Source organism: Streptomyces cirratus (genome assembly GCF_014650775.1).
Lineage (GTDB): Bacteria > Actinomycetota > Actinomycetes > Streptomycetales > Streptomycetaceae > Streptomyces > Streptomyces cirratus.
The window spans coordinates 228684-317691 of sequence record NZ_BMVP01000007.1 but is presented as its reverse complement, the minus strand read 5'-3'; the positions used below and the strand labels follow the sequence as shown (position 1 = coordinate 317691).

Below are 89008 nucleotides of genomic sequence, written 5' to 3'. Positions count from 1 at the left end.
GGAAAGCATTACCAACCAGCACAACAAGCAACCCGGCGAACCTTCCCGGTCACAGCACTAGCTCCTTCGCTCGGCGCTCAGTTCGGCCCGGACCGCTCCGCGGGGTCCGGGCCGTCCGGCTGTCCCACGAGCAGGTTCCAGCGCCCGGAGCGTCCCGTGAGCGCGGTGACGGTCCGCGGCCGTACGTCGAGCCGCCAGAAGGCCGCCGCCGGCAGTTCCAGGGCGTACACCACGGCCGCCCGTACGACGGCCTGTTCCACCACGGCGTGGTGCGCGCCGGGGGCCAGGCCCGCGAGGTGGGCGCCCGTACGTGCGATCAGGGCCGCCACCGATTCCCCGCCGCCCGGGGGCGCACAGGCGGAGTCGGTGAGCCACTGCCGGACCGCCTGCGGGTCCTCGGCGGCGACCTCGTCCAGGGTCCGGCCCGCCCACTGCCCCATGTCGGGGCCGCGCAGGCCTTCGTGGCCCGGGCAGGGCCGCCCGTACCCGAACCGCCCCTGGCGGGCGTCCTGATCGAGCGGTGGCGTCACCAGACGCAGACGTACAGCAGGCATGGGAAGAGGGTAGGGCGCGCGCCCGGGGCGTGAGACGGCGCCCACACGCCGTGGTGTTCAAGCCAGGCGCGCGGTACGGTCGCGGACGACATGACGAAGGTATGACGGAAGTACCGGTGAGATTCCGGCACGGTCGCGCCACTGTGAAACCTCCCGCACGAGTACGGGGAGGGAAGTCAGACCCGCCACCTTCGTCAAAGAGCACCACTGACCGGGACGCGTGTTCCCCCTGGAGGTTCTGCCATGGCCCACTCCGCCGTGCCCACGACGGCTCCCGCCGCCGTCGCCCCGATTTCCCTCTCCGCCCTGGCCCCTTGGGCCGTCTTCGCGGGCATCGTGACCCTCTTCCTGCTCTACCTCGTCGGCGCCGAGCAGGGCGCGACCGCGCTCTTCGAGGGCAACACCGTCCACGAGTGGATGCACGACGGCCGTCACCTCCTCGGCTTCCCCTGCCACTGATCCGGAGTCCACATGAACTCCGTATCCCCCCGCGTTCTCCTCGTCCGGGGCATGCTGGCGGGCCTGCTGGCCGGTCTGGCCGCCTTCCTCGTCGCCTATGTCCTGGGCGAGTCCAAGGTGGACGCGGCCATCGCCCTCGAAGAGGCGGCTTCGGCCGGTCACGACCACGGTGACGAGGTCGCCGCCCCGGTCAGCCGGGCCCTACAGGCCACGGCGGGACTCGGCACCGGCACCCTGCTCTACGGCGTCGCACTCGGCGGCATCGCCGCCCTCGTCTTCTGCTACGCCCTGGGCCGCATCGGCCGCTTCGGCCCCCGGGCCACCGCGGCGTTCGTGGCCGGGGGCCTGTTCGTCACCGTCAACCTGGTGCCGTTCTTCAAGTACCCCTCCAACCCCCCGGCCGTCGGCGACCCGGAGACGGTGGTCCACCGCACCACCCTCTTCGTGCTGATGATCGCCTTGAGCGTGCTCCTCGCGTCGGGTGCGCTGATCCTCGGGCGGCGGCTCGCTCCGCGCATGGGCAACTGGAACGCCTCGGTGGTCGCCGGGCTCGCGTTCGTCGTGGCGATCGCCGTCGCGTACGCCTTCCTGCCCGGCGTCAACGAGGTACCGGCGGACTTCCCGGCCACGCTGATCTGGCAGTTCCGGCTCGCGTCACTCACCATCCAAATGGCCCTGTGGGCGACTTTCGGCCTGTCCTTCGGATATCTAGCCGAACGCGCCCTTGTGCCCGCCACCGTCCCCAAGGAGGCTGTGCAGCCGACAAGTTGACAGGGAAGGGGCCGGTGGCACATGCAGACGGCGATCTGGGAATGGCGTGGCTGGACGGGTGCTGCCCCGTTCTGGCTGAGTTCCGTCCTGCTGCTCCTGGCCCCCTTCACCGCCGTCACCCTGCTGGCCCAGACCGGCGTCATCGTGGCCCTGGCCGGCCTCGGCGGTCTGGCCCGGCAGCTGTGGTTCGGTGACTACGGGCACCCGGCGATCCATGTCGCCGCCGCGCTGATGGGCGCCACGGCGGCGGCACTGGTGGTGGTCTGACCGGCGGTGAACGCGCCCCCCTCCTCCTCACCCGTACGGGCGCACCGGGGGCGTTGGCCGGAAAACGGCGGCTTCACCCTCTTCCAGCTGCGAAGACGCGCCCGGGGTGTTACGACACACCGGTGACATGCCGGCGGTGTCCGGCGCCTCCCGATGTGCCCGGGGGCCCGGAGCGGTCCACTGCTGACAGGATCCGGCCGCCCGAGCCGGACCAGGAGGGAATGCCATGGCCCGCGCCCAGTGGGCCGTCGGTGCGCTGACGGTCACTCTGCTCGGCACCGGCGTAGCGATGTTGCACAGCACCCAGGGTGCCGACCCCGAGCCCGTCGCCGCGAGCGACGCACTGCCTTCGCGGGCGCTGGGGCTGACCGGTCACCGGCGTCTGGTGCGGGAGCTGGAGCACGGCGGGGAGTACTCCGGTCAGGCCGGTCCGCACGCTCCCGGCAACGGCTCCAGGCCGGCCCGGGGTTCTTCCGCCACCGTCCAGCCGATGCGGACGGCGCGGCCCGTGCGCCTGCGGATCCCGGGCCTGGAGGTGGACCTCCACGTCTCCTCCCGGAATCCGGAAGGCCGGGTCCGCTGGGACTCGGACAGCCCGGCGCCGGGATCGGCCGGTACCGCCGTCGTCACCGGCAAGGAGCTGCGGCTGGCCGGTCTGCGGCGCGGGCGCGTCATCGAGATCGCCCGCGCGGATCACCGCACCGCCGTGTTCACGGTGGACCGGGTCGTACCGGTGGAATCCGGCGGGGGTGCGGTGCCTCAGCGCAGGCAGCGGACGGAGCGGACCGGACGGCCGGAGCGGGCGGGACTGAGACTCGTCGGCGCGGACGCCGTCGTCATGGCCCGGCTGACGGGACGCCACCACACCCGCTGAACCGCGCGGCGGCCGCGTGTCAGCCGAGGGGGGTGTCTTCGTCCCTCCAACGGGCGTTTCTCGCCCGGCGGCGGCACGGACTCCGGCGCGCCGGGGCACACAGCTGGGCATGAACGGTGCGCGGTGCGCGCGGACGATGCCGGCGAAGGCCCTGACGGTGGCCTGCGTCCTGCTGCTGTGCGTGTTCGGCGCCGGCCCGGCGGCGGCCACGGCCGCCGAGTCCCGTCCTGCCACCACCGCCCCGGCGGAGCCCTCCGACGGCTCGTCGGACCCGGCTCCGGACGTCGAGGCACGTCCGGCACTGCGGACCTTCACACGAGACACGCCGGAGGTACGGCGGCCGCCGGTGGCGGTGTTCCATGTGAAACGTGACGCCCACCCGATCCATACCGCCCCGGACGGGGCGGTAGCGGCGGGGTCGTCGCGGCAGGCGGTACGGAGTGTGGTCCTGCGCTGCTGAGCGGGCCGGGCGGTTCGGTCCCGCGAGGTCGTCCACGCGGGGGCCGGTCCGCCTCCGGCAGCGCGTTTCGACCACACTCCTGCGACACCGTGAGGTTCCGCCATGCCCATCGACCCGTACGCGGCTCTCAACGCCATGCTCCGCGCCGAAGTCGCCCGCTCCACCCCGGCTCCCGCCCGCCGCCCCGAACCCGAGGACACCGGCCACCGGGAAAACCCGCCCGGGCGCCCGGCCGAGGCGGCGCCGGCGGAGTGAGCTGACGGCGGCGCCGGTCCCCCGTGGGACCGGCGCCGCCCGGTGGATGGCGCGTCCGGGTCAGTCTTCGATCGAGTGGTAGCGGTAGAACGCGGCGAGCGTGGTGGCCACACCCACGGCAAGGCCGATCCCCGCCGAGCGGAGCACGGATTCATTGGTCTGGCTGTACAGGTAGCCCAAGGCGATGCCCGCGAAGGCGCCCCAGGCAGCCGCGTGCAGTTCGCGCACGAGCCGGGAGCCGAACTGGGCGAGGGCGAACACGCAGGCGGCGCAGACGACGCCGCACAGGATCCCGTAGAAGACGTTGCCGGCGTCGACCGGGCCCATCTGGCGATTGATGAAGGCCGCCCAGACCCCGTAGACGAGGCCCGTCAGCAGGGGGATCGTCAGTGCGCTCTTGCTGACGTGCCGGATGTCCGCCCCTGTCATCCGATGGGGCTGCCGGGGAGCGGTGGGTGCCGCGTGTGCCATGGCGGGCTCCTCTCTGTCCACCCTCCAGGGCACACCCGCCACCCCGGGGCGGCAAGTGGATCAATCCCGCCACCCGGGCGACGCGCCGCGTCGGGGGTCACCCGTACGCAGCAACCAAGCTGGCCCGGCGGGGTACCGAGGGCGTTCCCTGGGGACGTGCGCACCTCGTTGTCGGCGGTACTGATCGTGCTCGTGGCCCTCCTGGTGCCCGCGAGCGCCGTCGCGTACTGGGCCGACCGGGAACTGGGTGACGCCGACCGCTACACCGCCGCGATGTCCCCGCTGGCCCGTGATCCGGCCGTGCAGAACGTGGTGGTCACCCAGGGCGCCCGCGCCCTGGCCGGTCAGATCGACGCCGGGCCGTTCCAGGGCAGTGTCGACACCCTGCTCGGCGAGGCCCTGCGGTCCTTCGTCGGGACACCGGCGTACCGGACGGCCTGGGACGCCGCCAACCGCGCCGCGCACGCCGCGTTCTTCCGGGCGCTGACGACCGGGCACGGAGACGCCGTGACCATCGACCTGGCGCCCGTCCTCGCCCAAGTCAAAGCGGAACTCACAGGGGACGGGATCCCGTTCGCGGACCGCATCCCCGTCACCCACCTGTCCGTGAAGGTCATGGAGTACGACGATCTCGGCGCGCTCCGGGAAGGATTCCGCATGCTCCAGATCGCCGGCGTATGGCTTCCCCTGCTGACCGTCGTGCTCGCCCTGGCGGCGGTGGCCGTCGCCGTGCGGCGCCGGCGCGCGGTGCTGGCAACCGGTATCGGGCTGGCCGTCGGGGCGGTGCTGCTGTGGATCGCCGTGGAGGTCTGCCGCAGCCTGACCCTGGACGATCTGCCGCCCGACGTCGACCGCCCGGCCGCCGGGGCGGTGTACGACGCGCTCACCTCGTTCCTGCGCACCACCGCATGGCTGGTGCTGGCCATCGGGCTCGCCGCCGCGCTGGCCGCCTGGTTGACCGGGCGACTGCGCCGCACCCCATAAGCTCGGAACGTACGCAACGGGCTCAGAACTCCACAGAACCCCGTAGAACCCTCCACAGCTCAGCAGAACCGATTCGCGAGCGGCGCCACGGAAGCGGAATGACCAGCGAACGACGCACCGAGCACATACCGCCCGGGCAGCCACGGGCCCGGCCCGCCTCCCGGCAGCTCCCCCTGACCCCGCCCGCCTGGCTGCTCAGCGGGCTGCGGCCGAGCCGGACCCCCGTGCCCTGGGCGGCCGTCGTGCGGGCCGGGATCGCGATGGCGGCCCCGCTCGCCGTCGGCTTCGCCCTGGACGAGCCCGAATACGGAGCGCTCGTTTCGATGGGCGCCCTGTCCGGGGTGATCGGCGACACCGCCGACGCCTACCGGATGCGGATCCTGAACATCGCCGTTCCCCAGCTGTTCGGCGCCGTCGGAGTCGCGCTCGGGACGCTCGTCTTCGGGCACGGCTGGCTCGCGGTGGGCGCCCTCACCCTGATCGCCCTCGTCTCCGGGATGATCTCCTCCATCGGCACCGTCGCGTCCGTGTCCGGACTGCTGCTCCTGCTCAACGCTGCGGTGGGGGCCGGGCTGCCGCTCCCCAAGCCGTGGTGGATCGCGCCGCTGCTGCTGAGCGCCGGCGGACTGTTCGTACTGGCGCTGACCCTGCTGGGCTGGCCGCTGCGCGGGCGGCAACCCGAACGGGCCGCCGTCGCGGGCTGCTACCGCTCCCTCGCCGCCGCCCTCGAAGCCGCGGGCGGGCCCGGGTACGAGGAACGGCGCCTGGAGGTCACCCAGTCCCTGAACCAGGCCTATGACCTCATCCTGGGCCGTCGCGCCCGGGTCCACGGGCGCAACCCGGCCCTCGTGCGGCTCCTGGCCCAGCTGAACGTGCTGATCCCGCTCGTGGACGCGGCGCCCGCCGCGCACTTGAGCAGCCGCCCGCTGCCGCCCGAGGTCCCGGCGGCCGTCCGGGCGCTGGCCAGCGCCGTGGAGGAAGGCCGCACCGGGGAGCCCGTCCTGGAGCTTCCGGCGCCGCACGGGCCGTCCCAGCGAGCCATCGACACGGCCCTGCGGCACGCGGCGTCCATCGTGTACCGGGCGGACGCGGACCCGTACAACGCCGACGACCGGCTCGGCCGGCCCGCCGCACTGCGCGAGCGGGCCCGGCGGGCGGTGCGCGAGATGGTGCTGTCAGGGGCTTCCTGGCGGTACGGGCTGCGGCTCGCCCTGTGCATCGGACTGGCGCAGGCGTTGGTCTCCCTGGTGCCGGTCGAGCGTTCCTACTGGGTGGCCCTGACGGTCACCTTCGTCCTCAAGCCCGACTTCGGCTCGGTGTTCTCCCGGGCGGTGCTGCGGGCGCTGGGCACGGCGGGCGGGCTGGTCCTGGCCGCCGCCGTGCTCTCCGAGGTACCGCGGGGGTGGTGGGACGTGCCGGTCATGGCGGTACTCGCCGCGCTGATCCCGGCGTTCACCGCCAAGGGGTACGCCTTCCAGACCGCCGCGATCACCCCGGTGATCCTGCTGCTGTCGGACCAGCTCAACCACCAGGGCTTCGACCTGATCTGGCCCCGGCTCCTGGACAGTCTGATCGGCTGCGCCATCACCCTGGTCGCGGGGTACCTGCTGTGGCCCGAGAGCTGGCACACCCGGCTCGGGGACCGGCTGGCCGACGCCGTCGAGGACTCGGCCCGGTACGTGGAGCGGGCGTTCGGCGCCGCCGACGCGACCGATGCCGATGAGGCGGCGGCGCGTACCGCCCGGCTCCATGCCCGGCGGCGGATCTACCGTGAGCTGACGGGCGTACGGAGCGAGTTCCAGCGGGCGTTGACCGAGCCGCCGCCCACGGGGGCACGGGCCGCCGCGTGGTGGCCCCTGGTCGTGGCCGTCGAGCGGATCGTGGACGCCACGACGGCCGCGCGGGTGCGGGTGAACCACGGGGCCGAGTCGCCCGCTCCCGAGGAAGTGGCGGCCATTACCGCCGAACTCCGGGGCCTGGCGGAAGGCGTCCGCACCAGCAGGACCCCGGCGGAGGTCCGCGTCGGTCCGCGCCCGCCGGGCGCGGAGGAGTCCGTCCTGGCCCCGCTCCACCAGGAGATCGTCGCCGCCCGCGCGATCGCCACGGAACACTGACGCCGCTGCCGGGAGAGGCGGTTGTTTCACGTGAAACCGCCTGCGGGGTCGCACGGATGCCATGGCGCGGAGATGAACGCTGCGTGAATCGGACCGGGGGAAGAGGGAGTTCCCGCAGGCCGCCGGAGTGCGCAGGTGACAGGAACGCCACGATTGGCGCCCCTGCCGTCGTTCCAGCCAAGGGGCCGATAACCTTACGTGTCCACTCTGGGTAGGGATCTACCGCGCAGCACGGACAAATGACGCACGCACACATGCGAAAGGCCTGGCCCATGGGTATTCGGAGCTTGTTGCGCAAGGTGTTCGGACGGTCTGCCGAACCCGTTCCGGATTCGTCGGACGCCCCGTCGGCGGCCGTGCCGAGCCAGACCGAACGCACGCCGCTGGACGTGGCGGCGGACCTGGTGGCGGCGTCCTTCGACAACCCGACGGTCCCGCCGCAGTCCGCGCCGCGCGACCGGGAGCCGGGCACCGTGCTGACGGCGCCGACCCAGACAACGGACCCGACGGTCCCGGAGGCGCGTCGGCCGTCGCCCGCGACCACCTCGGAAGGCCCGACCGGCGGCTCGCCCGCGCCGGTTCCGCAGCCGGGGCGGCCGGAGCCGAAGGCCGAGCCGTTGGCGGAAGCGGAGCCGGAGGCAGCCCCCGGCGCCGCCGAACCGGCCGCCGAAGCGGAACCCACCCCGACCCCCCAACCGGAACCGGCCGCCGCCACCGAGCCGGAGCCCGAGCCGGTCGCCGCAGCCGCGCCCGAGCCCGAGGCGAAGCCCGTCGCGGCCCCGGAGCCGGCCGCCGTGGTGGCAGCCGACACCGCACCGGAGCCCGAGGCGGAAGCCACCCCCGAACCGGCCGTCGTCGTCGAGCCGGAGCCGGAGCCCGTCGCAGCAGCCACCCCCGAGGCCGCGCCCGAGCCGGAGCCCGTCGCAGCCGCGGAGCCGGTGGCCGCAGCCGTGCCCGAGCCCGTCGCGGCCCCCGAGCCGGAGCCCGAGGTCGCGCCCGAGCCCGTCGCCGCAGCCACCCCCGAGGCCGCGCCCGTCGCCGTGCCCGAGCCCGTCGCGACCCCGGAGCCTGTGGCCGAGGCCGAGCCCGTCGCGACCACGGAGCCTGTGGCCGAGGCCGAGCCGGAGCCCGTCGCGGCCCCCGAGCCGGTCGCCGCGGCGGATGCCGACACCGCACCGGAGCCCGAGGCGGAGCCGCAGGCCGCCGCTCCCGAGGACGGCCCCGCCGTACCGCTCGCCGCCGTGAAGCGGCAGGCGCCCGAGGTGGCCGCCGCCTACAAGGCAGCCGGCCAGGTGCTGCGCGGCAAGGGCCGGACCGGGTCGCGCGCGAAGGTCTACCTCGTCCTGGACCGCTCCGGCTCCATGCGCGGCTTCTACAAGGACGGCAGCGCCCAGTACCTCGCCGACCACGCCCTCGCCCTCGCCGCGCACCTCGACGCGGACGCGACCGTGCACACCGTGTTCTTCTCCACGGAGGTGGACGGCACCGCCGACCTCACCCTGGACGCCCACGACGCCGCCTGGGTCGAGTCCCGCCACGCCGAACTGGGCCGCATGGGCCGCACCAGCTACCACGTGGCCGTCGAGGCGGTCATCGAGCGGTACCAGAAGGACGGCGGCGACCACCGCGCGCTCGTGGTGTTCCAGACCGACGGGGCCCCCGACAACCGTCAGCCCGCCAAGCAGGCCATCGCCGACGCGGCCGGCCTCGATATCCACTGGCAGTTCGTCGCCTTCGGCGACCACGACTCCAAGGCCTTCGACTTCCTGCGCAAGCTGGACGCTCCGAACGCCGGCTTCTTCCACGCCGGGCCCGCCCCGTCCGAGCTGACCTCGGCGGCCCTCCTCAAGGGCGTTCTCGACGGCTTCGACGACCGCCCCTGACCGACCCCGCGCGCAACGCGAAGGGCCCGGGATCCAAGATCCCGGGCCCTTCGGCACATCCGTGGCTACCGCCGCGCGGCCTACTGGTGCGGCTTGACCGACTTCTCGACCGGCTCGCCGGTCTTGGTCTCCACCGGCTTGCGCAGCGCGATGTTCAGCTCGCGCAGGCGGGACTCCTCCAGCACCGTCGGCGCGCCCATCATCAGGTCCTGCGCGTTGCCGTTCAGCGGGAACGCGATCGTCTCGCGGATGTTCGGCTCGTCGGCCAGCAGCATCACGATGCGGTCGACGCCGGGGGCGATGCCACCGTGCGGCGGGGCGCCGAGGCGGAACGCGCGCAGCATGCCGGCGAACTCCCGCTCGACGGTCTCGGCGTCGTAACCGGCGATCTCGAAGGCCTTGAGCATGACCTCGGGCTCGTGGTTGCGGATGGCGCCGGAGGACAGCTCGATGCCGTTGCAGACGATGTCGTACTGCCAGGCCAGGATGTCGAGCGGGTCCTTCTCCTCCAGGTCCTTCATGCCGCCCTGCGGCATGGAGAAGGGGTTGTGCGAGAAGTCGATCTTGCCGGTCTCCTCGTCCTTCTCGTACATCGGGAAGTCGACGATCCAGCAGAAGCGGAAGACGTTCTCCTCGAACTGGCCCGCGCGCTTGGCGGCCTCGACCCGGACCGGGCCCATGATCTTGGAGACCTCGTCGAACTCGCCCGCGCCGAAGAACACGGCGTGCCCGGCGGCCAGGCCGAGACGCTCGGTGAGGACCTTGACGTTCTCCTCGGTGAGGAACTTGGCGATGGGACCCGTCAGGGCGCCGTCCTCGCCCACCCGCACCCAGGCCAGGCCCTTGGCGCCCAGCGAGATCGCGTACTCGCCCAGGCCGTCGAAGAACTTGCGCGGCTGCCCGGCGGTGTCCGGGACGGCCAGCGCACGCACGTGCTTGCCGGCGAACGCCTTGAACTCCGAGCCCTCGAAGACGTCGGAGATGTCGACGAGCTCCAGCTTGGCGCGCAGGTCGGGCTTGTCGTTGCCGTACTTGAGCATCGACTCGCGGAACGGGATCCGCGGGAACGGCGAGGTGACCGGGCGGCCGCCGCCGAACTCGGTGAAGAGCTCGGTCATCAGCTTCTCGATGGGCTGGAAGACGTCCTCCTGCTCCACGAAGGACATCTCGACGTCGAGCTGGTAGAACTCGCCCGGCGAACGGTCGGCGCGGGCGTCCTCGTCGCGGAAGCAGGGCGCGATCTGGAAGTAGCGGTCGAAGCCGGAGATCATCAGCAGCTGCTTGAACTGCTGCGGCGCCTGCGGGAGGGCGTAGAACTTGCCCGGGTTCAGGCGGGAGGGGACGACGAAGTCACGCGCGCCCTCGGGGGAGGTGGCGGTGAGGATCGGGGTCGCCATCTCGTTGAAGCCGAGGGCCACCATCTTGGAGCGGATGGAGGCGATGACGGCCGAGCGCAGCATGATGTTGCGGTGCATGCGCTCGCGGCGCAGGTCGAGGAAGCGGTACTCCAGGCGCCGCTCCTCGTTCACACCGTCGTCGGTGTTGATGGTGAAGGGCAGCGGGCCGGCCGCGCCGAGCACCTCGACCTCGGAGACCTCGATCTCGATCTCGCCGGTGGGCAGCTCCGGGTTGACGTTGTCCGCGCCGCGGGAGACGACCTTGCCGTCGATCCGGACGACGGTCTCCTTGCTGACGCTGCTCAGCGCCTCGTTCGCGGCGGTGCCGGGACGGGCGACGAGCTGCGTGATGCCGTAGTGATCGCGCAGATCGATGAAGAGGATGCCGCCCAGGTCTCGACGGTTGTGCACCCAGCCGCTCAGCCGGACGTCAGCGTTGACGTCGGAGGCACGAAGCTCGCCGCACGTGTGGGACCTGTACCGATGCATCAGTCATCCAGTTCTTCGCGATACCAGGGTGGATTCAACCCTCACAAGGTTACCGTCCGGGACGGGTACCGCGCTGGCGCGGCCGGGCGGGGCCGGGTACGGGCGGCGGGAAGGCCCTGAACAGGCAGCCCGGGCAGGTCACCTGTAAAGATGACCAGGTGCGCACCGAGGACGTCCTGGCCGCGATCGCGACCGGCCTGTGGCGATGGGACAACGCCTCCGGGATGGTCACTCTCGACAGCGAGGCCGCCCGGCTGCTCGGGCTGCCCGCCGAGCCCGTCGTCCTGCCCGAGGTGGCCGTGCGGTCGCGGTTCCACCCGGTGGACTGGAACGAGATCAAGGCCATCGTGGACCTGGCGGTCGCCGAGGGCACCCTCGCCGAGGCCCGGCTGCGGATCGTCGACGCGGACGGGCGCGTGCTGCGCACCGTACGCAGCCGCTCCAAGCCGGTACCGGCGGCCACCGCGCACGGCCGGATCGACTACGAGCTGATCGGCACGGTCCAGGAGATCGCCGAGCCGCAGCCCGGCACGACGGCCGCGCACACGCCGATCACCGGTGACTGGCGGCGTTCCCGGGAGGCGTTCTTGCTGGACGCGGGCCGGGCGCTGGCCGAGGCCCGGTCGACGGCGGAGGTGCTGCGGGTCGCCGCCTCCCTGTCGATGCCCGGGTTCAGCCCGGACGGGCTGGCCGTCTTCGGCGTGGACGGCGACCGGCTGTCGGTCATCGGCCACCACGGGCACGGCCCCGGGGACGAGTCCCCGTTCACGGAGATGCGGCTGGACACGGCCTACCCCGCGGCGGAGGTGGTCCGCACGGGCCGGGCGGTCTACCTGCCGACCTCCGAGGAGTACAAGCGGCGTTTTCCGGTCACCTGGCCGCTGGCCGAGCCCTTCGGCCGGTCCTCGTGGGCCTTCGTCCCGCTGATCGTGGCCGGGCGGACCATGGGGGCGTGGATGGCGGCCTTCAAGCACCCGGTGTCCTTCTCGCCGGACGAGCGGTCCGTGCTGACCACGGTGGCGCGGATGCTGGCCCAGGCCCTCCAGCGGGCCGGGGTGACGGAGTCCGAGCGGGAACTCACCACCGGCCTCCAGCGCTCGATGATGCCGCAGCTGGGCCCCGAGATCCCCGGCATGCGGATCGCCGCCCGGTACGTCCCGACCGGCGGCGGGCTCCAGGTTGGCGGCGACTGGTACGACATGATCCCGCTGCCCTCCGGCCGCTTCGCGCTGGTCATCGGCGACGTCCAGGGCCACGACGTGCGCGCGGCGGGCCTGATGGGACAACTGCGCATCGCGGTCCGCGCCTACGCCTCCGAGGGCCACCGCCCGGACGCGGTGCTCTCGCGGGCCTCCCGCTTCCTCGCCGGACTGTGCTCCTCGCAGGAGAAGGACGGCCCGCGCGGGTACGCCGACGGCTACGACGGCACGTACGACGGTGCGTACGACGGCGGCTACGGCGGCCCGTACGGCGGCGGCGGACACGACGGCCGGTACGCCGACGGGTACGCCGGCGCCGGGCCCGACCCGGACTACACCAGCCCGCGCTTCGCCACCTGCCTCTACATGGAGTGCGACCCGCAGACCGGCCTGCTGGAGGTGGCCCGCGCCGGCCACCCCGACCCGGTGGTCCGGATGACCGACGGCACGGTCCTGATGCGGCCGACGGCTGGCGGACTCCCGCTCGGGATCGTTCCCGACACCGACTACCCCACCACCCGCTTCACCCTCGAACCGGGCGAGACGCTGATGCTGTGCACCGACGGGCTCATCGAGACCGGCGGCCACGACCTGGACACGGGCTGGGCGCGGCTGCGGGCCGTCCTCGAAGGCGAGGACCCGGACGCCGGCCGGCCGGAGGCCGGGGAACCTGACGCCGGACACCTCGAAAAGCTCGCCGACCTGCTGGTCCAGGCAGTCCACGGCCCGTCCTCGCACCACACCACCGGCCCGCTGGCCGACCGGCGCGAGGACGACATAGCCGTGGTCCTGCTGTGCCGCGAGGGCGCGGGCTGCGGCTGCGGCACCTCGGCCTCCCCCCGCACCCGCCCGGCCCGGCGCACCATGCTGACCGTGGCCCAGGCCGAGCCGGAGCGGATCTCGGGGGCGCGGCGGCAGATCCGCGAGCTGCTGCACGACTGGGCGGACCCCGACCAGGTCGACTCGGCGGAGCTGATGGTCTCCGAGATGGTGACCAACGTACTGACGCACACCGACGGCGACGCGCTGCTGGTCGCGGAGGCCGTGGGCGAGCTGGGTTCGCGGCGGCTGCGCGTGGAGGTCGCGGACTCCAGCGACGAGCTCCCGCACAAACGGCACCCGGGCGAGATGGCGTCCAGCGGCCGCGGGGTGCTGCTGATGGAGATGCTGGCCGACGCGTGGGGCGTCGACCCCCGCGGCGAGGGCAAGTCGATCTGGTTCGAGCTGCACGAGCAGGCGAAGGCCGAAGACTCCGACTCCTGACGCCCGGGATGTCCCGAAAGCGGCGGGTGCGCGTGGTTGGATGCAGCCGTGGTGACTCCCCTTCTGCCCGGGCCCGTGCAGCGCCTCGCCGCCTGGTGCGTGGTCGTGCTGCTGGTCGCCGGAGTGATCGCCGTCGGCGTGTGGCTGTGCGTGGTCTTCAAGACCGCCGTCACGCCCGTACTGCTCGCTCTGCTCGGCACCGCCCTGCTCGGGCCGCTGCACCGGCGGCTGATCAGGGTGGGGGTGGGCCGGTCCCTGGCCGCCGCGCTGACCTGCCTGGCCGTCGTCGCCGTCGTGGGCGGCGCGGGCTACGTCATCGTCACGGCGCTCATCGACACCGGCGACGAGATCACCGCCTCGCTGCGCCGCGCGGGAGAGGGCCTGAGCGAGCACTTCGGCGCCGCGGGGACCTCCTTGGAGGACCTCGCCAAGAACGCCAAGGAGTTGCTGGCCAAGTTCGGCGGGACGGCAGCCTCCGGCGTCGTCACCGGCCTCAGTGTGGTCGGCGAGATGATCGCGACCGGCGTGCTCGCGCTCCTGCTGATCTTCTTCTTCCTGCGCGACTCCGACCGGGCCGCGGGCGCGCTGCGCTCCCTGGTGCCCGACGCCACCGGTGACACCGTGGAGGCGGTGGCCCGGCTCGCCTTCAAGGCCGTCGAGGGGTTCATGCGCGGGACCACGTTCATCGCGCTGATCGACGCCGTGTGCATCACCGCCGGGCTGCTGGTGCTGCGGGTGCCCGGGGCGGTCGGGCTCGGGGCGCTGGTGTTCCTCGGCGCCTACATCCCTTACCTCGGCGCGTTGCTCTCCGGGGCGCTCGCCGTGCTCGTCGCCCTCGCCGACCGGGGCTGGGTGATCGGGCTGTGGGTGCTGGGAGTGGTGCTCGTGGTCCAGGTGGTGGAGGGCCACGTCCTCCAGCCGCTGATCCAGAGCCGCATGGTGCAGATGCACCCGGCGGCGGTATTGCTGGCCATCACGGCGGGGGCGAGCGTCGCCGGGGTCCTCGGCATGCTGCTCGCCGTACCGCTGACAGCCGCCGCGTCCGCGGTGCTGTCGGAGCTGCGCACCCGCTACGCGGCGCGCGGGCAGGCCCCCGCGTGACGGTGACCTGCCCGCGCTCCCACGTCAGCGCGTGCGCTCGGTGGTGGGTACGGTCCCCAGCCGGCCGGCCTGGAAGTCGTCGAAGGCCTGCTGGAGTTCGTGCTTGCTGTTCATGACGAACGGTCCGTAGTGCGCCATCGGTTCCCGGATGGGACGGCCGCCGAGCAGGACGATCTCCAGCGCCGGGGCGTTGGAGTCCTGCGAGGCGTCGGCCCGCACGGTGAGCGAGCCGCCTTCGCCGAACACGGCCGTCTGCCCGGTCTGGACGGGCCGCCGGTCCTCGCCGACCGAACCGCGCCCGGCCATGACGTAGGCGAGGGCGTTGAAGTCCGCGCGCCACGGGAGGGTGATCTGCGCGCCCGGGGTGACGGTCGCGTGGATCATCGTGATCGGGGTGTGGGTGATGCCCGGGCCCTGGTGCCCGTCGAGCTCACCGGCGATCACGCGGAGCAGCGAGCCGCCGTCCGGGGTGGTCAGCAGCTGCACCTGACCGCCACCGATGTCCTGGTAGCGCGGGGGCATCATCTTGTCGGAGGCGGGGAGGTTCACCCACAGCTGGAGGCCGTGGAAGAGTCCGCCGCTGACGACGAGCGACTCCGGCGGGGCCTCGATGTGCAGGAGCCCGGAGCCGGCGGTCATCCACTGGGTGTCGCCACCGTTGATGACGCCGCCGCCGCCGTTGCTGTCCTGGTGGACGAAGGTTCCGTCGATCAGGTACACCGGGGGCGGTCGTGACGGCCAGCACCTTGCGGGCGGCGGTCTCCTGGGCCGGTTCCGCGACGCGGGGGAGCGTCAACGGGTTCTCCACAGTCACTGCAGGCATGGTCGGAACCTCCTTCTGCTTCGACTTTAGTTGAAAGTCGAACTTTCTGCCACACCCGACTGAACAGCGCCCCCCTCGTCCGCATTCCCGCCCCGTCCCAAGACACGACGAAGCCCGCCGCCGCCGAGGATTCGGCGGGGCGGGCTCGTGTGCGCGGGGCTCCGGTGGCCGGCCGTCTACGCGGTAGCGGCGTCTAGCCATCTGCGCAGCAATGGCGTCTAGCCATACATGCGGCGCATCGCGTAGTCGACCATCTGCTCGACCGCCTTCGCGTCGAACACCATCCGGTGGTCGCCCTCCATGTCGAGGACGAAGCCGTACCCGGTCGGGAGCAGGTCGATGACCTCGGCGCCGGTGATCACGAAGTACTTGGACTCCTTGCCGGCGTACCGGCGGAGCTCCTTGAGCGTGGTGAACATCGGGATGACCGGCTGCTGCGTGTTGTGCAGCGCCAGGAAGCCGGGGGTCTCGCCGCGCGGGCAGTAGACCTTCGAGGTGGCGAAGATCTGCTGGAAGTCCTCGGCGGCGAGCTGGCCGGTCGTGAAGGCCCGTACGGCGTCCGCGAGGGAGGGCGGAGACGGCTCGGGGTACAACGGCGGCGCCTGTTGCGCGTACCCCTGCGGGGGCTGCTGCGCGTAGCCCTGCTGGGCACCCGGGTTCTGGTCGTAGCCGTACATGCGCCGAAGCCTACCGAGGCCGCGGGCCGCCGGGGCCGGGACCGCCCTTCAGGGCCGCAACGAAGGGGGTCCACGCCGCCGCCGTGACGATCACGGCGGGCCCGCCCGGCCGCTTGGAGTCCCGGACGGGCACGATCCCGTCCAGCCCGTCGGCCACCTCGACGCAGTTACCGCCGTCGCCATTGCTGTAGCTGCTCTTGCGCCAGATCACGGCACCGAACTCAGTCCCGTTGCTTGCCATTTCTGTACTCCTCAGCAGCTTGCTCGATCACGGCGAGAGAGTCCTCCGGCGACAGCGCGGCGGCCCTGAGGCGATCGTATGACGTGCGATACCGCTTAACGAGGGCCGGATCGTCCACGACCTGGCCGTGATACGGGCCCTCCGTGTACGCGAGCGGCGGCTCGTCCTCGAATTCCATGAACATGAGCGGGAGCCCCAGGAACGGCTGGATCGCAGAACTCCACAACAAGAGCTGTGGAACGATCCGGCGGCGCCGCGCCAGGGCGGCGATGTGGTCGAGCTGATCGGCCATCTCGCCCGGCGGCAACAGCGGCTGGCGCACCAGGCACTCATGCAGGATCGTCCAGTACTCCGGCCTCTTCGGGTCCTCGAACAGAGCGGCCCGCTGCATACGAGCCCGGACCTTCGCATCCACCTCCTCCGGAAGGTCCAACGGATGGGTGGAGTGGATGACAGCCCGTGCGTACGGCTCCGTCTGGAGCAGACCAGGGATGAGCGCGTTGCTCCACTCCTCGATGGTCCGCGCCCGCGCCATCGCCTCCGCGACCGGGGCGAAGTACTCGGCGTGCGCCCCCCGCTTGGCCTTACGGACGTCCTCGCAGCGCCGCGAGAAGAACCCGTCGGTCCTCAGCACCTGGTCGACATGCCGGGCGAGATCCTCCGGCATCCGCCGCTGGGCCCGCTCGATCTCGCTCAGGTAGGTGGCCCCGTAGAAGCTGTTCTCCACGGCCTGCTGAAGCGTGAGGCCTGCCGCCTCCCTCCGCCAGCGCAACTCCTTGCCGTAGAAGGCCGGGACGCTCGCCGAGCCATCAATGTCCTTACGTGCGGCCACAATCGCCCGCCTTTCCACACCTCGCACCGTGGAGCCGAAACCCTTCCCACGGTACGCACCCCGGCCGCAGGCTGTGAGCGGTTCGTCACAGTCAGTCCCCACAGGAACGGAACCCCCCCATGAGCACACACGCCGCCGACCGAGAGGCGATCGACGCCTTGGCCCAGCTCCGCGCCGCGCTGGCCTCGCACGGGATCACGTTGCCGTCCCTCGACCTCCACCTCGCCTCCTACGCCAGCGGCTACGGCAACCCGCCCCTCATCACCCTCGGCAACTGCAACACCGCCACCGCGCAGCGCCTGGCCGCGGCCCTGGCCGACCGGTGAACGGGCTCACCATCCGGCTGCTCGCCACGCCCGAGGCGGTGCCCGGGGTGCGGCGGGCCGTGCGGGAGCACCTCGGCGGGCCGTGCGCCGACGTGCAGCTGTGCGTCAGCGAGCTGCTGACCAACGTGATCACCCACCTCGGCGACGGCACCCCCGTCACCCTGCGGATCAGCGGAAGGGCATCCCGTACGCGGGTCGAGCTCACCGACCCCGATCCGCGCGCGTGGCCCGTGCTGCGCCGGGCGACCGACACCGACGAGTCCGGCCGCGGGCTGGCCCTGCTCGATGCAGTGACCCTGCGCTGGGGGGTGACACAGGGGACGGAATGCAAGACCGTGTGGTGCGAGCTTGAGCCTGGTCACAGTCCGGACCGGAGGGTTGCTCTTATTACCGGTGGGTAGCATCATGTTGTTACCGATTGGTATGTACGAGGAACCTGTCTCCCCGAGCCTTAACGGAGCCGTCGCCATGGGGCACTACAAGTCGAATCTCCGCGACATCGAGTTCAACCTCTTCGAGGTGCTCGGACGCGACAAGCTGTACGGCACCGGCCCGTTCGGCGAGATGGACACCGAGACCGCCAAGAGCATCCTGGCCGAGCTCACCAAGCTCGCCGAGAACGACCTGGCCGCCTCCTTCGAGGACGCCGACCGCAACCCGCCGGTCTTCGACCCGGCCACCAACACCGCGCCCGTCCCGGCCTCCTTCAAGAAGAGCTACCAGGCCTTCATGGACTCCGAGTACTGGCGCCTGGGCCTGCCCGAGGAGATCGGCGGCACCACCTCGCCCCGCTCCCTCATCTGGGCGTACGCGGAGCTCCTGCTCGGCGCCAACCCGGCCGTCTGGATGTACTCCTCCGGTCCGGCCTTCGCCGGCGTGCTCTTCGAAGAGGGCAACGAGGCGCAGAAGAAGATCGCCGAGATCGCGGTCGAGAAGCAGTGGGGCTCCACCATGGTGCTCACCGAGCCGGACGCCGGCTCGGACGTCGGCGCCGGCCGCACCAAGGCGGTTCAGCAGGCCGACGGCTCCTGGCACATCGAGGGCGTCAAGCGCTTCATCACCTCCGGTGAGCACGACATGTCGGAGAACATCCTCCACTACGTCCTCGCCCGCCCCGAGGGCCACGGCCCGGGCACCAAGGGCCTGTCCCTCTTCCTCGTCCCGAAGTTCCACTTCGACTGGGAGACCGGCGAGCTGGGCGAGCGCAACGGCGTCTACGCCACGAACGTCGAGCACAAGATGGGCCTCAAGGCGTCCAACACCTGCGAGATGACCTTCGGCGACCAGCACCCCGCCAAGGGCTGGCTGATCGGCGACAAGCACGACGGCATCCGCCAGATGTTCATGATCATCGAGTTCGCCCGGATGATGGTCGGCACGAAGGCCATCGCCACCCTCTCCACCGGCTACCTGAACGCGCTGGAGTACGCCAAGGAGCGCGTGCAGGGCCCGGACCTGGCCAACTTCATGGACAAGACGGCCCCCAAGGTCACCATCACGCACCACCCCGACGTGCGCCGCTCGCTCATGACGCAGAAGGCGTACGCGGAGGGCATGCGCGCCCTCGTCCTGTACACCGCGTCCATCCAGGACGAGATCCAGGTCAAGCAGGCCGCCGGCGAGGACGCCTCCGCGCTGGTCGGCCTCAACGACCTGCTGCTGCCGATCGTGAAGGGCTACGGCTCGGAGAAGTCCTACGAGCAGCTCGCGCAGTCGCTGCAGACCTTCGGCGGTTCCGGTTACCTCCAGGAATACCCGATCGAGCAGTACATCCGGGACGCGAAGATCGACACCCTCTACGAGGGCACCACGGCGATCCAGGGCCAGGACTTCTTCTTCCGGAAGATCGTCCGCGACCAGGGCGCCTCCCTGAACGTCCTCTCCGAGACGATCAAGAAGTTCCTGGCCGAGGCCGTCGGCGGCGACGACCTCGCCCCGGCGCGCGACGCGCTCGCCAAGGCCGCGGTCGACCTGGAGGCCATCGTCGGCCAGATGATCGTCGACCTCACCGCCACCGGCGAGGACGTCAAGAACATCTACAAGGTGGGTCAGAACACCACCCGCCTGCTGATGGCCTCGGGTGACGTCGTCGTCGGATACCTGCTGCTCAAGGGCGCCGCCGTGGCCGCCGAGAAGCTGGCCGGCGCCGCCGCGAAGGACGTCCCCTTCTACACCGGCAAGATCGCTGCCGCGAAGTTCTTCGCGGCGGAGGTCCTCCCGGGCGTCTCGGTCCAGCGCGCGCTGGCCGAGAGCGTCGACAACAGCCTCATGGAGCTGGACGAGGCCGCGTTCTAGGCCTCGGGGCTTGCGCCGCCTCGGCGGTCACGGCGGCCGGACCCCCTCGCGGGGGTCCGGCCGCTGCCGTACGGGAACCGGCCTTCCCCGGCCGCCGGCCGGCCCGGGAGCCCGGGCCAGGTGGCGGCCGGACGCCGCGGGACGGCGGGGCGGCGCGGCGTCAGGACCCCGCGACCTGCGCATTCCTTGCTTGTCAGTCGGCCGTGGGACGCTCTAGGCATGACGCCACAGGATCAGCACGGCAACGGCAGGGGGTACTCCGTCCCCACCGGGCGGCCGTACGCCCTCAAGGAGCTGCAAGCGATGCTGGGCAGCCTCGGCGACCACGCCCGGGAGCTGTACGACGGCTCCCACCCCGCCGAGTACGAGGGCCTCGCCGACGCGCTCTACACCGCGTTCCAGACCGCCGCCGGGCTGGCCCCCGCCAAGAGCTACACCGGCTGCCCCGAGCACCCCAACGGCGCCCTCGACCCCGAGGCGCCCGACGGCTGGGGCCGCTGCCTGATCTGCAACGACCGGCGAAGGCTCGGCCTGCGCAGGCACGGCGGACGCCCCGGCCCCGCCGCCCCTGTCCCCGGGGAGCAGCGCCGGCTGGGATACCCGGTGCCCGAGCCGCCGTACACGCACGAACTGCTGCGCGGGTACCTCCGCACGATCGAGGACCAGCGCTTCCACCTCGGCATCTCCTCCCCCGCCCAGGACTTCGTACGGATCGCGGACGACCTGCACCGCGCCTTCATCGTCGCCCGGGAACTGTCCCGCCCCCGCAACGCCTCCGGATGCTCCGAACACCCCGGAGCACCGATCGACCCCGATGCACCGCCGGGTGAGGCCTGTATCTTCTGCGCCGGACGCAAAAGACGCGCACAGCGCCCGCCGCAGACCCCCGAGATGCTCCCGCGCATCCGCCGGGGCGAGCGACGGCAGCTACAGCGCCGATTCGAGCGTCCGCCGGGCTGAAAACGACGGGAACGCGGGCCACACACCCCGCGCCGCCCTGACCTTTCCGCTATCCGCCGCAGTCCGGCCATGGCGAACACGACCGTCGTTAAGGTGAACCACATGAGCTCTCCCGCCCACTTCGACCGCGGCCACACCGACGACCTGATGGCCTTCCTGACGGCCAGTCCGTCGCCGTACCATGCCGTGGCCAATGCGGCCGAGCGGCTGGAAAAGGCCGGTTTCAGGCAGTTGTCGGAATCGGACGCCTGGGATTCGGGTACGGGGGGCAGGTTCGTACTCCGCGGCGGGGCGATCATCGCCTGGTACGTACCGGAGGGCGCCTCCGCGCACACCCCGTTCCGCATCATCGGCGCCCACACCGACTCCCCCAACCTGCGCGTCAAGCCGGTCCCCGACACGGGCTCACAGGGCTGGCGGCAGATCGCGGTCGAGATCTACGGCGGGACGCTGCTCAACACCTGGCTGGACCGCGACCTCGGTCTGGCCGGCCGGCTGACCCTGCGGGACGGCAGCGAGCGGCTGGTGAACGTGGACCGGGCGCTGCTGCGCGTGCCCCAACTCGCCGTGCACCTGGACCGGTCGGTGAACACCGACGGGCTCAAGCTGGACAAGCAGCGCCACATGCAGCCGATCTGGGGTCTGGGCGAGGTGCAGGAAGGCGACCTGATCGCGTTCCTGGAGGAGGAAGAGGGCCTGCCCCAGGGCTCGGTGGCCGGCTGGGACCTGATGGTCCACTCGATCGAGCCGCCCGCGTATCTCGGCCGCGACCGCGAGTTGCTGGCCGGGCCGCGCATGGACAACCTGCTGTCGGTGCACGCGGGCGTCGCGGCGCTGGCGGCAGTCTCGGGGGCCGGTTCGGGGGCCGGTTCGGGGGCCGGTTCGGGAAGGGCGAAGCTCGACCACATCCCGGTGCTGGCCGCCTTCGACCACGAGGAGAACGGCTCGCAGTCGGACACCGGCGCGGACGGCCCGCTGCTGGGCAACGTGCTGGAACGTTCGGTCTTCTCGCGCGGCGGCTCGTACGAGGACCGGGCGCGCGCCTTCGCGGGCACCATCTGCCTGTCCTCGGACACGGGCCACGCCGTGCACCCCAACTACGGGGAGCGGCACGACCCGACGCACCACCCGCGCGCCAACGGCGGCCCGATCCTCAAGGTCAACGTCAACCAGCGCTACGCCACCGACGGCAGCGGACGCGCGGTGTTCGCGGGCGCCTGCGAGCGGGCCGGGGTGCCGTGGCAGACGTTCGTCTCCAACAACTCGATGCCGTGCGGCACGACGATCGGCCCCATCACGGCCGCCCGGCACGGCATCCAGACCGTCGACATCGGCGTGGCGATCCTGTCGATGCACAGTGCCCGCGAACTGTGCGGCGCGGACGACCCGTTCCTGCTGGCGAACGCGCTGGTGGCGTTCCTGGAGGGCTGAGTCCCCCCTGCGGGCCGCGCCGCTCCCGGCAGCCGGGATGCGGTGCGGCTTCGGCCGGGCGGGTCGATATCGGCGGCGCCGCGGTGCGATGAACGTACGGTGACGCTCCGTCATGTTGTGCTGGGGTTCCGCCCCTCCCGGCCGACGAGGAGAGTCCCGTGCTCCGCCTGTTCCGCCTGTCCCGCCTCGCCCTGGGCACCGCCCTGGCCCTGCTCCTGGCCGCCCCCGCCGCGGCCGCGCCGAAGCCGCCGAAGTCCGCGGACCCGCAGCTGTCCCTCGTGGATCCGCGCATCGTCGCGCACTTCGACTTCGGGGCCGGCGAGACGCCGGAGAACATCGCCCTGGAGCCCGACGGCTCCGCCGATCTGACCCTCGCGATCGCCCGTCAGGTGGTCCGGGTGGACCGGCACGGCGGGAAGCGGGTCCTCACGACCCTGCCCGACGTCGCGGACCCGCGGACTCCCCTGCTCGGCGTCGCCGTCGTGAGCGGGATCGTCCGCACCCACGACGGAACGCTCTACGTCGGCTACAACACCGGAACGGCCGAGAGCGGCATCTACCGGATCACCCCCGACCGCAAGGTCTCCAAGCTCGTCGACATGCCCCCGAGCGGCTTCGTCAACGGCCTCGCCCTCGACGAGCACCTCGGGCTGATCTACGCCGCGGACTCCGTCCTGGGCACGGTGTGGCGCATCTCCCTGGACGAGGAGCCCGAGGTGACGGCCTGGGCCACCGGCCCGGCTCTGGAGCCGACCACCTTCATCGGCGCGAACGGCATCAAAGTGCGCGGCCACGCGGTCTGGGTGTCGAACTTCGACCGGGGCACGCTGCTGCGGATCCCGGTCTCCGAGGACGGGTCCGCGGGGAAGACCACGACGCGCGCCACCGGGCTGGCGGGGATCGACGACTTCGCGTTCGCCGGACACGGCGAGACGGTGCTCGCCGCGCTGAACACCACCGCGAGCGAGCTCGCCCTGATCCGGCCCGACGGCACCCACCGCATCGCCTTGACCAAGGCGGACGGGCTGTCCGGACCCACCTCCGTCGCGGTCCGCCACCACAAGGTCTTCGTCACCAGCGGCGCCTTCCTCGACGGCGTCGACCCGAACCTGCTGGTCGCCGACGCGGTGGAGGGCAAGGAGAAGCCGGAGGACCACGACGGGCCCGAGGGCTGAGCCGCAAGAGCCGCAAGAGCCGCAAGAGCCGCAAGAGCCTGACGGCCGGAACCCGAGACGGGCTCCGGCCGTACGGCGCGTCGTCGTGGCCCCCGCTAGGCGTCCATTCCCGCGAGGACGAGCGGGAGACGGGCGGCCCCGTCCGCGGTGACGGTCACCGGGACGCCCCAGTCCTGCTGGTGGACGTGACAGGCCGGGTACTCGTTGGCGGGGTCGTCGTCGCAGGACGCGGCCATCGCCGAGACGTGCAGCACGCCCTCGGTGACCTCCGGGTTCAGCGTCAGGTCGCGGAAGAGGTCCGTCCCCGGGCCGTCGCCCGCCGCCAGCAGCTCGGGCGGGGTCGAGGAGACCAGGAGGCGGGTCGAGGGCCCGTAGCGGGTGTCGAGCTTCTGTCCGCTCGGCGCCTGGAAGACCACGTCGAGCCGGAGCGTGCCGGGCGCGACCTCGGTGGCGGCGCGCTGCGTCCGGTGCGCGACCGCGTCGACCCGTACGGCCTCCTCGGGCAGCCGCAGCCGCGTCAGGCGGTGCCGGGCCGACTCCACGACGACGATGTCCCCGCCGACGAGGACGGCGTCGCTGGGCTCGCGCAGGTCGGTGGCGAGGGTGGAGACCTCGCCGCTCGCCGGGTCGAAGCGGCGCAGCGCGTGGTTGTAGGTGTCGCAGACCGCGACCGAACCGTCGGGCAGCGCGGTCACCCCGAGGGGGTGCTGGAGCAGGGCCTGGGCGGCGTCGCCGTCGCGGTGCCCGAAGTCGAAGAGCCCGGTGCCGACGGCGGTCCTCACGACGTACTCCTCGCCCTCGCGTTCCAGGTACCGCAGGGCGCTGGTCTCGGAGTCGGCGACCCACAGCCGGTCCTCGGTGGCGGCCAGCCCGGACGGCTGCGCGAACCAGGCCTCCGCGGCGGGGCCGTCCACGAGCCCTTCGTTGGTCGTGCCGGCGGCCACGCCCACGGTCCCCGTCTGCGGGTCCCAGGTCCACAGCTGGTGCACGCCCGCCATGGCGATCCACACCTTGCCCTGCCACCAGGCGACGTCCCAGGGCGAGGACAGGTCGACCTCCGCCGCGGGCCCTGAGGTGGGCGAGCCCTGCCACCACTGGCGGCCCGTCCCGGCGACGGTCTCCACGGCCCCGGTGGCGGGGTCGAAGCGGCGCAGCGCGTGGTTCACGGTGTCGGCCACGATCACCGACCCGTCGGGCAGCAGCGCGAGGCCCTGCGGCTCGCTGAAGCCGTCGGCGGTGAATGCGCGCTCACCGCTGCCGATGCGCCGTACGACGCTCTCCCCGTCGGCCCCGAGCTCCACCAGCTGGTGCCGGGTGGAGTCCGACACCAGGAAGTTCCCCGAGGGCAGCAGCAGCGCCTTCCCGGGGAAGCGCAGGTCGCTCGCTACGGGCTCGGGCGCCACGTACGGCCCGTCCCCGCGCCTCAGGGTCCCCTTGGCGGCGTGCTCGGCCTCCAGCTCCCCCACCAGCCGCTCGATGGCGTGCGCGTGCCCCTCACCGGCGTGCTGGGCGACGACGTACCCCTCGGGGTCGATCACGACGAGCGTGGGCCATGCGCGTACGGCGTACTGCTTCCAGGTGGCCAGCTCGGGGTCGTCCAGGACGGGGTGGTGCACCTCGTACCGCTCGACGGCGTCCACGACGGCCGCGTGCTCGGCTTCGTGGGCGAACTTCGGCGAGTGCACGCCGACGATCACCACGGTGTCGCGGTGCTTCTCCTCCAGCTCGCGCAGCTCGTCCAGGACGTGCAGGCAGTTGATGCAGCAGAAGGTCCAGAAATCCAGGATCAGGATCCGGCCTCGGAAGTCGGCGAGCGTCAGGTCCTTCCCACCGGTGTTCAGCCAGCCGCCCTTGCCGATCAGCTCGGGGGCACGGACACGGGCGCGGCGGGGCGCGGGCGCGGGGGTGGGCGCCGGGGCAGCATCGTTCATGTTTCAAGCTTGCCATCCCAGTCCGGATGCACCCCCAGGGGTGACGACGGTCGGGAGGCGGCCGTGGCAGGCTGGCCGCAGGCATCGAGGGAGGCGTCCGGCATGACGAGCGCGTACGACTACGGCGAGGGCATCGACCCCGAGCGTGCCCTGAAGTACGCCATCCAGCACCACAGCGGCGACCGCACCGAAATCATTGAAGGGGTCATCAGCAACGTGACGCCTGGCTGGGACCACGAACGGACCGCGAAGATCGTCCGCCGCCAGATCGAACGGCGGGTGGATGAGCTCGGCTGCGTCGAAGGCTCGGGCAATCTCGATCTGCCGAGATCGCCCAATTGGTACGTGCCTGATGTGGCAGTCGTGCCCGATCACCTCGCGCGCGGCGGTTCGTCCCTCCTCCCCGATCAGACCCTCCTGATCGTCGAGGTGACCTCGGAGTCCAACGCCGAGACCGACCGCGTCGTCAAGCGCAAGCGGTACGCCGAGTACGGCGCGCCGCTCTACCTGCTGGTCGACCGGCTGGACAAGACCGTCACCCTGTTCTCCGAGCCCGGGCGGCTCGGTTACGCCCGCGTCGACGGGCCGCACGCGTTCGGGACACCCGTGCGGCTGCCGGAGCCGTTCGGGATCGTGCTCGACACCGGCGCGCTCTAGGACAGGAAGGAGTCCAGGGAGCGGGCGAGGGCCGTGACGAAGGCGTCCTGGACCTCGGCGGGGACGAGGTCGAGGGACAGGTAGGGGTTGAGGTCCTCCAGCTCGACCAGGAGGAGGTCGCCGGAGGGGGTGCGGCAGGCGTCCACGCGCTGGATGCCGTGGGTGAGGGTGTTCCACTCGATGAAGGTGCGGGCGAAGGCGAGGTCCGCCGGAGTCGGGTGGTAGGGCTCCAGCTCCCAGCGACGTGCCGGGTCGGGGGCGTAGAGGGCGTACTGGAAGGCGTCGTCCACGAAGTAGAACGACACCTCGTACGCGAAGTCGATCCGCGGCTGGATCAGGGTCCGGCCCGGCTCCGCGGCGGAGGGGTCCGCCGTGAAGGCCAGGCCGACGGAGTCCGCGCCCCGCTTGGGCTTCACCGCGTACTGCGGGACCCGCGGCAGCAGGTGCAGGTGCGCCGGGTCGTCGACCGTCGGGATCACCGGGTAGCCGGCCGCCGTCAGGTCCGGCAGGTACTGCTTGCCCGCCATGTCCCCCCGCCCCGTCAGCGGGTTGTAGACGCGGACGCCGCCGGCGAGGGCGGCGGTGCGGAAGGCGTCGTAGGCCTCCTGGTAGTGCAGGACCGGGCCGCTGTTGCGGACCACGACCGCGTCGAAGCCGCCCATGAGGGTCTCGGCGTCGCGCGGGTGGCACAGGGCCAGCGGGAAGTGCCCGCGCAGGCGCCCGGTCAGGAATATGTCCTCGTCGCAGTAGCGGCGGCCGCGCGCCGGGTACGTCAGGTCGGTGACATAGAGCAAAGGCATGACGGCAACCTATCGCGGGCACGGATCAGGCCATGAAATACCTCGTACGGGACAAAGTGCTGGCCATCGGGGACGACTACTGGATCGAGGACGAGGACGGCCGCCAGGCATTCCTCGTCGACGGCAAGGCCCTGCGCCTGCGCGACACCCTGGAGCTCAAGGACCGCGACGGGCGGATCCTGATCACCCTGCGGGAGAAGTGGTTCGCCTTCCGCGACGCGATGACCCTGGAGCGGGACGACCGCCGGCTCGCGGTGATCCGGAGGAAGCGGCTCTCCCTGCTGCGCAACCACTACCTCGTCACCCTCGCCGAGGGCACCGAACTGGACGTCAGCGGGCGCATCCTCGACCGGGAGTTCAAGGTCGAGTACGACGGCGAGCTGCTCGCGCTGATCTCCCGCCAGTGGTTGCGGGTCCGCGAGACGTACGCGGTGGACGTCGTCCGGGAAGACGCGGACGCGGCGCTGCTGATCGCCGTCGCCGTGTGCGTGATCCGGATGGCCGAGAAGGAGCGGGAGGAGCGGTAGCGGGGCCGGCGGGGGCCGGCTCAGCGGCCGCGCGCGGTCAACTGGCCCTGGGCGTAGGGGTCGGCCTCGGGGGTGTACGGGCCGCCGTGGTCCGCGAGGAGGTCGGTGATCCGCCGCCATTCCGCCAGGGCGGCGCGGGTGGAGGCGTCGGCGCCGTCCGCGACGGCGGCCTCGGCCCGCTCCAGGGCGGCCGCCGTCTGGTGGTGGGTCATGCCGGTGGCCTCGGCCCGTACCCGGTCGCGGGCCGTGATCTCGTCCGGGGTCGGTTCGTGCGGCTCCAGTTCCGCCTCGACCATGGCCTCCACGGCTTCGCGTTCCTGCGACATGACGCCTGCCCCCCTGATCCGGTTCGTCCGCCGTCGCCGCCCGTGTACCCCGTGGCCGGGCGGCGAACCGCCGTCTCAGCGCCCGAGGCGGCGGTCCTTCAACGCCGGGAACTGCTCCCGCGTGTCGGCGACCTTCGCCGGATCCAGCTCCACCGTGAGCACGCCCTCGCCCGGCCCGGCCTCCGCGAGCACCTCGCCCCACGGGTCCACGACCAGGCTGTGCCCGGCCTGCTCGACGCCCGCGTGGGTGCCGGCCAGCCCGCACGCCAGTACGTACGCCTGGTCCTCCACGGCGCGGGCCCGGTTCAACAGCGTCCAGTGGGCGCGCCGCCGGGCCGGCCAGCCCGCGGCCACGACCATCGTCGTGGCCCCGGCGTCCACCAGGCCGCGGAACATCTCCGGGAACCGCAGGTCGTAGCAGGTGGCGATGCCGAGCGTCTGCTCGGGCAGGGTCACCGTGGTCAGCGTGTCCCCGGCGGCCATCAATACCGCTTCGCCCTGGTCGAAGCCGAAGCGGTGGATCTTGCGGTAGCTGGCGGCGAGCTCACCGGCCGGGGAGATCACCAGCGCGGTGTTGTAGAGCGACCCGTCGCCGGCGCGCTCCACGACCGAGCCCGCGTGGAGCCAGACCCCGGCGTCGCTCGCGGCCTTGGACATCGCCTCGTACGTCGGGCCGTCCAGCGGCTCCGCCTCGGTCTCGAACTGCTCGTAGGCGAACGCCCCGACCGTCCACAGTTCCGGCAGCACGACGAGGTCGGCGGCGGACTGCTCCCGTACGAGGTCGGCCACGCGGGCGCGCCGGGAAGCTACCGACTCGCCCTCGTTCACGGCGACTTGGATCAGAGAAGCGCGCACACTACCACCGTCCTTGCATTGCGTCCGTCAGCTCGGGCCTACGATCGTCACACGAAAGCTCTGCCGGGGTGCTCACCGGCAGCGTACTTTTGGGCACAGTCCACAACGCGCCACTGAACAGCACGCGAGGGGTCCCGTTGACCGTCCATCCCAGCCTCCAGCCCTATGCCGATGCGTGGACCCATTCCATCGAGGCGATATCCGAGCTGGTCCTCCCCCTGTCGGAGGGCGAGTGGAACCGGGCCACTCCCTGTCCCGGCTGGTCGGTCCGTGACGTGGTGTCGCACATCATCGGCATCGAGTGCGAGCAGCTCGGCGATCCGCGGCCGATCCACACGCTGCCGCGCGACCTGCGCCACGTCGTGGACGAGTTCACCCGGTACATGGAGGTGCAAGTTGACGTCCGGCGCCACCACACCGCCCCGGAGATGACCTCCGAGCTGGAGTACACGATCATCCGGCGCCAGCGTCAGCTGCGCAACGAGAAGCGGGATCCGGCCACGCTGGTGCGGGGCCCGCTGGGCGACCAGGTGCCGCTGGAGTTCGCGCTGCGGCTGCGGGCGTTCGACGTGTGGATGCACGAGCAGGACCTGCGGGCGGCGCTGGGCGTGCCGGGGAACTGGGACTCGCCCGGCGCGTACGTGGCGCGGGACATCCTGCTGGCCGGGCTGGCGAAGGTGGTCGCGAAGGAGGCGGGCGCGCCCCCGAACTCGGCCGTGGTGCTCGACGTGCACGGGGAGCTGGAGTTCATGCGGACCGTGCGGGTGGACGCGCAGGGGCACGGCACGCTGGACAAGGCGCCCTCGCTGGGTCCGGCGGTGACGCTGGCGATGGACTGGCAGACGTACGTGCGGCTCGCGGCGGGACGGGTACGGCCGCACACGGTCGCGGACCGGGTGAAGGCCGAGGGCGACCCGGCCCTGGCGGAGGCCATCCTGACGCGCTTCGCCGTGACCCCGTAGCCGCCGCCGGCCCGCGCCGCCACGACGCGCACGTACGGGGGCGCGGGCCCTGCGTACGGGCGCGGGTCCTGCGTACGGGCGCGGGTCCTACGTACGGGCGCGGGCCGGGGCCGCGGGGCCCGCGTCCCGCGCCGGGAGCGGGAGACGTTCGCGGGCCAGGGCGGCGGGGCGCAGCCGCAGTATCCGGGTGACGCCGAGCACCTCCAGGAAGAAGACCGACGAGAAGGCGATCCGGTAGTCGCCGCCGGTGGCGTCGAGCAGGAGGCCCACCGCGAGCAGCGTCGTCATGGACGCGAGGAAACCACCCATGTTGGTGATGCCCGAAGCCGTCCCCTGACGTTCGGAGGGGTTGGCCGGGCGGGCGAAGTCGAAGCCGATCATCGAGGCCGGTCCGCAGGTCCCCAGCACCACGCACAGCGCGGTCAGCAGCCACATCGGCGCCCGCTCGCCCGGGTAGGCCAGCACCGCGCCCCACAGCGCGGCGGTCGCCGCGACCGTGCCCAGCGCCAACGGGATCCGCGCTCCCTGACGGCGACCGACGAGCTGCCCGTACAACAGCCCGAAGCCCATGTTCGCGACGACGATCAGCGTCATCAGACCGCCCGCGGTGGTCCGCGACAGCCCCTGCGCCTCGACCAGGAACGGCATCCCCCACAGCAGCAGGAACACCATCGCCGGGAACTGCGTCGTGAAGTGCACCCACAGCCCGAGCCGGGTTCCCGGCTCCCGCCAGGACTCGGCGATCTGACGGCGTACGAACCCGCCTCCACCGGCGTGCACCACGGGCGGCGGCGCGTGCCCCTCCGGGTGGTCCCGCAGGAACAGCACCAGCGGCACCAGGACGAGGAGACCCGCCGCGGAACTGCCCGCGAAGGCCGGCACCCAGCCGACCCCGTGGAGCACCGGCGCCAGCACCAGCGTGGAGACGAGGTTGCCCGCCATGCCCACCAGTCCGGCCAGCTGCGCCATCAGCGGCCCCCGCCGCGCCGGGAACCAGCGCGTGCCGAGCCGCAGCACGGAGATGAAGGTCATCGCGTCGCCGCAGCCCAGCAGGGCGCGCGCGGCCAGCGCCGTCCCGTAGGAGGGCGCCAGCGCGAAACCGAGCTGTCCGACGGTGAACAGCACCGCCCCCATCGTCAGGACCCGCTTGGTTCCGAGCCGGTCCACCAGCAGCCCGACGGGTATCTGCATGCCCGCGTAGACCAGCAGCTGGAGGATGGAGAAGGTGGCGAGCGCCGACGCGTTGACGTGGAAGCGGTCGGCGGCGTCCAGCCCGGCCACGCCCAGGCTGGTACGGAAGATCACCGCGACGAAGTACACGGCGACGCCGATCGCCCAGACGGCCAGGGCCCGGCGCCCGCCGGGCGGATCCGGGGGGAGGCGCGGCGGCTCGGCGGGCGCGGCCGGCGGTGTGGGCGCGGTGGGCGGTGCGGACGGTGCGGGCGGTGCGGGCCGGGTGGGTCGTGCGGGCGGTGTGGGCAGGCTCATCGGCCGGCCCCGCGCACCAGCACCTCGACCCGGCCCACGTGCGCCCGTACGGCCGCGGCGGCCGTCTGCGGCTCCCCGGCCCGCAGGGCGTCCAGGATCTCCGTGTGCTCGGCCAGCGTCCGCTCGACCCTCTCGGGGTGGGCGTGCAGCAGGGCCACGCCCATCCGCAGCTGCCGGTCGCGGAGCTGGTCGTAGAGCCGGCTCAGGATCTGGTTCCCGGCGTTGCGCACGATCTCGGCGTGGAAGGCCCGGTCGGCGGCCATCAGCGCGACCAGGTCCCCGTCGGCGGCGTGCCGGCGCTGCTCCCCGATGAGGGCGGCGAGCCGCTCCAGCAGGCCGGGCGGGGCGGGCACGGCCTTGCGGACGGTGAACTCCTCCACCAGCAGCCGGGTTTCGATGACGTCGGCGATCTCCTGCGCGGAGACCGGCAGCACCAGCGCGCCCTTCTTCGGGTACAGCTTGAGCAGCCCCTCGGTCTCCAGGCGCAGCAGCGCCTCGCGCACCGGGGTGCGGGACACGCCGACGGCCTCGGCCACCTCGCCTTCGGTGAGGAGCACGCCGCCCTCGTAGCGGCGGCCCAGTACCCCCTGCTTGACGTGCTGGTAGACGCGGTCGGCGGCGGTCACGACCGGGGGCGCGGAAGTCATGCGCACAGGATAGATACATGAGTGGTACAAGGGTTCCGGCCGTCCAGGATGCGGACGGCTGCGGCCGCAGTCATGCCGGGCCGATCAGCGGTCCGTCGTGCCAGGAACCCGAGTCGTCGCGGCGGTAGTGCTGGAGCAGGCCGTCCGTGCGCAGGACGATGACCTCCAGGTCGAATCCGAAGCTGCCCTGGAGCATCCCCGTGACGGCGGACGCGTCCCGCCCGAAGACCGCGCCCCGGCTCCAGGCACCACCGCCCGCGTTCCCCCGCCACCAGTGCTCGACCCGGCCGCCCGGCCCGACGACGCACAGCTCGTAGTTCCCGGCGGTCTCCTCGTCGGTGGCCCCGTACTGGCCCTCGATCAGGCAGGGCGCCGAGGTGATGGCGCTGCCGAACACCTCGCCGGCGTGCCAGGCGAACGCGTCGCGGTCGTCGCGCCACCACAGCTGCATCCGGCCGTCCGTGCGCGTCGCGACGAGGTCGAGCCGGCGGGAGCGGGTCTGGACGAGCGCGGGCCCGAAATGGGCGATGCCGGAGGCGAAACGGCCGCCGTCGTTCCACGTCCAGGGCGCTCCGTTGATGCGCCACCAGTGGTTCAGACGTCCGTCGGCGGTGCGGACCACCACCTCGAAGTTGCCGGGCTTGCCGTAGTCGCTCTGGATGAACGCCGGGGTCGAGCCGATCGCCGCGTCCCCCGGCCCGAAGGCGCCGCCGTCGCGCCAGGCTCCGCCGGACTGCTCGTAGTACCAGTGGCGCAGTCGGCCGCCGGTGGTGACGTGCAAGGACTCCATGTTCCGGTTGAAGGTGGTGCCCGTGAAGGCGGGCTGGCCCGAGGCGTCGTTGGCGTAGGTCTTGGCGGGGGTCCACGCGAAGGGCGCCTCGCCCTCGCGCCACCAGTGCCGCAGGCTCGCGTCGCCCGTCGCCGCCGCGAGCTCGAAGTTGCGGTGGGCGCGGCCGTTGCCGCTCTCGTAGACGTTGCCCGCGTGCAGCCGGCGCTTGCTCCACGGGTCGATGTTGGTGCCGGTCAGTCCGCACTTGGCCCAGTGGTCGATGCGGGCCTCGCCGTACGCGATCCGCCCGTAGCCGCCGCTGTGGTGGGCCGTGCCCCAGGAGTTCTTGAAGAGCCAGCAGCCCGCGGCGTCGTCGTAGCCGACGATCAACACGCAGTGTCCGCCCGCCAGTCGGTCGCTCGTACGGTGGTACACGCCCGAGCCGAGCCCGAAGAAGTCGTCGTACACGTCGAGGCAGGCGGTCAGCGGACCGACCGTGTCCAGCCACACCTTCTGCTGCCCGACGTCACCCAGCCGCACGTAGTCGGTGATCCGTACCGTACGGCCCGACCGGTCCCAGCTCGGTGTGTACTCGGAGCCCCAGGCGGCGCGCCGCTCGGCGGGCAGACCGGGCGGCGGGACGGTGTAGGGCCGGCAGTCGGGGTCGGCGAGGCCGCCGTTGTCCCGGATCCAGTCGAGCGCGGTCTCGGGGTCGCAGCCCTGTCCGCAGGTGAGCCGCAGCCCGTCGCGTACGTCCCCCTCGGACCGCAAGGCCCACACGTGGTGCTCGATCCGGGCCATGGACTCCACCAGACCGGCCGCCGCGAAGGCCCAGCCGGACTCGCACGGGTTCTGGTCCTTGACCCGGGTGATCCACCGCCACCCCCACCGCTCGCGCCAGTCGACGGCCGTGGGCAGCGCACCGGTCTGCGCCCCGCCGGTGCCGGGCAGCAGGCCGTGCGCCGCCCTGCGCCGGGTAAGGCGGGGATTGCCGCTCACGCGCCCGGCCAGCGCCCGCAGATCGACGGTTCCCACCTCGGCGGCGGTCGTCGGGCGCGACGGGCCGTCCAGGCCGAGGCGGGGGCGTGGGAGCGGCTCTCCGTCGGCGAGGTGCTCGCTGACGGACCAGCGTGCCCCCAGCTCCGCGAGCCGCGCGCGCAGCTCCCCCGCGGTCCGCACGGACTCCTGTGGCATACCGGCCCCCCAGTGTGCGATCGCCCGTTCGGATGCGGACGAGACCCGGGAGCGTCTCCCTGGCGCAGGGGGGCGTCAAGAGGGGTCGCGCGGTCGCGCGGTGGCACGGGGGTCGTACGGCGCGGGCCCCGGCGGGGACGGGGGCGGGCACCGCTGCGTCCCCGGCGCGCGAAGGTCGCCGGGGACGCAGGGTCTGGGGAAGACGCTCAGGCAGTGGGCGCCTTCTGCTGGCCCGCACCGTTGACCAGGGTGACGAGGACGGTGCCGAGGTCGGTCACGACCGCGTCGGCCTTGGCCTTGGCGTCGGCCGAGGCGCTGCCGGTCTCGGCGACCTTGAGCAGGCCGTCGACGGAGGCCTTGAGCTTGTCGACGGCGGCGGCGGCCTTGTCGACGGGAGCGGCCTTGGGGGCGGTGACCGGAGCCACGGCCGGGAGCTTGACGGCGGGGGCGGCCGGGTTGGCGGGCTGCGCGGCCGGGGGCTTGGCAGCCGGGTCGGCCGGCTTCACCGGCTGGGCGGCCGGCGGCTTCGCCACGGGGGCCGCCGGGTTGGCGGGCTCGGCGACCGGCGGCTTCACGGGCTCCGCGACCGGGGGCTTCGCCGGCTCGGCGACCGGCGGCTTCACGGGCTGCGCCGCCGGGGGCTGCGCGACGGGGGGCTTGGCGGGCTCGGCGACCGGCGGCTTCGCCGGCTGCGCCGCCGGGGGCTGCGCGACGGGCGGCTGGGCGACCGGAGGCTGGGCCACCGGAGGCTGCGCGACCGGAGGCTGCGCGACCGGGGGCTTCGCCGCCGGGTCGGCCGGCGGGTCGGCGGGCTTCGCCATCGCCGGGTTCGCCATCGCCGGGTTCGCCATCGCCGGGTTCGCCATCGCCGGGTTCGCCGGCACGGGCGCCGGAAGCGGCGCCGCCGACTCGGGCAGGCTCTGGCGCAGTTCCTTGAACGCGGGCTCCAGCTTGGTCCTGACGGCGGCCAGGTCGGCCTCCGACACCTTCCCGTTCGGCGACTTCAGCACCGCCGAGACCAGGTCCGTGACGGGTTCGAGCACGGCGGCGGCGGCGCCGAGCGACTGTGCCTGGGCGAGCAGCGCCTCACTGCCGGGGACGGTCTGCCCGGCGAAGGTGACGGAGGGGCGCTCGGGCGTGGAGACGGCTGCCGCGATGCCCGTGGAGGCGGTGAGCAGGGTCACGCAGAGGGCGGCGGGGACGGAGTAGCGGGTGATGCGGTGCAACGGCTCTCTCCTGTTCAGAGATGTGACTGATCGTGCGGTCTGGGATGTCGCGGGGCGATGGAGATGCCCTCTACCACTCACCGACAGCCGGTCACGGGGCGCAACCGGAGCCACCCCTCCGCCACCGCCGACACGCCGCGCAACGGCGTAAATCACCTCCCTGACCTGCCCGAACCCCATCACCCCGGCGCACGACCCCAATGGACGCGCCCTCGTCACCCAGTGTGACGAACCGGCCGGAGCGGGGGGTTCACCATCGACGAACGCCGCCGCACCGGGACCGCGGACCGGGCCTCCGGACGGGCGGCACGGGGCGAACTGGCGTCCGATACGCACGGATAGGGTTCGCCCATGGGGACCTGGACCGCGCCGAGCGCCATAGAACGCGAGCTGGAAGAAGCCAAGAACGCCGGAAACTGGCCGGCGTTCTTCGACGCGCTCGCGCTCGCCGACCTCTTCGTACCGCAGGAACGGTCCTTCCAGGACGCCCACCCCACCCGGGTGCGCCGTCAGCGGGTCCGCCTGCCCCAGGCGCGCGCCGAGGCGTACGTGGTCTTCACGGAGGGGATGCTGCCCGCGCCCACTCCCGAGCTCGTCTTCGAGAGCGTCGACCTCAGGTGGTTCTGCGAGAGTTTCCCGCCCGACGGGCCCCCCTACCTGGCCGTGAACCCCGGGACCCCCTTCGAGACGCTCCTTCCCGCCTCCCCCGCGCACCGCGCCACCTGGGCCCTGCACGACGGCCGCCGGACCCGGCGGGTGGGCCTGGAGCAGGGCAAGGTCCACGCCCTCCACGTCGGCGGGCCCCTGCACGGGCCCGTCGCCTTCGGGCTGGCCTGCGGCGCGCACCTGTCCGTGCGCAACGGCATGTTCTGGAACTCCCTGGCCTACCACGGCCAGGGCTACACCAAGGAGCGCGAGACGCTCCGCGACAGCTGGGGCGTCACCACCCGCGAGGAGTGGCTCGTCACCACCGAACGGCTGCTGCGGGCCGACATGGTCAGCCCCGTGTGGGAGTTCGCACTGCGCGTACGCCAGGCGCTGGCCCAGGAGTTCGCCGGGCCCGTGGACATCGAGCACTGGCGGCACGCCACCGAGGCGGCCTTGCGCGCCAACGCCGAGCGGGCCGCCGAGCCCCGGCTGACCCCCGACGGCGTCACGGTCGCCCAGCCCCGTCCGACCGCCGAGGTCGAGGGCGAGATCGCGGGCGTCCAGCGGGTCATCGGCCGGATCACCCGCTACGAGCAGCGGTTCCGGGCGGACGGGGTGCTCGGCGAGGGCAAGTACGTGCGGTCGGTGGAGGCGTGGGACTACGGCCGGGCCTCCCAGATGGCCCGGTGGGGCGTCGGCGCCCGCTTCGGGACGCTCGCCGAGGCCGAGGACGTCGTGGTGCGGGCCGGGAAGGCGTGCCGGCTCGCGTACCGGTCCTGGGAGGAGCTGTCGGCCGGGTTCGTCCTCGGGCGCTGCATGCAGTTCGACGAGGAGGAATTCGGCCACTGGTACCAGGAGATGGCGACCGCGCACCGCGAGCTGACGGGCGACCCGGGAAGCCCGTGGCTCAACATCGCCTGGAGCTGACGCGCGGACCTCGGGTAGTCGCGCCGCCGGCCGGTAAAACCCGGTTGACGGCCGCCTTCCCCAACTAACCTGGGTGCCATGACTGTTGAGCTGAACGACACCGTGCGCAAGTTGTTGGACGCGCCGCACCCGGCCGTGCTGACGACGCTCAACCCCGATGGCGGACCGCAGAGTTCGGTGGTCTGGGTGACGCGGGACGGCGACGACGTACTGGTCTCCACCGAGCAGGGGCGCCGCAAGGAGCGGAACATCGCCCGGGACGCGCGGATCGGCCTGACCGTCTTCGACCTGGCCAACCCGTTCCTCTACGCGGAGATCCGCGGCACCGCCTCGGTCTCCGAGGACACCGGGCGGGCGGTCGCCGTCCGGATCGCCGAGGAGTACATGGGCCCGGGCGCCGGCCGGGAGTACGCACAGGCGCCCTCGGAGAACGTACGGGTGATCGTGCGCATCACCCCGACGAAGGTGCTCGGCAACGCCGCCAAGGCGGGCTAGCGCTGTGGCGGGGCGCAGGTCAGCGCCCGCCCCCGGACAGGAGCGCCGACACGGGCCCGGTGAGGCGATCGGCACCCCGTCCCCCTGCCTCCGGGCCGGAGGCCACCGCCGTCGGCTCAGGCCCGCGACGGGCTTTCCAGGACCAGGCGGATCTCCGTGACCTCGTATCCGGCGCGGTCGAACGCGGCGGCCATCGGGGCGTTGACGGTGTCCGTGGTGGCGGTGATGCGGCGGGCGCCCCGGCCCGCGTGGAACCGGGTGATCTCCGCGAGGATCTCGTCGATCAGGCCCTTTCCGCGCAGTGCGGGCACGACGCCGAGGTAGCCGACGTTGCGGTGGTAGGGGGTCGCGGAGGGAACGGCCAGCCCGGCGAGCGTGCCGTCGGGGAGCTCGGCGAGACGCCACCAGGAGCGTTCGCCGGGGCAGTCCCGGTAGAACTCCACGTCTTCGCGGGCGAGTTGCCGGGCGTCCATGGAGCGCAGTTCGGTCCGGGTGTGCACGTCCAGGCTTCCGGCCGAGACGCGGGCGAACGCTTCGACGAACTCCTCGTCCGTGCCCTCGCGGAACACCAGCCGCCCGGTCGGCTCCACGGTCCCGGAGGCCGGGGTCCATTCGTAGCGCAGGCGCTCGGTCCCGCTCGTCAGCCCGGCCCTGCGCGCCGCCTCCCGGCGCCAGGCGACGGCCTCGGCGAAGTCGGGGCGCTCGCGCCAATCGAGGGGCAGGGAAGCGTTGTAGAGGGGGAGGGTCCCGAACGCCGCGTGCCCGGCGGTGAGCAGACCGGCGGCGACGGCGGCCGGATCGGTGACGGCGGCCCGGACCTGGAGGCAGTCGAGCGCGACGGGGCGCTCGCTGTCCTCCCTGCCCCACCACAGGGCTCGGGCGAGGACCTCGCCGCCCTCGTCCTCGGCGAACCAGATCCACTCGGGGCGCAGCCGGCCCGCGGCCAGTTCCTCCCGGACGCGGTCGGCGGCGAGGGCTGCGACGGGGCCGTCGGCGCTGTACGCGAGGGCGCGGTCGACGTCCGAGGGGTCTGCGGTGGCGGCGCGGAAGATCATCCGACTGATGATCGGGCAGGGGCGCGGCTTCGGCCAGGGATTTTCACCGGGCCGGGGCGGCCGGTGGCCGGGCTCCCCGAGGGGGGCCCGGCCACCGGCACCGCGTTCGTCCTCCCGGCCGTTACGACCAGGTGACGAGGCGGCGGGGGTGTTCCAGGACCGCCGCGATGTCGGCCAGGAAGCGGGATCCGAGCTCGCCGTCGATCAGACGGTGGTCGAAGGACAGCGCCAGCGTGGTGACCTGGCGCGGCTTGACCTTGCCCTTGTGGACCCACGGCTGGAGCTTGATCGCGCCGACCGCGAGGATCGCGGACTCGCCCGGGTTGATGATGGGCGTCCCGGTGTCGACGCCGAAGACGCCGACGTTGGTGATGGTGATCGTGCCGTTCTGCATGTCGGCCGGGGAGGTCTTGCCGTCGCGGGCCGTGGCGACCAGCTCGGACAGGGCCGTCGACAGCTCCGGCAGCGTCTTGGCGTGGGCGTCCTTGATGTTCGGGACGATCAGGCCGCGCGGGGTGGCCGCGGCGATGCCGAGGTTGACGTAGTGCTTGAGCACGATCTCCTGGGCCGCCTCGTCCCAGGACGCGTTGACGTCCGGGTTGCGGCGGACGGCCACGAGGACGGCCTTGGCGATGAGGAGCAGCGGGTTGATCCGCAGACCGGCGAGGTCCGGGTCCTCCTTGAGCTGCTGGACCAGCTTCATCGTGCGCGTCACGTCGAGCGTGATGAACTCGGTGACGTGCGGGGCGGTGAAGGCGGAGCCGACCATGGCCTGGGCGGTGACCTTGCGGACGCCCTTGACCGGGATACGGGTCTCGCGATCCGTCGCCCCGGCCTGGGCCGGGGCGGGTTCCTGCGCGGCGGCCGGGGCCTGGACCGCGGCGACCGGGGTGGCCGCCGGGGCGGTCTGCGGGGCGACGGCGGCCGCCGCGGCGGCGTGCACGTCCTCGCGGGTCACGACGCCGCCCTCGCCGGTGGGGACCACCGAAGCCAGGTCGATGCCGAGGTCCTTGGCGAGCTTGCGGACGGGCGGCTTGGCCAGCGGACGCTCGTCGCCCCCCTTCACGGCGCCGTTGCCGTTGCCGTTGCCGTTGCCGTTGCCGTTCAGCGCGGCGGTCCCGTTCTGTGCGGGAACGGCGGGAACGGCGGCGGCAGCCGGGACCGCGGGGGCAGCCGGGACGGCCGCGGCCGCGGCCGCCGCCGGAGCGGCCACCGAGCCCGCTCCCGCGCCCGCCACGGCCTTGCGCGGCCGGCGCTTCGTGGAGGCCGTGGACACGCCGTAGCCGACCAGGACCGGCTGGCGCGCCTCGGCGGCCGGCTCGGCGGCGGCGGCCGGGGCCGCCACCTCCTGGGCCGGGGCCTCGGCGGCCGGGCCCTCCGTCTGCACCGAGATGATCACCTGGCCGACATCGACCGTGGTGCCCTCCTCGAAGAGCAGCGCGTGCACGGTCCCGTCGAACGGGATCGGCAGCTCCACGGCCGCCTTCGCCGTCTCCACCTCGCAGACGACCTGCCCGTCGGTGACCGTGTCACCCGGCTGGACGTACCACTTGAGGATCTCGGCCTCGGTGAGGCCCTCGCCCACGTCGGGCATCTTGAATTCGCGGATGGTCATGAACGTGGCTCCTCAGTACGCCAGCGAGCGGTCGACGGCGTCGAGCACCCTGTCCAGGCCCGGCAGGTACTCGTCCTCCAGGCGGGCCGGCGGGTACGGGGCGTGGAACCCGCCCACGCGCAGCACCGGCGCCTCCAGGTGGTAGAAGCACCGCTCCGTGATGCGCGCGGCGATCTCCGAGCCCACGCCCAGGAACACCGGCGCCTCGTGGACGATCACCAGTCGCCGGGTGCGCTCCACGGAGGCCTGCAGACCGTCGAAGTCGATCGGGGACATCGACCGCAGGTCGACGACCTCCACCGACTTGCCCTCCTCGGCCGCCGCGGCCGCCGCCTCCAGGCAGACCTTCACCATCGGGCCGTACGCGGCCAGCGTGAGGTCCGTACCGGCGCGTGCCACGCGGGCGGCGTGCAGGGCGTCCGGGATCGCGTCGACGTCGACCTCGCCCTTGTCCCAGTAGCGCCGCTTCGGCTCGAAGAAGATCACCGGGTCGTCGCTGAGGATCGCCTGCTGGAGCATCCAGTAGGCGTCGCTCGCGTTCGACGGCGAGACCACCTTGAGGCCCGGGACGTGCGCGAACAGCGTCTCCGGGGACTCGCTGTGGTGCTCGACGGCGCCGATGCCGCCCGCGTACGGGATGCGGATGACGACCGGCATCTTGATCTTGCCGAGCGAGCGCGCGTGCATCTTCGCGAGCTGCGTGACGATCTGGTCGTAGGCGGGGAAGACGAACCCGTCGAACTGGATCTCCACGACGGGCCGGTACCCGCGCAGGGCCAGGCCGATCGCCGTGCCGACGATGCCGGACTCGGCGAGCGGGGTGTCGATGACCCGCTCCTCGCCGAAGTCCTTCTGCAGGCCGTCGGTGATGCGGAAGACGCCGCCGAGCTTGCCGACGTCCTCACCCATGATCAGGACCTTGGGGTCGGTCTCCAGGGCCTTGCGCAGCGAGTCGTTGAGCGCCTTGGCGATGGTCAGCTTCTGTACGGCCATGGTGGTCACTCCCCGCCTTCGAAGGACGCGAGGTACGCGGCGAACTGTGCGCGCTCCTCGTCGACGAGCGCGTGCCCGTCCGCGTAGACGTTCTCGAAGATCGCCATGGTGTCCGGGTCGGGCATGGAGCGCACGACCTCGCGCACCCGCTTGCCCAGCGTCTCGCTCTCCTCCTCCAGCTGCGCGAAGAACGCCTCGTCGGCGCCGCCCGTCGCCAGGAGGTGGGCCTTGAGGCGCAGGATCGGGTCCTTGGCCTCCCAGGCCGCCGTCTCCTCGTCGCGCCGGTACTTCGTCGGGTCGTCGGAGGTGGTGTGCGCACCCATGCGGTACGTGAACGCCTCGACCAGCGTCGGACCCTCGCCGTTGCGCGCCCGCTCCAGCGCCCAGCGGGTGACCGCAAGGCAGGCCAGGACGTCGTTGCCGTCGACGCGGACGCCCGGGAAGCCGAAGCCCTGGGCCCGCTGGTAGAGCGGCACCCGCATCTGGCGTTCGGTGGGCTCGGAGATCGCCCACTGGTTGTTCTGGCAGAAGAACACGACCGGGGAGTTGTACACCGCCGAGAAGGTGAACGCCTCGGCGACGTCACCCTGGCTGGACGCACCATCACCGAAATAGGCGATGACGGCGGAGTCCGCGCCGTCCTTGGCCACGCCCATCGCGTACCCGGTCGCGTGCAGCGTCTGGGATCCGATGACGATCGTGTACAGGTGGAAGTTGTTGGTGTTCGGGTCCCAGCCACCGTGGTTCACGCCGCGGAACATGCCGAGCAGGTTGGTCGGGTCGACCCCGCGGCACCAGGCCACACCGTGTTCACGGTAGGTGGGGAAGACGTAGTCGTCGTCGCGCAGGGCCCGGCCGGAGCCGATCTGGGCGGCTTCCTGACCGAGGAGCGAGGCCCACAGGCCCAGCTCTCCCTGACGCTGCAGGGCGGTCGCCTCGCCGTCGAAACGGCGGGTCAGGACCATGTCGCGGTAGAGCCCGCGCAGGTCCTCGGTGGTGATGTCGGCGACGTAGGGGGCGAACTGCGCGCTGTCGGCGCTCTCGACCCGTTCTCCCTCGGGCGTCAGCAGCTGTACGAGCTGAGGCTCGGCGTCGTGCGGCTGTGCGGTGGCAACGGCGGTCTTGCGGGCGCTTTCGGCGCCGGCCGCCCGCTTGGTGCCGCTGCTGCGTCGCGGCTTGCGCGCGGCAGTGCTCTCCACGGTCACGTGTGCTCCTCCGTCGGTCCGGCACCCGGGTTCTCCGGGGTCCAGTGCGGCTCACCTGCATGCGTACCCGCGCACGGGGTGGGTGCGAGGAAGGTACGGGATTCAGGCGTGACAGGTGCCCCGGCGAGTGCCCTGCGCAATGCACGTTACCCAGTGCCTCGCATAACTGCGAAACCCCGTTTGACCTGCGATTTTGCTTGGATATCCAAGTAAATCGGCGGTTGCGGGAACAACCACTGGTCACAGCCTTGCAGGGGGCCGGAACAACGGCACGTTATCCCGGGTAACTGCGCCAGGGAAGGGGTGAGTGTGTGAAACTGACTCCGTGCCCGAAAACGGTAAAATCAAGGTATTCCTCCTGGACGACCACGAAGTGGTGCGCCGGGGAGTGCATGAGCTGCTGTCCGTGGAAGACGACATCGAAATCGTGGGCGAGGCGGGAACGGCCGCCGACGCGCTGGTCCGGATCCCCGCGACCCGCCCCGACGTCGCTGTCCTCGACGTGCGGCTACCGGACGGCAGCGGGGTTGAGGTGTGCCGGGAGGTGCGCTCGCAGGACGAGGGCATCAAGTGCCTGATGCTGACCTCGTTCGCGGACGACGAAGCCCTGTTCGACGCGATCATGGCCGGCGCCTCGGGGTACGTACTGAAAGCCATCCGCGGAAACGAGCTGCTCAGCGCCGTACGGGACGTAGCGGCGGGCCGGTCCCTGCTGGACCCGGTGGCCACCGCCCGGGTACTGGAACGGCTGCGCGACGGCAACAACGGCAGGGGTGACGACCGGCTGTCTCACCTCACCGAGCAGGAGCGCAAGATCCTGGACCTGATCGGCGAGGGACTGACGAACCGCGTCATCGGCGAGCGGCTGCACCTGGCGGAGAAGACCATCAAGAACTACGTCTCCAGCCTGCTGGCGAAACTCGGCATGGAGCGGCGTTCGCAGGCGGCGGCGTACGTGGCGCGCCTCCAGGCGGAGAGGCGCGTCTAGCCGCGCAGGCGTGCGCCTTCCACCGGCGCACGAGCGGGGCGCGAGGGCGTACGGATGCGGCGCGAGCGCCGTGCGAGGGGCGCACGAGCGGCGGGCGAGCGCGGTTTGTGCGAGGGGCACACGAGCGGTGTGCGAGCGGCGTTCCATTCGGGGCGGAGTCCCCGGTCGGCAATCCGGAAAAAGCGTGCGGGCCCGGCGGAATGATTTCCGCCGGGCCCGTTCGTATGACCGTCCCTATTCGACTTCGTTGTTCGTGGCACCGCCGGTGGGCGGCGCGGACTTGGTGGGCTTCTCCGACGGCGTCGGCTTGTCCGAGGTCGGGGGCTTCTCCGACTCCGTGGGCTTCTCCGAGGTCGGCGGCTCCGTGGACGGCGTCGGCGTGGTGCTCGACGTGTACTTGGTGCGGCTCGGCGTCGCCTTGCGCGTCGGCTCTTCCTCCGACTGCGAGGAGTCCGGCGTCCCCGACGGGGTCATGTCCGAGGAGGGTGTGGAGGAGTCCTTCGAGGCGTTCGGGGAACTGCTGTGGTTGGTGCCCGGCTTGTTCCCGCCGCCACCGCCGCCCACCGTCGTCACCGCGTACGCGATGCCACCGGCGATCGCGAGGACCGCGAGCACCGCGAACACCCACGTCTTCCAACGGCCGCCGCCCCGGCGGTCGTCGTAACCGTCGTAGCCGCCACCCTGGCCGTAACCGCCGCCCGGGCCCTGGCCGTGGCCGCCGTGCCCGCCGTTGCCGCCGCCCGGAAAGGCCGAGCCGTCGTCAGGGTTCAGCGGGGGCACCATCGGCCGCTGGAACTGCGAGGTCGTGGCGTTCTGGCCGTACGGCGGGCGCGGTCCGCCGGGTCCGCGCATCGCAGTCGTGGGGGCGCCCGCGCCGGGCTGGCCGTGCGGCAGCGCCATCGTGACCGGACCGGTGTTCCACGTACCGGAGTTGGGCCCCTGCTCCTGGAGCATCTGGAGCGCGTACTGGACCAGCCCGCGCATCTCCTCGGCGCTCTGGAACCGGTCGTCCGGGTCCTTCGCCAGGGAGCGCATGACCAGGCCGTCGAGCTCCTGCGGGATGTGCTGGCCCTCGGGCAGCTGGGAGGGCGGGACCGGCACGTCCTGGACGTGCTGGTAGACCACCGACAGCGGCGTCTCACCGGTGAAGGGGGGCCGCAGCGCGAGGAGTTCGTACAGCAGGCAACCGGTCGCGTACAGGTCCGAGCGGTGGTCCACGGCCTTGCCGAGGGCCTGTTCGGGCGACAGGTACTGGGGGGTGCCCATGACCATGCCGGTCTGGGTCATCGTCGACTGCGCGCCGTGCAGGGCGCGGGCGATGCCGAAGTCCATCACCTTCACCGCGCCGGTGTTGGTGATGATGACGTTCGCGGGCTTGATGTCGCGGTGCACGATGCCGTGCTGGTGCGAGTACGCGAGCGCTTCCAGCACGCCCGAGACGATGATCAGAGCCTGCTCGGGTCCCGGGGCCTCGGCGCTGATCAGCAGCTCGCGGATGGTGCGGCCTTCGACCAGCTCCATGACGATGTACGGGACGACGTTCGGGCCGACCCGGTCCTCGCCCGAGTCGTAGACCGCGACCACGGCGTGGTGGTTGAGCCCGGCGACCGACTGTGCCTCGCGGGTGAAGCGGGCCTTGGACACCGGGTCCTCGGCGAGGTCCGCGCGCAGCAGCTTCACGGCGACGGTGCGGCCCAGCCGGACGTCCTCGGCGGCGAACACCTCCGCCATGCCGCCTCGTCCGAGGCGGTGGGTCAGGCGGTAGCGGCCGTCGCCCACCAGGCCGCCTGCGCCCCAATGCTCAGGATCCTCGGCCATCCCGGCGCCGGTTCCGTCGGGTTCGGGTGCCATCAGTCCTCGCCGTCGTCTCTCTCGTCCGTAACTTCTGCGGGTCCTCTTCGGGTGCTCCGATGAACGCTACAGCCTCGGAACAGGTCGCCGTTCGGGCAATGGCACCCCGTGGCCCCCCGGTCACGGAACGGGCACCTGGCTTGACTGGCGCTTGCCCTCCGGCAGACTGGGCGCCACATGCGCTCTGCCAGACGCGTTCGGATACAGCCCGAGGGGAAGCAACAGTCATGAGCCAGGACGGCACACGGGGCCGGTACGCAGGCGGTTCCCTGTCCGGTGGCCGTTACCAGCTAAGGGACTTGCTGGGCGAGGGCGGTATGGCGTCCGTCTATCTCGCTTACGACTCGGCGCTCGACCGACAGGTCGCCATCAAGACCCTGCACAGCGAACTGGGCCGGGAGGCGTCCTTCCGCGAGCGGTTCCGCCGCGAGGCGCAGGCTGTTGCGAAACTGTCGCACACCAACATCGTCTCGGTATTCGATACGGGCGAGGGCACGGTCACCTTCGGCGGCTCCGTCGCGGACGACGGCGCCCCGATGCCGTACATCGTCATGGAGTACGTGGAGGGGCAGCCGCTCGGCTCGGTGCTCCAGGCGGACGTCGCGCAGTACGGCGCGATGCCCGCCGACAGGGCGTTGAAGGTGACGGCGGACGTGCTGGCCGCGCTGGAGACCAGCCACGAGATGGGGCTGGTCCACCGCGACATCAAGCCGGGCAACGTGATGATGACCAAGCGCGGCGTGGTCAAGGTCATGGACTTCGGCATCGCGCGGGCCATGCAGTCGGGGGTCACCTCGATGACCCAGACCGGCATGGTCGTGGGCACCCCGCAGTACCTCTCGCCCGAGCAGGCGCTGGGGCGCGCGGTGGACGCCCGCTCCGACCTCTACTCGGTCGGCATCATGCTGTTCCAGCTGCTGACCGGCCGGCTGCCCTTCGACGCCGACTCGCCGCTGGCCATCGCGTACGCACACGTGCAGGAGGAGCCGGTCGCGCCGTCCTCCGTGAACCGTGCCGTGACGCCGGCGATGGACGCGCTGGTGGCGCGGGCCTTGAAGAAGAACCCGAACGAGCGTTTCCCGACGGCCGCGGCCATGGGCGACGAGATCGCCCGGGTCCTGTCGGCCGGTCACACGGGTGCGCCGGTCATCGTCCCGGGTGCGGCGGCGGGCGGCAGTGGCGCCGGGGTGGGGTCGGCCGTGTTCCCGCCGGTGGACTCGGCCTACCAGACGCCGCCGCAGTCCTTGCAGCAGCCGTACCAGGCCCCGCAGACGGCGTCCCCGTACGCGCCGCACACTCCGGCGCAGGGCGGCTACGCGTACCCGCCCCAGCAGCACGCGCCGCAGACCGTCCCCCAGGGTGCGCAGCACCAGTACGGTCCGCAGACCCCGCCGCCGTTCGCCGTCTCGGCGAGCACGGGGGGCGGGGCGGGGGCCGCGGCACCGAAGTCGAACACGCCGGTGATCGTCGGCGCGATCGTGGTGGCGCTGCTGGCCGTCGGCGGGCTGATCGCGGTGCTCAACTCGGGCGGTGACAACAACGAGAACCGGGCGGACGGCGGCGGGGGCGCCTCGCCCTCCACCTCGGCGTCGAGTTCCGCCAAGTCGGGCCACAAGGGCCCGGACACCTCGCGCACGATCGACGTGGAGAAGTGCAAGAACCCGTCCAAGGACTACAGGGACGCCTCCAAGGTCTCGGCCCCGGACTTCACGTACAAGAACCTGGGCTCGGTCAAGCTCTGCATCCAGGCCGCGGGAGGCAAGTACAAGATCGAGAACAAGGACGAGGCCGTCTTCGGGCAGGACACCGTGCTGACGCAGTTCCCGACGGCCGGGACCGCTGTGACGAAGGACCAGGAGTACACGCTGACCGTGTCCACGGGCGACCCGCAGTAGGCGATCCGCGGTAGGCGATCCGCAGTAGGCGGTAGGCGGTACGGGGTCCGAAGCGGGCCGCTGCGGTGGTGTTCCCCGCCTGTGTGCCTGCTTGTGCCGCGGTGGTGTTCCCGCCTGTGTGCCTGCTTGTGCTCCTGCTTGTGCTCCGGCGTCCCGGGCCACCCTGATGGGCGGTCCGGGATGCCGCTTTTGTCCCGTCGTGCAAATGTGAGCCCTGTACAGGCCCGAGCGAAGCCGTTCCGCGCGCTCGCGCCGCCCGCGCCGCTCGGACGGGAGGGGCTCCCCGGTGACCCAACGCCTCCGTGCGCCGGTGTGGGCGGCCTGGGCCGCGCTGGCGGTCGTCGCGGTTCTGGGCGTCGTGCCCGAGCAGGGCCGGGGCCCCGCCTCCGCCCTGGTGCCGGTCGCCTCCGCGAGCGCCGACGCGGTGGCCGACGTACCCGAAGAGGCTTACGAGGAGCTGGCCGGCAGTGCCGCGGGCGTCGGGCGGGAGCGGCCGGGGCGGCCCGTGGGCGAGCCCGCCGACCCCGAGGCGATGGTGGCCTCCCGGCCTCGGCAGCGGCCCGCGCGTCCGCCGCGACCGCCCGGCCTTCCCCCCGGCACGGCCCCCACGGCGCCCACCGGCACGCCGGCCACGGCTGCGAGCCCGGCTCCGTCCGCCGCGGCCTCCCCCGGAGCGAGTCCGGCCCCGGACGGCGCGGCCAGCCCCGGAGCCGGGGTCAGCGCACTCGGCACCGGGTCGAACGACCGGGCCGCCGACCTGGCGGCGCACATGCTGCCACTCGGTACCGGACTCGCCCTGATGGGCCTGGGTCTGGGATTCATCGGCGTGCGGCTGCGGCGGGGCCCGTAGGCCCGGTCCGCCGGCCCCGTCCGCAGGTCCGTCCGCAGGTCCGTCCGCAGGTCCGTCCGCAGGTCCGTCCGCAGGTCCGTCCGCAGGTCCGTCCGCAGGTCCCGTCCCCCTCGGGATGTACGACCCGGGACGGTTGCGGCCGGGTACATACTCGGTATACATACTGAGTATGTCCATCCGCCACGGCCTTCTCGCCCTGCTCGAAAGGGGTCCTCGGTACGGCTCTCAGCTGCGTACCGAGTTCGAATCCCGCACCGGCTCCACCTGGCCGCTCAACGTCGGGCAGGTCTACACGACCCTCGCCCGCCTGGAGCGCGACGGCCTCGTCGCACCCGGCGGCGAGGACGCGGCCGGCCACACCCTCTACGCCATCACCGACACCGGCCGCGCCGAGCTGCACGAGTGGTACGAGCGCCCCGTCGACCGCACCAACCCACCGCGCGACGAGCTGTCCATCAAGCTGGCCATGGCCGTCGGCGCACCCGGCGTCGACATCCGCGCGGTCATCCAGTCGCAGCGGCACGCCACCATCCAGGCGATGCAGGACTACACCCGGCTCAAGGCCCAGGCGCTCGCGGCCATCGAGAGCGGCAAGGCCCACGAACGCGACGACGTGGCCTGGCTGCTGGTCCTCGAACAGCTGATCTTCCAGACCGAGGCCGAGGCGCGCTGGCTCGACCACTGCGAAGCACGGCTCGTACGGCTCTCCCGGTCGGCCGTCAGCGCGGCCGAAGAGCCCGGCCCACCGCCCGAGGAGTCCGGGCCACCGCCCGCCACGACCCCAGCGAGCGGCCGCGTCGCCGCCGCGACCAACGAGCCGCCCCGCGCCATCCGCCTGCGGCGGCGCTGACCCACCGTCCCAGGGGGGACCCACATGCCCGACCAGCACACGCAGCGCCCCGTACTCCAGCTGGAGAAACTCGTCCGTACGCACGGCAGTGGCGCCACCGAGGTCCACGCCCTGCGCGGAATCGACCTGGCCGTCCACCCCGGCGAGCTCGTCGCCGTGATGGGCCCCTCCGGCTCCGGCAAGTCCACGCTGCTCACCCTCGCCGGGGGACTCGACGCCCCCAGCTCCGGACGCGTGATCGTCGAGGGCACCGACCTCACCACCGCGAGCCGCAAGCAGCTGGCCGCGCTGCGCCGGCGCAGCATCGGCTACGTCTTCCAGGACTACAACCTGATCCCGGCCCTCACCGCCGCCGAGAACGTGGCACTGCCCCGCGAGCTCGACGGCGTCTCCGCCCGCAAGGCGCGTGCCTGCGCCCTGGCCGCGCTGGAGGAGATGAACCTCGGGCAGCTCGCCGACCGCTTCCCCGACGAGATGTCCGGCGGGCAGCAGCAGCGCGTCGCCATCGCCCGCGCGCTGGTCGGCGACCGCCGCCTGGTCCTGGCCGACGAGCCCACCGGCGCCCTCGACTCCGAGACCGGCGAGTCCGTCCTCGCCCTGCTGCGCTCGCGCTGCGACGCGGGGGCGGCCGGGATCCTGGTCACGCACGAGCCGCGCTTCGCCGCCTGGGCCGACCGGGTCGTGTTCCTGCGCGACGGCAGCGTGGTAGACGAGACGATGCGCAGCGGGGCCGACTCGCTGCTCTCGGGGCGGGCGGCCGGACTGTGAGCTCGTCGTCCCGCTCCTCGTCGTCCCGCTCGTCCCGTTCTTCGTCTTTTGTCTCCTCCTGGTACCACTCGTGGGTGGCGGCGGTCCGTATCGCCCGCCGTGACGCCTGGCGCGCCAAGGGGCGCAGCGCCCTGGTCCTCGCGATGATCGCCCTGCCGATCGTCGGTGTGAGCGCCGTGGACCTCACGTGGCGCAGCTCAGAGCTCTCCACCGAGCAATCCCTGTCCCGGCAGATCGGCGCCGCCGACGCGAAGCTGAGCGGCACCTCGTTCGCCTCGGCCATCTACCAGAACCCGACGGGGGACCGGTACGAGCCCGTCGGCGGGTACCGCGGCTACGACTCCTCGAAGGCGAAGCCGGAGGACGTGCCGGTTCCCTCCGTTCTCCCGCCGGGTGCGCAGATCGTGCAGGACAGCAAGGGCAGTGCGAAGGTCCGCACCACACACGGACTGCTCGACACCGAACTGCGCGAGGTGGACACGGCCGGCCCGCTCGTGAAGGGGCTGTTCACGCTCAAGCGGGGCCGGCTGCCCTCGGCGGCGGGTGAGGTCATGGCCACCGACACCTTCCTCAAGGAGTCCGGCTTCTTCGTCGGCTCCGAGCTGACCCCTCGTGGTGCCGCCCGGTCCTACCGCGTCGTGGGCGCGTACGAGCTTCCGTCGGCGCTGAAGACCACGCAGATCATCGCGCCGCCCCGGACACTGCTCGCCCCGCTCGACCGCGCCCTGACGGGCGCCGGTGGCCAGGGGCTGAGCGTCGACGACGACTTCCTCGTCAAGGTCGGCGGGGATGGTTTCACGTGGAACATGGTGCGGGGAGCCAACGCCAAGGGGTTCCTCGCCATCTCGCGCGCCGTCAACCTCCACCCGCCGGCCGACTCCGAAGTGCCGCTGTACGCGCAGCAGCGCGAGGAGGGCAGGGCCGACGACTACAGCGCATCGTCGCTCAAGGCGGTCGAACTGACCGTGGTGGCAACCGTCGTGGGCCTCGCCATGCTGGAGGTCTGCCTGCTGGCCGGCCCCGCCTTCGCGGTCGGCGCCCGGCGCTCGGCCCGCCAACTCGGCCTGGTGGGCGCCAACGGCGGTGCCCGGCGACACATCCGGGCCATCGTCCTGTCCGGGGGTCTCGTCATCGGCGCGGCGTCCGCCGTCGTCGGCACCGCACTCGGTGTAGTGCTGACCCTCGGGCTCCGGCCGGTGCTGGAGGAGTATCTGGGGCTGCGCTGGGGCGGGTTCGAGGTCCGTCCTCTGGAACTCCTCGCCGTCGCGCTGGTCGCCGTCCTGACCGGGCTGCTCGCCGCGGTCGTTCCCGCCGTCACCGCCTCCCGGCAGACCGTGCTGGCCTCGCTGACGGGCCGTCGTGGAGTCCGGCGCGCCAACCGGATCCTGCCCCTGATCGGGATCGTGGCCGTCGCTGCCGGCGCCGCGCTCGCCCTGTACGGGGCCGTCTCCGAGATGGGGACCGCGGTGGTGGCCGGCGGAAGCGCCCTGGCCGAGCTGGGCGTCGTCGCCCTGACGCCGACGCTGGTCGGCCTGTTCGGGCGGGCCGGGCGGTGGCTGCCGCTGTCGCCGAGGCTCGCGCTGCGGGACGCCGTGCGCAACCGCGGGCGTACGGCACCGGCAGTGGCCGCCGTACTGGCCGCCGTGGCCGGCACCGTCGCCGTGGCCACCTACCAGCACAGCACGGAGCTCCAGGCCCGGCACGAGTACGTGGCCTCGCTGCCCGCCGGTGCCGGAATGCTGACGAACGCGGAGGACGACCGCTACAAGGACGTCCCTGCCGCGCGTGAGGCCCTCGCGAAGGAGTTCTCCCTCGCCGTACGGGCCGACGTGGACCGGGTGGTGGTCGGCAAGCCGTCCTGCGATTCGTACTCCACCGAACCGGGCTGCGGGCGGCTGGAGATCATCACTCCGCGGGAGAACCGCTGTCCGCTCTACGAGTCGAAGAACGGGCTGTCCGATTTCAGCAGTGAACAGGTTCGGGCCCTGCGCCGGGACTGGCGCTGCCAGGAACGGCAGTTCATGCAGCCGCGCGACACGGTCGTGGCCGACGAGAAGCTGCTGACGGTGCTGGGCGTCAACGACCCGGCGGCGGTAGCGGCGCTGAGGTCGGGGCAGGCCGTCTCCTTCGACCGGCGCAACGCCAAGGCCGGCCAGGTCACCCTGCGAGTGATCACCGATGACGCCCAGGGCCCGGTCATGCGGGGGCCCGGGGACGAGCCGAAGGGCGTCGACAAGGTCTTCCCGGTCTACCAGGCGCCCGACGCGGTCACCGGCTACGGGATCGAGGTCGTCCTGCCGCCCGGTGCGGTGAAGGCGGCGGGCCTGGGTACGGCCCCGTTCGGGACGTACTTCACCCTCGCCGACAAGCCGACGAGTACGCAACGCCAGGCGCTGGCGGCCCGGATCGACCGGATCGGCGTCGACGCCCCCGTGAAGATCGAGGAGGGCTACCAGGGCAGGGACAGCATTGAGGTCCTCGCCCTGACGATCTTCGCGGGCCTGGTCACCATCGGTGCGGCGGGCATCGCCACCGGCCTGGCTCAAGCGGATGCCGAGGCCGACCTCAAGACGCTGGCCGCCGTGGGCGCGCCGCCGCGGGTGCGCAGGACGCTGAGCGGGTTCCAGTGCGGGGTGGTGGCCCTGATGGGCGTCGCCCTCGGCACCGCGGCCGGGCTGTTGCCGGCGGCGGGGTTGCGGCTGACGGAACGGCGGGCGCTGGCGGGCTTGATGGGCCACTCCGGCTCCGACCAGGCCGTGTACGTGCCGTTCGCCGTGCCGTGGGAGACGCTGGGCGGACTGCTGGTCCTGGTCCCGCTCGGTGCGGCCGTGCTGGCGGCGCTGGTGACGAAGTCGAGCGGCGCCCTGTCCCGCCGCGCAACGGGCTGAGGAGGGGCCCCTTCGCCGCCCCTTCGCTCACTATCTGATTACGGCCCCTCGCACAGGGTGGATCACGCCTGTGCGGGGGCACACCGTGTGAGTACGGAGGTGTGCGAGACAATGTCGGCATGGAGATGCCGAGGAGTGAACGGTCGCAGGACAGCCCCCCGAACGTCCTGATCGTGGGACAAGACGGGACGGCGGTCGGCGGCGCCGATGACGAGTCGCGCGAGGTCCCGGTGACGGAGATGGTCGAACAGCCTGCCAAGGTCATGCGGATCGGCAGCATGATCAAGCAACTCCTGGAAGAGGTACGCGCCGCACCTCTCGACGAGGCGAGCCGGGTCCGGCTCAAGGACATCCATGCCGCGTCGGTGAAGGAACTGGAAGACGGCCTCGCCCCGGAGCTGGTCGAGGAACTGGAGCGCCTTTCCCTGCCGTTCACCGAGGAAGCGATCCCGTCGGAGGCGGAACTGCGGATCGCACAAGCGCAGTTGGTGGGCTGGCTGGAGGGCCTCTTCCACGGCATCCAGACGGCCCTGTTCGCCCAGCAGATGGCCGCCCGCGCCCAGCTCGAACAGATGCGCCGCGCCCTCCCCCCGGGCGCCCCCCACGACGACGACGAAGAGGGCCCCCACGGCGCCATCCGCTCGGGCCCGTACCTCTGACCACCCGCCGCCCCGCGCCGCCCACCCCGGCGCGGGGCCCGGCTGCCCCCGCCCCGCGGGGGCACCTTCCAGCAGCAGCTGTGGGAGTTCGAGGCACCGGGCCGGGCCGGAGCCCCGGTCGGGCGGAGCCCCGACCGGTCAGCCGCGCCCGACCGCCCCGGGTGGCAAACCCGGCCCCGTGCGGGCCTCCCGGCAGGACCGGGGAAGTGTGGAGCGCGGAGCCCCGCTCGGTAAGGCGCACCCGACGGGCAGGACGGCCTCACGGCCGGGCCGCGAGGCTACGGCGCGGGCCGGAATCCGCCCGCAACACACCCCCCGCATACTCATCGGTATGAGCTACGACGCGATCGTCCTCGCCGGCGGCGCCGCGCAGCGACTCGGCGGTGCCGACAAACCCGGCCTGCACGTCGGCGCCCGCACCCTCCTCGACCGCGTCCTCGACGCCTGCCCCGACGCCGCCGCCACCATCGTCGTCGGCACCCGCCGTCCCACCACCCGCCCCGTCCGCTGGACCCGCGAGGAGCCGCCCGGCGGCGGTCCCGTGGCCGCGCTCGACGCCGGGCTCCGCGAAACCTCCGCCGCGCGGGTCCTCGTACTCTCCGCCGACCTGCCCTTCCTGGACCGGGACACCGTCCGCGCCCTGCTCGACGCGCCCGGCCACGACGGCGTCATGCTCCGTGACCCCGGCGGCCGCGACCAGCCCCTCGTCGCCGCCTACCGGACCGAGCCCCTGCGCCGGGAAATCGCCCTCCTGGCCACCGAACACGGCACCCTCGCCGGGCTGCCGCTTCGCGCCCTCACCGCCGAACTCGACCTCACCACCATCACCGGCGCTGCGCCACTCGCCTCGTTCGACTGCGACACCTGGGACGACCTCGCGACGGCCCGCGCCCGGATCAGAGAGCATGGGACCGTGCTGGAGCAATGGATCACCGCCGTCAAGAACGAGCTGGGCATCGATGTCCCCGTCGATACCAAGGCCCTCCTCGACCTCGCCCGTGACGCCGCCCACGGCGTCGACCGGCCCGCGGCACCGCTGACCACCTTCCTCGTGGGGTACGCCGCAGCCCGCGCCGAGGCGATCGGGGCGGACCCGGCCCAGGCCGTCGCCGAAGCGTCCCGCAAGGCCGCCGCCCTGGCCCTGCGCTGGGCCGAGGAAGCCTCCGCGTCCGGCGCCGAAGACCGCACCCCCGATCACACCGAAGAGGGCACCGAACACCGCCCCGAAGACGGCCCGGAAGCCGGCACCGGATGACCCGCACCGACGCCGACCGCGCCCTGGACGAGGCCCTCGCCCTGGTGAGCCGAGACCCCTCGCCCCACGCCTCCGGCGCGCCCGGCCCCCTCGACGCACCCGACGCGGTCCGCGCCGCCGGCGGCCACCGTGCCTCGTCCTGGTCACATGCCAGGGAAGCCGCCGTCCGGGCCGGTGCGGGCGTCCGCGCCCGCAGCCACCGGGTGCCGATCGCCGAAGCCCTCGGCGAGGTCCTGGCCGAGCCCCTCGACGCGCTCACGGACCTGCCTTCCTTCGACACCTCCGCCATGGACGGCTGGGCCGTCGCCGGTCCCGGCCCCTGGTCCGTCCGGACCGGCGCCGGGATACTGGCCGGCTCCGACCGGCCCGAGCCCCTCGCGGACGGTGAGGCCGTACCGATCGCCACCGGCGCCAGGATCCCCGCGGACACCACCGCCGTCATCCGCAGCGAGCACGCCCGAGAGGACGGCTCCCAGCTGTACGCGCTGCGGCCCGTCGTCACCGGCCAGGACATCCGCCCGCGCGGCCAGGAGTGCCGCTCCGGCGAGTTGCTGCTGCCGGCCGGCTCACTGGTCACCCCGGCCCTGCTCGGGCTGGCCGCCGCCGCCGGGTACGACGAGCTGGGGACCCGGCCCCGTCCCACGGTGGAAATCCTGGTGCTCGGCGACGAGTTGCTCACCGAAGGCCGCCCCCGCGACGGTCTCATCCGCGACGCCCTCAGTCCCATGCTCGGCCCCTGGCTCAGCCGGCTCGGCGCCGACGTCACCGGCACACGGCGGCTGGGCGACGACCCCGCCGGGGCCGAAGCCCTCTTCGAGGCCGTCACCACGTCCACCGCCGACCTCATCGTCACCACCGGCGGCACGGCCTCGGGCCCCGTCGACCATGTGCACCCCGTCCTGATGCGGGCCGGGGCCGAACTGCTCGTCGACGGGGTGGCCGTGCGCCCCGGGCATCCGATGCTGCTGGCCCGGACCGGCGACCGCGTCGACGGCCGCCACCTGGTGGGACTGCCCGGAAACCCGCTGGCCGCCGTGTCCGGGCTGCTGACGCTCGCCGAACCGCTTCTGCGCGCCCTCGCCGGCCGGCGCCGACGCCCGCGGTACGCGGTTCCGATCCAGGGCGACGTACCCGGTCACCCGTACGACACCCGGCTCGTGCCGGTGCTGCTGACGGAGGAACACGCGGTGCCGCTGCGCTACCACGGCCCGGCGATGCTCCGTGGTGTGGCGGCCGCCGACGCACTGGCCGTCGTCCCGCCACACGGTGCGCGGTCGGGGCAGGAACTGGAAATGCTCGACCTGCCCTGGGCCTCCGGAGGATGTTTCACGTGAAACAGGCCGGCCAGGACGCGATGGCCCGGCGCGCCGACGAGGCGCTCGTGGCGCGGCGCGTCACCCTCCCCAAGCGCGTCGTCCAAAGGCCGCTGCGGCAGGTCGCACGACGGCTGCTGGTGGCCCTGTTCGTGATGTGCCTGACGGTGTTGCTCGTGTGGATCGACCGCGAGGGCTATCACGACAACGCCAACGAGGAAGTCGACTTCCTCGACTGCGTCTACTACGCGACGGTGACCCTGTCGACGACCGGCTACGGCGACATCGTCCCGTACAGCGACAGTGCGCGTCTGGTGAACGTCCTGCTGATCACGCCGCTGCGCATCGTGTTCCTGATCATCCTCGTCGGCACCACGCTGGAGGTGCTGACGGAGCGGACCCGGGAAGAGTGGCGGCTCAAGCGCTGGAGGAAGAACGTGCGTGACCACACGGTTGTCGTCGGCTTCGGCACGAAGGGCCGGTCGGCCCTCCAGACGCTGCTGGCCACCGGTCTCGCCAAGGAGCAGGTCGTCATCGTCGATCCGAGCGCCAAAGTGATCGACGTGGCGGCCGCCGAGGGACTGACGGGTGTCGTCGGCGACGCCACCCGCTCCGACGTGCTGCTGCGGGCCGAACTGCCGAGGGCCCGGCAGATCGTCGTCGCCACGCAGCGCGACGACACGGCGGTCCTGGTGACGCTGACGGCACGCCAGCTCAACCGCAGCGCCAAGATCGTCGCGGCGGTCCGGGAAGAGGAGAACGCGCCGTTGCTGCGCCAGTCGGGTGCGGACGCGGTCATCACGAGCGCGAGTGCGGCCGGGCGGCTGCTGGGCCTGTCGGTGCTCAGCCCGAGCGCGGGCACCGTGATGGAGGACCTGATCCAGCAGGGCAGCGGCCTGGACCTGATCGAACGGCCCGTCACCAAGCCCGAGGTGGGCAAGGGCGTGCGGGAGACGGAGGACCTGGTGGTGAGCGTGCTGCGGGGGCACCGGCTGCTCGCCTACGACGATCCGCACGCCAGTCCGCTCCAGTCGACGGACCGTCTGATCACCATCGTCCGGGCCGGTCGGGCGGCGGCGCCGACAGGGCTTTCCGGGTAGCCTCCGGGCCATGCATGCGATCAAGATCGAGCAGCCCGGCGGACCCGAGGCCCTGGTGTGGGCCGAAGTTCCCGATCCGGTGGCAGGCCAGGGCGAGGTACTCGTCGAGGTCGCGGCGAGCGCCGTGAACCGCGCCGACGTTCTCCAGCGGCAGGGCTTCTACGACCCGCCGCCCGGTGCGTCCCCCTATCCCGGCCTGGAGTGTTCCGGGCGGATCGTCGCGATCGGGGAGGGCGTCTCGGGCTGGTCGGTGGGCGACGAGGTGTGCGCACTGCTGGCCGGCGGCGGCTACGCGGAGCTGGTCGCGGTCCCGGCGGGACAGTTGCTCCCGGTGCCGGCCGGGGTGGACCTGGTGACGGCGGCCGCACTGCCGGAGGTGGTGACGACGGTCTGGTCGAACGTGTTCATGGTGGCCGGGCTGCGTCCCGGCGAAACCCTGCTGGTGCACGGCGGGTCCAGCGGCATCGGCACGATGGCCATCCAGCTGGGCAAGGCGGTGGGTGCCCGGGTGGCGGTGACGGCGGGCGGCAAGGAGAAGCTGGCGCGCTGCGCGGAGCTGGGGGCCGACATCCTGATCGACTACCGCGAGCAGGACTTCGTGGAGGCGCTGCGGGCCGCGACGGACGGGGCCGGGGCGGACGTGATCCTGGACATCGTCGGCGCGAAGTACCTGGCGCGGAACCTGGACGCGCTGGCCGTGAACGGCAGGCTCGCGGTGATCGGGCTCCAGGGCGGGGTCAAGGCGGAGCTGAACCTGGGCGCGATGATGGCCAAGCGGGCTGCGGTCACGGCGACCTCGCTGCGGTCGCGGCCGCTGGAGGAGAAGGCGGCGATCGTGGCTGCGGTACGAGAGCACGTCTGGCCGCTCGTCTCGACGGGCCGGGTCCGGCCCGTGGTCCACGCGGTGTACCCGATGACGGAAGCCGCCGAGGCCCACCGGGTGATGGAGTCCAGCGCCCACGTCGGCAAGCTGCTCCTCACCGTCTGACCCCGGTCCTCGGAGGGCGGCCGAGGCCGGGGTGCGGGCTTCCGGGGCTTCGAGCTGACGCGGGCGGGCCGGGTGCGCAGTTTCGGGCAGAGGCGCAGGCGGCTGCTACCGGTAGCCCTCCACCGTGCCGTGCCGGCTGGCGGACGCGTCCGTCCCCAGCCGGCCCCGGGCGGCCCGGCGTGCCGCCCGGCGGACCGGCGTCCCACCCCGCCGGGCCGGCGTCCCACCCGGCCGGGCCGGCCCGCCGTCGGCCCGCGCGGTCCGGCAGCCCGCAAGGACCCGCCCCCGGGCGTTACAGCGAGCGGAGCAGGACCGCCGGGGATTCGACGCAGTCCGCCACGTAGCGCAGGAAGCCGCCGGCCGTACCGCCGTCGCAGACGCGGTGGTCGAAGGTCAGCGACAGCTGCACCACCTGGCGCACCGCGAGTTCGCCCTGGTGGACCCACGGCTTCGGGATGATCCGGCCCACCCCCAGCATGGCCGCCTCCGGGTGGTTGATGATCGGCGTGGAGCCGTCGACCCCGAACACCCCGTAGTTGTTCAGGGTGAACGTGCCGCCCGTCAGGTCCGCCGGCGCCAGCTTCCCGGCCCGCGCCAGCTCGGTGAGCCGGGCGAACTCCGCCGAGAGGGACTCCGCACTGCGCGTCTGGGCGTCCCGCACCACCGGGACCATCAGGCCCCGCTCGGTCTGCGCGGCGAAGCCCAGGTGCACGGCCGGGAGCCGGACGATCTCCTTCGCCGCCAGGTCCACGGTGGAGTTGAGCTCCGGGTACTTGGCCAGCGCGGCCGTGCAGACCCGGGCCAGCAGCGCCAGCACCGAGATCTTGGGGCCGCCCGCGGCGTTCATCGCGGCCCGGGCCGCCATCAGTTCCGTTGCGTCCGCGTCCACCCAGCAAGTGGCTTCCGGGATTTCACGGCGGCTGCGCGACAGTTTCTCCGCCACCGCCCCGCGCAGTCCCTTCAGCGGGATCCGCTCACCGGCCGGAGCCGAAACGGCCGTCCCCGGGGTCGGCGCGGCCTCCGCCCGCAGCGCCGCCTCCACGTCCGCCCGCAGGATCAGCCCCTCGGGGCCCGACCCCCGCAGCTGCCGCAGATCGAGCCCGTTGTCCCGGGCGAGCTTCCGTACGAGCGGCGAGATCACCGGAACCGGCCCCACCGGGACAGCAACCGGAGCAACCGGAACAGCGGCCGGAGCCACCGGGACGGCCGGGACGGGCACAGGGGCCACCGGGGCCACCACGGCAGTCGCGGTCCCCGGCCTGATCCGCCGCCTGCGCGTCGGCCGTGAGTGGTCGGTGCCGTAGCCGACCAGCACGTTCCCGGAGCCGGACTCCGAGGCCGGAACCGGAGCGGCAGCCGTATCCGGAGCCGGGTCCGCAGCACCCACCGCCACCGTGATCAGCGGTGCGCCGACCGGCAGTTCGGTCCCCTCCTCCCCGAACCGCGCGGTGACCACGCCCCCGTACGGGCACGGCACCTCCACCATCGCCTTGGCCGTCTCGACCTCGACCACCGGCTGGTCGATCTCGACGACATCGCCCACCGCCACCAGCCAGCGGACGATCTCCGCCTCGGTCAGCCCCTCACCGAGGTCGGGCAGCTTGAACTCCAGTACCTGCGGCATCAGTTCTCCCACTGCAGGCGTCCCACGGTGTCCAGGATCCGGTCCACGCCCGGCAGATGGTGCTTCTCCAGCATCGGCGGCGGGTACGGGATGTCGAACCCCGTCACCCGCAGCACCGGCGCCTCCAGGTGGTGGAAGCACCGCTCCGCGATCCGCGCGGCGATCTCCGCGCCCGGCCCGCCGAAGCCCCCGGCCTCGTGGACCACCACCGCGCGCCCTGTCCGGCGTACCGAGGCGACGACCGTCTCCTCGTCGAACGGGACGAGCGAGCGCAGGTCCACGACCTCCAGGTCCCAGCCCTCCTCGCGCGCCGCCTCGGCGGCCTCCATGCACACCGGCAGCGACGGCCCGTACGTGATCAGCGTCGCGCTCGTGCCCGACCGCCGCACCAGCGCCTTGCCGATGCCCGGAACCTCCGCAGGGGCATCGGGCGACCACTGCGCCTTCGACCAGTACAGCCGCTTCGGCTCCAGGAAGACCACCGGGTCGTCGCTCGCGATCGACGCGCGCAGCAGCCCGTACGCGTCCTCGACGGTCGCCGGGGTGACCACGGTCAGCCCGGGCGTCGCCACGTAGTACGCCTCGGAGGAGTCGCTGTGGTGCTCCACCCCGCCGATCCCGCCGCCGTAGGGCACCCGGATGGTGATCGGCAGCGGCATGGCGCCGCGCGTGCGGTTGCGCATCTTCGCCACGTGCGAGATCAGTTGCTCGAAGGCCGGGTACGCGAACGCGTCGAACTGCATCTCCACGACCGGCCGCAGCCCGTACATGGCCATGCCGACGGCGGCGCCGAGGATCCCGGCCTCCGCGAGCGGGGTGTCCGTACAGCGGTCCTCGCCGAACTCCTTCGCGAGGCCGTCCGTGATCCGGAAGACCCCGCCGAGCGTGCCGACGTCCTCACCCATCACGTGGACCGTCGGGTCCTCGGCCATCGCGTCACGCATCGCCCTGCCGAGGGCCTGCGCCATGGTCGCCGGCTTGGTCCCCGGCTGCACCGCCACCGTCGTCATCACTCGTTCTCCGCTTCAAGCTCGGCGCGCAGCAGCTCCGCCTGCTCGCGCAGCCGCCCGGTCTGCTCCGCGTAGACGTGCGCGAAGAGGTCCATCGGGTCGAGCACGGGCTCGGCGTTCATCGCGTCGCGCAGGGCCGCCGCCATCGTCTCCGCCGCGTCCTTGGCCACCTGTATGCCCTCCGCGTCCAGCAGCCCGCGCGAGGTCAGCTCCCGCTCCAGCAGCTCCACCGGGTCGTGCGCCTTCCAGGCCTCCACCTCGGAGTCCGTGCGGTACCGGGTCGCGTCGTCGGCGTTGGTGTGCGCCTCGATCCGGTACGTGACCGCCTCGATCAGCGTCGGACCGCCGCCGGCGCGCGCCCGCTCGACGGCCTCGGTCAGCACCTCGTGCATCGCGGCGATGTCGTTGCCGTCGACCAGCCGGCCGGGCATCCCGTACCCGACGGCCTTGTGGGCCAGCGTCGGGGCGGCGGTCTGCTTGGCGAGCGGGACGGATATCGCGAAGCCGTTGTTCTGGACGAGGAAGATCACCGGGGCCTGCCACACGGCGGCGAAGTTCAGCGCCTCGTGGAAGTCGCCCTCGCTGGTGCCGCCGTCGCCCACCATGGCGAGCGCGACCACATCGTCCCCGCGCAGCCGGGCGGCGTGCGCGAGGCCCACCGCGTGCGGCAGCTGGGTGGCGAGCGGCGTGGACAGCGGGGCTATGCGGTGCTCGCGCGGGTCGTAGCCGGTGTGCCAGTCGCCGCGCAGCAGGGTCAGCGCCTGTACGGGGTCCAGGCCGCGCGCCACGGCCGCCAGGGTGTCGCGGTAGCTGGGGAAGAGCCAGTCCCGGTCTTCCAGGACCAGCGCGGCGGCGATCTCGCAGGCCTCCTGGCCGACGGTCGACGGGTAGACGGCGAGCCGCCCCTGCCGGGTGAGCGCGGTGGCCTGGGCGTTGTAGCGGCGGCCGCGTACCAGCTCGGCGTAGTACCGGCGCATCAGCTCGGCGTCGAGCTTGTCCGCCGCCGCGGTGCCCAGCACCCGGTAGGGCTCGGGGTCCGGGAGCAGCGCGGCGGCGTCCGTACGCGGCCTCCAGGCGGGCGGCGGGGTCGAACGGTGGGACGCCCCGGCACCGGGCAGCTCTTGGACCGTCATGGCGGCGTACACCTCCTCGTAGGAAGCGGGCATGAGGGCCCCGGATGTGAGGCGCCTCACCTACCGATTGTTCGGTTGTCTGCGCAATTTGGCTACAGGCGCCTCCAGGCTGTGGACAAAGTGGCGCCGGGGCCCTGGGATGGGTGCAGGACGTCCAGGAGAGGGAGGCAGTGGGCAATGCCGGATGAACAAATGGCCGCGGCGGGCTCCGCCGGGGGATCCGCACCGGTCCCGCCCGGAGGCACCAAGGCGGCACCACCCGCACCGCCCGCCCCTTCCGGACCGCCGCCCGGCTCCGCCGCCGTGGCACCCGCCCCACCGCGGCCCCTGGATCCGATCGACCGCTCGATCCTGCGGCTGCTCCAGGCGGACGGCCGGGCGTCGATACGGTCGGTCGCGGAGCAGGTCCACGTCTCCCGGGCCAACGCGTACGCGCGGATCAACCGGCTGATCGACGACGGCGTGATCCAGGGTTTCACGGCCCGGGTGAACCACGAACGCGCAGGTCAGGGCGCATCTGCGTACATCACGTTGAAGATCGTCCAGAATTCGTGGCGCACGGTGCGCGAGAAGCTGCGCGAGCTGCCGGGCGCGGCGCACATCGCCCTGGTGAGCGGCGACTTCGACGTCCTCCTGCTGGTGCACACCCCGGACAACCGGACCCTGCGCGAGCTGGTCCTCACCCGCCTCCAGTCGATCCCCGAAGTCCTGTCCACGCGGACGCTGCTGGTGTTCGAGGAAACGGATCTGCAGGATCCCGGCCCGGTGAGCGGCCCCCCGCTCACCCCGCTCACCGAGGAGCAGCCGTAGCGGCGGGAGCGGGCGGCCGTACGAGCGCACGCAGTTCCCCGAAGAGTTCCGTGACGGCGGCGTCCGCCGCGGGCGCGAGGGCGGCGTAGTCCATGAAGCCGTGGACGAGCCCGGGGTAGAGGTGCGGGCGCACCGCGACCCCGGCCTCCTCCAGCGCCCGGGCGTACGCCAGCACCTGGTCCCGCAGCGGGTCGAAGTGCCCCACGCCGATCACCGCCGGGGCCGGCCCCCGGTGGGACTCGGCGAGCAGCGGCGAGGCGCGGCCGTCGGCGGCGGTCCCGGGGTCGTTGCCGACGTAGAGCAGGATGTCGTTCTCGATCGCGGCGGTGGTCGTCCCGTAGCCGGTGGCGTTCTCCTCCATCGAGGGGTAGCCGCCGCGGCCGGTGAGGTCGGTCACGGGGTACGCCAGCAGCAGCGCGGCGACGGGCGTGCCCGCGTCACGCAGGGCCGGCGCCACGGCCGCGGCGAGGGTGGCGCCCGCGCCGTCCCCGGCGAGCGCGAACACGCCGCTGCCGCCGCCGAAGCGCTCGGGGTGTCCGGCGACGTCCCGGGCGACGGCGAGGCAGTCCTCGTAGGCCGCCGGGTACGGGTGCTCGGGCGCGAGCCGGTAGCCGACGGCGACCACGACCGCTGCCACGTCCCGGCACAGGCGCCGGCAGACCGCGTCGTGCGTGTCGAGGTCCCCCACGACGAAGCCGCCGCCGTGGCAGTAGACGACGGCCGGTGCGGGGCCCGCGGACCGCGGGCGGTAGATCCGTACGCCCACCCCGGCGAGGGTGTCGTCCGCGACGGATCCCACGGGCAGCGGCGGGTAGGGGGCGAGGGCCCGCGCGAGCTCGCGCCGGCCGGCCCGCCTCTCGGCGACGCCCGGCAGCGGGACGGGCGGCGGCCCGTCGACGCCGAAGCGGTGCATGAGCGCTGCGATGTCCGGGTCCAGGGCCATGCGGCCATCGTCACGGCGTCGTGCGGCGGCCGCCGCACGGACTGAGCCGTTCAGGTGGCGCCGGGCGTACCCCGGCCGTCGGGCGGCGGCGCCCGCACCTCTGCGCGCCCGTTCAGGTGGTGTTCGTGCGCAGCCCGTCGAAGGCCATGTGGACGACGGCGTCCGCGAGCTGGGAGTGGTCCGCGCCCGGGTAGGGGCGGTACCACTCGACGAGGGAGTTCACCATGCCGAACAGCAGGCGGGTGGCGAGCCGGCTGTCCACGTCGGTGCGCAGGTCGCCCTCCGCCGCGGCGGCCTTCAGCAGGTCGGCCACCGCGTGGTCGAACTCGCGGCGCCGCTCCAGCGCCCAGCGCTCGGTACGCGTGTTGCCCCGTACGCGCAGCAGCAGCGTCACGTACGGCAGTTCGGCCAGCAGCACCTCCACCGTGCGCCGCGTGACGTACTCGACCCGCTCCACGGCGCGGCCGCCCAGCGCACCCGGCTCCTCCAGGACGGCGAAGAGGCCGTCGAGGGCGCGGCTGACCGCCCGCCGGAGCAGCTCTTCCTTGCCCGCGACGTGGTGGTAGATCGAGGACTTGGAGATCCCCGCCGCCTTGGAGAGGTGCTCCATCGAGGTGCCGTCGTAGCCGCGCTCGTTGAAGACCTGGACCGCCACCGAGAGCAGCGTCTCGGGGGTATACGTGTCACGCCTGGCGGTGGTCACTGGTCGTCCCCGTACTCTTCGCCGTCGTCCCCGGTTTCGTCCTCGGCCCCGTCCACGGCTCCGTCCTCCGCGTAACCGAGTTTGAACAGCGCGAGCGAGGGCGCGTACCGGCCGCCCGGGCAGCGCTCGTCGAGGTGGTGCAGGAGGTCGTAGGCCCAGTCGCGGCCGAGGCGCTCGTGCCACGCGGACGGTCCCAACGGGTAGTTGACGCCGAGCCGCATCGCGGTGTCGATGTCCTCGGCGGTGGCCACGCCGCGCGCGACGGCGTCGGCGGTCAGGTCGATCAGCATCGCGACGGTGCGGGCGACGATCATGCCGGGGACGTCGCCGATGACGGAGACCTTCTTGCCGAGCTTCTGGAAGAGCCCGACGGCCTCCGCGAGGGTTCGCTCGCTGGTGTCCTCGCCGGTGGAGAGCGCGATCCGGGTGGCTTCGCGGTAGTCGAGCGCGAGGTCGAAGTAGACGACGTCCGTGAACTCGACCGAGGTCTTGCCGTCCGCGAGCACCAGCTGTCCCTCGCCGGGCAGCTGGATGTACGGACCCCCCTGCCCGGTCGCGGTGACCGCGATCCCCGCCTCCTCCAGGAGGTCCGCGAGAGCGGCCGCCGGGCCGAGGTCCCCGACGACGGTGACCTTGGCCGGAGCCTCCTCGGGAGCGGCGGTGTGCGGCTGCGGAAGCCGGGCGTCCGGGCCGTACGGGAACCAGCCGTGCCCCGACTTGCGGCCGAGGCGGCCCGACTGGACGAGGCGGCGCTGCGCGAGCGAGGGGGTGAACTTGGGGCTGCGGAAGAAGGAGTCCCAGACGGAGCGTGTGACGGCCTCGTTGACGTCCTGCCCGATCAGGTCGGTCAGCTCGAACGGGCCCATCTTGAAGCCGCCGCTCTCGCGGAGCACGGCGTCGATGGTCGCCGGGTCGGCGCCCTGCTCCTCGTACACCGCGAAGGCCTCGGCGTAGAAGGGGCGGGCGATCCGGTTGACGATGAAGCCGGGCGTATCGGCGCAGCGGACCGGCGTCTTGCCCCAGCCCAGGACGGTCTCGTAGGCGCGCTCGGCGGCGGCCTGATCGGTCGCGAAGCCGCTGACCACCTCGACCAGCGGGAGCAGCGGGGCCGGGTTGAAGAAGTGCAGGCCGAGGAAGCGGCCGGGGTGGGCCATGCCGGCGGCGAGCTCGGTGACGGAGAGGGAGGAGGTGTTGGTCGCCAGCAGGGCGTCCGGCGAAACCACCCCTTCAAGTGAGGCGAAGAGCTGCTGCTTGACGGTGACGTCCTCCACGACGGCCTCGATCACGAGGGCGGCGTCGGCCAGCTCGGAGAGGGCCTGGGCCGCATTGATCCGGCCGTTCGCCTCGTCCGCCCCGGCTCGATCCAGCCGGCCCTTGGCGGCCAGCCGCTCGACCCGGTCGCGGACCTGGTCGACGCCGTCGCGGGCCGCGTGGGCGTCGATGTCGTGGATCAGCACGCGGTGACCTGCGAGAAGGGCGACCTGGGCGATGCCCTGCCCCATGGTGCCGGCGCCGACGACCGCCACTGTGCGGGACCGCTCGATTGCTGTCATGACCCGATCCTCCCGCACCGACTTATCCACAGGCTTGCCGGGCCCTCTTGTCCCGACCGATCGTTCGGTTACTCTAACTCGTGTCTGCTCTTCTTCACCCGCCCTTGCCCGATCCGGTTCCCCCGGCCCGCAGTTCGTGCCCGTAACGACGACCGTGCGCCGACCGTGTGAACCAGCATGATCCCGCCCGGCTCAACGAGGAGTTGGTCCCTGATGGCCGCCGAGCCCACCGTCCACCAGCTGTCCGAGAAGCACCGGCCCACCTTGGACCAGGCGCTCGCGGCCATCCGCAGCCGCGCGTACTGGTCCCCGCATCCCGAGCACCCCAAGGCCTACGGGGAGAACGCCCCGGCCGACGGCCTCGCGGCGTTCGAAGCCGTCCGCGGCACCCGGTTCGACCTCGACCAGCCCGGCACCGACGGCTGGACCGGCGGTGAGGTGTCCCCGTACGGCCCCGAACTCGGTGTCGAGTACCCGCACGCCGACCCCGACGTGCTGCTGCCCGCGATGCGGGCCGGCATGGGCGCCTGGCGTGACGCGGGTCCCGAGACCCGCGCGCTGGTCTGCATCGAGATCCTTTCCCGGATCTCCGCGCGGACGCACGAGTTCGCGCACGCGGTCATGCACACCAGCGGCCAGGCCTTCATGATGGCGTTCCAGGCGGGCGGTCCCCACGCCCAGGACCGCGGCCTGGAGGCGATCGCCTACGCCTACGAGGAGCAGACCCGCGTCCCGGCGCAGGCGGACTGGTCGAAGCCGCAGGGCAAGAAGGACCCGCTGCAGCTCGGCAAGAGCTTCACCGCCGTGCCGCGCGGCATCTCCCTGATGATCGGCTGCAACACCTTCCCGACCTGGAACGGCTATCCCGGCCTCTTCGCCTCCCTGGCCACGGGCAACCCGGTCCTGGTCAAGCCGCACCCGCGCGCCGTGCTCCCGCTGGCGCTGACGGTGCGGGTGGCGCGCGAGGTCCTCGCCGAGGCCGGCTTCGACCCGAACCTGGTCGCGCTGGCGGTCGAGCGTCCGGGCGAGGGCATCGCCAAGACGCTCGCGCTGCGCCCCGAGATCAAGCTGATCGACTACACCGGCTCGACGTCCTTCGGGGAGTGGCTGGAGGCCAACGCCCGTCAGGCGCAGGTGTACACGGAGAAGGCGGGCGTCAACACCGTCGTCGTCGACTCCACCGACAACTACAAGGGCATGCTGTCGAACCTCGCGTTCTCGCTGTCCCTGTACAGCGGCCAGATGTGCACCACCCCGCAGAACCTGCTGATCCCCCGCGACGGCATCGAGACGGACGCCGGCCACAAGACGTACGACGAGGTCGTCTCCGACCTCGCCGCCTCCGTCGGGGGCCTGCTCGGCGACGACGCCCGCGCCAACGCCCTGCTGGGCGCGCTGGTCAACCCGGACGTCAAGGCCCGGCTGGAGGCGGCGGCCGGGCTGGGCGAGGTGGCGCTGGCCTCGCGGGAGGTCGCGAACCCGGAGTTCCCGGGCGCGGTGGTCCGTACCCCGGTGATGGTGAAGCTCGACGGCTCCAAGCCGGACGACTCCGCGCCGTACCTGTCGGAGTGCTTCGGCCCGGTGTCGTTCGCGGTGGCGGTCGACTCCACGGCTGACGCGCTGGAACTGCTGCGGCGCACGGTCCGGGAGAAGGGCGCGATGACGGTCGGCGCGTACACGACGTCCGCGGACACCGAGCGGGCCATCGAGGAGGTCTGCCTGGAGGAGTCGGCGCAGCTGTCGCTCAACCTGACCGGCGGGGTCTTCGTGAACCAGACCGCGGCGTTCTCCGACTTCCACGGCTCGGGCGGCAACCCCGCGGCCAACGCGGCGCTGTGCGACGGCGCGTTCGTCGCGAACCGCTTCCGCGTGGTGGAGGTCCGCCGCCAGGGCTAAGCCCGGTCTGCGTCGTGGGGCCCGCCCCAGTGGAAGAGGGTCATGGCCACGCTGGTGGCCAGGTTGTAGCTGGACACCTGCGGCCGCATCGGCAGGGACACCAGGTGGTCGGCCCGGGCGAGCAGCTCGGGTGAGATGCCGTGGCGTTCGGAGCCGAAGGCGAGCAGGGCGTCGTCGGGGAGGGTGAGGGCGCGGATGTCCTCACCCTCCGGGTCGAGCGCGTACAGCGGCCCGGGGGGCAGGGTGTCGATCTCCACCCGGTCGACGGTCGTGGCGTAGTGCAGTCCGGCTCCGGCGCGGACCACGTTGCTGTGCCAGGGGTCGAGGTCGCCCCGGGTGACGACGCCGGTGGCGCCGAAGCCGGCGGCCAGCCGGACGACCGCTCCGACGTTGCCGAGGTTGCGGGGGTTGTCCAGTACGACGACCGGCGCGGGCCGGGGCATCCGCTCCAGCCGGGCCCGCCCTTCGGCGCGATCGGGCCTGACCGCCAGGGCCGCGACCCCGGTGGGGTGCACGCGGCCCAGCAGCGTGCGCAGCTCCGCCTGGCCTGCCAGGCGCGCCACCTGCGCCTCCACGTCCGGGGCCAGTTCGGCGGCGAGCGCCCGCACGGCGGCGGGGTCGTCGGCGATCACGGCCCTGACGTCGGCGCCGAAGCGCAGGGCGTGCTTGAGCGCGTGGAACCCGTCGAGGAGCACGAGGTCCTCCCGCCCGGCGGCCTCCCGCCAGGCCCGCGCAACCCCATCGCCCCCACCACGCTGCTCACTCATACCGCCGACCCTACGGCCCTGCCCGCCGCCGGCCGGCAGCGACGGGGTCCCGTGCCGTCAACGCCCGACGGCTCCCGCCCCGGCCACCGCCACCGGCCCGGTCCGGCCGCGGCGGACCCGTACGAGCGCCACCCGGGCTCCCAGCCACACCAGGAACCCCGTCGGCAGGAACACCGCATCGGCCGCGATCATCGCCATCGAGAAGAACGGCAGCCCCAGCACCACCGCGATCCCGAGGTGCTCCAGCATCATCACCGCCAGCAGCGCGTTCTTGATCCGGCGGTTGAACAGCGTGAACGGGAACGCGACCTGCACCGCCACCGTGCCGTAGGTCAGCAGCATCACCACCGTCCCGCTGCCGGCCAGCAGCGCCGACAGCCCCGGCCACGGGGTGAAGTAGTCCAGCCCCAGCGGGTAGTACAGCGCCGTCCCGTCCTGCCAGCGGGACCCCTGGATCTTGTACCAGCCGGCCGTCGCGTAGATCAGGCACACCTCCGCCATGATCACCAGCATCCCCGCGTTGTGCAGCAGGTTCGCCAGGACGTCGAGGAGCGCCCGTCCCTCCCCCTCGGGGGCGTACCGCCCGGCCAGCCACCACACTCCGGCGCCCACCCACAGGGCCCCGAACGCCGCCGCCCACAGCGCGTCGAACCGCCCGGCCAGCGCCCCGTAGCCGAACACGGCGCCCAGCACGCCCCACAGCACCGGCCCCGCCGGGCCTGCCCCGCCCCGCTCGGTCCGCCGCGCGTCCAGCGACCACACCTGCGCGCACCGCGTCAGCACCAGGTAGACCGCCATCAGGTGGATGACGTTGTCGCCGCCGTCCCCCATGAACACGCTGCGGTTCTGGAGCGAGAGCACGCCCACCATGAACACCACGGACGTCGCCCGCGTCCGCCAGCCCAGCACCAGCAGCGCGCTCGCGAGCACGGAGACGACGTAGACGGCCTCGAACCACCATGTCGCGTCCGACCACATCAGCACCGTGAACGCGTGGTTCGTGGCGATCAGCCGCTTCGCGAGCGCCCAGCTCCAGGGCCCGTCCGGCCCGTACAGCTCGTGCCGGTTGGGGAACTCGCGCAGCAGGAAGAAGAGCCACGTCCCGGCGAAGCCGATCCGTACGACCGCGCTCTGGTACGGGCCCAGCGCCTCCCCGGTGACCCTCGCCAGGCCCCGCTCGGCCGCGGCCCGCGCCCTCAGAGGGTCCACCACGGCAGCTCCCGGTAGTACGTCTGGGTGTCGGTGCGTTCGGCGCTCCACTTCGGCGCCGCAACGGCCGTCGTCGCCGAGCGCAGCTGGATCCGTACGATGCGCTCACCGCCGCGCTGCCACCCGGCCAGGCGGTCCAGGGCGATCCGCCGCAGGTAGGCCTCCGAGAGGGCGCCGCGTTCGCCGTTCGGCTTGTTGTCGTCGTCGTGCGAGCCGGTGAAAAAGTCCCAGGCCCGCCGGAGCTCGTTCTGCCGGGTGTGGCTCGGCAGCAGGTCGTGCCGGATGGCCGCGCCGTCCTCGGCCGACAGGTCGCGCCAGTCGCTGGTGGTGAGCTCGCCGCCGGCCGTCCGCAGCTGGGCCCGTACCTGGACCGCGATGTTCTGCTGGAGCGGGTTGGGCGCGAAGAGCTTCCAGTTCTGTTCGAACTCGGGGTAGATCCAGCTGTCGACGGTCGCCGCGTGCCGTTTGCTGACCGTGTTGGACGGCGCGACGTGCAGGAAGACGAGCGCCAGGTGTGCGCAGGCGGCCACGGCGATCGCGCCGAGGGCCACCGCCGCGAGCACGCGGTACGGGGTGGACAGGCCGGCGATCCCGGCGGCGCGGGGCGCCGTGACGGGCAGCGGAACGGCCCGTTCCGCGAGCTTTCCCTCGTTCGAATCCATCGCGTCCCGATCGTCCGGCGTCCACAGGGTTGCCCACAGAGGTTGACACCCTACGGGCCGTCGTCTCACCATTGAAGAGGATGAACCGAACGATCGGTCGGTCGGGCGGAAAGCAGACTCTGACAGGGGGCCGGGATGGTCACAGTGACCCCGGAATCTGGGCAGGAAGCAGGCCCGGGCACGGGTCCCGCGCAGCCGGGGCACGGCGAGATCGGCGATCTCGGCGCGCAGCTCGCGGCCGCGTTCGACGCCGCCGTGGCGGCGGACGAGCGCGTCGAGCCGCGTGACTGGATGCCCGACGAATACCGCGCCTCGCTGGTCCGCCAGATGGCCCAGCACGCCCACTCCGAGATCATCGGCATGCAGCCCGAGGCCAACTGGATCACCCGTGCGCCCTCGCTGCGCCGCAAGGCGATCCTGATGGCCAAGGTCCAGGACGAGGCCGGGCACGGCCTCTACCTGTACAGCGCCGCCGAGACCCTCGGAACGAGCCGTGACGAGCTGCTCGACAAGCTCCACTCGGGGAAGCAGAAGTACTCCTCGATCTTCAACTACCCCACCCTGACCTGGGCCGATGTCGGCGCGATCGGCTGGCTCGTGGACGGGGCGGCCATCACCAACCAGGTGCCGATCTGCCGCTGCTCGTACGGTCCGTACGCGCGCGCCATGGTCCGCATCTGCAAGGAGGAGTCCTTCCACCAGCGCCAGGGGTACGAGCTGCTCCTGGCCCTGTCGAAGGGCACCGAGGCCCAGCACGCCATGGCCCAGGACGCCGTGGACCGGTGGTGGTGGCCTTCGCTGATGATGTTCGGCCCGCCGGACGGGGAGTCGGCGCATTCGGCGCAGTCGATGGCCTGGCGGATCAAGCGCCATTCGAACGACGAGCTGCGTCAGCGCTTCGTGGACATCGCCGTGCCCCAGGCCGAGTCGCTGGGGCTGACCCTGCCCGACCCGGACCTCAAGTGGAACGAGGAGCGCGGGCACTACGACTTCGGCGCCATCGACTGGGCCGAGTTCTGGGACGTGCTCAAGGGCAACGGCCCGTGCAACGAACAGCGCCTCAGCCAGCGGCGCACGGCCCACGAGGAAGGCGCCTGGGTACGGGACGCGGCCGCGGCGTACGCGGCGAAGCACGCGCGGCAGGCAGACCGGCCGGCCGCCCGCCCGGCGGACGGCACCACCGCAGAGCCCGCCGGACACCCGGCGACGAACCACGAGGAGACACAGGCATGACGCAGAACTGGCCGCTGTGGGAGGTGTTCGTCCGCTCGCGGCGCGGCCTCTCGCACACGCACGCGGGAAGCCTGCACGCCCCGGACGCGGAGATGGCCCTGCGCAACGCCCGTGACCTCTACACGCGGCGCAGCGAAGGCGTCTCGATCTGGGTGGTGCCCTCGACCGAGATCACCGCCTCCTCGCCGGACGAGCGGGACCCGTTCTTCGCCCCGGCCGCCGACAAGCCCTACCGGCACCCCACCTTCTACGACATCCCCGAGGGGGTGCGCCACCTGTGACCAGCAACATGACCAGCGATGCCACCGGCACCGCCGCGACCGCCGCGACCGGCACCGATCCTGTTCGGTCGGCCGCCATGGCCCTTGGGGACGACGCGCTGATCCTCTCCCACCGCCTCGGCGAATGGGCGGGGCACGCCCCCGTCCTGGAGGAAGAGGTGGCCCTGGCCAACATCGCCCTCGATCTGCTGGGTCAGGCGCGCCTGTTGCTGTCCATGGCGGGCGACGAGGACGAGCTGGCGTTCCTGCGCGAGGAGCGCTCCTTCCGGAACCTCCAGCTGGTCGAGCGGCCCAACGGCGACTTCGCCCACACCATCGCCCGGCAGCTCTACTTCTCGTTCTACCAGCACGAGCTGTACTCGGAACTGGCCGCGGGCGACGGCCCGTTCGCGCCTCTGGCCGCCAAGGCCGTGAAGGAGACCGCGTACCACCGCGACCACGCCGAGCAGTGGACGCTGCGGCTCGGCGACGGCACGCAGGAGAGCCGGGCCCGGATGCGGGCCGCGCTGGACGAGCTGTGGAAGTACACCGGCGAGATGTTCCAGCCGGTCGACGGCCTCGAAGGCGTCGAGTGGCCCGCCCTGGAAGAGCGCTGGCTGGCCACGGTCGGTGCGGTCCTGGAGCGCGCCGGGCTCACCCTGCCCGAAGGACCACGGACGGGAGCCTGGGCCGCCGGCGCCGGCCGGCAGGGGCTGCACACCGAACCGTTCGGCCGGATGCTGGCCGAGATGCAGCACCTGCACCGCAGCCATCCGGGGGCGTCATGGTGACCGACGCGGCACCCGGCACGGGAACGGACGCCGGAACGACCCGCCTGGAGGCGGAGCTGGCCGAGCTGGCCGGCGCCGTCCCGGACCCGGAGCTGCCCGTCCTCACCCTGGCCGAGCTCGGCGTCATGCGCGGGGTCCGGATGCATGAGGACGGCCACGCCGAGGTCCTCCTCACCCCCACCTACACCGGCTGCCCGGCAATCGAGGCCATGTCGGCCGACATCCGCCAGGCCCTGACCGGGCACGGCATCCCCGAGGTGCGGGTGACCACCGTGCTGGCCCCGGCCTGGTCGACCGACGACATCAGCGCCGAGGGCCGGCGCAAGCTCGCCGAGTTCGGCATAGCCCCGCCCCGCCCGCACGCCGCGGGCGGCCCGGTCCCGCTGACGCTGTCGGTCCGCTGCCCGCACTGCGGGTCGACCGACACCGAACTGCTCAGCCGGTTCTCCTCCACCGCGTGCAAGGCGCTGCGCCGCTGCGTCGCCTGCCGTGAACCGTTCGACCACTTCAAGGAGCTGTAAATGGCCGTGCCGCCGCCGTCGCCCACGCAGTCGTCCCCGGCGGGGGCGCCGCGTCCCGCGCGCCACGGCGCTTTCCACGCCCTCACGGTGGTGGCGGTCGACCGGCTCACCGACGACTCGGTGGCCCTGACGCTGCGGGTACCGCAGGAACTGCGCGCCGAGTACCGGCACGCGCCGGGCCAGCACCTGACGCTGCGCCGCAGCACCCCCGAGGGCTCCGAGGTCCGCCGCACCTACTCGATCTGCTCCCCGGCCCCGGGCGAGGCGGGTCCCTCACTGCTGCGGGTCGGCGTGCGACTCGTGGAGGGCGGCGAGTTCTCCACGTTCGCCCACAAGGAGATCGCCGCCGGAGACGTCCTCGACGTGATGGTCCCGGCCGGGCGGTTCGTCCTGGACCCGGCCACGGCGCCGGCGGCCGCGCACTACGCGGCGATCGTCGGCGGCAGCGGGATCACCCCCGTCCTGTCGATCGCGGCCTCCCTGCTGGCGGGCCGTCCCGACGCCCGCTTCTGCCTCGTGCGCAGTGACCGTACGGCGGCTTCGACGATGTTCCTGGAGGAGGTCGCGGACCTCAAGGACCGCTACCCGGACCGGTTCCAGCTCGTCACCGTGCTGTCCCGGGAGGAGCAGGAGGCCGGACTGCCGTCCGGGCGGCTGGACGAGCAGCGGCTGAGCGCCCTGCTGCCGGCGCTGCTGCCCGTCGCGGAGGTGACGGGGTGGTTCCTGTGCGGCCCGTACGGTCTGGTGCAGGGCGCGGAGCGGGCGCTGAACGCCCTCGGTGTCGTACGGGGCCGGGTGCACGAAGAGATATTCCATGTCGAGGACACCGCGCCCCAGGGGGCCGAGGACAGCGCGCCCCAGGCCGCCGCCGGGCGGGCCCCTTCGGCCGTCGCCTCCCGGGGCCGGGTCACCGCCCGTCTCGACGGCCGGTCGGGCACCTGGCCGGTCCAGGACGGGGAGTCCCTGCTGGATGCCGTACTGCGCAACCGCGCGGATGCCCCCTACGCCTGCAAGGGCGGGGTCTGCGGGACCTGCCGGGCGTTCCTGGTGTCGGGTGAGGTGCGGATGGACCGCAACTTCGCGCTGGAGGCGGAGGAGACGGAGGCCGGGTTCGTGCTCGCCTGCCAGTCCCACGCGATGACGGAGGAAGTGGAGATCGACTTCGACCGCTGACCGGTCGGCCCTCGCGGAGGCTGTGCTTTTCAACGGCACTGCTCTATCTTGACGCTCCGTCAGATCGGCGCAGGACGTGAACCGGCACGGTCCGGTGGGCACCCGGGAGGACTGGCAGTGGACTTCACCTTCACCGAGGAGCAGCAGGCCGCCGTCGAAGCGGCCAAGGCCGTGTTCGCGGGTGTCTCGCCCGACGGTGTCCCGAGCCCCGCGCTCACCCCGGGAGCGGTGGCCGACGACTTCGACCGGCCGCTGTGGGCCCGTCTCGCCGGATCCGACCTGCTGAGCCTGGTCCTCGCCGAGGAACACGGCGGAGCCGGGCTCGGCGCCATCGCCCTGTGCCTGGTGCTGCGCGAGGCGGGGAAGGTGCTGGCCCGGATACCACTGCTGGAGCACTGCGCCACCGCCATGGCGGTCCAGGCCCACGGCGGCCGGGAATTGGCCGCCGCCCTGCTTCCCGGAGCCGGCCGCGGAACCGTCGTCCTCACCGCCGCCGCGCACGGCCGCACCGGCCACGATCCGGCCGAACTCGCCGTGACCGCCAGCCCCGACGGCTCGGGGTGGGTCCTGAGCGGGGTGCAGACCTCCGTCCCCTGGGCGCAGAACGCCGACTGGATCGCCGTCCCCGCCCACGCCGGGGAGGGAGCCGCGGTCCTCGCGCTGGTTTCCCGTGTCACCGAGGGGCTGACCCTCGCGGACCAGTACTCCACCAGCGGGGAGCGGCTCGCCCGCCTCACCCTGGACGGGGTGCGGGTGCCCGGCACGCACCTCATCACCGACCCGGCCGCCTGGGACCTGCTCCACCGGCTGCTGGCGACTGGCACCTGCGCCCTCGCACTCGGCCTCGGCGAAGCCGTCCTGAGCATGACCAGCCAGTACACGGGGAAGCGGGAGCAGTTCGGCTTCCCCGTCGCCACCTTCCAGGCCGTCGCCGTGCAGGCCGCGGACCGGTACATCGACCTGCGCGCCATGGAGGTCACCCTCTGGCAGGCGGCCTGGAGGCTGGAGAGCGCGGCAGCGGGCGCGGGGGGCCCGCTGCCGGTCTCCGGTGATGTCGCGGTGGCCAAGATCTGGGCCTCCGAGGGCGTACGCCGGGTCGTGCAGACCGCCCAGCACCTGCACGGCGGCTTCGGCGCCGACACCGACTACCCGCTCCACCGCTACCACGCCTGGGCCAAGCAACTGGAACTCCAGCTCGGACCGGCCGCCGCGCACGAGGAGGCCCTGGGAGACCTTCTGGCCGCCCACCCGCTCGCCTGACCGGCGCGCTGCCGAGCCCGGCTCAGAGGACGAAGGGCGGGTTCCCGCTCTCGCTGACCATCGGGCGCCGGGCGCCGTCCCAGGCCTGCATCCCGCCGTCGATGTTCACGGCGTCGATGCCCTGGCGGACGAGGTACTGGGTGACCTGCGCGGAACGGCCGCCCACACGGCACATCACGTGCACCCGGCCGCCGTCCTCGACGGCCTCGGTGAGCTCGCCGAAGCGGGCCACGAAGTCGCTCATCGGGATGTGCAGTGCGCCCTCGACATGCCCGGCCGCCCATTCGTCGTCCTCGCGGACGTCCAGGACAAAGCCTTCGGAGGGCACCTCGGCGGCGCCCACCGAGGGAAGCGGTCCGAAGTTCATACGTCGCCTTCTCTCGTCACAGATCCGGATCCCAACCTATACCGGCCCAGATACGCGCCACCCGCCCGAGCCGTCGCGCCTCACTGCCCCGCGGTCAGACCCGCCAGTTCCGTCTCACGCTCGGAGACCTGCGCCAGCAGTTGCTCCGCGATTTCCTCCAGCAGCCGGTCCGGGTCGTCCGGAGCCATCCGCAGCATCGATCCGATCGCGCTCTCCTCCAGCTCCCGCGCCACCGCCGCCAAGAGCTCCTTGCGCCGCGCCAGCCACTCCAGCCGCGCATAGAGCTCGTCGCTCTCGCTCGGCCGGGCCGACTCCGGCGCCGGGCCCGCCGCCCACTCCTCCGCCAGCTCGCGCAGCAGGGTCTCCTCGCCCCGCGCGTACGCCGCGTTGACCCGGGAGATGAACGCGTCCCGCCGCGCGCGCTCGGCTTCGTCCTGGGCGAGGTCCGGATGCGCCTTGCGCACCAGCTCGCGGTACAGCCTGCGGACCTCCTCCGAGGGCCGCACCCGCTCCGGCGGCCGCACGGTACGGTCGGTGAGCATCGCGGCGGCGTCGTCGGAGATCCCGTCGGAGCCCATCCAGTCGTGGAACAGCTCGTCGACGCCGGGCATCGGCATCACCAGCGACCGCGCATCGCGGGCCCGCCGAAGATCCTCCGGATCACCGGTCCGCGCCGCCTTCGCCTCGGCGATCAGCGCGTCCAGTTCGTCGAGCCGCGAGTACATCGGGCCGAGCTTCTGGTGGTGCAGCCTGGAGAAGTTCTCCACCTCCACCCGGAAGGTCTCCACCGCGATCTCAAACTCGATCAGCGCCTGCTCCGCGGCACGCACCGCCCGGTCAAGCCGGGCCTCGGGCCGCTCGTCGCCGGAGTCGGCGGGCTCTTGGGGGACTGTCTGCTCCGTGTGCTCGCTCACCCGGCCAGCCTAAGGCCCGTCCGCCCCGGTGGACGCTGCGTGTTTCACGTGAAACATCCACTGGTTTCACGTGAAACGTCCCCCGTCGCCCCGCTCCACCACCGCCGCCCGCAGTGCCCCGGAGAGGGACGGGCCCCTACCCTCAGACGCCGAACTCGGCCGCGATCCGGCCAGACCGGACCGCCGCCACCAGATAGGCGTGGTCGGCCTCGCTCCGGTCCGCATACGCCACGGCAAAGGCGGCCATCGCCTCGTCCAGCTCCTCGTTCTTTCCGCAGTACCCCGCGAGCACCCGCGGATCGGCGCTGTGTGCGTGGGCCCGGGCCAGCAGGGCGCCGGTCATCCGTCCGTAGTCGTCGATCTGCTCGGGGGCGAGCGCCGCCGGGTCCACACTGCCCTTGCGGTTGCGGAACTGGCGGACCTGATAGGGGCGCCCCTCCACGGTGGTCCAGCCCAGCAGGATGTCGGACACCACCTGCATGCGCTGCTGTCCGGCCACCACCCGGCGGCCCTCGTGCTCCTCCTGCGGCGCGTGGAAGCCCAGCGCGGGCAGGTGCGGCAGCAGCACGGAAGGCCGCGCCTCCTTCACCTGGAGGACCAGCGGCTCCCCCCGGTGGTCCAGCAGCAGCACCACGTACGAGCGGGTGCCCACGCTCCCGGTGCCCACCACGCGGAACGCGACGTCGTGGATGGCGTACCGGGCCAGCAGCGGCAGCCGGTCGCCCTGCAAGGTGTGCAAGTAGGGGCCCAGCGAGGCGGCCACGGCAGCCGCCTCGTCGTCGCCGACCCGGCGCAGAACCGGAAGCGCGTCCACGAAGCGCCGGAACCCGTCGGGACCGGCCTGCGTCGACTTGGCCGCGAACCGGGCCGAGGTGTTGTTGCGGGCCTTCTCCGAGACCCGTTCCAGGGTGCCCAGCAGGTCCCGGGCATCGGTGTGCGAGACCAGTTCCTCGTCCGCGATGGCGTTCCACGCGTCGAGCGCCGGCAGCTTGGCCAGCAGCCGCATGGTCCGCCGGTATGCGCCCACCGCGTCCAGCGCGGCCGCCCGGCAGGTGTCCTCGTCCGCCCCCGCCACCCGGCCGGCCAGCACCAGCGAGGTCGCCAGCCGCTTCACGTCCCACTCCCACGGCCCGAAGACGGTCTCGTCGAAGTCGTTCAGGTCGATGACGAGCCGGCCGCGCGCGTCCCCGTAGAGACCGAAGTTCGCCGCGTGCGCGTCACCGCAGATCTGCGCGCCGACGCCGGTCACCGGGCCGCCGGACAGGTCGTGCGCCATCAGACCGGCCGCGCCCCGCAGGAACGCGAACGGGTTCGCGGCCATGCGGCCCACGCGGATCGGCGTGAGTTCCGCGACCCGTCCGACGTTGGACTCCTCGACGGCGCGCACGGCGTCCGGCCGTCCGGCCGGGGCCTCGAACCGCGCGTGCGCCGAGCGCGGAACGCGTGCCCGCAGCGCCCTGCCGGTCTCCTTGGCGGAGCCCGCCACGACCCGCGGCGCGAATCCGGCGACCCGCGGTATCCGTCCGGCTCCCGTCGCCGGTTCCGCCCCCACTGCCTGCTCCGCCGGTACCGCCACCATGCGTGCCGCCCCCCACCCGTAACTGCCGTACTTCTCGGCCAACATCAATGATTCGGCCTGACCGTATCGACTGCCCGGCACCCCTGACCAGCAGGGCGCCCCGCACCGGGTTCTCACGCTCCGGCCCGGGCCCCGGTCCGGCTCACGTACGGCGGCCCGTCCCGCCGCCTGCCTGATCAGCCGCGCGGCCGCGGCCGGCCGGTCGGCACAGAACCGCACCCTCCGGGCCCTGACGCTCCCACCCCGCCGCAGCCCGTGCCCGACGGCCAGCCCGTGCTCGGCCCGCGCCCCCACCACCTCCGACAGCGGCAGGCACAGCCCCCTGAACGGCCCGGTCCGCAGCCGCAGTACCCGCCCGTCCAACAGGTGCGGCGCACGGACGGTCATCGCGCAGAGCACGAGGGCGCACCCGACCCACAACAGGTGCAGCACCCGGAACGCGGCCGGGACCATCGCGTCGACAACGACTTCGACGACGAGATCCACCCCGGCCACCGCCCACACCACCAGACGCGCATCTGCGGCGCACGCCCCGGCCATGACGTACGTCACCGGCACTTCGGCGCCTGACTCGCCCTCAGCGCGATGCAGGCACCACACGAGCCGTCGCAGGGCAAAGCAAAACGGCCGCCATCGTTTTCACGATGACGACCGTTTCGTCGTTGCCAAGAACACCGTTTCATCGGCGTCCTCAGTGGGCGAGGGGGGATTTGAACCCCCACGTCCCGAAGGACACTGGCACCTGAAGCCAGCGCGTCTGCCGTTCCGCCACTCGCCCGAGCAGCTCCCCAGCGGTTCTTCCCTTTCGGGCCGTTCCCCTGGCGACGTCGAAACATTAGCACGTCGGACGGGGTGCAATCACATCGCTTTCCGACCACCCGCCACCACCGCCACGACGGTCCCCTCCCGCACTCCGCTCCCGGTGCGGGACACTGTCCTTGGAGCGCCCCTACGATCCTTGTGAGGACCAACACTCCTGGGTATGCGACCGGAGGGGAACCACCCGAATCCGCCACGCGTGGATACGATCAGTAAGCAGTACAGGGCGACAACGACGGAGGAGGTGCCCCATGGGAGTTCTGAAGCGGTTCGAGCAGCGACTCGAAGGTCTGGTGAACGGCACCTTCGCCAAGGTCTTCAAGTCCGAAGTCCAGCCGGTGGAGATCGCCGGCGCCCTCCAGCGCGAGTGCGACAACAACGCCACCATCTGGAACCGCGAGCGGACCGTCGTCCCCAACGACTTCATCGTGGAACTCAGCTCCGGCGACTACGAGCGCCTGAGCCCCTACTCCGGACAGCTCGGCGACGAGCTCGCGGGCCTCGTCCGCGACTACGCCAAGCAGCAGCGCTACAGCTTCATGGGCCCCATCAAGGTGCACCTGGAGAAGGCCGACGACCTGGACACCGGTCTCTACCGCGTCCGCAGTCGGACCCTCGCCTCCAGCACCTCCCAGCCGGGCGGCCCCCAGGGGCAGGGCGAGGCGCCCCAGGGCGCGCAGCAGGGCGGCTACGGGTACCCCCCGGTCGCCGCCCCGCCCATGCCGAGCGCCCCGCCGCCCGGCGGTCCCGCCGCGCGCCGCGGCGGTCCCGGGCCGGGACCGGGACCGGGCGCCCCCGGGACCACGCGCCGCTGGATCGAGATCAACGGCACCCGCCACCAGATCTCGCGCCCCACGCTCGTACTCGGCCGAAGCACCGAGGCCGATGTGCGGATCGACGACCCCGGCGTATCGCGCCGGCACTGTGAGATCCGGACCGGAACGCCCCCGACGATCCAGGATCTCGGGTCCACCAACGGCATCGTGGTGGACGGGCAGCACACCACCCGCGCTACGCTCCGCGACGGCTCGCGGATCGTCGTGGGCAGCACCACCATCATTTACCGGCAAGCCGAAGGGTGAAGCGGGGGCAATGTCAGAGCTGACCCTGACGGTCATGCGGTTGGGTTTCCTGGCCGTTCTGTGGCTGTTCGTCATCGTGGCCGTCCAGGTCATCCGCAGCGACCTCTTCGGCACGAGAGTCACGCAACGCGGCTCCCGCCGCGGCGGCGGCGCAGGCGGTGCCCCGCAGCAGACGGGGCGCCAGAGCGCGCCCCCGCAGCAGCGGCAGCGCCGCGGGGCGCCCACCAAACTCGTCGTGTCCGAGGGCACCCTCACGGGTACCACGGTCGCCCTGTCCGGGCAGACGATCACCTTGGGCCGCGCCCACGACTCCACGATCGTGCTGGACGACGACTACGCGTCCAGCCGTCATGCCAGGATCTACCCCGACACCGACGGCCAGTGGATCGTCGAGGACCTCGGGTCCACCAACGGGACCTATCTCGACCGGACCCGGCTGACCACCCCGACGCCCATCCCGCCGGGCGCCCCGATCCGCATCGGCAAGACCGTCATCGAGCTGCGGAAGTAGTACGAGAATGAGCGAGCGGAGCGAGCGAGCCGCGGCGGCCCGTCCCACCGGGGACACGGACCCGCGCGCGCTCCCGACCGGAGGGTGGGCAGTGTGGCTCGTCGAGACCGGTTGTACCCGGAGGCAGCGTCGACAGGGCAGGTGCGCATGAGTCTGTCCCTGCGGTTCGCCGCCGGATCGCACAAGGGCATGATCCGCGAAGGCAACGAGGACTCCGGTTACGCCGGCCCCCGCCTCCTCGCGATCGCCGACGGCATGGGCGGCCAGGCCGCCGGCGAAGTCGCCAGCTCCGAGGTGATCTCCACCCTCGTGCAGCTCGACGACGACGTCCCGGGCTCCGACATCCTCACCGCCCTCAGCGTCGCCGTGCAGCGCGCCAACGACCAGTTGCGCGCCATGGTCGAGGAAGACCCACAGCTGGAGGGCATGGGCACCACCCTGACCGCCCTGCTGTGGACCGGCCAGCGCCTCGGCCTCGTCCACGTCGGCGACTCCCGCGCGTACCTCCTGCGCGACGGCGTCCTCACGCAGATCACCCAGGACCACACCTGGGTGCAGCGCCTCGTCGACGAGGGCCGCATCACCGAAGAGGAAGCCACCACCCACCCGCAGCGCTCGCTGCTCATGCGGGCCCTGGGCAGCGGCGACATCGTCGAGCCGGACCTGTCCATCCGCGAGGTCCGTCCCGGCGACCGCTACCTCATCTGCTCCGACGGGCTGTCCGGCGTCGTCTCCCACCAGACGCTGGAGGAGACCCTCGCCGACTACCACGGCCCGCACGAGACCGTGCAGTCCCTGATCCAGCTCGCCCTGCGCGGTGGCGGCCCCGACAACATCACCTGCATCGTGGCCGACGTCCTCGACACCGACAGCGGCGACACCCTCGCCGCCCAGCTGAACGACACCCCGGTGGTCGTCGGCGCGGTCGCCGAGAACCAGCACCAGCTCTTCGACGGCAACGCCATGCAGACCCCGGCCGGCCGGGCCTCGGGTCTCGGCCGCCCGGCCGCCCCGCCCGCGGGCGCCTTCGGCCCTCCCGGCAGCGGCGACAACCCCGGCTACGGATACCCCGACCAGAGCCAGGGCGGCGGCTACGGAAGCTTCGGCGACGCCGACAGCGGCGCCTACGACACCGAATCCGGCTACGAGGACACCTACGACAAGCCGCGCAGGCGCCGCGGCAAAGGGCGCAGGTGGACCGGCCGGACCCTGATCCTGCTGCTCGTCGCGGGCGTGATCGGCGGAGGCGTGTACGCCGGGCACCGCTGGACCCAAACCCAGTTCTACGTCGGCGTCAAGGACGATCACGTCGCGCTGTACCGCGGCATCAGCCAGAACCTCGCCTGGATCCACCTCTCGCAGGTGGAGACGGACCACCCCGACATCGAACTCAAGTACCTGCCGTCCTTCAAGCGCAAGCAGGTCCAGGCCACGATCGGCGAAGGCAGCCTCGACGGAGCCCGCAAGAAGATCGACGAGCTCGGCGCCCAGGTGTCCGCCTGCAAGAAGGACGAAGCCCGCCGCGCCGCCGAGGCGCAGAACAACCCGACACCCGGCCCCGGCCTGACTCCCGCGGAGCAGCAGCTGGCCGGCCAGTGCGAAAAGCCCTAGCCACACGCGGGCACAGGGGGCCTGCCACACCATGAGCGTTGTCACCAACACGACCACCATCGGCGCGATCGAGCTGCCGAGCCGGCGGAACACCGAGCTCCTGCTGCTCGCCTTCGCCGTGGTCATCCCGATCTTCGCCTACGCCAACGTGGGGCTGTCGATCCACGGCAAGCTGCCTCCGGGCATGCTCACCTACGGGCTCGGCCTCGGCGTGCTCGCCGGTCTCGCGCACCTCGTGGTGCGCCGCTACGCCAAGTACGCCGACCCGTTGCTGCTGCCGATCGCCACGCTGCTCAACGGGCTCGGGCTCGTGATCATCTACCGGCTCGACCAGTCCGAGCGGCTGCAGAACCTCGCCAAGCGCCAGTTCGGCGGCTTCACCGAGTCGGCGCCCCGGCAGATGATGTACACGGCCCTCGCCCTCGCCCTGTTCGCGGTCGTGCTGCTGGTCCTCAAGGACCACCGCGTGCTCCAGCGGTTCACGTACATCTCCATGGCCGCCTCGCTGGTCCTGCTGATCCTGCCCGTCGTCCCGGGCCTGGGCGCCGACGTCTTCGGCGCGAAGATCTGGATCAGCGTCGGCGGCTTCTCCATCCAGCCGGGCGAGTTCGCGAAGATCGTGATCGCGATCTTCTTCGCCGGGTACCTGATGGTGAAGCGCGACGCCCTGGCGCTGGCCAGCCGCCGCTTCATGGGCCTCTACCTGCCGCGCGGCCGTGACCTCGGTCCGATCCTGATGATCTGGGCGATGAGCCTGCTCGTCCTCGTCTTCGAGAACGACCTCGGCACCTCGCTGCTCTTCTTCGGCATGTTCGTGATCATGCTGTACGTGGCCACCGAACGCACCAGCTGGATCGTGATCGGCCTGCTCATGTCGATCGGCGGCGCCGTCGTCGTCGGCACCACCGCCAGCCACGTCAAGGTCCGCGTCACCGCCTGGCTCGACCCGTTCGCCTGCTACAGCAAGTCCGGCGCCTGCGAGCAGGTCGGCCAGTCGATCATGAGCTTCGGTTCCGGCGGGGTCCTCGGCACCGGCTGGGGACAGGGCAACTCCGACCTGATCGGCTTCGCCGCCAACTCCGACTTCATCTTCTCCACCGTCGGCGAGGAACTCGGCCTCTCCGGCGTCATGGCTTTCCTGCTGCTCTACGGCCTGATCATCGAGCGCGGCGTCCGCACCGCCCTCGCCGCCCGCGACCCGTTCGGCAAGCTCTTCGCCATCGGCCTCTCCGGCGCGTTCTCCCTCCAGATCTTCGTCGTCGCCGGCGGAGTCATGGGCCTCATCCCCCTCACCGGCATGACCATGCCCTTCCTCGCCTCCGGCGGTTCCTCCGTCCTCGCGAACTGGGTGCTCATCGCCATCCTCATCCGGATCAGCGACACCGCACGCCGCCCCGCCCCGGCCCCCGCCCCGTCCCCCGACTCCGAGATGACCCAGGTGGTCCGACCGTCATGAACAAGCCCCTGCGCCGCATCTCGCTGTTCTGCGGGCTGCTCGTCCTCGCGCTGCTGATCCGTACGAACTGGCTGCAGTACGTCCAGGCCGAGGAACTCAGCACCCGCAAGGAAAACCGCCGGGTCCAGATCGCCCAGTACGCCACCGAGCGCGGCAACATCATCGTCCAGGGCCAGCCGGTCACCGGCTCCGCCGTCACCGACGGCAGCGACTTCAAGTACAAGCGGACGTACATCGACGGCCCCCTGTGGGCGCCCGTCACCGGCTACGCCTCGCAGGCCTTCGGCTCGACGCAGCTGGAGAACATCGACGACGGCATCCTCACCGGCAACGACGACCGGCTCTTCTTCGACCGCACCATCGGCATGTTCACCGGGGAGAAGAAGCAGGGCGGCAACGTCGTCACCACCCTGAACGCCGCCGCCCAGAAGGCGGCCTACCAGCAGCTCGGCAACAAGAAGGGTGCCGTCGCGGCGATCGACCCGCGCACCGGCGCCATCCTGGCCCTGGTCAGCACCCCGTCCTACGACCCCTCCCGCTTCGCCGGCTTCTCGAAGGACGACGGCAAGGCCTGGCGCGAACTCAACGACAGCGAGGACAAGAACCTCGTCAACCGCGCCCTGCGCGAGACCTACCCGCCGGGCTCCACCTTCAAGGTGGTCACGGCCTCCGCCGCGCTGGAGAACGGCGTGGTCACGGACATCAACGCGCCCACGGACACCGCCGAGCCGTACATCCTGCCCGGCACGCAGACCCCGATGGTCAACCACGCCAGCAACTGCGAGAAGGCGACCCTGAATTACGCGTTGCAGGTGTCCTGCAACTCGGTCTTCGCCAACATGGGCGACAAGGTCGGCCGCGACAAGATGGTCGACATGGCCCAGAAGTTCGGGTTCAACAGCACCATCGACACCCCCGTCCGCGCCTTCGCCAGCGTCTACGACAAGAACATGAGCAAGGACGGCAACGCGCAGAGCTCCATCGGCCAGTTCAACACCGCCGCCACCCCCCTCCAGATGGCCATGGTCACCTCGGCCATCGCCAACGACGGCAAGCTGATGAAGCCCTACATGGTCGACCAGCTGACCGCGCCCAACCTCGACGTGATCGAGAAGCACGAGCCGCAGGAAATGAGCCGGCCCCTCTCCGCCGCGAACGCGCAGAAGGTCCAGAAGATGATGGTCAACGTCGTCGAGAACGGCACCGGCACCCCGGCCAAGATCAAGGGCGTGACCGTCGGAGGCAAGACCGGTACCGCCCAGCACGGCGAGAAGAACGCCAAGCGCCCCTACGCCTGGTTCATCTCCTACGCCGAGCTCCCCGACGGTTCCTCCCCGGTCGCCGTCGCCGTCGTCGTCGAGGACAGCGACGCCAGCCGTGAGGACATCACCGGTGGCGGCCTGGCTGCGCCGGTCGCCAAGGCGGTCATGGAAGCCGTTCTGAAGAACAACAAGGGATGAGGAACGAAGACAGGATCCGAGCGCTCGGTACCGGTCTCGTATCAGCCTGTGGTCACGAGACGATCACTCCCGATCGGCCGGTAGCCTTTGCGCGAACAGCACACCGCCGGACCACACACCGGTGCGGTCGGGACTGACGGAGAGGGCTGCAAGTTATGGAAGAGCCGCGTCGCCTCGGCGGCCGGTACGAGCTGAGCCACGTGCTCGGCCGTGGTGGCATGGCCGAGGTCTACCTCGGTCACGACACCCGGCTCGGCCGTACCGTCGCCGTCAAGACCCTGCGCGCCGACCTCGCCCGCGACCCGTCCTTCCAGGCCCGGTTCCGCCGCGAGGCCCAGTCGGCCGCATCGCTCAACCACCCGGCGATCGTCGCCGTCTACGACACCGGCGAGGACTACGTAGACAACATCTCCATCCCGTACATCGTGATGGAGTACGTCGACGGGTCCACCCTGCGCGAGCTGCTGCACTCCGGCCGCAAGCTGCTGCCCGAGCGCACCCTGGAAATGACCATCGGCATCCTCCAGGCCCTCGAGTACTCGCACCGCGCCGGCATCGTGCACCGCGACATCAAGCCCGCCAACGTGATGCTGACCCGCACCGGTCAGGTCAAGGTCATGGACTTCGGCATCGCCCGCGCCATGGGCGACTCCGGCATGACCATGACGCAGACCGCCGCCGTCATCGGCACCGCCCAGTACCTCTCCCCGGAGCAGGCCAAGGGCGAGCAGGTCGACGCGCGCTCCGACCTCTACTCCGCCGGCTGCCTGCTGTACGAGCTGCTGTGCGTCCGGCCTCCGTTCGTCGGCGACTCCCCGGTGGCCGTCGCCTACCAGCACGTGCGCGAGGAACCGCAGCCGCCGTCGAACTTCGACCCCGAGATCACGCCGGTCATGGACGCCATCGTCCTCAAGGCCCTGGTCAAGGACCCCGACTACCGCTACCAGTCCGCCGACGAGATGCGCGCCGACATCGAGGCCTGCCTCGACGGCCAGCCCGTCGCCGCGACCGCCGCCATGGGCGCCGCCGGCTACGGCTACGGCGACCAGGGCCACGGTTACGGTCACCAGGGCTACGACCAGCCCACCACCGCCCTGCGCAGCACCGACGCCGGCCAGACCGCGATGATGCCCCCGACGCCCCCGGGCGACGGCGGCTACGGGTACGGCGACCAGGGCCACGGCGGCTACGACCAGGGCGGCCACGGCCGCCGGCCGCAGAAGAAGAGCCGCGCCTCGACGGTCCTGCTGGCCGTGGCGGCCGTCCTCGTGCTGGTCGGCGCGATCCTCATCGGCCGCACCCTGTTCACCGGCGGCGCCGACAACCGGCCCTCCGTCCCCAAGCTGGTCGGCGAGACCCTGGCCTCGGCCCAGGAACGGGCCAAGAACGTCGGTCTCACGGTCGTGCAGGACGGCACGATGGAATGTGACGACCAGCCCAAGGACCGGGTCTGCCAGCAGAGCCCGGCGCCCGACAGCAAGGCCGACAAGAACCAGCCGGTCAAGGTCAAGATCTCCTCGGGTGCGCCCAAGGTGGCGGTCCCCGACGTGCTGCGGATGAAGTCGGACCAGGCCGAGACCACCTTGCAGGGCAAGGGCTTCCAGGTGGAGAAGAAGCTGGTCGAGTCCGACCAGTCGCCCGGCATCGTCCTGGATCAGGACCCCAAGTCCGACGCCAAGGCGGAGAAGGGTTCGGTCGTCACCCTGACCGTCTCCAAGGAGATCGCCAAGGGCGCCGTCCCGGACCTCACCGGCAAGACCCAGGACGTGGCGGCCAAGCTGCTCTCCGACGCCAAGCTCAAGCTCGGCAGCGTCACCGAGGTCGACGCGCCGCCAGGCGCGGCGCCGAAGACGATCGTGCAGCAGCAGTACGCGCCGGGCGTGGAACTGGCCAAGGGCACGACGGTCAACGTCAGCATCGCCAAGGCCGCGCCGGCGCAGCCGACCGTCGTACCGCCGCTGACCGGTCAGACGGTGGCCCAGGCCAAGGCGACCCTCCAGGCGAGCGGCCTGGTGTTCGGAGCGGTCCTCGCCGGTCCCACGGACGACAACGCGGTGGTCCTGGACTCCACCCCGGCGGTGGGGACTCCCCAGCCCGCCGGCACGGTCATCAACGTCCGCACGGTCAAGGGCCAGGGCGGAGGCTTCTTCGGCGGCCTCACCGGCGGCACGCGCCGCTGACACCCGCCCCGCACGGAAACGGCCCGGCCCTCCCCGCTCCAGGGGGAGGCCGGGCCGTTCCCGTCAGCGTCGCAGTTCCGCGGGCGGGGTGCGCCGGGCGTCCACCTTCTCCGTGCGCACCAGCTCGCCCCACACCACGTAGCGATACTTCGAGGTGTACACCGGCGTGCAGGTCGTCAGCGTGATGTAGCGCCCCGGGGCCGTCCTGCCCGACTCCTTCGGGACCGGGTTGATCACGTCCACGTCGTACTTCGAGGTCTGGCGCAGCTCCGCGAAGACCTTGTACACGTACCAGGTGTCACGCGTCTCGAAGACGAGGGCGTCGCCGTCCTTCACCTTGTCGATGTCGTGGAACTTCGCCCCGTGCCCGTCGCGGTGCGCGGCCAGCGTGAAGTTGCCCTTCGCCTCCCACGGCAGCGCCGCCTTCACCGGCTCCGTGTAGTACCCGGCGACCCCTTCGTTGAGCACGTCCGGTGAGGTGCCCGGCTTGACCAGCACCTCGCCGTTCTCCATCGCCGGTACGTGCAGGAACCCGATGCCGCCCCGGGTGTCCAGCGCCCCGGGTCCGGCCGGCTGCTGCGCCGCGCCGCCCGGCGACGGCTGCTGCCACTGGCGCCGGATCTCGTCGCCGCGCGCCGACGCCTGCCGGTCGGCCAGGACGTTCGTCCACCACAGCGAGTAGGCCACGAACAGGCCCAGCACCAGACCCACCGTGATCAGGAGCTCGCCGAGCACGCTCAGGAACCCGGCGAGGACACTGCGGTCGCGGGGCGGCTGTGCGGAACGGCGGCGGGCACGAGACACTGCGGATTCGTCCTCTGTGGCGTACGTACGGTCGGCTTACGGGCTGTTCAGCGCGGGCGGGGCTCCCTGGCTGCGGGGGCGTTCCCCGGTCATCCTGCCCCATACGATCATCCGGTAGGTGCTGGTGAACTCCGGGGTGCAGGTCGTCAGCGTGATGTACCGGCCGGGCGCCGTGAAGCCGGAGCCCTCGGGGACAGGCTTGATCACCGACACGTTGGACGGCGGGGTCTGCGGCAGCGCGGAGGTCATCTCGTAGGTGTAGTAGGCGTCCCGTGTCTCCACCACGATCGGGTCGCCCGGCACCAGCCGGTTGATGAAGCGGAACGGTTCCCCGTGGGTGTTGCGATGGCCGGCCAGCGCGAAATTGCCCTGCTTGTCGGACGGCATCGCGGTTTTCAGCGGGCCCTCGCCGTAGTGCCCGACCATGCCCTTGTCGAGCACCTGCGTCTTGCTGACGCCCTCCGCGACCGGCACCTTCACGTCCAGTTTCGGGATGTGCAGGATCGCGAAGCCCTGGCCCGGCTCGAAAGCCGCCACCGGCGGCGCGGCCGCCCCGCCCGGGGCGCGTTCCCAGTTGTGCCGCAGCGAGCCCGCGGCCCCGTCCGCCGTCCGCTCCGCCAGCACGTTGGTGTACCAGAGCTGGTAGGTGACGAACAGCAGCATCACCACGCCGACGGTGATGAACAGCTCTCCGACGGCCCGGCTCAGCACCACCAGCGGGCCGCCGGGGCGCTGGCGCCTGCGGCGGCGTCCGCCGCCCCGCTTGCGCGCCCGCGCGTGCGTACGCTTCGCGGCCTCCTGTGCCGCCTTGCGCCGCGCGGCCCGGCCCCCCGTGGGCGCGGACGGCGCGACGGCCGTCACGCGACGGCCTTGCCCACCACCGGGGCCAGCCCCACCGACCGCTCGACGGCGCCGGCGTCACCGCAGCGCACGAGCCAGTTGGCGAGCATCCGGTGTCCCCACTCCGTCAGCACGGACTCGGGGTGGAACTGCACGCCTTCGACGTCGTGCTCCCGGTGCCGGAGCCCCATGATGATCCCGTCCTCGGTGCGCGCGGTGACCTCCAGCGCGTCGGGCAGGGTCTGCGGCTCGGCCGCCAGGGAGTGGTAGCGGGTCGCCGTGAAGGGCGACGGCAGCCCGGCGAACACGCCGAGGCCCTCGTGCACCACCGGCGAGGTCTTGCCGTGCAGCAGTTCCGGTGCCCGGCCGACGACGCCTCCGTACGCGACGGCCATCGACTGCATGCCGAGGCAGACGCCGAAGACGGGGACGCCCGTGTCGGCGCAGTGCCGCACCATGTCGACGCAGACGCCCGCCTCCTCCGGGGTACCCGGGCCGGGCGAGAGCAGTACGCCGTCGAAGCCGTCCTGCGCGTGGGCGAGCTCGACCTCGTCGTTGCGCAGCACCTCGCACTCGGCGCCGAGCTGGTAGAGGTACTGGACCAGATTGAAGACAAAGCTGTCGTAGTTGTCGACAACCAGAATGCGCGCGCTCACGGAGCAGCTCCCGATCCTTCGTCCACCGTCACGTCGTTGAACGGAAGGAGCGGCTCGGCCCACGGGAAGACGTACTGGAACAGCACGAACACCACCGCGAGGACCATTGCGAGCGAGATCAGCGCGCGTACCCATGCGTTGCCGGGCAGATGACG

Annotated in this window: 81 protein-coding genes, 1 tRNA gene and 2 pseudogenes (1 of these 84 running past the window's edge); 47 read left to right on the top strand and 37 right to left on the bottom strand. The window is 72.3% G+C overall.

What is annotated here, in order from left to right; all coding sequences use genetic code 11:
• Positions 1-77 precede the first annotated feature (77 nt).
• Positions 78-554, bottom strand: a complete 477-nt coding sequence (locus tag IE207_RS20360) for a histidine phosphatase family protein (protein WP_190185674.1) — start codon at positions 552-554, stop codon at positions 78-80.
• Between the two features lie 243 nt (positions 555-797).
• On the opposite strand from IE207_RS20360, the gene IE207_RS20355 reads away from it, so the two are divergent.
• The 6 genes from IE207_RS20355 (at position 798) to IE207_RS20330 (ending at position 3640) form a co-directional block, all read left to right on the top strand.
• The gene (locus tag IE207_RS20355) at positions 798-1013 is read left to right on the top strand and encodes a CbtB domain-containing protein (RefSeq protein WP_190185673.1); all 216 of its coding nucleotides are present in this window, start codon (positions 798-800) and stop codon (positions 1011-1013) included.
• A gap of 12 nt (positions 1014-1025) precedes the next feature.
• Positions 1026-1784, top strand: coding sequence for a CbtA family protein (locus IE207_RS20350; RefSeq protein WP_190185672.1), 759 nt, complete (start codon positions 1026-1028; stop codon positions 1782-1784).
• Positions 1785-1805: 21 nt separating this feature from the next.
• Positions 1806-2051 carry a hypothetical protein gene (locus IE207_RS20345; protein ID WP_190185671.1) on the top strand — a complete coding sequence of 82 codons (246 nt, stop codon included), beginning with the start codon at positions 1806-1808 and terminating at the stop codon, positions 2049-2051.
• Between the two features lie 226 nt (positions 2052-2277).
• Positions 2278-2925, top strand: coding sequence for a class F sortase (locus IE207_RS20340; protein ID WP_190185670.1), 648 nt, complete (start codon positions 2278-2280; stop codon positions 2923-2925).
• A 109-nt stretch (positions 2926-3034) separates the two neighbouring features.
• Complete coding sequence (locus tag IE207_RS20335) at positions 3035-3385, top strand: hypothetical protein (protein ID WP_190185669.1); 351 nt, start codon at positions 3035-3037, stop codon at positions 3383-3385.
• 102 nt (positions 3386-3487) lie between these two features.
• Entirely contained in the window at positions 3488-3640 is a 153-nt protein-coding gene (locus IE207_RS20330) for a hypothetical protein (protein WP_190185668.1), read from the top strand.
• Between the two features lie 60 nt (positions 3641-3700).
• On the opposite strand, the gene IE207_RS20325 is transcribed toward IE207_RS20330, so the two are convergent.
• The gene (locus IE207_RS20325) at positions 3701-4111 is read right to left on the bottom strand and encodes a hypothetical protein (protein ID WP_190185667.1); all 411 of its coding nucleotides are present in this window, start codon (positions 4109-4111) and stop codon (positions 3701-3703) included.
• A gap of 156 nt (positions 4112-4267) precedes the next feature.
• Between IE207_RS20325 and IE207_RS20320 the strand changes: the two genes are divergently transcribed.
• The 3 genes from IE207_RS20320 to IE207_RS20310 all read left to right on the top strand — a co-directional run bounded on the left by IE207_RS20320 (position 4268) and on the right by IE207_RS20310 (position 9092).
• Positions 4268-5095 (top strand): hypothetical protein, encoded by an 828-nt coding sequence (locus IE207_RS20320; protein ID WP_190185666.1) that lies wholly within the window; start codon positions 4268-4270, stop codon positions 5093-5095.
• A 98-nt stretch (positions 5096-5193) separates the two neighbouring features.
• On the top strand, positions 5194-7209 hold the full coding sequence (locus IE207_RS20315; RefSeq protein WP_190185665.1) for an FUSC family protein: 2016 nt from the start codon (positions 5194-5196) through the stop codon (positions 7207-7209).
• Positions 7210-7481: 272 nt separating this feature from the next.
• A complete protein-coding gene (locus IE207_RS20310) occupies positions 7482-9092 on the top strand; it encodes a VWA domain-containing protein (RefSeq protein ID WP_190185664.1) in 1611 nt (536 codons plus the stop codon).
• 80 nt (positions 9093-9172) lie between these two features.
• On the opposite strand, the gene aspS is transcribed toward IE207_RS20310, so the two are convergent.
• On the bottom strand, positions 9173-10978 hold the full coding sequence (gene aspS / locus IE207_RS20305) for an aspartate--tRNA ligase (protein WP_190185663.1): 1806 nt from the start codon (positions 10976-10978) through the stop codon (positions 9173-9175).
• 158 nt (positions 10979-11136) lie between these two features.
• Here aspS and IE207_RS20300 point away from each other — a divergent pair, with 158 nt between their 5' ends.
• Positions 11137-13440, top strand: coding sequence for a SpoIIE family protein phosphatase (locus tag IE207_RS20300; protein WP_190185662.1), 2304 nt, complete (start codon positions 11137-11139; stop codon positions 13438-13440).
• A 51-nt stretch (positions 13441-13491) separates the two neighbouring features.
• Positions 13492-14541, top strand: a complete 1050-nt coding sequence (locus IE207_RS20295; RefSeq protein ID WP_229873843.1) for an AI-2E family transporter — start codon at positions 13492-13494, stop codon at positions 14539-14541.
• 24 nt (positions 14542-14565) lie between these two features.
• Here IE207_RS20295 and IE207_RS20290 read toward each other — a convergent pair.
• From IE207_RS20290 to IE207_RS20275, 4 genes and pseudogenes are all read right to left on the bottom strand, one after another.
• Positions 14566-15364: pseudogene (locus IE207_RS20290) on the bottom strand (pirin family protein).
• Positions 15365-15582: 218 nt separating this feature from the next.
• Positions 15583-16041, bottom strand: coding sequence for an SseB family protein (locus tag IE207_RS20285; protein WP_190185660.1), 459 nt, complete (start codon positions 16039-16041; stop codon positions 15583-15585).
• Between the two features lie 10 nt (positions 16042-16051).
• A complete protein-coding gene (locus IE207_RS20280) occupies positions 16052-16282 on the bottom strand; it encodes a DUF397 domain-containing protein (RefSeq protein ID WP_190185659.1) in 231 nt (76 codons plus the stop codon).
• Complete coding sequence (locus IE207_RS20275; RefSeq protein WP_190185658.1) at positions 16263-17114, bottom strand: helix-turn-helix domain-containing protein; 852 nt, start codon at positions 17112-17114, stop codon at positions 16263-16265. Before IE207_RS20275 ends, IE207_RS20280 begins: the two co-directional genes overlap by 20 nt.
• Positions 17115-17233: 119 nt before the next feature.
• Here IE207_RS20275 and IE207_RS20270 point away from each other — a divergent pair, with 119 nt between their 5' ends.
• The 6 genes from IE207_RS20270 (at position 17234) to IE207_RS20245 (ending at position 23301) form a co-directional block, all read left to right on the top strand.
• Positions 17234-17440 (top strand): hypothetical protein, encoded by a 207-nt coding sequence (locus IE207_RS20270; protein WP_190185657.1) that lies wholly within the window; start codon positions 17234-17236, stop codon positions 17438-17440.
• Entirely contained in the window at positions 17437-17841 is a 405-nt protein-coding gene (locus tag IE207_RS20265; RefSeq protein WP_190185656.1) for an ATP-binding protein, read from the top strand. The genes IE207_RS20270 and IE207_RS20265 overlap by 4 nt, the downstream gene beginning before the upstream one ends.
• 67 nt (positions 17842-17908) lie before the next feature.
• Complete coding sequence (locus IE207_RS20260) at positions 17909-19735, top strand: acyl-CoA dehydrogenase (protein WP_190185655.1); 1827 nt, start codon at positions 17909-17911, stop codon at positions 19733-19735.
• A 219-nt stretch (positions 19736-19954) separates the two neighbouring features.
• Positions 19955-20695: a hypothetical protein gene (locus IE207_RS20255; protein ID WP_190185654.1), complete on the top strand. Its 741-nt coding sequence runs from the start codon at positions 19955-19957 to the stop codon at positions 20693-20695.
• A 102-nt stretch (positions 20696-20797) separates the two neighbouring features.
• Positions 20798-22126 (top strand): M18 family aminopeptidase, encoded by a 1329-nt coding sequence (locus tag IE207_RS20250; protein ID WP_190185653.1) that lies wholly within the window; start codon positions 20798-20800, stop codon positions 22124-22126.
• 158 nt (positions 22127-22284) lie between these two features.
• Positions 22285-23301, top strand: a complete 1017-nt coding sequence (locus tag IE207_RS20245) for an SMP-30/gluconolactonase/LRE family protein (RefSeq protein WP_190185652.1) — start codon at positions 22285-22287, stop codon at positions 23299-23301.
• Between the two features lie 95 nt (positions 23302-23396).
• Here the strand turns inward: IE207_RS20245 and IE207_RS20240 are convergent, their stop codons facing one another.
• Positions 23397-25232, bottom strand: a complete 1836-nt coding sequence (locus tag IE207_RS20240; protein ID WP_190185651.1) for an NHL domain-containing thioredoxin family protein — start codon at positions 25230-25232, stop codon at positions 23397-23399.
• Positions 25233-25334: 102 nt separating this feature from the next.
• Here IE207_RS20240 and IE207_RS20235 point away from each other — a divergent pair, with 102 nt between their 5' ends.
• Entirely contained in the window at positions 25335-25889 is a 555-nt protein-coding gene (locus IE207_RS20235) for a Uma2 family endonuclease (protein WP_190185650.1), read from the top strand.
• Here the strand turns inward: IE207_RS20235 and IE207_RS20230 are convergent.
• Complete coding sequence (locus IE207_RS20230) at positions 25886-26689, bottom strand: hypothetical protein (protein WP_190185649.1); 804 nt, start codon at positions 26687-26689, stop codon at positions 25886-25888. The genes IE207_RS20235 and IE207_RS20230 overlap by 4 nt on opposite strands.
• A gap of 32 nt (positions 26690-26721) precedes the next feature.
• Here IE207_RS20230 and IE207_RS20225 point away from each other — a divergent pair, with 32 nt between their 5' ends.
• Entirely contained in the window at positions 26722-27216 is a 495-nt protein-coding gene (locus IE207_RS20225) for an LURP-one-related/scramblase family protein (RefSeq protein ID WP_190185648.1), read from the top strand.
• Between the two features lie 20 nt (positions 27217-27236).
• Here IE207_RS20225 and IE207_RS20220 read toward each other — a convergent pair whose 3' ends face one another.
• Entirely contained in the window at positions 27237-27542 is a 306-nt protein-coding gene (locus tag IE207_RS20220) for a hypothetical protein (RefSeq protein ID WP_190185647.1), read from the bottom strand.
• Between the two features lie 75 nt (positions 27543-27617).
• Entirely contained in the window at positions 27618-28397 is a 780-nt protein-coding gene (locus IE207_RS20215; RefSeq protein ID WP_190185646.1) for a carbon-nitrogen family hydrolase, read from the bottom strand.
• A gap of 137 nt (positions 28398-28534) precedes the next feature.
• Between IE207_RS20215 and IE207_RS20210 the strand changes: the two genes are divergently transcribed.
• Positions 28535-29359 carry a maleylpyruvate isomerase family mycothiol-dependent enzyme gene (locus tag IE207_RS20210; RefSeq protein WP_190185645.1) on the top strand — a complete coding sequence of 275 codons (825 nt, stop codon included), beginning with the start codon at positions 28535-28537 and terminating at the stop codon, positions 29357-29359.
• 87 nt (positions 29360-29446) lie between these two features.
• Here the strand turns inward: IE207_RS20210 and IE207_RS20205 are convergent, their stop codons facing one another.
• The 4 genes from IE207_RS20205 to IE207_RS20190 all read right to left on the bottom strand — a co-directional run bounded on the left by IE207_RS20205 (position 29447) and on the right by IE207_RS20190 (position 34683).
• The gene (locus tag IE207_RS20205; RefSeq protein ID WP_190185644.1) at positions 29447-30847 is read right to left on the bottom strand and encodes an MFS transporter; all 1401 of its coding nucleotides are present in this window, start codon (positions 30845-30847) and stop codon (positions 29447-29449) included.
• Entirely contained in the window at positions 30844-31494 is a 651-nt protein-coding gene (locus IE207_RS20200) for a GntR family transcriptional regulator (protein ID WP_190185643.1), read from the bottom strand. The genes IE207_RS20205 and IE207_RS20200 overlap by 4 nt, the downstream gene beginning before the upstream one ends.
• A gap of 70 nt (positions 31495-31564) precedes the next feature.
• A complete protein-coding gene (locus IE207_RS20195; RefSeq protein ID WP_190185642.1) occupies positions 31565-33457 on the bottom strand; it encodes a C1 family peptidase in 1893 nt (630 codons plus the stop codon).
• Between the two features lie 206 nt (positions 33458-33663).
• The gene (locus IE207_RS20190) at positions 33664-34683 is read right to left on the bottom strand and encodes a hypothetical protein (RefSeq protein ID WP_190185641.1); all 1020 of its coding nucleotides are present in this window, start codon (positions 34681-34683) and stop codon (positions 33664-33666) included.
• 351 nt (positions 34684-35034) lie between these two features.
• Between IE207_RS20190 and IE207_RS20185 the strand changes: the two genes are divergently transcribed.
• Both IE207_RS20185 and IE207_RS20180 read left to right on the top strand, forming a co-directional pair.
• Positions 35035-36258 carry a DUF1266 domain-containing protein gene (locus IE207_RS20185; protein WP_190185640.1) on the top strand — a complete coding sequence of 408 codons (1224 nt, stop codon included), beginning with the start codon at positions 35035-35037 and terminating at the stop codon, positions 36256-36258.
• Positions 36259-36336: 78 nt separating this feature from the next.
• Positions 36337-36753, top strand: a complete 417-nt coding sequence (locus IE207_RS20180) for a PPOX class F420-dependent oxidoreductase (protein WP_190185639.1) — start codon at positions 36337-36339, stop codon at positions 36751-36753.
• Positions 36754-36869: 116 nt separating this feature from the next.
• Here IE207_RS20180 and IE207_RS20175 read toward each other — a convergent pair whose 3' ends face one another.
• The 4 genes from IE207_RS20175 to pdhA (IE207_RS20160) all read right to left on the bottom strand — a co-directional run bounded on the left by IE207_RS20175 (position 36870) and on the right by pdhA (IE207_RS20160) (position 41621).
• A complete protein-coding gene (locus IE207_RS20175; RefSeq protein ID WP_190185638.1) occupies positions 36870-37808 on the bottom strand; it encodes a GNAT family N-acetyltransferase in 939 nt (312 codons plus the stop codon).
• 121 nt (positions 37809-37929) lie between these two features.
• On the bottom strand, positions 37930-39423 hold the full coding sequence (locus IE207_RS20170; protein WP_190185637.1) for a dihydrolipoamide acetyltransferase family protein: 1494 nt from the start codon (positions 39421-39423) through the stop codon (positions 37930-37932).
• Positions 39424-39435: 12 nt separating this feature from the next.
• On the bottom strand, positions 39436-40416 hold the full coding sequence (locus IE207_RS20165) for an alpha-ketoacid dehydrogenase subunit beta (RefSeq protein WP_190185636.1): 981 nt from the start codon (positions 40414-40416) through the stop codon (positions 39436-39438).
• Positions 40417-40421: 5 nt separating this feature from the next.
• Complete coding sequence (gene pdhA, locus IE207_RS20160) at positions 40422-41621, bottom strand: pyruvate dehydrogenase (acetyl-transferring) E1 component subunit alpha (RefSeq protein WP_190185635.1); 1200 nt, start codon at positions 41619-41621, stop codon at positions 40422-40424.
• A gap of 325 nt (positions 41622-41946) precedes the next feature.
• Here pdhA (IE207_RS20160) and IE207_RS20155 point away from each other — a divergent pair, with 325 nt between their 5' ends.
• Positions 41947-42609 carry a response regulator gene (locus tag IE207_RS20155; RefSeq protein WP_190185634.1) on the top strand — a complete coding sequence of 221 codons (663 nt, stop codon included), beginning with the start codon at positions 41947-41949 and terminating at the stop codon, positions 42607-42609.
• A gap of 234 nt (positions 42610-42843) precedes the next feature.
• Here the strand turns inward: IE207_RS20155 and IE207_RS20150 are convergent, their stop codons facing one another.
• Positions 42844-44460, bottom strand: a complete 1617-nt coding sequence (locus IE207_RS20150) for a protein kinase domain-containing protein (RefSeq protein WP_190185633.1) — start codon at positions 44458-44460, stop codon at positions 42844-42846.
• Between the two features lie 227 nt (positions 44461-44687).
• On the opposite strand from IE207_RS20150, the gene IE207_RS20145 reads away from it, so the two are divergent.
• The 10 genes from IE207_RS20145 to IE207_RS20100 all read left to right on the top strand — a co-directional run bounded on the left by IE207_RS20145 (position 44688) and on the right by IE207_RS20100 (position 57026).
• The gene (locus IE207_RS20145; protein WP_190185632.1) at positions 44688-46355 is read left to right on the top strand and encodes a protein kinase domain-containing protein; all 1668 of its coding nucleotides are present in this window, start codon (positions 44688-44690) and stop codon (positions 46353-46355) included.
• A gap of 286 nt (positions 46356-46641) precedes the next feature.
• Positions 46642-47205, top strand: coding sequence for a hypothetical protein (locus tag IE207_RS20140; RefSeq protein WP_190185631.1), 564 nt, complete (start codon positions 46642-46644; stop codon positions 47203-47205).
• Positions 47206-47374: 169 nt separating this feature from the next.
• Positions 47375-48055 (top strand): PadR family transcriptional regulator, encoded by a 681-nt coding sequence (locus IE207_RS20135; protein ID WP_190185630.1) that lies wholly within the window; start codon positions 47375-47377, stop codon positions 48053-48055.
• A gap of 24 nt (positions 48056-48079) precedes the next feature.
• Positions 48080-48823 (top strand): ABC transporter ATP-binding protein, encoded by a 744-nt coding sequence (locus IE207_RS20130; protein WP_190185629.1) that lies wholly within the window; start codon positions 48080-48082, stop codon positions 48821-48823.
• Between the two features lie 143 nt (positions 48824-48966).
• A complete protein-coding gene (locus tag IE207_RS20125; RefSeq protein WP_229873842.1) occupies positions 48967-51711 on the top strand; it encodes an ABC transporter permease in 2745 nt (914 codons plus the stop codon).
• Positions 51712-51830: 119 nt separating this feature from the next.
• Positions 51831-52370, top strand: a complete 540-nt coding sequence (locus IE207_RS20120; RefSeq protein ID WP_190185627.1) for a bacterial proteasome activator family protein — start codon at positions 51831-51833, stop codon at positions 52368-52370.
• Between the two features lie 331 nt (positions 52371-52701).
• Entirely contained in the window at positions 52702-53625 is a 924-nt protein-coding gene (locus tag IE207_RS20115; protein WP_190185626.1) for an NTP transferase domain-containing protein, read from the top strand.
• Positions 53622-54959, top strand: coding sequence for a molybdopterin molybdotransferase MoeA (locus IE207_RS20110; RefSeq protein WP_190185625.1), 1338 nt, complete (start codon positions 53622-53624; stop codon positions 54957-54959). Before IE207_RS20115 ends, IE207_RS20110 begins: the two co-directional genes overlap by 4 nt.
• A complete protein-coding gene (locus tag IE207_RS20105; RefSeq protein ID WP_190185624.1) occupies positions 54947-56038 on the top strand; it encodes a potassium channel family protein in 1092 nt (363 codons plus the stop codon). The genes IE207_RS20110 and IE207_RS20105 overlap by 13 nt, the downstream gene beginning before the upstream one ends.
• A gap of 10 nt (positions 56039-56048) precedes the next feature.
• Positions 56049-57026, top strand: coding sequence for an NAD(P)H-quinone oxidoreductase (locus tag IE207_RS20100; protein ID WP_190185623.1), 978 nt, complete (start codon positions 56049-56051; stop codon positions 57024-57026).
• A 292-nt stretch (positions 57027-57318) separates the two neighbouring features.
• Here the strand turns inward: IE207_RS20100 and IE207_RS20095 are convergent, their stop codons facing one another.
• From IE207_RS20095 to pdhA (IE207_RS20085), 3 genes are read right to left on the bottom strand one after another with little or no spacing between them, the layout of a single operon-like run.
• The gene (locus IE207_RS20095; RefSeq protein WP_190185622.1) at positions 57319-58650 is read right to left on the bottom strand and encodes a dihydrolipoamide acetyltransferase family protein; all 1332 of its coding nucleotides are present in this window, start codon (positions 58648-58650) and stop codon (positions 57319-57321) included.
• Complete coding sequence (locus tag IE207_RS20090; RefSeq protein ID WP_190185621.1) at positions 58650-59660, bottom strand: alpha-ketoacid dehydrogenase subunit beta; 1011 nt, start codon at positions 59658-59660, stop codon at positions 58650-58652. Before IE207_RS20090 ends, IE207_RS20095 begins: the two co-directional genes overlap by 1 nt.
• On the bottom strand, positions 59660-60793 hold the full coding sequence (gene pdhA, locus IE207_RS20085) for a pyruvate dehydrogenase (acetyl-transferring) E1 component subunit alpha (RefSeq protein ID WP_190185695.1): 1134 nt from the start codon (positions 60791-60793) through the stop codon (positions 59660-59662). The genes IE207_RS20090 and pdhA (IE207_RS20085) overlap by 1 nt, the downstream gene beginning before the upstream one ends.
• Before the next feature lie 177 nt (positions 60794-60970).
• Between pdhA (IE207_RS20085) and IE207_RS20080 the strand changes: the two genes are divergently transcribed.
• Positions 60971-61603 carry an Lrp/AsnC family transcriptional regulator gene (locus tag IE207_RS20080; protein WP_229873834.1) on the top strand — a complete coding sequence of 211 codons (633 nt, stop codon included), beginning with the start codon at positions 60971-60973 and terminating at the stop codon, positions 61601-61603.
• Here the strand turns inward: IE207_RS20080 and IE207_RS20075 are convergent.
• From IE207_RS20075 to IE207_RS20065, 3 genes are all read right to left on the bottom strand, one after another.
• Positions 61584-62546, bottom strand: a complete 963-nt coding sequence (locus IE207_RS20075) for an alpha/beta hydrolase (RefSeq protein ID WP_190185620.1) — start codon at positions 62544-62546, stop codon at positions 61584-61586. The two genes, IE207_RS20080 and IE207_RS20075, sit on opposite strands and share 20 nt — an antisense overlap.
• A gap of 112 nt (positions 62547-62658) precedes the next feature.
• Complete coding sequence (locus IE207_RS20070) at positions 62659-63249, bottom strand: TetR/AcrR family transcriptional regulator (RefSeq protein ID WP_190185619.1); 591 nt, start codon at positions 63247-63249, stop codon at positions 62659-62661.
• Entirely contained in the window at positions 63246-64802 is a 1557-nt protein-coding gene (locus IE207_RS20065) for a 3-hydroxyacyl-CoA dehydrogenase (RefSeq protein ID WP_190185618.1), read from the bottom strand. Before IE207_RS20065 ends, IE207_RS20070 begins: the two co-directional genes overlap by 4 nt.
• Before the next feature lie 213 nt (positions 64803-65015).
• Between IE207_RS20065 and paaN the strand changes: the two genes are divergently transcribed.
• Positions 65016-66698 carry a phenylacetic acid degradation protein PaaN gene (gene paaN / locus IE207_RS20060; protein WP_190185617.1) on the top strand — a complete coding sequence of 561 codons (1683 nt, stop codon included), beginning with the start codon at positions 65016-65018 and terminating at the stop codon, positions 66696-66698.
• Here paaN and IE207_RS20055 read toward each other — a convergent pair.
• The 3 genes from IE207_RS20055 to IE207_RS20045 are packed head-to-tail and all read right to left on the bottom strand — an operon-like array spanning position 66695 to position 69336.
• Positions 66695-67465: a TrmH family RNA methyltransferase gene (locus tag IE207_RS20055; RefSeq protein ID WP_190185616.1), complete on the bottom strand. Its 771-nt coding sequence runs from the start codon at positions 67463-67465 to the stop codon at positions 66695-66697. The genes paaN and IE207_RS20055 overlap by 4 nt on opposite strands.
• 57 nt (positions 67466-67522) lie before the next feature.
• Complete coding sequence (locus IE207_RS20050) at positions 67523-68677, bottom strand: HTTM domain-containing protein (protein ID WP_229873833.1); 1155 nt, start codon at positions 68675-68677, stop codon at positions 67523-67525.
• A complete protein-coding gene (locus tag IE207_RS20045; protein ID WP_308433630.1) occupies positions 68662-69336 on the bottom strand; it encodes a DUF5819 family protein in 675 nt (224 codons plus the stop codon). The genes IE207_RS20050 and IE207_RS20045 overlap by 16 nt, the downstream gene beginning before the upstream one ends.
• A 135-nt stretch (positions 69337-69471) precedes the next feature.
• On the opposite strand from IE207_RS20045, the gene paaA reads away from it, so the two are divergent.
• From paaA to IE207_RS20015, 6 genes are all read left to right on the top strand, one after another.
• Positions 69472-70569, top strand: a complete 1098-nt coding sequence (paaA, locus tag IE207_RS20040; protein ID WP_229873832.1) for a 1,2-phenylacetyl-CoA epoxidase subunit PaaA — start codon at positions 69472-69474, stop codon at positions 70567-70569.
• Positions 70566-70850: a 1,2-phenylacetyl-CoA epoxidase subunit PaaB gene (gene paaB, locus IE207_RS20035; protein WP_190185614.1), complete on the top strand. Its 285-nt coding sequence runs from the start codon at positions 70566-70568 to the stop codon at positions 70848-70850. Before paaA ends, paaB begins: the two co-directional genes overlap by 4 nt.
• An 8-nt stretch (positions 70851-70858) precedes the next feature.
• Positions 70859-71620, top strand: a complete 762-nt coding sequence (gene paaC, locus IE207_RS20030) for a 1,2-phenylacetyl-CoA epoxidase subunit PaaC (protein ID WP_190185693.1) — start codon at positions 70859-70861, stop codon at positions 71618-71620.
• On the top strand, positions 71614-72141 hold the full coding sequence (gene paaD, locus IE207_RS20025; RefSeq protein WP_190185613.1) for a 1,2-phenylacetyl-CoA epoxidase subunit PaaD: 528 nt from the start codon (positions 71614-71616) through the stop codon (positions 72139-72141). The genes paaC and paaD overlap by 7 nt, the downstream gene beginning before the upstream one ends.
• Positions 72142-73314, top strand: a complete 1173-nt coding sequence (locus IE207_RS20020) for a 2Fe-2S iron-sulfur cluster-binding protein (protein WP_190185612.1) — start codon at positions 72142-72144, stop codon at positions 73312-73314.
• Between the two features lie 117 nt (positions 73315-73431).
• Positions 73432-74574, top strand: coding sequence for an acyl-CoA dehydrogenase family protein (locus tag IE207_RS20015; protein ID WP_190185611.1), 1143 nt, complete (start codon positions 73432-73434; stop codon positions 74572-74574).
• A gap of 22 nt (positions 74575-74596) precedes the next feature.
• On the opposite strand, the gene IE207_RS20010 is transcribed toward IE207_RS20015, so the two are convergent.
• The 4 genes from IE207_RS20010 to IE207_RS19995 all read right to left on the bottom strand — a co-directional run bounded on the left by IE207_RS20010 (position 74597) and on the right by IE207_RS19995 (position 78212).
• Positions 74597-74941, bottom strand: a complete 345-nt coding sequence (locus IE207_RS20010) for a rhodanese-like domain-containing protein (RefSeq protein WP_190185610.1) — start codon at positions 74939-74941, stop codon at positions 74597-74599.
• 80 nt (positions 74942-75021) lie between these two features.
• Positions 75022-75855: a J domain-containing protein gene (locus IE207_RS20005; RefSeq protein ID WP_190185609.1), complete on the bottom strand. Its 834-nt coding sequence runs from the start codon at positions 75853-75855 to the stop codon at positions 75022-75024.
• A gap of 142 nt (positions 75856-75997) precedes the next feature.
• Positions 75998-77434 (bottom strand): DUF2252 domain-containing protein, encoded by a 1437-nt coding sequence (locus IE207_RS20000; RefSeq protein WP_190185691.1) that lies wholly within the window; start codon positions 77432-77434, stop codon positions 75998-76000.
• 695 nt (positions 77435-78129) lie between these two features.
• Positions 78130-78212 (bottom strand) — tRNA-Leu (locus IE207_RS19995).
• Between the two features lie 292 nt (positions 78213-78504).
• Here IE207_RS19995 and IE207_RS19990 point away from each other — a divergent pair.
• The 6 genes from IE207_RS19990 to pknB all read left to right on the top strand — a co-directional run bounded on the left by IE207_RS19990 (position 78505) and on the right by pknB (position 86553).
• Positions 78505-79335 (top strand): FHA domain-containing protein, encoded by an 831-nt coding sequence (locus tag IE207_RS19990; protein WP_190185608.1) that lies wholly within the window; start codon positions 78505-78507, stop codon positions 79333-79335.
• Positions 79336-79345: 10 nt separating this feature from the next.
• The gene (locus IE207_RS19985) at positions 79346-79846 is read left to right on the top strand and encodes an FHA domain-containing protein FhaB/FipA (protein ID WP_190185607.1); all 501 of its coding nucleotides are present in this window, start codon (positions 79346-79348) and stop codon (positions 79844-79846) included.
• 147 nt (positions 79847-79993) lie between these two features.
• A complete protein-coding gene (locus IE207_RS19980; protein WP_190185606.1) occupies positions 79994-81457 on the top strand; it encodes a PP2C family protein-serine/threonine phosphatase in 1464 nt (487 codons plus the stop codon).
• A 31-nt stretch (positions 81458-81488) separates the two neighbouring features.
• Entirely contained in the window at positions 81489-82913 is a 1425-nt protein-coding gene (locus tag IE207_RS19975) for an FtsW/RodA/SpoVE family cell cycle protein (RefSeq protein WP_190185605.1), read from the top strand.
• A complete protein-coding gene (locus tag IE207_RS19970) occupies positions 82910-84373 on the top strand; it encodes a peptidoglycan D,D-transpeptidase FtsI family protein (RefSeq protein WP_190185604.1) in 1464 nt (487 codons plus the stop codon). The genes IE207_RS19975 and IE207_RS19970 overlap by 4 nt, the downstream gene beginning before the upstream one ends.
• A gap of 155 nt (positions 84374-84528) precedes the next feature.
• The gene (pknB, locus tag IE207_RS19965; protein WP_190185603.1) at positions 84529-86553 is read left to right on the top strand and encodes a Stk1 family PASTA domain-containing Ser/Thr kinase; all 2025 of its coding nucleotides are present in this window, start codon (positions 84529-84531) and stop codon (positions 86551-86553) included.
• 63 nt (positions 86554-86616) lie between these two features.
• Here the strand turns inward: pknB and IE207_RS19960 are convergent, their stop codons facing one another.
• The 4 genes and pseudogenes from IE207_RS19960 to IE207_RS19945 all read right to left on the bottom strand — a co-directional run.
• Complete coding sequence (locus IE207_RS19960; protein ID WP_190185602.1) at positions 86617-87357, bottom strand: class E sortase; 741 nt, start codon at positions 87355-87357, stop codon at positions 86617-86619.
• A 36-nt stretch (positions 87358-87393) separates the two neighbouring features.
• Positions 87394-88071 (bottom strand): annotated as a pseudogene (locus tag IE207_RS19955) (class E sortase); the annotation flags it as partial.
• Positions 88072-88214: 143 nt separating this feature from the next.
• A complete protein-coding gene (locus tag IE207_RS19950; RefSeq protein ID WP_190185600.1) occupies positions 88215-88853 on the bottom strand; it encodes an aminodeoxychorismate/anthranilate synthase component II in 639 nt (212 codons plus the stop codon).
• Positions 88850-89008, bottom strand: the 3' portion of a protein-coding gene (locus IE207_RS19945) for a hypothetical protein (RefSeq protein ID WP_190185599.1). The gene runs 18 nt beyond the window's last position; the window shows 159 of its 177 coding nt (coding positions 19-177); the start codon falls outside the window, past its right edge; the stop codon is at positions 88850-88852. Before IE207_RS19945 ends, IE207_RS19950 begins: the two co-directional genes overlap by 4 nt.

What these genes read in the sequence shown, in the direction of transcription:
- IE207_RS20075 (WP_190185620.1), bottom strand. Translation starts at nt 62,546, where the DNA reads ATGGCCCTGGACCCGGACATCGCAGCGCTCATGCACCGCTTCGGCGTC.
- IE207_RS20115 (WP_190185626.1), top strand. Translation starts at nt 52,702, where the DNA reads ATGAGCTACGACGCGATCGTCCTCGCCGGCGGCGCCGCGCAGCGACTC.
- paaB (WP_190185614.1), top strand. Translation starts at nt 70,566, where the DNA reads ATGACGCAGAACTGGCCGCTGTGGGAGGTGTTCGTCCGCTCGCGGCGC.
- IE207_RS19970 (WP_190185604.1), top strand. Translation starts at nt 82,910, where the DNA reads ATGAACAAGCCCCTGCGCCGCATCTCGCTGTTCTGCGGGCTGCTCGTC.
- IE207_RS19980 (WP_190185606.1), top strand. Translation starts at nt 79,994, where the DNA reads ATGAGTCTGTCCCTGCGGTTCGCCGCCGGATCGCACAAGGGCATGATC.
- IE207_RS20135 (WP_190185630.1), top strand. Translation starts at nt 47,375, where the DNA reads ATGTCCATCCGCCACGGCCTTCTCGCCCTGCTCGAAAGGGGTCCTCGG.
- IE207_RS20310 (WP_190185664.1), top strand. Translation starts at nt 7,482, where the DNA reads ATGGGTATTCGGAGCTTGTTGCGCAAGGTGTTCGGACGGTCTGCCGAA.
- IE207_RS20055 (WP_190185616.1), bottom strand. Translation starts at nt 67,465, where the DNA reads ATGAGTGAGCAGCGTGGTGGGGGCGATGGGGTTGCGCGGGCCTGGCGG.
- paaC (WP_190185693.1), top strand. Translation starts at nt 70,859, where the DNA reads ATGACCAGCGATGCCACCGGCACCGCCGCGACCGCCGCGACCGGCACC.
- IE207_RS20220 (WP_190185647.1), bottom strand. Translation starts at nt 27,542, where the DNA reads ATGTCGCAGGAACGCGAAGCCGTGGAGGCCATGGTCGAGGCGGAACTG.
- IE207_RS20065 (WP_190185618.1), bottom strand. Translation starts at nt 64,802, where the DNA reads ATGACAGCAATCGAGCGGTCCCGCACAGTGGCGGTCGTCGGCGCCGGC.
- IE207_RS20250 (WP_190185653.1), top strand. Translation starts at nt 20,798, where the DNA reads ATGAGCTCTCCCGCCCACTTCGACCGCGGCCACACCGACGACCTGATG.
- IE207_RS20325 (WP_190185667.1), bottom strand. Translation starts at nt 4,111, where the DNA reads ATGGCACACGCGGCACCCACCGCTCCCCGGCAGCCCCATCGGATGACA.
- IE207_RS20105 (WP_190185624.1), top strand. Translation starts at nt 54,947, where the DNA reads ATGTTTCACGTGAAACAGGCCGGCCAGGACGCGATGGCCCGGCGCGCC.
- IE207_RS20145 (WP_190185632.1), top strand. Translation starts at nt 44,688, where the DNA reads ATGAGCCAGGACGGCACACGGGGCCGGTACGCAGGCGGTTCCCTGTCC.
- paaN (WP_190185617.1), top strand. Translation starts at nt 65,016, where the DNA reads ATGGCCGCCGAGCCCACCGTCCACCAGCTGTCCGAGAAGCACCGGCCC.
- IE207_RS20195 (WP_190185642.1), bottom strand. Translation starts at nt 33,457, where the DNA reads ATGCCACAGGAGTCCGTGCGGACCGCGGGGGAGCTGCGCGCGCGGCTC.
- IE207_RS20355 (WP_190185673.1), top strand. Translation starts at nt 798, where the DNA reads ATGGCCCACTCCGCCGTGCCCACGACGGCTCCCGCCGCCGTCGCCCCG.
- IE207_RS20315 (WP_190185665.1), top strand. Translation starts at nt 5,194, where the DNA reads ATGACCAGCGAACGACGCACCGAGCACATACCGCCCGGGCAGCCACGG.
- IE207_RS20130 (WP_190185629.1), top strand. Translation starts at nt 48,080, where the DNA reads ATGCCCGACCAGCACACGCAGCGCCCCGTACTCCAGCTGGAGAAACTC.
- paaA (WP_229873832.1), top strand. Translation starts at nt 69,472, where the DNA reads ATGGTCACAGTGACCCCGGAATCTGGGCAGGAAGCAGGCCCGGGCACG.
- IE207_RS20020 (WP_190185612.1), top strand. Translation starts at nt 72,142, where the DNA reads ATGGCCGTGCCGCCGCCGTCGCCCACGCAGTCGTCCCCGGCGGGGGCG.
- IE207_RS20240 (WP_190185651.1), bottom strand. Translation starts at nt 25,232, where the DNA reads ATGAACGATGCTGCCCCGGCGCCCACCCCCGCGCCCGCGCCCCGCCGC.
- IE207_RS20180 (WP_190185639.1), top strand. Translation starts at nt 36,337, where the DNA reads ATGACTGTTGAGCTGAACGACACCGTGCGCAAGTTGTTGGACGCGCCG.
- IE207_RS20090 (WP_190185621.1), bottom strand. Translation starts at nt 59,660, where the DNA reads ATGACGACGGTGGCGGTGCAGCCGGGGACCAAGCCGGCGACCATGGCG.
- IE207_RS20200 (WP_190185643.1), bottom strand. Translation starts at nt 31,494, where the DNA reads ATGACTTCCGCGCCCCCGGTCGTGACCGCCGCCGACCGCGTCTACCAG.
- IE207_RS19975 (WP_190185605.1), top strand. Translation starts at nt 81,489, where the DNA reads ATGAGCGTTGTCACCAACACGACCACCATCGGCGCGATCGAGCTGCCG.
- IE207_RS20045 (WP_308433630.1), bottom strand. Translation starts at nt 69,336, where the DNA reads ATGGATTCGAACGAGGGAAAGCTCGCGGAACGGGCCGTTCCGCTGCCC.
- pdhA (WP_190185695.1), bottom strand. Translation starts at nt 60,793, where the DNA reads ATGACGGTCCAAGAGCTGCCCGGTGCCGGGGCGTCCCACCGTTCGACC.
- IE207_RS20185 (WP_190185640.1), top strand. Translation starts at nt 35,035, where the DNA reads ATGGGGACCTGGACCGCGCCGAGCGCCATAGAACGCGAGCTGGAAGAA.
- IE207_RS20010 (WP_190185610.1), bottom strand. Translation starts at nt 74,941, where the DNA reads ATGAACTTCGGACCGCTTCCCTCGGTGGGCGCCGCCGAGGTGCCCTCC.
- IE207_RS20255 (WP_190185654.1), top strand. Translation starts at nt 19,955, where the DNA reads ATGACGCCACAGGATCAGCACGGCAACGGCAGGGGGTACTCCGTCCCC.
- IE207_RS20340 (WP_190185670.1), top strand. Translation starts at nt 2,278, where the DNA reads ATGGCCCGCGCCCAGTGGGCCGTCGGTGCGCTGACGGTCACTCTGCTC.
- IE207_RS20165 (WP_190185636.1), bottom strand. Translation starts at nt 40,416, where the DNA reads ATGGCCGTACAGAAGCTGACCATCGCCAAGGCGCTCAACGACTCGCTG.
- pknB (WP_190185603.1), top strand. Translation starts at nt 84,529, where the DNA reads ATGGAAGAGCCGCGTCGCCTCGGCGGCCGGTACGAGCTGAGCCACGTG.
- aspS (WP_190185663.1), bottom strand. Translation starts at nt 10,978, where the DNA reads ATGCATCGGTACAGGTCCCACACGTGCGGCGAGCTTCGTGCCTCCGAC.
- IE207_RS20095 (WP_190185622.1), bottom strand. Translation starts at nt 58,650, where the DNA reads ATGCCGCAGGTACTGGAGTTCAAGCTGCCCGACCTCGGTGAGGGGCTG.
- IE207_RS20225 (WP_190185648.1), top strand. Translation starts at nt 26,722, where the DNA reads ATGAAATACCTCGTACGGGACAAAGTGCTGGCCATCGGGGACGACTAC.
- IE207_RS20175 (WP_190185638.1), bottom strand. Translation starts at nt 37,808, where the DNA reads ATGATCTTCCGCGCCGCCACCGCAGACCCCTCGGACGTCGACCGCGCC.
- IE207_RS20205 (WP_190185644.1), bottom strand. Translation starts at nt 30,847, where the DNA reads ATGAGCCTGCCCACACCGCCCGCACGACCCACCCGGCCCGCACCGCCC.
- IE207_RS20150 (WP_190185633.1), bottom strand. Translation starts at nt 44,460, where the DNA reads ATGGCACCCGAACCCGACGGAACCGGCGCCGGGATGGCCGAGGATCCT.
- IE207_RS20235 (WP_190185650.1), top strand. Translation starts at nt 25,335, where the DNA reads ATGACGAGCGCGTACGACTACGGCGAGGGCATCGACCCCGAGCGTGCC.
- IE207_RS20230 (WP_190185649.1), bottom strand. Translation starts at nt 26,689, where the DNA reads ATGCCTTTGCTCTATGTCACCGACCTGACGTACCCGGCGCGCGGCCGC.
- IE207_RS20280 (WP_190185659.1), bottom strand. Translation starts at nt 16,282, where the DNA reads ATGGCAAGCAACGGGACTGAGTTCGGTGCCGTGATCTGGCGCAAGAGC.
- IE207_RS20000 (WP_190185691.1), bottom strand. Translation starts at nt 77,434, where the DNA reads ATGGTGGCGGTACCGGCGGAGCAGGCAGTGGGGGCGGAACCGGCGACG.
- IE207_RS20100 (WP_190185623.1), top strand. Translation starts at nt 56,049, where the DNA reads ATGCATGCGATCAAGATCGAGCAGCCCGGCGGACCCGAGGCCCTGGTG.
- IE207_RS20110 (WP_190185625.1), top strand. Translation starts at nt 53,622, where the DNA reads ATGACCCGCACCGACGCCGACCGCGCCCTGGACGAGGCCCTCGCCCTG.
- IE207_RS19985 (WP_190185607.1), top strand. Translation starts at nt 79,346, where the DNA reads ATGTCAGAGCTGACCCTGACGGTCATGCGGTTGGGTTTCCTGGCCGTT.
- IE207_RS20120 (WP_190185627.1), top strand. Translation starts at nt 51,831, where the DNA reads ATGGAGATGCCGAGGAGTGAACGGTCGCAGGACAGCCCCCCGAACGTC.
- IE207_RS19990 (WP_190185608.1), top strand. Translation starts at nt 78,505, where the DNA reads ATGGGAGTTCTGAAGCGGTTCGAGCAGCGACTCGAAGGTCTGGTGAAC.
- IE207_RS20170 (WP_190185637.1), bottom strand. Translation starts at nt 39,423, where the DNA reads ATGACCATCCGCGAATTCAAGATGCCCGACGTGGGCGAGGGCCTCACC.
- IE207_RS20285 (WP_190185660.1), bottom strand. Translation starts at nt 16,041, where the DNA reads ATGTACGGCTACGACCAGAACCCGGGTGCCCAGCAGGGCTACGCGCAG.
- IE207_RS20330 (WP_190185668.1), top strand. Translation starts at nt 3,488, where the DNA reads ATGCCCATCGACCCGTACGCGGCTCTCAACGCCATGCTCCGCGCCGAA.
- IE207_RS20270 (WP_190185657.1), top strand. Translation starts at nt 17,234, where the DNA reads ATGAGCACACACGCCGCCGACCGAGAGGCGATCGACGCCTTGGCCCAG.
- IE207_RS20125 (WP_229873842.1), top strand. Translation starts at nt 48,967, where the DNA reads ATGATCGCCCTGCCGATCGTCGGTGTGAGCGCCGTGGACCTCACGTGG.
- IE207_RS20350 (WP_190185672.1), top strand. Translation starts at nt 1,026, where the DNA reads ATGAACTCCGTATCCCCCCGCGTTCTCCTCGTCCGGGGCATGCTGGCG.
- IE207_RS20345 (WP_190185671.1), top strand. Translation starts at nt 1,806, where the DNA reads ATGCAGACGGCGATCTGGGAATGGCGTGGCTGGACGGGTGCTGCCCCG.
- IE207_RS20080 (WP_229873834.1), top strand. Translation starts at nt 60,971, where the DNA reads ATGCCGGATGAACAAATGGCCGCGGCGGGCTCCGCCGGGGGATCCGCA.
- IE207_RS20360 (WP_190185674.1), bottom strand. Translation starts at nt 554, where the DNA reads ATGCCTGCTGTACGTCTGCGTCTGGTGACGCCACCGCTCGATCAGGAC.
- IE207_RS20335 (WP_190185669.1), top strand. Translation starts at nt 3,035, where the DNA reads ATGAACGGTGCGCGGTGCGCGCGGACGATGCCGGCGAAGGCCCTGACG.
- IE207_RS20260 (WP_190185655.1), top strand. Translation starts at nt 17,909, where the DNA reads ATGGGGCACTACAAGTCGAATCTCCGCGACATCGAGTTCAACCTCTTC.
- paaD (WP_190185613.1), top strand. Translation starts at nt 71,614, where the DNA reads ATGGTGACCGACGCGGCACCCGGCACGGGAACGGACGCCGGAACGACC.